Genomic DNA, 111,577 nt, shown 5'->3' with positions numbered 1-111,577 from the left:
GCGCACCACCTACGGCAAGCGGCTCGCCGGACTCGACCCGGCCGCGCTGGCCGCCGAGGCCCGCGCCCTGGTCGAGGAGGAGCCGCGCACCTTCCAGCAGCTCGGCGCGCTGCTGGCCGCCACCCGACCGGACCGCGACCCGGCGGCGCTGGCCCAGGCCGCGCGCTGCCTGCTGCCGCTGGTCCAGGTGCCGCCGCGCGGGCTGTGGGGCCGCAGCGGCCCGGCCGCCCACACCACCGCGGAGGCCTGGCTCAGCCGCCCGCTCGACCCCGCCCCCGCCCCCGCGCCGGACCGGCTGGTGCTGCGCTACCTGGCCGCCTTCGGCCCGGCCACCGTCGCCGACCTGCAGAAGTGGTGCGGCCTCAGTCGGCTGGGGCCCGTGCTCAAGCGGCTCGCGCCGGGGCTGCCGACCTTCCGGGACGAGCAGGGCCGGGTGCTGTACGACCTGCCGCAGGCGCCCCGGCCGGAGCCGGACGTCCCGGCGCCGGTGCGGCTGGTCGCGCCGTTCGACAACCTGCTGCTCTCGCACGCCGACCGCAGCCGGGTGCTGCCGGAGCGGTACAAGGACCGGGTGATGACCCGGAACGGGCTGGTGCTCGGCACCCTGCTGGTGGACGGACTGGTCGCCGGGACGTGGCGGCTGACGGCGGAGCAGGACGTGGTCGTCGAGCCGTTCGTCCGGCTGGCGCGGGCGGACCGTGCGGCGGCGGAGGCCGAGGCCCAACGGGTACTGGCCTTCGCGGGCGCCGGCGAGGGCGCCCGCCAGGGTGCGGGTGGGGGCGGATCCGTACGGTTCGAGGCGGCGGAGCGGCCGTGACGGCCCGTAGCGGGCGTAACGGGCTCTAAGACCGACCGGCACATGGTGGGCGGCGTCGCGACGCCCGGGCTGTCGCCTGGACTGCGTTGTCGTCGGTCGCCGCAGCTCCGCTGCTACTCCCTCCTCCGCCTTGCCAGGCTCGGCCCGGACGCCGCTCCTTGCTCCACCCACCATGTGCCGGTCGGTCTAAATAGGGCATATCGTCAGATTCTCTGTTGAGATGGGTCGGTTCGGACTCAACGACGATCCTCGGCGGAGGTGGCCGTGTCCGTGGAGCGCCCGCCCGGTGGGCGGCCCGACCACCGCAGGCCCTATCTGATGCTGCCGCCCGCGGTGCGGTGGGCGGCGGCCTGGTCGGTGGCGGTGATCCTGCTGATCACCGTGGGCTCGCTGGTGGTGTTCGCGCTCGTCGAGCTGCGGGCCGCCACCGTGCCGTTCGTCCTGGCGCTGCTGGGGGTCTCGCTGCTCCACCCGGTGGTGCCCTGGATGGTCCGGCGGGGGGTGGGTCGCGGCCTGGCGGCCGGGCTGACCTGCCTGGTGCTGGTGGTCGCGGTGGTCGGGGTGATCGCCCTGCTGGTCAACTCCCTGGTGCACAGCGCCCCGCAGATCGCCGGCTCGCTCCCGGCGGCCGGGCGGCGGCTGGCCGACTGGCTCGGGCCGTTCGGGGCGAAGATCGAGCACGCGCTGAACAACGCCAAGGGCGAGACCAACTCGCTGGTCTCGACCCTGACCAACGGCGTGCTGTCCGGGCTCGGCCTGCTCACCCAGGTGATCACCGGCGCCGTGCTGGCGCTCGCCCTGGTCTTCTTCTTCCTGCGGGACGGCCACCGCACCGGTGACACCATCCGCGCCCACCTACCCGGGCGCGGCGCCGACACCGTGATCGCCTGCGCCGAGCGGGCCTTCGAGGCGATGGCCGGCTTCATGCGCGGCACCACCCTGATCGCCCTGATCGACGCGGGCTTCATCACCGTCGGGCTGCTCGCCCTGGGCGTCCCCGGCGCCCCGGGGCTGGGCGCGCTGGTCTTCATGGGCGCGTACATCCCGTTCGTCGGCGCGTTCCTGTCCGGCACGGTGGCGGTGCTGGTGGCGCTCGCGGACGGCGGGCTGGGCACGGCGCTGTGGGCGCTCGGGGTGGTGCTGACGGTGCAGATGATCGAGGGCAACGTCCTGCAGCCGGTCATCCAGAGCCGGACGGTCGAGCTGCACCCGGCGACCATCATGGTCGCGGTGGTGGCCGGCTCCGGCGTCGCGGGCATCATCGGGGCGCTGCTGGCGGTGCCGGTCTGCGCGGCGGGGATGGGTGTGATCTCGGTGCTGCGGGACGTCGTGTCCGCTCCTGAGTGAAGTCGGTTGCCGTCGGTGGGGTGGCCGTGGCAGCATCACTAACGCGACATGAGTCGCGATAGGCCGGAGGGGTGCGGATGGAACTGTTCGAGGTGGCCGAGGCGGGGGCCGGGCCGTACGGGGTGGCCGTGGGGCCGGACGGGGGTGTGTGGTTCACCCTGGTGCACGCCGGTGAGGTGGGGCGGCTGTCGGCCGACGGCTCGGTGGAGCGGTACGGGCTGGGGGCGCCCGGGTGCGGCCCGGCCGTCATCACCGCCGGGGCGGACGGCGCGCTGTGGTTCAGCCGGATGCGGGACCACCGGATCGGGCGGATCACGGCCGGCGGGGAGGTCTCGTCGTTCGGGCTGCCGAGCGGCACCGGGCCGTACGGGATCACCGCGGGGCCGGACGGGGCGCTCTGGTTCACCGCCATGGGCACCGATGCGGTGGGCCGGATCACCGTCGACGGGGAGGTGACGGAGCATCCGCTGCGGCTCGCCGGGGCGTTCCCGTCGATGATCACCGCCGGGGCGGACGGCGCGCTGTGGTGCACGCTCAACCAGGCGGACGCCGTTGCCCGGATCTCCGTCGAGGGCGAGGTGGCCGTCCACCGGCTGCCCACCGCGGGCACCGCGCCGGTCGGGATCACCGCCGGGGCGGACGGGGCGCTCTGGTACGTCGGGATCGGCGGCGGGCTGGTCGGGCGGATCACCGTGGACGGGGCGGTGACCGAGTACCCGCTGGCCGACCGCGCCGCCAAACCGCACGCGATCGCCGCCGGGCCGGACGGGCGGCTCTGGTTCACCGAGTGGGGCGCCGGCCGGATCGGCGTGCTGGACGCGGACGGCCGGCTGGACGGGTACCCGATCCCCGGCCCGGGCGCCGAGCCGCACGGGATCGCCGTCGGGCCGGACGGTGCGGTGTACGCCGCGCTGGAGCGCGGACAGCTCGCCCGGCTGGTGGACTGAGCCGCCGCGAGCGGTCGACGGGGGCGGCGCGGCCCGTTCGCCGTACGGGTCCCGGTCGGGAGGTCCCGGTGGCGGGCCGGGAACTCGGGCCCAGCGGCCCCGGCCGGGCGGGCCCAAGGGCCCTGGGGTGCACGGGGCGTGCGTTCGGATCATGGATCGCCATCCATTCGCACGACGTTCCGAAGGAGTGCGTCCTTGAGCGCCACCCAGGCACAGGGCGACCCCACCGCACCGCCAACGCCGCTGCCGGCCGGGCCGGTTCGGGCCCGCCGACCCGGCTCGGCCGTGGTCAGGCTGCTGACCACCACCGACCACAAGACGATCGGCACCATGTACCTGGTGTCCTCGTTCGCGTTCTTCCTGATCGGCGGCGTCCTCGCGCTGGTCATGCGCGCCGAACTCGCCCGGCCCGGAACGCAGATCCTCTCCAACGAGCAGTTCAACCAGGCGTTCACCATGCACGGCTCGGTGATGCTGCTGCTGTTCGCGATGCCGCTGTTCACCGGCTTCGCCAACTGGATCATGCCGCTGCAACTCGGCGCGCCCGACGTGGCGTTCCCGCGCCTGAACATGCTGTCCTACTGGCTGTTCATGTTCGGCTCGCTGATCGCCGCGGCCGGCTTCGCCACCCCGCAGGGCGCCGCCGACTTCGGCTGGTTCCTCTACGCGCCGCTGTCCGACGCCGTCCACTCGCCGGGCGTCGGCTCGGACATGTGGATCATGGGCGTCACACTGTCCGGCTTCGGCAGCATCTTCGGCGCGGTCAACTTCATCACCACCATCCTCTGCATGCGCGCCCCCGGGATGACCATGTTCCGGATGTCCATCTTCTGCTGGAACGTGCTGCTCACCTCGGTGCTGGTGCTGCTGGTCTTCCCGGTGCTGGCCGCCGCGCTGCTGGCGCTGGAGTGCGACCGCAAGTTCGGCTCGCACGTCTTCGATCCGGCCAACGGCGGGGCGATGCTCTGGCAGCACCTGTTCTGGTTCTTCGGGCATCCGGAGGTGTACATCCTGGCGCTGCCGTTCTTCGGGATCGTCTCGGAGGTCATCCCGGTGTTCAGCCGCAAGCCGATGTTCGGCTACGCGGGGCTGATCGCCGCCACGGTGGCCATCGCCGGGCTGTCGGTGACGGTGTGGGCGCACCACATGTACGTCACCGGGCAGGTGCTGCTGCCGTTCTTCTCCTTCATGACCTTCCTGATCGCGGTGCCGACGGGCGTGAAGTTCTTCAACTGGGTCGGCACCATGTGGAAGGGCTCGCTGAGCTTCGAGACGCCGATGCTGTGGACGGTCGGCTTCCTGGTGACCTTCCTGTTCGGCGGACTGACGGGCGTGCTGCTGGCCGCGCCGCCGATCGACTTCCACGTCTCCGACTCGTACTTCGTCGTCGCGCACTTCCACTACACGCTGTTCGGCACCGTGGTGTACGCGATGTTCGCCGGCTTCCACTTCTGGTGGCCCAAGATGACGGGCAAGAAGCTCGACGAGCGGCTCGGCCGGATCACCTTCTGGACACTCACCGTCGGCTTCCACACGACCTTCCTGGTGCAGCACTGGCTCGGCGCCGAGGGCATGCCCCGCCGGTACGCCGACTACCTGGCCTCGGACGGCTTCACGACCCTGAACACCGTCTCGACCATCGGGTCGTTCCTGCTCGGGCTGTCGATCCTGCCGTTCCTCTACAACGTCTGGAAGACCGCCAAGTACGGCGAACGCGTCACCGGGGACGACCCGTGGGGCTGGGGCCGCTCGCTGGAGTGGGCGACCTCCTGCCCGCCGCCGCGGCACAACTTCGTCAAGCTGCCGCGGATCCGCTCCGAATCCCCGGCCTTCGACCTCCACCACCCGGACATCGCGGCCCGGGACGTGCTGCAGCACACCGGGAAGCCGGCCCGGCACCTGGGCGACGTGGAGCCGGTGAAGTACGACCGGCCGCTGAGCCGGGCGGAGCGGGCGCGGGTGGCCTCGGCGGTCTCGTCGGCGTCGGCGTCGTCGGCGTCCTCTTCGTCCCCTTCGTCGTCCTCGGCCGCCGACGGCTGAGGACGCCTCCCGAACGCCGTCCCCGCCCGCGTCGCTGCCCCCGGGCGGGCGGGGACGGCACCCGTCTCCCGTGCTCCCGACTTCCGTGCTCCCCGTCTCCCGTGCTCCCCGCGACAAAGGAAGGCCGGCCCGTGACCCACACCGTCCTCGCCATCGGCACCGCCGCGCTCACCGCGAGCGGCTGCGTCTGGTACCTGCCCGCCATCGCCGACCTCCAGGCCGGTGCCGACCGGCCCCGCTCCACCCGCACCGCGGCGGCGGCCTGCGTGCTCTGGTGGGCGGCGCTCGCCCTGGCGGGCGGACTGCTGCTCGCCCTGCCCGACTGGCATCCGGCCGCCCAGGTGGCCCTCACCGGGCTGATCGGAGGTACGGCCCTGCGGGTGCGGGCACTGTGGGACCGGCGGGAGGAGCAGCGGGAGAGCGCGGCCGGCTGGGCAGCCCTCGACCCGGCCCTTGATGCCGGGCCGGTGCCGCGGAGTGGCCGCCCGGCGGCCGTCGCGCTGGCCGGCTGGCTGGTGGTGGGCGCGGCGGTGGCCTCGCTGGGGGCGGCGGCGATCCTGCTGTCCGACGGGGGCGGGCCGGCTTCGAAGGTGGCGCTGGCGGCGGTCGGCGGGGCGGGTGTGGCGCTGGCCTTCCTGCTGGTGGGGCTGGGCGACGTCCGGCGGCAGGACCGCTAGCGGCGGCTCGCCGGGTGCCGCGGCCGGGTGCCCGCGCCGCCGGGAACGGCGTCCGGCCCGCGCCGGATGGGGACGGCGCGGGCCGGGGACGGGGGTGCGGAGGGATCAGAAGTAGGTCGGGATGTAGGCGTAGCAGGGCTGGGAGTGGCTGTAGAGCATGTAGTTGCCGGTCTGCGGGCCGACGATGCCGTCCACGCCCACGGACGGGTCGGCGTTGTGCTGGACCTGCTGGAAGTAGGTCACCAGACCCTTCGTCTTCGGGCCCCAGATGCCGTCCTCCTGCACCCGGGCGCCGGAGTTGCCCACGACGTTGGCGACCCAGTTGTTGAGGACGGTCTGCACGCAGTGGACGGAGTTGTAGCTGTTCGGGTAGCCGTCGCCGATGTCCGAGACGCCCTGCGCTGCCTGGGCGGGGGCGGCCAGCGCGAGGGTGGCGGCCGCGGTGGCGAGGGCGAGCGTCGTCTTGAGGGCGAGCTTCGTCCGCTTCATGAGGGTCTCCTCCGGTGGGCCCGGCACGGCGTCCGGGCAGGCGGTGATCAGCCAAGCAGTGCGCCGGACGTCCCTCCAGGGCGTTGCCGTCCCGGGACGGCCAGGGGGACGGCGGGGGACGGCGGGGGACGGTGCTGCGGACCGCGGCGAATGGGGTCGTTGGGCCCTGGGCCCGTGCCGCCCGGCGGGGGATGATGCGGTGGGCCCCGCTGGGAGTGTGCGGGGGTGTGACGAAGGTGGAGCCGCGTGATGGCGACCAAGGCGGAGGGGGCCGGGGCTCCGGCGCCGGTCCGGGTGTTCCTGCTGGACGACCACGAGGTGGTGCGCCGCGGGGTGCACGACCTGCTGGACGGCGAGCCGGACCTCGAGGTGGTCGGCGAGGCCGCGACGGCCGAGCAGGCGCTGGTCCGGGTGCCGGCGCTGCGGCCCGACGTGGCGGTGCTGGACGTCCGGCTGGGTGACGGGGACGGGGTGTCGGTCTGCCGCGAACTGCGGTCGCGGATGCCCGATCTGGCCTGTCTGATGCTCACCTCCTTCGACGACGAGGAGGCGCTGCTGGACGCCGTGATGGCGGGCGCCGCCGGGTACGTGCTGAAGCAGATCAGCGGTACCGACCTGGTGGCCGCGGTCCGTACCGTCGCCTCCGGCCGGTCCATGCTCGACCCCGGCGCGGCCACCCGGCTGCTGAACCGGCTGCGCAGCGACGCCGAGCCCGCCCAGCCGGTGACCGCCGGTCCGGGGCTGACGGCGCGCGAGCAGGAGGTGCTGGCGCTGATCGGCGAGGGCCTGACCAACCGGCAGATCGGCGAGCGGCTCTACCTCGCCGAGAAGACGGTGAAGAACCATGTGTCCCGGCTGCTCGCCAAGCTCGGCGTGGAGCGGCGGGTGCAGGCGGCGCTGATCGCCACCGAGCTGCGGCAGTCGGCGGCGGCGCAGTCCTCGCCGCTGCGCTTCGGCCGGGGCTGACGGGCGCCGGCCTGACGGGCGCCGGGCCTGACGGGCGGCTGGTCCACACCGTCGGCGCCCTCCCGGCCGTGCCGCCGGTGTCCTTCCGGCTGGTGCCTGGCCGGGTGCTGGTCTCCGGCGGCAGCGGCGGGTCGCGAGGCCTGCTGACCGCGCATCAGACGGTGACCGGAGGCGGTCCGTCCCCTACGCTGGGCCGGACACCGCCGACGGAGGGACCCGCGACGCCATGTTCGACCCCGTGATCGCCGCGCTGTACGAGCGGGACGAGACCAGCCGTTCGCTGGGCATCGCCCTGGAGGAGGCGTCCACCGGGCGCGCGGTGATGCGGATGACGGTGGCCGCGACGATGGTGAACGGGCACGGTACGGCGCACGGCGGGTTCCTCTTCCTGCTGGCCGACGCCGCGTTCTCGTACGCCTGCAACAGCCACGGCCCGGTGACCGTCGCCCAGGCGGCGCAGGTGGCCTTCCTGGCCCCGGCGGCGGTGGGGGACGAGTTGGTGGCCGAGGCGGTGGAGCGTTCGCGGGTCGGCCGCACCGGGATCTACGACGTGACGGTGCGCAGGGCGGCGGACGCCGCGGTGATCGCCGAGTTCCGCGGGCAGAGCGTGGCCATCGGGGGCCGGCCGCAGGGCGGTTGAGCGGCCGGCCCCCGTGCCGGCCCAGTGCCGGCCCCGTGCCGGTCAGTTCCGGGGGCGCTCGTCCAGGACCTGTTGGAGCTTGCCGGTCCGCGGGTTGGTGACCAGCTCCGAGCGCGGCACCCACTCCACCGAGAGGCCGTGGATGTTGCCGACGGCGACCTCCGCCGGGTAGAGCGGCAAGGCCTCGTGGACGGCGGCGACGAGCCGGCCGGCCAGTTCGGCGGGCGGGGTCGGTCCGAGGTGGCCGAGCCGCAGGATGACGCCGTCGCGGCCGTCCCAGCGCCGTTGCACCAGTTGCATCCCGGCGATGTGCCGGTCCGGGTCGGCGGCGAGCAGGACGGCGCGGATCTCCTCGGTGGGCAGGGTGACGGTGCCGACCCGGGCGCCCTCGGTGGAGCGGCCGAGCAGCCGGAAGCGGCGGCACTCGCCGTCGACCCACTCGGCGCGGTCGCCGGTGGGGTAGCGCAGGATCGGCATCAGGGTGCGGAACAGGTTGGTGACCACGACCCGGCCGGGGGTGCCGGGGGTGGTGACGGGCTCGCCGGTGACCTCGTCGAGCAGTTCCACCACGGTGCGGTCGGCGAAGGCCTCGTGGACCCGGACGTCCTCGCCGGGGACGGGCGCGCCGACCAGCCCGGCGTCGTTGGAGGCGTAGCCGACGGAGGCGACGGCGGCCTTCGGGAAGGCCCGGGAGAGCAGCGGGCGCAGGTCGGCGAAGAGCAGGTCGCCGCCGAACAGCAGCAGTTCGACGCCGTCGGCGGTCTCGCCGCGGGCGAGCAGGCACTCGGCGACGGCGCTGAGCTTCATCGGCTCGCCGGCCAGCACGTGCACCCCGAACCCGGCGATCAGGTCGGCGATGTAGCCGTCCGGGGCGGCGCCGCCGACGCCGAGGCGCACGTTGTCCACGGGGGCGTGGTGCAGGGCGTTCTCGATGTAGAGGAAGCCGCCGTAGAGTTCGCCGGCGACGAAGAGGTTGGCGACCCGGTGTCCGGGGCGCAGCCCGGCCCGGACGAGTCCGGCGCCGAAGGCGGTGACGGAGTCGGCGTGTTCGGCGCGGGTCCACGGCGAGAACTTGGGGACGCCGGTGGTGCCGCCGGTCTTGTAGACGCCGGCGTCGGTGAGCGGGCCGGTCAGCACCCGGTTGTCGGGCCAGGTGTTGGCCGTCCAGAACGTGGTCTGGTCGATCACCGGGAGCTGGTCGAGCCGGTCGGCGCCCTCGGGCAGGTCGCGGTAGAGCTCGGCGTAGAAGGGCGAGTTGGCGCGGGCGAAGCGGATCAGCTCGGCCAGGGGCTTGGCGGGCATGGCGTGGCTCCCGGGGTCGGTGGTGTCAGTGAGGTCAGTGAGGTCAGTGGTGGCAGTGAGGTCGGTGGTGTCAGCGGTGTCGGTCGGGTCGGTGGGCGGATCAGGAGGGGGACCGGCCGAGCCAGCCGCGGGCGAGGGTCTGGACGGCGGAGCCGTCGGGGTCGGCGAGTTTGGCGGCCAGGTAGTCGGCGGCCCAGGCGTTGGCGGGCACCCGGAACGGTGGCCGGCGGGCGCACAGGGTGCGCACCACCACCTCGGCGACCTCCCGGGCCGGCTGGCCGGCCGACTCCCAGCCCTGGCCGCCGACCCATTCCAGGTAGCCGGCGAAGGTGGGCGCGTACGGGCCGGAGGCGGCCTGGACGGTGCTGCGGTCGATGTCGGGGAAGACGCCGAACCCGGTGTCGGGGACGAAGCCGGGCACCACCACCGACACCCGGACGCCGTGCGCCGCGGCCACCGGGGCGAGTGCCTCCATGAAGCCCTCGACGGCGAACTTGGCTGCGCAGTACGCCTCGTTGAAGGGTTGGCCGATCACGCCGTGCACGCTGCCGACGGTGACGAGCCGGCCACCGGCGGCGCGCAGCAGCGGCAGGGCGGCCCGGCTGACGGTGGCGACGCCGAAGAAGTTGACGTCCAGGTTGGCGCGCAGCGCCGCGTCGGTGGACATCTCCAGGGTGGGGTCGGAGTTGGAGACGCCCGCGTTGTTGACCACGGCGTCCAGCCGCCCGTACCTGCGGTGCACGGCGCTCAGGCAGTCGGCGACGGATCCGGGATCGGTGACGTCCAGCCGGCGGACGTCCAGGGTGACCCCGGCCGCCTCGGCGGCGGAGCGCAGCGCCCCGGCCCGGGCGGGTTCGCGCAGGGTCGCGACGGTGGTGTAGCCGGCCCGGGCCGCGGCGACGGCGGTGGCCAGGCCGATGCCGGAGGAGGTGCCGGTGATCAGCAGGACCCGCCCGGCGGGGTCCACGGGGTCGGGCCCGGTCACGGTCACGCGGTGTCCCCCACGGCGTCCCCCACGGCGTCGTCCACGGCGTCGTCCGCGGTGTCCTTCACCGCGGTCGCCCCGGCGCGCCCGGCCGCGTCCAGCAGCGGCTGGAGGCCGAGGGCGGGGACGAAGGAGCAGGCCGCCAGCAGGGTGCCGCCGGCCATGGTGAACCGGGCGGCGTCCAGGACGCCGAGCGGTCCGGTGAGCAGCGAGACGGCCAGGCCGCCGATCAGCGCGGCGAGCGGGATCACCCCCCAGGTGACGGTGCGGAAGGCGGCGTGCATCACGCCCTGGTTGCGCGCGGACATCCGGGACTGCCGGGCCGGGGCGCTGCACACGTTGATGCAGGACATGAAGAAGCCGTAGCAGCCCATGGTCACGGCGATCACCGGGCCGGCCGGCAGCGCGGGGGCGGCGAGCACGCCGAGGCCGACCAGGCAGTGCAGCAGCAGCGACCAGGCCATCGTCCGGCCGAGGCCGTACCGCCGGGAGAGCCGGGGGGCGACCACGGCCCCGAGCAGCGCGCCGAGCGCCGCGACCGACATGGCCGCGCCGAAGACGCCGACCTGGACGCCCAGGCCGCGGTAGGCCAGCACGGGCAGCACGGTGACGAACACCGGGCCGCCGGAGTTGAGGATCACCGCCGCCAGCACCACCCGGCGCAGCACCGGGTCGGACCAGTTGAGCCGGAAGCCGAGGGTCAGCCGCTCCCGGACGGAGCCCTCGGTGACCGTCCGCTCGCCCCAGGGGCGCATGGACCGGAAGCAGACCGCCGAGACCAGGTAGCTGGCCGCGTCGACCAGCAGGGCGGCCACGCCGAGCACGCTGTAGAGGGCGGCGGCGATGGACGGCCCGGCGACCTCGGAGACCGAGCCGCTGCCCTCCAGCCGGGAGTAGGCGCGGACCATGGCGTCCTCGGGCACCACGGCGGGGACGGCGACCAGGTAGCCGACGTTGAAGAAGATGGTCGCGCCGCTGATCACGGCCACGCAGCCGAACAGCAGCGGGGTGGAGAGCACGCCCAACGCGTAGGCGAGCGGGATCGCGGCGACGGCGGCCAGCCGGACCAGGTCGCAGACCAGCATGGTGCGGCGCTTGTCCCAGCGGTCCACCAGCACCCCGGCGATCGGGCCGAGCAGCGGGATGCCGAGGTACTGGGCCATCGCCACCACGCCGACCTGGAGGGCGGAGGCGTGCAGCGCGAAGATCATCAGGGTCGGGACGACGAAGACGGTGACCTTGTCGCCGACCAGGCTGACGGTCTGTCCGGCCCAGAACAGTGAGAAGCCGCGCCCGAGCGGCATCGGGCGGGCCGAGCCGTCCGGGCGGGACGCCGTGGCCGGGTGGGACGGCGTGTCCGGGTGGGACGGCGTGTCCGGGTGGGACGGCGCCGGGTCCGCCGTCATGACTCCTCCCGGACGACCAGCGCGGCGGTCTTGCCGGTGCGGCCGTTGCTGACCAGCTCCGCCACCGGGCGCACCCGGAAGGAGCCCGGGTCGTGCTGGAAGGCGGTGCCGAGGGTGAAGGTGGCGGTGAACAGCTCGGTGCGCAGCCGTTCGACGTCGGGGGCGGGCGCCGGCCCGGCGGGAACCACCAGCAGTTCCACGCCGGTCGCCCGGCCGGCCCGCTCGGTGAGCACCACCTGGGCCCGGGCCACGCCCGGGGTGCGCTCGGCCCGGGCGATCAGCTCGTCCACGTCCAGCCCGAGGCCGCGCACCTGGACGACGCTGTCGCGCCGCCCCCGCACCCGCATGGCGGGCTCCGGGCGCCCGCACGGGCAGGTGGTCAACTCGCCCGCGTCGCCGGTGCGGTAGCGCAGCACCGGGTTGAGCATCGCCGGGTCCAGAGTGGTGAAGTCCAGCAGGCCGTCGGCGTCGGCGTGCACCAGTTGGTGCGGCAGCGGGTGGAAGAGGTCCGCCGGGCAGTCGGGGGTGTTGGTGCCGACCACCCAGGTCTCGGTGCTGCCGAACATGCCCCAGCGCCGGGCCTGCGGGGCGACCGCGGCCAGGTCGGCGGCCAGTTGCGGCTGCCAGGCCTCGCCGAGCCACAACACCTTGCGCAGCGCCGGGAGTTCGATCCCGGCGGCGCGGGCGTGGGCGAACCAGAGCCGCAGCACGCTGGGGGTGCCGCCGATGGCCGTCACCCGGCGGGCGGCCAGGAACTCCAGCCAGGCGCCGTACTCGTCCCCGGGGACGGAGCCGAGGGCGATGATCCGGCAGCCGGAGAGGTCGGCGAGCGCGGCGGCGAGGAAGTGCGCGCCCCACATCCGGCCGGCGCCCCAGGCGTTGACGAAGAGGTCGGTGCGGTCGAGCGGCTGCCAGTGGGCGTGCACCCCGGCCATGTAGAAGCCGGTGGGGGCGTAGCCGAGCTTCGGGGCGCCGGTGGAGCCGCCGCTCTGGAACAGCCAGGTGGCGGACTGCCCGGCGGCCGGCTCCAGGTGGGCGAGGGCGGTGTTGAGGTCGTCCTTGGCCAGCGGCGGGAGGTCGGCGAGCCGCTCCAGGGTGTCGGCGTCCAGGTGCGCCGGGTAGCGCGCGGCCAGGGCGGGGACGCTCCGCAGCCGCTCCAGGGTGCGTCGGGCCACGTGCAGCCGGGGCCCGGCGGTCTCGGGGGCGAGCGAGAAGGCGGTCATCGGGGGTCCGTCCGGTGCTGGGGGCCGAGGGGGAGGGAGAGCGGGCGGGCGCCGTCGGCGAGCCACTGGGCGTGGCCGTCCCGGTAGGCGGAGAACCGGGCCCGGGTGACGTCCCGTTGGAGGGTGCGGTCCGGGTCGGTGTGGTCGGGGGCGATCACGCCGTCCGGCTCCAGCTCGGAGAACCAGTAGCGCTCGCCGTCGTACAGGAAGTCGACGCAGAAGAACGGGATCGGCAGCCGTTCGGCGAACCAGGCGGTGGCGGCGGCGAGTTCGGGCGGCACCGGGGGGAACTCCATGCCCCCGCCGCGGCTGGCGTTGGCGACCGGGGAGCCGGGTTCGGGGGTGCGCTTCATCACCGCGTAGGGGCGGCCGTCGACCACGTACACCCGGTAGTCGATGGTGCCGTCACCCAGGTAGGGCTGGATCACCAGGCTGGTGTCGCCGCCCTGGGCGAGGCTGGCCAGGCCCCGGACGTCCTCGGGGCTCCGGGCCAGGTTGATCCCGCCGCCGCCGCACCAGCCGGCGGGCTTGACGATGGCCGGGTAGGTCATGGTGCCGAGCGCGACCTCGTAGCCGTACTTGGCGGTGTCCCGGCCGGTACCGATCCGCACGGTCGGGATGGTCGGCACCGGGGAGTCGGCCAGGAACAGCAGGGTGGCCAGCTTGTCGTTGCCGATCAGCGACACCTGGGGCGGGAACGGCAGGTAGAAGCCGGCCTGTTCGAGCACCGCGTAGAGGGCGTACTGGTTGAAGACGTCCATCGCCTGGTACGGCAGCGAGTAGAGCGCGGTGATGAAGAGGGTGTCCTCGGGGGTCACCGGTTCGTCGTCCACGTACACCCGGGGGCGGCCGGGGCCGGTGGCGTCCACGCTGACGGCGTCCGGGGCGTGCCGGCTCCAGCGCAGGCCGAGGTCGGCGGCGCTCTCGGCGTAGAGGTCCCAGAAGAAGCCGTGCCACATCTCGGCCATCCGGGAGGACTCCCGGTCGGGGAAGATCCAGCACATCCGGCGCAGCGGGCCGGCCGGGTCGCCGGGGCGGGGGCGCTCAGCGGTGCGGGTGCTCATCGGGCTCCTCGGGGTGCGGGGGACGACTCGGCCCACCAGCGGCGGCCGGCCTCGGGGAGGGTGTCCACCGGGTCGTAGTAGGGGTGGCGCCGGTCGAGCGCGGGCTCGTCGGCCGGGTCGTGCTCCAGGGTGGTGCGGTAGTTCTTGGTCCAGTACGAGATGCCGCGCTCGCGGTCGTACGCCACGGCCTGGTGCACCCAGCGCTTGCCGACGTCCGGGACGTCGCAGACCAGCCGGGGCGTGGCGTAGCCGGGCAGGTAGCCCATGATCGCCTCCTGGAGGTGCTGCGCCCGGTGCAGCGGGGTGCGCCAGTGCTCGGCGCCCGGGACGAGGTCGCAGAGGTAGAAGTAGTACGGCAGGACGTTGGCCTCGCCCTGGAGGGCGAAGCAGAGGTCCAGCAGGTCCTCCGGGGTGTCGTTGACGCCGCGCATCAGCACGCCCTGGTTGCGGACGTCCCGGACGCCCGCGTCCAGCAGCGCCCGGGCCGCCTCGGCGACCAGCGGGGTGACCGAGCGGACGTGGTTGGCGTGGGTGTGCACGGCCAGGTTGACGGCCCGGCGGGCGGCGATGCCGGCGACCCTGGCCACCCCCTCCAGCACCCGGGGCTGCAGCCAGTGCTGGGGCAGGCCCACCACGGCCTTGCTGGCCAGCCGGATGTCGCGGACCGAGCCGAGGTCCAGCAGCCGCAGCAGGAAGGACTCCAGGCGCGGCCAGGGGACGTTGGCGAGGTCGCCGCCGGAGACCACCACGTCGCGCACCGAGGGGGTGCGCTTGAGGTAGTCGAGCATCTGTTCCTGCCGGTCGGCGGGGCGCAGCAGCAGCCGGGTCTTGGCGACCTGCGGAGTGGAGGTGCCGACCAGGTCCATCCGGGTGCACTGGCCGCAGTACTGGGGGCAGGTGGCGGTCAGTTCGGCGAGCACCTTGGTGGGGTAGCGGTGGGTCAGGCCCTCGACGGCCCACATGTCCGCCTCGTGCAGGGAGTCCCGTTCGGCCCGCGGGTGGCTGGGCCAGTGCGGGTGGCGGTCGGCCCGGACCGGCAGCATGTAGCGGCGCACCGGGTCGGCCAGGAAGGCCTCGGTGAAGGCCCGCGGCTCGGCCGGGGCGGCGGCCGCCATGGTGTTCAGCACCTGGGGCGGCAGCAGGATCGGCATGGTGGCGAACTGGGCCTGGTCGGCGGCGAGTTCGTCGTAGAACCGGTCGGTGAGCAGCTCGCCGACGACGGCCCGCAGCTGGCGGGCGTTCTGGACGGAGTGGGCGCGCTGCCACTGGGCGTCGCGCCACTGCGCTTCGGTGACCCGCCGCCAGCCGGGCAGCCGGCGCCAGTCCGGTTCGACCAGCGGCGTGCGGACGTACTGGTACGGCTGGCGGATGGTGGGGCGCTCCGGCGGGTCGCCCGCAGCGTGGTCCGCCGGGTCGCCTGCAGCGTGGTCCGCCGGGTCGTTCGCAGGGTCGTCCGCAGGGTGGCTCGCGGAGTGGCCCGCAGGGCGGTCCGCCGGACGGTGCACTGGGTGGTCCACGGTGCCCTACTGGCCGGTGAGGAGGGCGGCGTGGCGGGTGCGCAGTTCGCGTTTGAGTACCTTGCCGGTCGGGCCGAGCGGGAAGTCCTCCGGGGTGCGGGCGAGTCGGACGGCGGCGAGGGCGGCCAGCCCGGTGGCGGCCAGCGCCCGGTTGGCGGCGGCCCGGACCGCCTCCTCGGCGCCGTCCTCCGCCACTCCGGCCTGCAACTGGACGACGGCGACGGGGAGTTGTCCGGCACCGGGGCCGGCCGGGACGCCGACCACCGCGCAGTCCCGGACCAGCTCGGCGCAGTCGGCCAGCAGCACCTCCTCCAGCGGCAGGCTGTAGACCGGGCCGTCGGCGGTGTCGATGACGTCCACGGTGCGGTCCAGGTGGTGGAAGCGGCCCTCGGCGTCGCGACGGGCGACGTCGCCGGTGAGCCAGTAGCCGGCCAGCTCGAAGCTCGCGGTCAGCCGCTCGTCGTTCCAGTAGCCCGGGGTCAGCGAGGGCGAGTCCACGGCCAGCAACCCGACGGTGCCGTCCGGGAGTTCGGTTCCGTCGTGGTCCAGGACGGCGGCCCGGCGGACCACCTCCAGCGGTCGGCCGACGCAGCGGTCGTCGCGCCCGCTCTCCGGGGTGGTGACCTGGCCGAACAGCGCCATGCCCATCTCGGAGGAGCCCAGCCCGTCGACGAACTGCGAGCCGGGCAGGGCGGGTTGCTCGGCCTGCTGCCGCGGCAGCAGCCAGGGGCGGATGAGTCCGGCGGGCCGCTCGCCGAGGGTGACCAGTCGGCGGATGTGCCCGTGGTGGGCGCTGTCGCCGGTGTTGAACCAGGAGTGCACCCGGGCCGCGCCGCGCACCGGCAGCTCGCCGGTGGCCAGTTCGACGAAGGTCCGCGGGAAGGAGGCGACCATGGTCGGCTGGAAGGCCTCCATCACCGGCTCCACCACGCTGCGCCGCCAGTCGGACATCACCACGGTCGGCAGCCCGAGCAGGACGGCGGTGAGGAAGTAGCTGAGGCCGCCGGCGTGGGTGTGCGGCATCAGCGACATCAGCCGGTCGTAGGGCTCGGCGGGGAAGCGCGTCATGCGCGGCTGCTTGCCGTCCCAGAACCCGCGGTGCGCCAGCATGGTCGACTTGGGGGTGCCGGTGGTGCCGGAGGAGTGGATCAGCGCCACCACGTCCTCGGCGGCGTGCCGGTACGGGTGGTCGGCTGGCAGGTCGGCACCGGAGGCGTCGAAGGCCCGCACCTCGGCGGCCAGGGCCAGGAAGCGGGGGCGCCGCTGGGGGTCCTGGCGGTAGGCGGCGGCCAGCCGGGTGGTGTCGTCGGCGACGACCCCGACCACGCCGACGTGGTCCAGGTAGCGCACCAGCACGTCGTGCCGCAGCGCGTCGTTGACCAGCGCGGGGACGGCGCCGAGCGAGGTGAGCGCGAGGAAGTGCAGCAGCGGCTCCAGGCCCTCGCCGACCACCACGGCGACCGGCTCGCCGGGGCGCACCCCGTTGGCGTGGTACCAGGTGGCGTAGCGGTCGCGCAGGGCGACCAGGTCGAGCAGGCTGTGGCCGCGCAGCACGACCGCGCCGCGGTGATCGGTGCGGTGGGTGAAGACGAACGGGACGGACCGGTGGGGGTTCGCCGCGACCGCGTGGTCGAGGAAGTTCCCGGCCCCGAGGGCGGGTTCGGTCATCAGCCGCTCGCGGGCGGCGAGGGGCGCGATGGGGGTCTGATCGCTCATGGCGGTCTCCGGACGTGGGGTGCCGGGCGCGCGTCCTCGTGGGACGGCGCCTGGGGGTGTGGTGAGGGTGTGGTGATGGGGCCGGGGGCTCAGTCGCGGGCGAGGACCTCGGCGACCACCCGGTGACCGGAGCGGACCGCGCCCTCCATCAGGCCGAAGAACGCGGTGCTGGTCTCGGTGCCGGCCCAGTGCACCCGCCGGTGCGGCGCGGTCAGCGTCGGGCCGGTGCGGATCCAGTCGCCGGGCCCCAGCAGGGCGGCGTAACAGCCCTTGCTGTACGGCTCGTCGAGCCAGTCGGTGATGTGGACGGCGACCGGCTCGGGGAGCATCGGGAACAGCCGCCCGGCCTGCTCGACGACCTCGGCGCGCTGCCGATCGGGGGTGAGCGCGCCGAAGCGGTGGGCCTCGGCGCCGGTGACGAAGCCGGTCAGTACGCCGATCCCGGCCGCGGGCGAGTCGTCCACGGTGGACAGCAGCGGGCCCCGGGCGTTGACCGACCAGCCGGAGAGGCCGTGTTCGCGCCAGAGCGGGGACGGGTGCACCAGGTGGACCTTGATCGCGCAGCCGCGCGCGGTGCGCTCCCCGGCGCGCGGCGCCGGCAGCGCGGGTTCGAAGGAGATCGCGTCGGCGAGCAGCGGTGGCAGGGCCAGCACCGCGACGTCCGCCCGGTGGGTGCCCCGGTCGGTGTGCACCGTCACCGCCCGGTCGTCCTGGTGGACGGCCCGGACCGGCTCGCCCAGGCGCACCCGGGCGCCGAGCCGTTCGGCCAGCCGCTCGCACAACTGGTGGGCGCCGCCGTCGATCCGGTCCTGCTGGGCGCCGCCGGCGAAGGCGTTGAGGTAGCGCAGGCCGCCGCCGGAGCGCAGGTAGAAGGCCAGGTGCAGGACGGACACGTCGGCCGGGTCGGCGGCGCACATCTCGCCGAGGAAGAGCGGGAAGAAGAGCCGGGCGTCCGGGTGGGTGAGGTGCTGCTCGGCCCACTCGGCGGCGGTCAGGGCGTCCAGCCGCTCGGCGTCGGGGGTGAGCCAGGGGGCCTCCGGCCGTACCGTGTCGGTGAGTTCGGCCAGCCGCTCGAAGAGGTCGCCGAGGGCGACGGCGTTCAGCGGGGGGAACCGGCCGTCCAGGGTGGCGGGTTCGGCGCTACCTCGGGAGTCGGGGACGGCCTCGGCGTCCGGGGTGGCACCGGTGTCCGGGGTGGCGTCCGGGGTGTCTCCGGCGTCCGGGGTGGCATCGGCTCCCGGCGAATCATCGGTGAGGGCGAAGCGGCTGGCGCCGAGCATCGTGGTGGGGGTGGTCTTGAGCCCCAAGCCAGCTGCCAGGGCGAGCAGTTCGGTGTGCCGGTCGCCGAGGTAGGCGGCGCCGGCGTCGACCAGGACGCCGGGGGCGGCCTCGATGCCGTGGGTGCGTCCGCCGACCCGGTCCCGGGCCTCCAGCACGGTGACGGCGTACCCGTGGGCGGCCAGTCCGGTCGCCGCGGTGAGCCCGGCCAGGCCGGCGCCGACCACGACGGCGCTGGGTCTGTGGTCCTCGGTCATGCGGCGGCCGCGATGCGCTGGGCGAGGCCGGCCGGGGTGGGCGCGAGCAGGAAGTCGTCGAAGGTCAGCTCGACGCCGTGGGCGCGGGCCACGGCGCTCAGCACCCGGGTGGCGACCAGGGAATCGCCGCCCAGGTCGAAGAAGTCGGACTCGGCGGTGACGTCCTCCCGTTCCAGCACGCGCCGGAAGACGGCCACCAGGGCCCGGGTGTCGGCGGGGGTGGTGAGGTCGGTGCTCATGGGGAGGTCTCCTTCGACCTGTCGGGGGAGCCCGCGTAGCGCAGGTGGCAGCCGGTCCGGTCGACCTTGCCGCTCGGGGTGTGCACCAGGGCGGGCACCAGGGTGATCCGGCCCGGCACGAGGTGGCCGGGGACGCTCGCCCGCAGGTGGCGCAGCAGTTCGCGGTCCAGCTCGTCGGTGGCGGCGTACGGGCGGGCCACCACGTACGCGACCAGGGTGGTGCGGCCGGCCGTGGTGACGCCGGTGACGGCGGCGGCGGAGACGTCCGGGTGGCCGGTGAGGTGCGCCTCCACCTCGGCCGGGTCCACCCGGATGCCGCGGACCTTCAACTCGCCGTCCAGCCGGCCCCGGTGGCTGAGCAGCCCGTCCGGGTCGCGGCTCATCCGGTCGCCGGTGCGGAAGAAGCGTTCGCCGTCCAGGGTGGTGAACCGCGCCGCGGTGGCCTCGGGCAGGCCGAGGTAGCCGAGCGCGAGCGACGGCCCGCCGATCAGCAACTCGCCCTGCTCGTCGAGGCGTTCGACGATGTGCGGCAGGGCGCGGCCGATCGGCGCGCGGGCGGTGCCGTCCCAGCCGCGCCCGGGCGCCAGCGGACCGGCGAGGTCCACGGCATGGGTGATCTGGGTGGTCTCGGTGCAGCCGTAGGTGTTCAGCAGCCGGATCCCGCCGGTCGGCAGCCGGGCCCAGTCGGCCAGTCGGGCGGGGGCGGCGGCCTCCCCGCCGATCACCAGCAGGCGCAGGCAGGTGGGCAGCCGGTCGCCGGAGTCGACCAGGTGGTGGACCAGTTCGTGCCAGAAGGCGGTGGGCAGGTCCAGTACGGTGATCCGCTCGCGTTCGATCAGCCGCAGGAACCGGGGGAAGGAGCCGCTGTGCGCGTCCCGGTCGATGACCAGGGTCGCGCCGGTGGTGAGGGTCGGGAGGATCTCCTCGAAGCAGGTGTCCCAGTTGAGCGAGGCGAACTGGAGCACCCGGTCCTCGGGGGTGAGCCGGAACAGCGCGCCCAGGGCGTGGGCGGTGGCCGCGACGGCCCGGCGGGGTGTCAGGACGGGTTTCGGCTGCCCGGTCGAACCCGACGTGAAGAGAATGTAGGCCGGTTGTTCCGGGTCGGCCCCGGGCGGGTGCGCCGGGGGTCTTCCCGGGGGGTCCCCGGAGTTTTTCGATGGTTCGGGTAACTCCACTAATCGGATTGCGAGTTCGAGGTGGTCGGTGGAGTCGGCGGACACCGCCGTACGGCACCGCGCGGCCGCCGCCATGGCGTGTCGGCGGGCCGCCGGGAATGCCGGATCGACGGGACAATAGGTGCCTCCGGCGGTCAGCACGCCGAGAAGTGCGACCACCGTTTCCGGTGCGTGGACGGCCGGCACGGCGACCGTGCCGGGATCCGGGCCCAGGCGGGTGGCCAGGGCGTTCGCCGCCTCCTGGAGGCGGCCGTAGGTCAGGGCGTGTCCGTGGTGGACGATCGCCGGACGGCGGGGATTTCGACGTGCGATATCACTGAACACGTCAAGTAGGTCGGGGGCGACCTGGAGAGTACCGTGATTATTTGACATGCCCGCCCCAAATGCGCTGAGAACTGCTCATCCGTGCTCGGCGAACGGCGACTCTACCTTCGAACATGCGTGGCGACAATGGATGTTGAGGGTGTTCTTCCAAGGCCCCGTGGCGGAACTGTGAACCGCCCCCGACCGGTCCGTTCGTTCGAGCAGGGACGGTCTCGGCGAACGGATCTGACATGTCCTCAACTCGCGGCGGAGCCCCAGGTTCCGACGGATCCGCGCGCACCCCTTGCCGACCGCGCGCCCGTTCGCTTGACTACCGGTCGGAACGGAGGGCGGGACACCTGGGCGCGGGCGTGCCGCAGCTCCTCGGTGAGGCCCGGCTGCCGCTCGGCGATGAAGGCTGACCTAAAGTCGGTGCCATGACTGAACCCACCGCTGAACTCCGTCACTTCGACAGCGGCGACGGCCGTCTCGCCTACCTCGTCGCCGGATCCGGCTCGCCGCTGGTGCTGCTGCACGCCGGGATGCTGGACCACCGGATGTTCGCCGACCAGCTCCCCGCCCTCACCGCCGCCGGCCATCGGGTGATCGCCCTGGACGCCCGCGGCCACGGCGCCTCCGACAACGCGAGCCGGCCCTTCCGCTTCGCCGACGACGTGGCCGGCCTGCTGCGCCACCTCGGGCTCGGCCCGGTGCCGGTGGCAGGGGTCTCCTTGGGCGGCACCATCGCCCTCGACCTGGCGCTCGAACACCCCGAGCTGGTCGGCGCCCTGGTGATCAGCGGGAACGGCACCAGCGAGCCCGAGTTCCAGGACCCGTGGCTCGGCGAACTCCGGGACGCCTGCGTGAAGGCCCTGGGCGACCAGGAGGCCTGGGTGCACGCCTTCACCCACCTCGCGGCCGGGCCGCGGCGCACCCTCGACCAGGTCGACGCCGAGGTGGTGCGCCGACTCAAGGAGATGACCCGGCAGACCGCCGCCAAGCACACCCCGGACGAGCCGCAGCACACCGTCCCGGTGACCGGCACCTGGCAGCGGGTCGCGGGCATCACCGTCCCGCTGCTGGCGATCAACGGCGGCCTCGACTCGGTCGACCACATCGGCATGGCCGAACGGATCGCCGCCACCGTCGCCGACGGCCGCGCGGTGACCGTCGAGGGCACCGGGCACTACCCGAACATGGAACGCCCCGAGGAGTTCAACGCCCACCTGCTCGGCTTCCTGGGCTCGCTGCCCACCCGCTGATCAGTGCGGATCGCCCGCGATCCGGCCCGCCAGAGCCCTTGCGGTGGGCGGCAGTTCGCGCAGCCGCAGGGCCAGCAGCGGCAGCGCCAGGCCCAGGTACACCCAGCTGAGGACCAGCCGGGAGGACTCGCCGGGCAGCGCGAACTGGGCGGCGAACAGCACCAGCAGCAGGGCGGCCTTCCAGGGGAGGAAGCGGAGGTCCAGGAGCAGGACGACGGCCAGGACGGTCTGGGCGGTGGTCAGCAGCACCTCGTCCACCTGGCGTTCGACCAGGGGGAGCGAGGCGGGGCCGCCGCCCAGCAGGTGGGCGAGCGGGAGGCAGCCGATCAGCAGGGTCCACTGGTTGACCTTGCTGGAGAGCAGCGCGCCCAGGCCGTCGTCGCCGCGCAGCCGCCAGGCGAAGACCACCGCGACGATCAGCTCGGGGGCCTCGGAGGCGAGCGGGGCCAGCCACTGCACCAGCAGGAAGCGGTCGATGCCGAGCGAGGAGCCGGCGTCGACCAGCGCGGTGGCGAAGGGCTCGGCGCAGGTGAAGACCACGGCCGCGGCCGCGACGAACACCAGGACGGTGACGGCCTGCCGGCGCCGGGCCGGCAGCAGCGCCAACCGGGCTGGGACGCCCACCAGTTCCTCCTCGTCGGTCTCGCTGCAGCGGCTGATCCGGAACAGGTAGTAGGCGTACCAGGCGATCAGCACCACCGAGAGCACCCAGGAGATCCGCCGGGTCGCCGGCATCACGAAGGCCACCAGGGCGGCGACGCCCAGGAACGCGGTGTCGATCCGGCGGTGCTCGCGCAGCACGATCCCCGGGGCGGGCCCGGGGCGGGGCTGGGAGCGCGGCGCGCCGGTGGTGGCGGAGTTCCCCCGTACGGCGGCGGGCGCGCGGTTCGGCCCGACCGCCGGGAATCCATGCGGTAGTGCCCGGGTGTCGGCGGGGTGACGACCGGGGTCGCCCGTACTGTTCCGGCGGGGGGTCTTTCGTCCCGTGGGCGGAGGGCTTGTGGCCTCTGGCGGCGAGCCGCCGACGGGGGCAGGGTGGGAGCGGACGGGGCGTCAGGGCGCACCGGCCCCGACGCCGAACCAGTGGAGGAACGCACATGACGTCAACCGTGGTGGCCGGGGTCGACGGCTCACCGGAGAGCACCGCCGCCGCCCAGTGGGCCGCCGAGGAGGCGCAGCGCCGCGGGGCCTCGCTGCGGCTGGTGCACGCCTGGCCGTGGCTGACCGACGGGGTGTCCTCCTTCGCCGAGCCCGACGACCTGCCCGCCGCCGCCCAGCGCACCCTGGTCGAGGCCGCCGACGGCATCCGCGCGCGCCACCCCGAACTGGCCGTGGCCACCGACGCGGTGCTGGACGCCCCGGTGGACGGACTGGTGGCCGCCGCCGCGGACGCCGACCTGCTGGTGCTCGGCTCGCGCGGGCGCGGCGGCTTCACCGGGCTGCTGCTGGGCTCGGTCAGCATGGCGGTCGCCGGGCGCAGCGGCGCGCCGGTGGTCGTGGTGCGGGAGACCGGCTCCGCGGGTTCCAGCGAGGTGGTGGTCGGCGTCGACGCGCACGCCCCCGAGGAGGAGGTGCTCGCCTTCGCCTTCCGGGCGGCGGCCCTGCGCGGCGCTCCGCTCCGGGCCGTGCACGGCTGGGACCTGCCGCCGCTGTTCGGCTACGCGGGCGGGGCCGTCCCGGCGGGCGAGGTCGAGCAGTTGGAGGCCCTGGAGGCGAAGCTGTTGTCGCTCGCCCTGGCCGGGCAGCGCGAGCAGCACCCGGCCGTCGAGGTGCTCGAGGACGTCCGGCTGGGCGCCGCGCGCGGCCTGGTGGAGACCTCCGCCGGCGCCGCGCTGGTGGTGGTGGGCCGGCGCCGCCGCCCGAACGAGCTCGGCCCCCGGCTCGGCCGGGTCGCCCACGCGGCGCTGCACCACGCCGAGGCACCGGTGGCGGTCGTCCCGCACGGCTGACGTACGGCCTGCCGGTCGAACGCGACGGCCCGGCGGCGCGGAACCGGTGACGTTCCGCGCCGCCGGGCCGTCGCGCTCAGCGCGGGCGCTCGCCCGGCGGCAGGACCCTGGCGGCCAGGCGCAGCGGCGGGCTGTGCCGGAAGGTGAGGGTGAAGCCCACCCATTGGCCGCTCGTCAGCGGGGGCGGGGCGGCGATCATCAGATCGGAGTCCTCCGGGGACATCGCCAGTTCGCCGCGGCCGGGGACGGGCAGGCCGGAGACCGGCTCCCAGCGGCCGGCCGAGCCCTGGTGCAGATGCCGCTTGAGGGTGATCGGGCCGCCGAACTCCCAGCTGGCGCCGGTCAGTTCGTCGGGTACGTCGCCCGGGTTGCGGATCGTGAAGAAGGCCGAGGTGGCCGAGCTCGCGCCCGCCATGGGCAGCAGCACCCAGCCGGCGTCGGCCTCCACCGGGCGGGGGCGGCCGGCGCCGCCGACCGCCGTCCAGCCGGTCAGCAGGGCCAGCGCGAGCGCCGCCGCGCCGACCGGCGGGCCGACCACCTTGAACCGGTCGATCGTCCTCATCGCCGGCCCCCGTTCCGCTGCCCGCGCCCCGGCTCCCAGGTGCGCAGCCGCAGGCTGTTGCCCACCACCAGCAGCGAACTGAGCGACATCGCCACCGCCGCCAGCATCGGGTTCAGCAGCCCGACGGCCGCCAGCGGGATCAGCACCAGGTTGTAGCCGAAGGCCCACAACAGGTTGGCCCGGATGGTGGCCAGGGTCTGCCGGGCCAGCCGCACCGCGTCCACCACCGCCTCGATCTCGCCGCGCACCAGGGTCAGCCCGGCCGCGCCGATCGCGGCGTCACTGCCGGAGGCCAGTGCCACCCCGAGGTCGGCCGAGGCCAGCGCGACCGCGTCGTTGACACCGTCGCCGACCACCGCCACCGTCCGTCCGGCGGCGCGCAGTTCGGCCACCACCTCGGCCTTGCGCTCCGGCGAGGCCGAGGCGTGCACCCGCCGGATGCCCAGCTCGCCGGCCACCGCCTCGGCCGCGCCCGGGCCGTCACCGGTCAGCAGCACGGTCTCCAGACCCATCCCGCGCAGCCGGTGCAGTGCCCGCCAACTGCCGGAGCGCAGCGTGTCGCCGACCGCCAGCACGGCCGCGGCCCGCCCGTCCAGCTCCACCAGTACGGCGGTACGGCCCGCCGCCCCGGCCGCCGCCACCGCCGCGGCGAGCTCCGGGGGCAGCTCGGCGCCGTCCGGGCGGACGGCCCGGACCGCCAGGCCCCCGACGGTGCCGGACACCCCGAGGCCGGTCGCGGCCGCGAAGCCCGCCACCGGCGGCAGGGGCCCGCAGCGCTCCCGGGCGGCCGCCGCCACGGCCCGTCCGATCGGGTGCTCCGAACGGTGCTCGACCGCGCCCACCAGCCGCAGCACCTCCTGCTCCGAGCACTCCCCGGTGACCGTCACCGCCGTCAGCTCCATCCGGCCGGTGGTCAGCGTGCCGGTCTTGTCCACCACCACGGTGTCCACCCGGCGCAGGCTCTCCAGCACCTCCGGGCCGCGCACCAGCACACCCAGTTCGGCGCCCCGGCCGGTCGCCGCCAGCAGCGCCGTCGGGGTGGCCAGGCCCAGCGCGCACGGGCAGGCCACCACCAGCACGGCCACCGCCGCCGTCACCGCCGCCTGCGGGGCGGCGCCCGCGCCCAGCCAGAAGCCCAGCACGCACACCGCGACCGTCAGCACACAGGGCACGAACACCCCGGCCACCGCGTCCGCCAGCCGCTGCGCCCGGGCCTTGCCGGCCTGGGCGTCGGCCACCAGCGCGGTGATCCGGGCCAGTTGGGTGTCCGCGCCGACGGCCGTGGCCCGTACCACCAGCGCGCCGCCGACGTTCACCGTCGCGCCCGCCACCTGGTCCCCGGGGCCGACCTCCACCGGCACGCTCTCCCCGGTCAGCAGGCTCAGGTCCAGCGCCGAACCGCCGTCGACCACCACCCCGTCGGTGGCCACCCGCTCACCCGGGCGCACCACGAACTCCTGCCCCGGCAGCAGGAGTTCGATCGGCATCAGATGCTCCTCGCCGTCCTCCGCCCGGACGCACACCTGCTTGGCGCCCAGCTCGGCCAGCGCCCGCAGCGCGGACCCGCTGCGCCGGCGCACCCGGCCCTCCAGCAGCCGCCCGGCCAGTACGAACAGCGGCACGCCGACCGCCGCCTCCAGGTACACGTGCGCCGCGCCGCCGCCGTCGGCGGTCAGTGAGAACGGCATCCGCATGCCCAACTGCCCGGCCCCGCCCAGGAACAGCGCGTACGCCGACCAGCCGAAGGAGGCGACGACACCCAGGCCGACCAGGGTGTCCATGGTCGCCGCGGCATGCCGCAGCCCCTGCAGCGCCCGCCGGTGGAAGCCCGCCGAACCCCAGGTCACCACCGGCACGGCCAGCCCGAAACAGACCCACTGCCAGGCGGTGAACTGCAGCGCCGGCACCATCGACAGGGCCAGCACCGGGACGGCCAGCAGGGCGGTCACCGGCAGCCGCCACCGTTCGTCCGGCTCCTCGGCGGCGATCCCGGCCAGCACCCCGGCGGGCGCCGGCTCGGCGGTGTAACCGGCCCGCTCCACGGCCGCGACCAGCTCCGCGACGGACACCCCGGCCGGGTGCAGCACCCGGGCCCGGCCGGTGGCCAGGTTCACCCCGGCCGTCACCCCGTCGATCCGGCCCAGCCGCTTCTCCACCCGGCCCACGCACGCGGCACAGGTCATCCCGCCGACCGTCAGATCGGTGGACACCAGCTCCCCGGCCTCCGCGCCGACGGCCGGGCTCATCGCATCCCGCCCATGTCGTGCCCACCCGTCCCGGGCGAAGCCCCGCCACCCCGGCCAGGCGTCAGCCCCGGCGCCACCGGCCCCACCTGCCTCCCCACCTCGTACGCCACCACGAACACCACCACCAGCAGCAGGACGAACCCCACCAGCACACTCAACGGCCGGACACCCGGCGACTTCGCACTCACGCCCCACCAGTCGGACGGCCGGAACGATTGGTTCCCCAACTCTCCGGATTCCCCGGAGCCGATGTGCCGGTGCGCCGGGGCGGGCTGGATCACGGTGGTTGACGTGTCGGTGCGGCCCCGTACGATCGATTCGTGTGCCGAAGACCGGCACAGGGGTATCAACACCATCTGGGGGGATGACCATGAAGCGGACGAGCACGCGCGCACTGGCCGTGGCGGCCGGGGTGCTGGGGGTGTCGGTGGCACTGCTCGGGACGGCGTCGGCGCAGCCGACCGACGGGCCCGGCCCGGACGCGCCGATCGGCGGGCCGGGGACGGGCCGGATCCTGCCGCCGGCGTCGGACGAGGACACCATGTTCTCGATCCCGGACTGGATCGGGAACGGCGGCGCGGTGACGGCCTCGGCGATCGAGACGCTGCCGATCTCCGTCACCGTCGGCTGCCAGGGCGGCGGTTCGGTGCAGGTGCACGTCGGCGGCCTGGCCCCGGCCGACTTCACCGTGCAGTGCCCGGTGGACGCCGTCGGCGTCGGCTCCGTGGAGATCCCCGCCCGCCCGGGCCGGGACTTCCAGTTCACCGTGCACACCTCGGACCCGTCGATCCACTGGGGCATCAACGCCCTTCAGATCAGGCGCTGATCCAGAGTCTGATCCAGAGCCTGATCCGGGCCCTGATCCGGGGCCGGATCAGGGCCGAACGCTCCGTGGGCCGGTCACGGCGGCGCCCAACGCGCCGACCCGGCCGCGCAGTTCACGGTCGGCGGTGACGACCAGGCAGGCCCGCGCCGGATCCTCGGCGCGGGCCTCGCGGACCAGCTCGACGATCCGGTCGTCCCCGCTGCCGCTCGCCGACACCACCCGTACCTCGGGCAGCCCGCTCACGCCCCGGGCCGCGCCCTCGACCACCAGCACCACCTCCAGCGGCCCGGGGCGCTCCGGCACGCCGTGGGCGGCGACGGCGACCAGCGCGTCCCGCAGCCGCTCGGCGGCTCCCCGCCGATCGCGCCACCAGCCGTCCGGCACCGAGCCGACCACGTTCGCGCCGTCCACCACCAGCAGCGGCGGTCCGCTCTGCTCCAAGGGCTCCAAGGACTCCATGGCGGCCAAGCCTGCCATGCCGAGGCACTCACCCGGGCCCGCCGGGTGGAGCGGGTACGCCTGGACGGGGCTCGGCAACTGCCGCTCGCCGGGTACGGCAGCACCGCCCGAAGCCGGCCCGAGGCGCTCACCCGAACCGGCGACACAGGCGGCGCGCCCCCGGGAGCCTGGCCGCCGGGCGGGTGCCGGGAGGGTACGCAACGGGCTCATGGAGACCCGCATCGACGAGATCGCCGACCGCGTCTACCGGATCTCGACCCACGTCCCGGAGATCGCCCCGCCCGCCGGATTCACCTTCAACCAGTTCCTGGTCGACGCCGAGGAGCCGCTGATCTTCCACACCGGGATGCGGCAGCTGTTCCCGGCCGTGTCGGAGGCGATCGGCCGGGTGCTGCCGCTGGAGCGGCTGCGCTGGGTGACCTTCGGGCACGTCGAGGCGGACGAGTGCGGGGCGATGAACGAGTTCCTGGCGGCGGCGCCGCACGCCGAGGTGGCGCACAACACCCTGGGCTGCCTGGTCTCGTTGAACGACCTCGCCGACCGCCCGCCGGTGCCGATGGACGACGGCGAGGTGCTGGACCTCGGTGGGCGGCAGGTGCGCCGCAAGCTGCGCAACATCAACACCCCGCACGTGCCGCACGGCTGGGAGGCCCGGGTGCTGTTCGAGGAGGAGACCCGGACCCTGTTCTGCGGCGACCTCTTCACCCACCTCGGCGACGGCCCGGCCGTGACCGGCGCCGACCTGGTCGAAGCGGCCCTGGAGTCCGAGCGGCTGTTCCGCCAGACCTCCTGCCTGACCGCCGCCACCACCGCACTGCGCGCCCTGGCCGAGCTGCGCCCGCACACCCTGGCGGTGATGCACGGTTCGTCCTTCCGGGGCGACGGCGCAGCCGCCCTGAACGCCCTGGCGGACGCGATGGAGGAGCGGTTCGGCCCGGAGTCGGAGTTCGTCGGGGCGCCGAGCGTGCTGGCGGACCCGCATCCGTAGGACCGAGCGGGCGTCAGGTGAGGGTGATCCGGATGCCGACGGTGCCGCGCTCGCCGCGCCGCAGCCGGCTGCCGAGCAGGGTGAGCACGCCGAGCAGGCCGTACTTCTGACGGAGCAGGGTGCGGTAGGCGCCGGTGCGCTCGGGGGAGAGGAGCTCGGCGGTGGCCGGGTACTGCTCGCCGGTCGGTCGGCCCTTGACGTCGCAGGGGCCGACCAGGACGTCGGCGCGGTTGCGGATCCGCTTGACCTTCCAGGAGTCCGCGACGGTCCAGATGCCGAGGGCCTCGCCGTCGCGGACCACCCACACCGGGGTCGGCACCGGGGTGCCGTCCTTCTTGTAGGTGGTGACGAGCAGGTAGCTGCCGGAGGAGAGGCCGACGATCCGGGCGAGCCGGTCCGAGGCGGCGGGGTCGGGCGTGGTCATGGCCGAAGTCTAGGGCTTGTCCAGGGCGAGGCCCGTCACTGCCGACGGCCGGGGCGGGAACCGTGCAGCAGGGCGCGGGCCCGGCGGGTGAGCCGGCGGGGGCTGCGGCCGCCGACGCCGGTGGCGCCGATGCGGGTGGCGCCGGTGTCGGTCGGGCCGTCGGTGGGTGTGGCGGGCGCGGTGGCGGCCGGGCGGGCGGTGGACGGTACGGCGCGGCGGCGGGCGGCGGTGCGGGCGGTGCCCCAGACGGCGAGGGCGGTGGCGAGCACGGCGCCGGTCCACAGGGCGGGGGCCAGGCCGGAACCGTCGCCGTCGAGGGCGGGCGGGCGGGACCACGGCGGCAGCTCGGCGTCGGCCTGCGGGGCCCCGCCGCTCGGCGAGGTGCCGGAGCCGCCCGGGCTGCCGGCGCCGCCCGTGGCGCCCGTGGCGCCCTTCGGGGCGCCGAGGTCGTCGACCAGCTGCCCGACCGGCTGGACCTTGCCGGCGGCCGCGAAGCCCCAGTCGAGCAGGCTGGCGGCCTCGTCGTAGACCTTGCCCTGGGCCTCGGGGTGCATCACCGTCACCAGCAGGGTGCGGCCGCCGCGTTCGGCGGCGCCGGTGAAGGTGGCGCCCGCGTTGGTGGTGTAGCCGTTCTTGACGCCGATCAGGCCCGGGTACTTGCCGAGCAGCCGGTCGGTGTTGGCGATGTCGAAGGCGGTGCGCTGCCCGGTGGTCTTGTCCAGGCCGCCGGGGAAGCGCGCGGTGCGGGTGCCGCAGTAGGAGCGGAAGTCGGCGTTGCGCAGCCCGGCGCGGGCGAACAGGGTGAGGTCGTAGGCGGAGGAGACCTGGCCGTCCATGTCGTAGCCGTCGGGGGAGATCACCTTGGTGTCCTTGGCCTGGAGCGACTGGGCGCGGGCCTGCATCTCGCCGACGGTCTGCTCGACGCCGCCGTTCATGGCGGCCAGGACGTGCACGGCGTCGTTGCCGGAGCTGAGGAAGACGCCCCGCCAGAGGTCCTCGACCCGGTAGGGGAGGTTCTCCTTGACGCCGACCAGGCTGCTGCCGACGCCGAGGTTGGCGAGGTCGGCGGGGGTGACCTGGTGTTCCGCGGCGCGGTCGAACTTGGGCAGCACGGTGTCCGCGAACAGCATCTTGAGGGTGCTGGCCGGCGGCAGCGGCTGGTGGGCGTCGCGGGCGGCGAGCACCTCGCCGGTGCCGGCGTCGGCGACCAGCCAGGAGCGGCCGGTCAGTTCGGCGGGCAGGGCGGGCGCCCCGGCCAGCGGCGCGACCTGGACGGCCGGGCGGCCCAGCCGCTCCCCGCCGACGGCGGAGGTGGAGTCCTGGGCGAGGGCCGCCGGGGCGCCGGCGGCGAGCACCAGGGCGGAGGCGGCGGAGGCGGCCGCGACCCGGGCGACGGACGGTGGCTTCTGCACATGCTTTGGCTGCACACGGCGAACGTACCGGCGGTGCCGCCGGGCCGCCGTGCCTGCTGCTCCGTCCGGATCCACCCGGCCGGTGGGGCGGCCGGCGCCCGGGCGCGACTTTGGTGGTCCGGGGTCGCACCGAAAGTCGGTTGGGCGGGCGGCCGGGGGTTCCTAGGCTCGGGGGTATGAAGACCATGCTCGGCTACCTCGGTTTCGTGCTGATCCTGGGCGGCGGCTCCGGCCTGCTGGCCGACCGGCTCGGGGGCTTCCGGCTGTTCGGCTTCGTCCGCTTCCTGGTGCCGGACGGCCATGAGACCGCCGGGTACGCCGCGCTGCTGGTGCTCGGCGTCCTGCTGGCGATCCCGTCCGCCCGCCGGGGCTGACCGGGAACGGCGGCGCCGGGGATCAGGCGCCGGCCCGGGCCGCGACCCCGTCGAGCAGCACCGCCAGCCCGCTGCGGAAGGCCTCCCGCCCGCTCTCCTCGGGGGGGCCGCCGGCGGTGCTCTGCAGCGCGGTGAGCAGCGGGTAGCGCTGGGGGAAGTCCGGTGCCAGCTCGGCGAGTCGGGCGGAGCGGGTGGTCCACCACTCCTCGTCCGCGACGCCGGTGGCGGCGGCCGCGCCGCGGGCGTCGGCGGTGGTGGCGGCCGTGCCGCGGACGAACTGCCAGAGCGCGGCGACCGCGCCGCGGAGCCGTCCCGGGGCGAGTGCGGCCGGCTGCAGGACGGTCAACAGGTGCTCCATCGCGGCGAGTTCGGCCGGTCCGAGGACGGGTCGGGCCTGCGAGACCTGGAGCACCCAGGGGTGGCGCAGGTAGCAGTCGTACAACTCCTCGGCCCAGGCGGTGACGGCGGCCCGCCAGCCGTCGGTCGGAGGTGGCCCGGCGGGGAGTTCGGCGAGCACCCGGTCGTGCATCAGGTCGAGCAGTTCGGCCTTGCCCGGCACATAGGTGTAGAGCGCCATCGCGGTGCGGCCGAGTCGTTCGCCCACGGCGCGCATGGACAGGGCGGCCATCCCCTCGGCGTCGGCCACCGCGATTCCGGCGGACACGATCGCGTCCACACTCAGGCCCGGTTTCGGGCCACTGCGCCCGGTGCGCGGTTCATCGGGCCGACCCCACAGCAGGGCGAGCGAGCGGTGGGCGTCTCCCTGCCCGGCGTAGACGGTCATCCAGGCATCTCCTTATGGCGTAAAGTATCCTCGCGACAGCAACTCTTTATGCCGTAAGTTATCAGGTTCACGCATCGAAGGGGTTTCGCGATGACACTGCCCGTCACCTTCGTCGAGGTCGTAGCGGTGGAGCGGATCACGCCGCGCACCGCCCGGATCGTCTTCGAGGCGGAGGCCCTGGCCGACGCCGTGGGCGACACGCCCGACCAGCAGCTCAAGCTCTGCTTCCCGCGCCCCGGACAGCGCGAGCCGCTGCTGCCCGCCGGGCAGGACGACCCGATGGGCTGGTACCAGGCCTACCTGGCGATCCCCGAGGCCGAGCGCCCGGTGCTGCGCAGCTTCACCCTGCGCCGCCGGCACCCCGGCACCCGGCGGATCGAGGTCGACTTCGTGCTGCACGGCGACACCGGCCCGGCCGCCTCCTGGGCGCTGCGCGCCGCGCCGGGGGACCGGCTCGGCCTGGTCGGCCCCTCCGCGCTGTACGCCCCGCCGGTGCCGCTCACCGAGGCCGCGACGGCGGCCGACTGGGTGCTGCTGGCCGGCGACGAGACCGCGCTGCCGGCCATGGCGACCCTGCTGGAGGCGCTGCCCGCCGGGGTGCGGGCGTACGCCTGGATCGAGGTGGCGGACCAGGCGGAGCGTCAGGAGCTGCCGACCCGGGCCGACCTGGCGGTGGAGTGGCTGTACCGCGACGGCGCGGCCCCGGGCGCCCTGCTGACCGGGGCGTTCCGGGACGGCGCACTGCCGGGCGGACAGCCCTTCGTCTGGCTGGCCGGGGAGGCGGGGGCGGTCCGGGCGGTGCGCCGGTGCCTGGTCGAGGAGGAGGGGGTGCCGAAGGAGTCCATCGACTTCACCGGGTACTGGCGCCACCGGCTGACCCAGGACGACGCCCCGACGGAGGAGGACCTGGCGGACGCCCGGGAGCGGCTGGCGGCCTCCTCCTGAACCGGCGCCCCGTTGAACCGGCGCCCGTTGAACCGGCGCCCCCTGAGCCGGCAGCCGTGAACCGGCGCCCCTGAACCGGCGCCCCTGAAGCGGCTTTCCCGAGCCGGCGTTCCGGAAAGCGGTCGGGGAGCGGATGAACTCCCCGGCCGCCCGGTGCGTGTGGTGGGCCGGTTGCTGTTTCGATCGCGATCGACGAGGGAAGGAAGGGTCGCGATGTCGACAAGTTGGCAGCAGGTGGCGGTGTTCCGCCTGTGGCCAGTGTTCGCCACCGGAAATTTTTGCAGGTGGATCGGTCAGTTCTCACCGTTCTCTGACCGGCTCTGATCGGTGAAAAAGGGGCGGACTCGGCCGGATTTATACTGTGTATTTTACTTTCCGATGGTCATTTTTACTTTCTGATGGGGTTTTGACCCCTTGTCGTGGTCGTGGCGGATGCGCTGGAATGCGTCCGCTGTCGGGACGCGCGGTCCGGAGCAACCAAGCGTCCCATCAGGATCCCGGTACGCTCGGCCGTGCAACCTGACGTCGCATCAGACGAAAGGATGTCCATTGATCGGCTGGCGCAAGACCCAGCTAGCAGCCGCCGTCACCGTCACCGCCGCGTCCATGGTCCTGAGCCTCGGGACCATCGCGAGCGCAGCCCCGACCCAGGATCCGCAGAACGCCCAGGCGGCGTCCTCGGACGGGTCTCCGGCACCGGTGATCGTGATCCTGAAGGACCAGATAGCGGACGCCCCGGCCGACCACGGTCACCTGGGCGCCCGTCAGCAGAAGACCGCCAGCGCGCAGAAGCCGCTGCTGGACAAGGTCAAGGCCAGCGGCGGCACCGACGTCAAGAGCTTCGTGGTCGGCAACGCCTTCTCCGCCACGGTCAGCCCGGCCGAGCGCGCGTCGCTGCAGGCCGACCCGGCGGTCGCCGCCGTGGTCGCGGACACCCAGGTGCAGGTCGCCCCGGTCGCCGGCACCACGGCGAAGAAGGCGGACGCCACGGCTGCGACGTCCGGCAAGTCCGCGGACGCCTCGAAGGCCGTTACGGGCAGCAACGGCCAGGCTCAGGAGAACGCGACCAACACGGTCTGCCCCTCCGACCCGTCCAAGCCGCTGCTGGAGCCCGAGGGCCTCTACTCGGTCCACGCCTACAGCGGCAACGGCAAGCCCGGCGTCGAGAACCTGGCCACCGGCAAGGGCGTCAAGGTCGCCTACATCGCCGACGCGCTCGACCCGAACAACCCGGACTTCATCCGGGCCGACGGTTCGCACGCCGTGGTCGACTACCAGGACTTCTCGGGTGAGGGCTGGAACACGCCGAGCGGTGGCGCCGAGGCCTTCGGCGACGCCTCGGCGGTCATCGCCCAGGGCCGTCAGACCTACGACGTCTCGCAGTGGGTCAACGCCTCGCACCCGCTGCCGGCCGGCTGCAACATCCAGATCCGCGGCCTCGCCCCGGACGCCGACCTGGTCGCCCTGAAGGCCGGCGGCGAGATGATGTCCAACTCGTCGATCCTGCAGTCCATCGACTACGCGGTGCGGGTCGCCCACGTGGACGTGCTGAACGAGTCCTTCGGCGGCAACGTCACCCCGGACAGCGGCGCCCACGACACCATCGCGCTCTTCAACGAGCAGGCCGTCAAGGCCGGTGTCACGGTCTCCGTCTCCACCGGTGACGCGGGCCTCAGCGGCACCATCGGCACCCCGGCCACCGACCCGTACGTGATCTCGGTCGGCGCGTCGACGGACAACCAGAACTACCAGCAGACCGGTTACGCGGCCTCCAAGTTCTCCAACGGGACCTGGAACGACAGCCGGATCTCCGCGCTCTCCTCGGGTGGCTTCACCCAGGCCGGCCGGACCCTCGACCTGGTCGCGCCGGGCGAGTCGGACTGGGCGCTGTGCACCGCCGACACCTCCAAGTTCGCGGACTGCACCAACTTCAACGGCAAGCCCACGAACATCCAGTCGTTCGGTGGCACCAGCCAGGCCGCCCCGTTCGTCACCGGCGCCGCGGCCCTGGTCATCCAGGCCTACCGCGACACCCACGGCGGCGACTCGCCGTCCCCGGCGCTGGTGAAGAAGTTCATCACCGGCACCGCCACCGACCTCGGCGTCCCCGCCGAGGAGCAGGGCGCCGGTCTGCTGAACGTCCGGGCCGCCGTCGAGGCCGCCCGCGGCTACGACGACGGCGACGGCACCGACGGTGCCCGCACCGTCGTGGTGAACACCGGCCAGGTGAGCATCCAGGGTGCCCCCGGTTCGACCCACACCACCGACGTCTCCGTCACCAACACCAGTGACGAGCCCCAGTCGGTGAGCGCCACCACCCGCAGCTTCGTGCCGCAGGCGAACAACCAGCAGACCGTCAAGCTGGACTCGTCCGCGACCGACACCTTCAAGTACGCCACCAACGGTGCCACCTGGGTGCAGAAGCAGGTCAAGTTCACCGTTCCGGCCGGTGCCGACCGCCTCGCGGCGTCGATCGCCTGGCACGGCGGCCCGAACCCGGTGACCAACGGCCCCGTGGTCCGCATGACGCTGCTCGACCCGTCGGGCCGCTTCGAGACCAACACCCGTCCGCAGGGCGGCGCCACCCCGGCCAACTACGGCCTGGTCGACGTCCCGCACCCGACGGCCGGCGAGTGGACCGCGGTCCTCTACACCCCGGCGGGCAAGGCCGGTTACACCGGTGACGTCCAGCTCGGCACCTCCACCCAGCGCGCGGTTCCGGCCGGCGCGGTGAGCCCGAACACCACCGACCTGAAGCCGGGTGAGACCAAGACCCTCAAGGTCCAGCTCACCACCCCGGCGACCAGCGGTGACAGCAGCGAGGCCGTCGTGGTCTCCAGCTCGAACGGCAACGCCACCAGCGTTCCGGTCGTGCTGCGCAGCCTCGTCCCGGTCAAGGACGGCAAGGGCACCTTCACCGGCACCATCACCGGTGGCAACGGCCGCGGCTCCTCGCCGACGCAGATGTTCGCCTACGGCTTCGACGTCCCGAAGGGCCAGAAGGACCTGCGGGTCGGCGTCACCGTCGCCAAGGACGCGAACCTGTTCATGCAGGGCGCCCTGATCAGCCCGAACGGCACCCCGATCGACATCGAGGGCAACGCGCTGTTCGACGCCCAGGGCAACGTGACGGGCTCCGCCAACGGTGTCTCGGCCACCACGGTCAACCCGGCCGAGGGCCACTGGCGCTTCGTCCTGAACGTGCTCGGCCCGGTCAGCGGCCAGGAGCTCGCGCAGGACTTCGCCGGCACCATCGCGTTCAACCAGAACCAGGCCACCGCGGCCGGTCTGCCGAACGACGCGAAGACCAAGCTGGCGGCCGGCAAGCCGGTCACCGTCAACGTGAACTACACCAACAACACGGCCGCCACCCAGTCGATCGCGGCCGACGGCCGCCTCGACAAGCGTGTCGACCTGCCGCTGGTGCCGCAGGGTGCCTCGGCCAGCGTCAACCTGCCGCTGAGCCTCACCTCCTCGGTGCCGAGCTTCCTGGTGCCCCCGGGCACCGACCAGCTCAAGGCCGTGGCGGCGTCCTCGACGCCGGCGCAGATCGAGCTGAGCGCCACCACCGCCTCGCCGGACCTCTTCGGTGACCTGAAGAAGGCCCAGGACGGCTCGACCATCTCGGTCGTCACCTCCAAGGGCACCGCCGAGCAGCCGGTCGTCCCGGGCGGCTGGAGCTCCTTCGTCCAGCAGATCGGTCCGTTCGGCACCGGTGGCGCGCCGAAGGGCACCTCCACCATCACCGCCAGCGCCCACACCCTGGCGTTCGACCCGGCGCTGACCTCCAGCACCGGTGACCCGTACGCCTCCGCGGTGGACGCCAAGGCCGCGGCCGCCGCCCCGGTGACCGTCGCCCCCGGCGCCACCGGCTCGCTGCAGGTGACCGTCACCCCGACCGGCCCGAAGGGCAGCACGGTCAAGGGTGTGCTCTACCTGGTGTCCGGCCCGACCTTCGTGCCGACCGCCAACAACAGCCTCGGCACCACCGGTTCGGTGCTCGCGGCGATCCCCTACAGCTACACGGTGAACTGACGCTCAACCAGTTCAGCGCGTACGCCTGAGGCCGAGGCCGTCCCGGAGTTCCGGGGCGGCCTCGGCCGCGTCGCGCCGCGGGGATTCGCCGGTGGAACTCGCCGGTGGAACTCGCCGGGGTTGCCGGACCGTTGATCGGGCAGGAGGGTCGCAGGGGCCGTCGGGGCCCCACCGACCGGATCGGGAGCAGGAGTTGAACGAGGCCATCAAGCACAGCCACGTCGAGGTGAACGGCGTCCGGCTGCACCTCGCGGAACAGGGCGAGGGGCCGCTGGTCCTGCTGCTGCACGGCTTCCCGGAGAGCTGGTACTCCTGGCGGCACCAGTTCGCGCCGCTCGCCGAGGCCGGGTACCGGGCGGTCGCCGTCGACCAGCGCGGGTACGCGCGCAGCGCGCAGCCGGAGGCGGTGGACGCCTACACCCTGCTGCACCTGGTCGGCGACGTCACCGCGCTGATCGGCGCGCTCGGCGAGGAACGCGCCGTGGTGGTCGGCCACGACTGGGGCGCGCCGGTCGCCTGGGCCACCGCCACGCTGCGGCCGGACCTGGTCCGCGGGGTCGCCGGGCTGAGCGTGCCGCCGCTGCCGCTGGGCGGGCCGCCGCCGCTGCCGGGCTTCCGGGAGAACTTCGGCGAGGGCTTCTACGTCAACTACTTCCAGGAGCCCGGCCGCGCCGACGCCGAACTGGCCGCCGACGTCAAGTCCAGCCTGCGCCGCATCCTGTGCGGCACCCAGCCCGACGGCAAGCCGCGGCCGTGGATCGTCCCCGGGGGCAAGACGCTGCTGGAGACCGTCCCGGAGCCCGAGCGGCTGCCGGACTGGCTCACCGAGGCGGACCTCGACGCCTTCACGGCCGACTACGCCCTGCACGGCGAGCGGGCCTTCACCGGCGGGCTCAACTGGTACCGCAACATGGACCGCAACGCCGAACTGCTCGCCGCCTTCAACGGGGTGACGGTCGAGGTGCCGGCCCTGTACATCGCCGGCGAGCAGGACCTGGTCAACGCGATGGTGCCGCCGGAGGCCCTGGCCCACCTGCTCGACCGGCTGCCCAAGCTCCACCGGCACCTCCGGCTGCCGGACACCGGGCACTGGACCCAGCAGGAGCGCCCGGCCGAGGTGACCGAGGCGCTGCTGGACTTCCTCAAGAGCCTGGAGAGCTGACCCGCCTCGGGAACCGGCCCGGTCACCCGCCCGTACGGGCGGTGACCAGGCCGGACTCGTAGGCGGCGATCACCGCCTGGGCGCGGTCCCGGACGTCGAGCTTGCCGAAGATGCTGGTGATGTAGTTCTTCACGGTGGACTGGCTGATCTCCAGGGCCAGTGAGATCGCCGCGTTGTCGAGACCGGTGGCGATCAGCCGCCACACCTCGACCTCCCGGGGCGTGAGTTCGCCGGTGCCGGTGCCGGTGCCGGTGCCGGCGGCGGGTGACCGCTGGGCGGCGGCGACGGGCGCCCGGACGTAGGCCGAGATCAGCCGGGTCAGCAGCCGCGGGGCGACCACCGCCTCCCCGGCGTGCACGGTGCGGATCGCCGAGCCCAGCTCCTCCGGGGAGACGTCCTTGGGCAGGAACCCGTGGGCACCGGCGCGCAGCGCGGCCACCACGTACTCGTCCATGTCGAAGGTGCTGAGCGCCAGCACCCGGCAGCCGGGCAGGAGACGGGCCAGCTCCGCGGTCGCGCCGACGCCGTCCAGGACGGGCATCCGGATGTCCATCACCACGACGTCCGGGCGCAGCCGCTGGGCGGCGGCGACGGCCTGCTCGCCGTCCCCGGCCTCGCCGACCACGGTGAGGGACGGGTCGGGGGAGAGGATCAGGGACAGGCCGCGGCGGACCAGCGGCTGGTCGTCGACGATGAGCACCCTGATCGCGGGGGCGCCGGGGGCGCCGGGTGCGCCGGGGGCCGGGGTGTCGGTGGCGCGGGTGTCGGTGGCGCGGGTGGTGTCGGTGCTGTCGGTCGGGCCGGTCATCGGACCGCCTGCCCGTGCTGGACGGCCGCCTCGGCCGACTCGGCGGTGGTCAGCGGCAGTTCGGCCGTCACGGCGAAGCCGCCGCCCGGCCGCGGGCCGGCCTCCAGGGTGCCGCCGTGCAGGGTGACCCGCTCGCGCATGCCGAGCAGGCCGTACCCGGCCCGGCCCGCGCCCGGCCCGCCCTCCGGCGGGGGCGAGCCGCCGCCGTCGTCCCGCACCTCGACGGTGACCTTGTCCGGGTGGTACGCCAGCCGGACGGACGCCCGGGCGGGGCCGGCGTACTTGCGGGCGTTGGTGAGGCCCTCCTGGACGATCCGGAACACCGTCAGGCCGAGGGTCGGCGGCAGCGGGCGCCGGGGCCCGTCGACGGTCAACTCGGTCGGCAGCCCGCCCAGGCAGGACTCGTCCACCAGCCGGTCCAGGTCCTCCGCCCCCGGCTGGGGCAGCGGCGGGGCGGCGTCCGGTTCGTCCCCGGCCCGCAGCACGTTCAGCAGCTGCCGCATCTCGCGCAGCGCCAGCCGCCCCGAGGACTCCAGGGTGACCAGGGCGTCCCGGACCACCTCGGGACTGCCGAGGTTGGCGCGGGCGCCGCCGGCCATCAGCTGCATGGTGGTGATGTGGTGGGCCACGATGTCGTGCAACTCCCGGGCGATGCGGCGGCGTTCCTCGGCCACCGCGCGGTCCGCCAGCAGCCGGCGGTTGGCGGCCACCTCGCGCCGCCAGCGGGCCACCGCCAGGCCGGCCGAACCCACCAGGGCGGCGGAGCAGGGGTCGGCGAGGAGCTCCTGCCAGAGCGGGACATCGAAGCGGCTCTGGCTCAGCGTGGTGGTCACCCCCGACACCACCACGGCGGCCACCGTGACCGGGACGCCGCGGCTCACCGCGACCGAGTACAGGGCGACGATCAGCACGGCGCCGAAGTGCGGGCCGACCGGGGCGGACAGGTCGGCCGCGGCCTGGAACACCAGGACGACGGCCAGCGCCGGCACCGGGTGGCTGCGCCGGGCCAGCAGTGGCAGGGCGGAGAGCACGACGAGGGCGAAGCCCGGCACGGTCAGGACGCGGCTGTCGGTCACCGGGTCGAGGAGCAGGTAGCCGAGCAGGTCCAGGATGCCGGCACCGACGGCCACCAGGCCGTCGGTGCGGGTCCACGGCAGGCCGTCCGTCCGGTCCCCCCACGGCCCGTGGGCACCCGCGTCCGCCCCGGGGCGCTGACGCCCGTTCATCTGGTTCCTCCCGGCCGATCAGCGCTGACGCCCCCATTCTGGCATCGGCCCGCAGGCCCGGACGTGGTCCCCGAGGCCGAGGAGGGCGGCCAGGGACCAGGACCACGGTCCCGGTCCCGGCCCGGCCGGGGGGAGCGCGGGCCCCCGCGCGGATCCTCCGCTGCCCGGACGCCCCGGCACCCCCGCGGCTGATGGTCTTGAACCGGGCCGGGAACCGCCGGCTCAGAGGCCGACGTTCGCGTCCACCGACCGGAGGAACAGTGATCCGCGCACTGACCGGATTCTCCACCCGACACGCATGGAAGGTCATCGCCCTGTGGGCCGTGCTGGGCATGGGGCTGAGCCTCCTGAGCCCGATGCTGATGTCCCGGGTGACCCAGTCCCAGAGCGGGGAGTTCCTGCCCCGCAGCTACGACTCGGCCGCCGCGCTGCGGATCGCCGAGGAGGAGTTCGGCGTCAAGCCGGACGCCACCACCGTCACCGTGCTGGTCGCCCGGACCGACGGCAAGGCGCTCACCGCCGGTGACCAGCAGCAGATCGAGGCCGGCGCCGCCGGGCTCGCCGAACACCGGGTCACCATGCCCCGGCGGGAGGACGAGCCGGCCTTCCTGGTCGCCGACCACTCCCAGACGCCCCGGATCGCCCCCGCCACGGTGGCACCCGACCGGACCTTCGAACTGCTCACCGTCGAACTGACCGGCAACGCCTCGGACGAGGGAGTGCAGGGCGTCTACCGGGCCTTCCGGGACGAGGCCCGCGCCCGGTTCACCGGGATCGGCATGCGCACCGGCTTCACCGGCGGCCTGGCCCAGCTCTCCGACACCACCGAGGCCAACCGCGGCGCCGCCACGCTCGGCAGCGCCCTGCTCACCGCGCTGATCGTGCTGCTCAACGTGCTGGTGTTCCGCAGCGTGCTGGCCGCCCTGCTGCCGCTGCTCGCGGTCGCCGTGATCGGCGGCACCGCCGCCGGCGCGGTGGCCGGCGCCGCCGCCCTCACCGGCCTCAAGCTGGACGCCTCCACCCCCGGCCTGATCTCCGTCGTCCTGCTCGGCATCGGCGTCGACTACCTGCTGTTCCTGCTCTTCCGGTTCCGCGAGCAGCTGCGCGCCCGGCCCGAGCAGCCCGCCCGGGCCGCCGCCGCCGAGGTGTCCGGCCGGGTCGGCACCGCGATCACCTCCGCCGCGCTGACCATCGTCGCCGCCTTCGCCACCCTGGGCGTCGCGAGCTTCGGCCAGTTCCGCTCGCTCGGCCCGGCCATCGCCGTCGCCGTGCTGGTCATGCTGCTGGGCAGCCTCACCCTGATGCCCGCCCTGCTCGCCGCCTGCGGCCGCGGGATCTTCTGGCCCTCCCGCAGCCTGCGGCAGGTGCCGCGCCCGGGCGTCGCCGCCCGCTTCGGCGAACTCGTCGCCCGCCGGCCGCTGGCACTGCTGCTCGCCTCCGTCGGCCTGCTCGGGGCGCTGGCCGCCGGCACCGTCGGGCTGCGGATGGACTACAGCCAGGCCGACGACACCACCACGGCGGCCGCGGCCACCGCCGCGGAGATCTCCCGCGCCCTGCCGGCCGGCGTCTCCGACCCGACGACCGTCTACCTCGTCGCCCAGGACGGCGGCACCCTCGACACCGGCCGCTTCGACGGCCTCGCCCGCGCCCTGACCGGGGTCGAGGGCGTCGGCCAGGTCGGCCGGACCGTCCTCGCCGACAACCACCGCGCCGCCCGGATCGACCTCTACCTCAACGCCGACCCGCAGAGCCAGCGCGCCCGCGACCTGGCCTCCGGCCCGGTCCGCGCCGCGGTCGCCGCCCACACCCCGGCCGGGACCACCGGCCACGTCGGCGGCACGGCGGCGGTCTTCGCGGACATCTCCACCGCCGTCGACCGCGACCTCACCGTGGTCTTCCCGGTCGCGGCCGCCCTGATCGCCCTGATCCTGCTGCTGCTCCTGCGCAGCCTGCTCGCCCCGGTCGCCCTGCTGCTCTCCGTCGGCCTCGGGTTCGCCGCCACCCTCGGCGCCGCCACCCTGCTGTTCCAGCACGGGCTGGACCGGCCCGGCGTCTCCTTCACCCTCCCGCTGGTGCTGTTCCTGTTCGTGGTCGCCCTCGGCACCGACTACAACATCCTGATCACCGACCGGATCCGGGAGGAGATGCACCGCCCCGGCTCGGCCCGGACCGCCGTGGCCCGCGCCGTCCGGCACACCACCCCGGCCGTCGCCACCGCGGGCCTGGTGCTGGCCGGCTCCTTCGCGACGCTGGCCACCACCCCGGGCAGCGAGCAGGTCGCCTTCTCGCTGACCCTGGGCATCCTGCTCTCCGCGCTGGTCCTCTCCCTGGTCACCGTCCCGGCCCTGGCCGCCCTCCTCGGCCGCACCCTCTGGTGGCCCCTGCGGCCCACCGCGGTCGCGGCGCCGTCGGCCACCGACCGCCCGCCGGTCGCGGCGCCCCGCCCGGCCCCGGACCACCTCGGCGTCCGCTGACGGCCCCTCGGCCCGGAGCGGGACCGCGGGCCGCTCCGGGCCGGGACGTCCCAGGGACGCCCATCCCCTGGTGGGACGGCTGACGCGCGGTCGATCATGAGCCCTGTCCGGAAGCGGGGACCGTCGCTCACCAGGTGCGGCCCCCCTGCCACGGTGGCCCGGGCGACCCGAACTTCCACATGGGGGGACTCCATGCTCTCGAACCTGTTCAAGCGCGGTGCCGTCACCGCCGGCGCCGCCTTCCTCGCCGTCGCCGCCCTCGGCGGCGTCGCGCACGCCGACCCGGGCGTTCCGTACATCAAGCCCAGCCAGCACAGCCAGGCCGTCGCCTGCGTGCAGCAGGGCCTGCGGGACGCCGGTTACAACATCGACGCCGACGGGTGGTACGGCCAGGCCACCTACGCGGCGCTGACCGACTTCCAGTCCAAGCGCGGCCTCCAGGCGGACGGCATCGTCGGCCCGCGGACCGGTGACCGCCTGTACAACGACTACCTCGCCAAGTCGGGCAACGTGGTGCAGATCGAGCTCTGCGGTTCCCTCATTCCCACCAGCTGACGTCCGGTACCCGCCTGACCGCCCGAGGCCGCCGGCCCGCCGCTGCTCCCCAGCGCGCGGGCGGGCGGCCTCGGGCCGTTCGGCCGGACACGTCCTAGACCGGCAGCAGGCGGGTGATCAGCTCGGCGAGGCGGCGGGCGTTGCGGCAGGAGTGCATGTCGACGACGTCGGCGTAGGCCTGGGCGGCGGAGTCGCCGGTGGTCCAGAGGTCGGGGCGTTCGGGGTTGAGCCAGAAGACCCGGCGGGCCCGGGCGGCGATCCGGCGCAGGGCTTCGGCGTTGGGGTCGCGGTGGTTGTTGCGGGCGTCGCCGAGGACGAGCACGCAGGTGCGGGGGCCGACGGCGTCCAGGTGGTGGTCGGCGAACTCGCCGAGGGCGGAGCCGTAGTCGCTGTTGCCGTGGTAGCCCGTCACCTTGGCCTCGGTGAGGATGCGGGCGGCGAGGCGGGCCGGGTCGTCCTGGCCGCGCCGCAGCAGGTCGGTGACCTCGGCGGTGCGGTTGACGAAGGCGAACACCCGCACCTTGCTGAACTGTTCGCCCATCGCCTGGACCAGCAGCATGGTGAAGTCGGCGAAGCCCGCCACCGAGCCGGACACGTCGCACAGCAGCACCAGTTCGGGCCGGGCCGGGCGGCGCAGCCGGTACGCCGGGCGCAGCGGCACCCCGCCGGTGGTGAGCGAACGGCGCAGGGTGCGGCGCAGGTCGATCTGCCCGCGGGCGGCGCGGCGGCGGCGGGCGGCCAGCCGGGTGGCGAGTTTGCGGGCCAGCGGGTGGACGGTGCGACGCAGTTCGGCGAGCTGCTCGCGGCCGGCGTACAGGAAGTCGACCCGGTCGGCGGTGGGGGCGACGGCGCGCTCGGCGATCCGTTCGGCGCCGCGCACCTCGGCGACCCGGCGGCGGGCCTCGCCGGTGACCAGGGCGCGGAAGTCCCGGATGCGGCGGCGGATCTCGTCGGCGAGGACGCGGTCGGCGAGGTCGCGGTCGGAGGGGCCGCGGTCGGAGGGGTCGTCCGTGCCCTGGTCCCGCAGGGCGGCGAGGATCCGGGCGAGCAGGGTCTCGGGGGCGAGCCGGCCGAGCGCCTGGTGGGCGGACCAGCCGTCCGAGCCGGGGGTGCTGCCGGTGCCGTACCGGCCGAAGGCCTCGATCACCTCGCCGGCCAGCCGGGCCTGGGCGGCCCGGTCGTCGGCGGCCAGGGCGGCGGCGAGGCGCTCGCGCAGCTGCTCGCGCAGCGGGTCGGGGCGGCCGAACCGTGGCGGTTCGGGGTCGTCGGGCAGCGGCGGCGCGGAGCTGCGCAGGGCCTCGGGGGTGCCGACGCCGAGCGGGAAGAACAGGTCGAAGGCGGCGTCGAAGACGACCCGCTGGCCGTCCGAGCGCAGTAGGGCGGCGGCCAGGCCGGCCCGCATCTGCTCGCGGTCGGTGAAGCCGAGGACGTCGAGCACCGCGGCGGCGTCCACCGTCTCGGACGGGCCGATCCGCAGGCCGTGCCCGCGCAGGGCGCGGACCAGGCCGGTGAGCCGGGCGGCGGTGTCGGTGGCCGTCGGGGCCGGGGTCACGCGAGCCGGGGCCGGGGTCACGCGAGGGTGAGCTTCTGGGCGGCCTTCCGGATGTCGTCCTGGTGCTTGAGGATCACCCCGAGGGTGTCCTGGACGACCGCGTCGGTCAGGGTGTCCGCGCCGAGCGCCAGCAGGGTACGGGCCCAGTCGATGGTCTCGGCGACGGACGGCGCCTTGCGCAGTTCCATCGCGCGCAGCGCGCCGACCACCCGGACCAGCGAGGCGGCCAGGGTGTCGTCCAGGCCGGGCACCTTGAGCCGGACGATGCGGCGCTCCAACTCGGCGTCCGGGTAGTCGAGGTGGAGGAAGAGGCAGCGGCGGCGCAACGCCTCGGAGAGTTCCCGGGTGGCGTTGGAGGTGAGCAGGACGAAGGGGCGGCGGCTGGCGGTGATGGTGCCGAGCTCGGGGACGGTCACCTGGAAGTCGCTGAGCACCTCCAGCAGCAGCGCCTCCACCTCGACGTCGGCCTTGTCCATCTCGTCGATCAGCAGCACGGTGGGCTCCTCGCCGCGGATGGCGGTGAGCAGCGGGCGGGTGAGCAGGAACTCCTCGCCGAAGATGTCGCCGCGGGCCTGGTCCCAGCCCTCGTCGCGGCCGGCGGTGATCCGCAGCAGCTGCTTGGCGTGGTTCCACTCGTACAGCGCCCGGGCCTCGTCGATGCCCTCGTAGCACTGCAGCCGCACCAGTCGGGCCGCGCCCAGTTCGGCGACGGCCTTGGCGAGTTCGGTCTTGCCGACTCCGGCGGGGCCCTCGACCAGCAGTGGCTTGCCGAGCCGGTCGGCGAGGAAGACGGTGGTGGCCACGGCGGTGGAGGCGAGGTAGCCGGTGGCGGCGAGCCGTTCGGCGGTGTCCGCCACCGAGGTGAAGAATCCCGTGCCGTCGCCGTTCCCGCTGCTGTCGCCGGCCATCTGCCCCGCCCCGTTCCGGTTCGCCGTGCCCGTGCCCGTGCCCGTGTCCGAGGCCCGGGGATGGTTCCCACGGGCCCGTTCCGCCGGGCCCGCGCGGCGCCACCCTACCGGCCGGTCACTTGCTTGTCCCGGGGGATCGGCCGGCGCGGTGGAGCGGCGTACGGAGGGCGGCTGCCCACCGTACGCCGCTCGCGTGGATCGGCCGGTCCGGGGCGTCAGTTGACGTACAGGACCGGGCTGCCGGCGACCGAGGTGTCGGTGACCGGGCCGTAGCTGGCGCTGAAGTAGCCGGTCGAGAAGCACAGGCCCGGACCGGAGACCAGGTTGGCGGCCTGGTTGGAGAAGGTGATGCTGTTGTTGCTGTTCGAGGTGGAGCCGGTGATGCCGCTGGGGCTCTGGTAGACGCAGTTCACGGTGCCCAGGAGGGTGTTGAGGACCACCGTGATGCCCACCGGGCCGGCGCTGGTGCCGTTGAGCGAGACGTTGGTGCCGGAGCCCGAGGTGACGGTGTTGGTGTACGGCAGGCTGGTGGCGGTGACGCTCTTCACGCTCCGGACGCCGATGACGTTGGAGGTGCAGGAGCCGAAGGACTGACTGTTGAGCTGCTCGGTCGCGCTGCCGGGGGCGGCCGGGTTGGACGTCACGGTCGCGGAGAACGAGGAGCTGGCACAGCTCACCCCACTGGTGCTGCCGGGGCCGTTGGTGAAGGTGGCGGCGGTGCCGGGGGCGAGGTTGGCGACCAGGGTGTCGCCGACGGCGATGGCCGGGCCGGACGCGCTGCCCTGGGTCAGAACGGCGGCGGCACTGGCCTGGGCCGGTGCGACCGCGGCGCCGGTGAGGGCGATGGCGGCGAGGGATGCGGCTGCGAAGGTGCGACGGATGCGCATGAGGGTGCCTCTCTCCGTCCGGGGGACGGGTGGGGGAATCCCCGTGTGCCGGAGTGGTGGCGTGCACGACGGGGGAGGTGCATGGCGTACCGGGAGCCCCGCCGGACCGTAGGTGCGGGCGGGCCCGGCGCCACGGGCCCGCTCCTGCGGTACGGCGGTGTTCGTGCAGTGCGGTGCAGTGCGGCGGTGCGCGGTGCAACGGTGCGGTGGAACCGGTGCGGTGCAACGGTCTGGTGCACGGTGGTGGTGCGTGGTACATCGTGCGAGGGGCCGTACGGCGGTGCCGGGTACGGCGGTTCGGTACCCGGCGGGCCGGAGGGTGCGGTTCGGTGCCCGGCGCCACGGTGCGGAGCCGTGCGGACGTGCGGTGGTGCGGGTGCACGGGCGGCTGCCACCGCCGCGGACCCGGATCCGCCCTGGTCCGGTGGCCCGGGCGGCTCGCCCGGGACCGTCGGAGCCCCTGGGTTTCCGCCGGTGGTGGCCTGCGCACGACCGGTTGGAAACCTGGCAGTGTTGTAAACCCGGCGTTCCGTCAATGTCAATACAGGACACAGGAGTTGGTGATGGATACCAAACACCTCCGGAGTGCCGACGTGGTCCTGCTGCCAGGCGCCCGGACCGGCCGGGATCCGGCCAGGTCGATCAAGCCGGGCCCGCGCCGGCTGCCCGCCGGAGTGGTCGCCGCGACCCAGCGCGAGCGGCTGCTGGACGCGCTGGTCCGGACGGTGGCCGAACGCGGCTACCAGCACGCGACGGTGAGCGACATCTGCCGCGCGGCGGGCGTGACCAGGCCGGTCTTCTACGAGCTGTTCAGCGGCAAGGAGGATGCCTTCCTGGCCGCGCACCGGTACGGGACGGGCGTGGTGATCCGGCGGATGGCGGCGGCCTTCGCGGCCGAATCCGATTGGTGCACCGGGATCCGGCAGGCGCTCGGGGCGATGCTCCAACTCCTCGCCGGTACACCGTCCTTCGCGACCATGGCGGTGATCGAGATCGAGGCGGTCGGCCCGGCCGGGCGTCGTGAGCGGGACCAACTCCTCACCCGGTTCCGGGCGTTCTTCGCCGAGGCGCCCCAACTGCCGGACGGGGTAGGGGTGCAGGAGATGACCGACGCGGTGGTGGGCGGCGTCTACAGCGCGGTGTACCGCCGGATCTCCTCCGGGTGCAGTGATCAACTGCCGGAGCTGCTACCGGTGTTGAGCATGTTCTGCCTCGCCCCCTTCCTCGGGCCGGCCGAGGCGTCACGGCGGCTCGGGTCGAGGATTGGTGAAGATCCTTCGTGCACCTGTATTGACCCGGCGAATACCGGGCAGTAGCTTCCCAGTTACTCCACGCGCTCCGACCGGATCCGCCCCGCTGCCGAGGGGCGGACGGCCCGGTCGGAGCGCGGAACGCTGTCCGCGCCAGGGCAACGTGCCAGTGCCTGCACACCCAATCCATCCACAGGGAGCACACATGGCCATGTCCGAGGAAGCCGCCGCCGCGGCGGAAACCCCGCAGACGCCGACCGGGACCAGAAGAGGACGGGTCCGGATGAAGCGTTCCGCCCTGATGGCCGTACCGGCCATCGCGGTCGGGGGCATCCTGATGACCCTCACCGCCCAGGGCGTGCTCGCCGCGCAGTTCTCCATCTCCGGCATGCCGTTCACCATCACCGCCGACAAGCTCGACGGCGACGGCTTCGCCCAGTTCGGCTCGCTGGACTCGATGATTCCCGACAGCCCCAACGCGGGCAACACCGGCGGGCAGGTACTGGTCGCGGTGTCGGCGATCAAGACCGCCGAGATCACCAACCTGTGCCAGAGCGTCGACCTCGGCGGCGTCAACCTGGTGATCCACGCGGGCGACCAGGGCACCCCGGTCTCCGCCTCCGACCTCACCACCGACTCCGATCTGCTGTCCGGCGACGCGGAGTTCAAGAACATCGAGATCGGCGGCGACGCCAGCACCTACACCAAGGCCGGCCCGGTCGGGAAGGGCCAGCCGGGCGTCTTCGGCCAGCAGGCCGACCACGTCACGCTGACCCACCTCAACCAGCACAACTACGCGAGCACCGCCGTCGGGTTCAAACTGCCCAACCTGCGGCTGAGCTTCAGCTCCAAGGGCTGCTGAACATGACGGAGTCCGTACCGGAGCAGGCCGGGACCGGCGAGGGCGCCACCGCGCGGACCGAGGAGGTGACGGCCGAGGGGACGGCCGTCACCCCCGCCGCGACGGCCGCCTCCGTCGCCGGCCCCGCCGCCGCTCCCGACGGAGCCGCCGCGACCGCCGCGCCCGCGAGCCCCGCAGGCCCGGCCAAACGCGACTGGCGGGGCAAACGGCCGTTCTGGGGCGGGCTGCTGGTGACGCTCGGCGGTGCCGAGATCCTGTTCACCCTGTGGGCCCCGCTGCCCCTCCTGCTGCACATCTCGCTGGTCGGCCTGGCCGGCTACCTGGTGCCGTCGGTGATGGTGCTGTGCGGCCTGCTGATCCTGTTCAACCCGACCCAGCGGCTGTTCTACTCCATCCTCGCCGTGCTCGCCTCGCTGGGCAGCTGGGTGACCTCCAACCTGGGCGGCTTCCTGATCGGGATGCTGCTCGGGATCGTGGGCGCCTGTCTGACCTTCGGGTGGCTGCCCGACCAGCCGCTGCGCCGCGGGCGGCAGCGCCGGGAGGACCGGCGCGCGGAGCGCCGGGCCGGGGCCGGGGCCAAGACGGCCGGGGCTTGAGGGCCGGGGTCCGAGGGCGGGGGTCTGAGGGCAGGGCTCCGAGGGCAGCGGGTCCGCCGGGAGTCACCGGCGACGCCCCGTGCAACCGGTGGTGGGAGAGCACCGGGCGCGCGGGGCGTTCCGCCTGCCTGCCGTCGGAGGTTCCGCGGGTCGGCGTCAGATGGTCGAGGCGTCGATCACGAAGCGGAACCGGACGTCGCCGTCCAGCACCCGCCGGTACGCCTCGTTGATCTCGTCGGCCCGGATCAGCTCGATCTCGGCGGTGATGCCGTGCTCGCCGCAGAAGTCCAGCATCTCCTGGGTCTCCGGCAGCCCGCCGATCGCCGAACCGGCCAGTGAGCGGCGCCCGATGGCCAGCGGGAACGGATGCAGCGACACCGGCTTCTCCGGCACACCCACCTGCACCATGGTGCCGTCGACGCGCAGCAGACCGATGTAGGCGGTCAGATCGAGGTCGGCGGAGACCGTGTTGACGATCAGGTCGAAGCTGCTCGCCAGCTCCTCGAAGGTCGCCGGGTCGGAGGTCGCCCGGTAGTGGTCCGCGCCGAGCCGCAGTCCGTCCTCGCGCTTGCGCGGAGACTGGCTGAGCACGGTGACCTCCGCGCCCATCGCGTGGGCCAGCTGCACGCCCATGTGGCCGAGCCCTCCCAGGCCCACGATCGCGACCTTCTTGCCCGGGCCGGCGCCCCAGTGCGCCAGCGGCGAGTACAGCGTGATGCCCGCGCAGAGCAGCGGTGCGGCGGCGTCCAGCGGCAGCGCGTCCGGGATGCGCAGCGCGTACGCCTCGTCGACCACCAGCTCCGCGGCGTAGCCGCCGTAGGTGGGCCGGCCGTCCTTGCCGGTGGCGTTGTAGGTGAAGACCATGCCGCCCTCGCCGGTGCAGTACTGCTGGAGCCCGGCCCGGCAGTTGTCGCACTCGCGGCAGGAGTCGACGAAGCAGCCGACCCCGACCCGGTCGCCGACCCGCCACCGGGTGACGGCCGGGCCGACCTCGCTCACCACGCCCGCGATCTCGTGGCCCGGGACCATCGGGAAGATGCCGTCGCCCCAGTCCTCGCCGACCTGGTGGATGTCGGAGTGGCAGATGCCGCAGTAGTGGATGTCGATCACGATGTCGTGCGCGCCGACGGCCCGGGTGGTGACGGTGGTCTTCGCCAGCGGGGCCTTGGGCCGCTGGGCGGCGTAGGCGGCGACGGTGCGGGTCGCGGTGCTCTGCGTGGTGCTCTGTGTCGTCTCGTTCGTCATGCCCACCAGGCTGCTGCGGGGCGGCGGGCCCAACCAGATCCGAGCTCGTCGTACGAAGGCGGAGCGTACGAGCCCCAGGCGTAGGGAAACGGGACGTACGACCGCCCAACCTACGCACGGCAGTATCACCCACGCCCGCCCCCGGGCCACTCACCCCGCCCGCATACTGCAGTCATGGACCAGCGCACCGAACTCATCGAGTTCCTCCGATCCCGCCGCGCCCGGCTGCGGCCCGAGGACGTGGGCCTGCCGGAGGGCACCACCCGCCGGCGGGTGCCCGGACTGCGCCGCGAGGAGCTGGCCCAGCTCGCCGGAGTCAGCACCGCCTACTACACCCGGCTCGAACAGGGCCACGGCGAGAGCGTCTCCGCGGCCGTCCTGGACGCCATCGCCCGGGTGCTCCGCCTCGGCCCCGCCGAGCGCGACCACCTCGGCCGGCTCACCGAGCCCGCCCGCCGCCGCCCCGGCCGCGCCGCGAGCGCCCGCCCGCAGCGGGTGCGGCCCGCGCTGCAGCAGCTGCTGGACTCTATGGAGGGCGTGCCCGCGTACGTGCTCGGCCGACGGCTGGACATCATCGGCTGGAACCGGCTCGGCACCGCCCTGCTCGGCGACTTCGCGGTGATGCCGCCCGAGCAGCGCAACATGGCCTGGCACGTCTTCCTCGACCCCGCCGCTCGGGCGCTCTTCGAGGAGTGGGAGACCAAGGCCAGCGATGTCGTCGGCCTGCTGCGCCTGGACGCCGGACGCTACCCGGACGACCCGGGGCTCGCCTCGCTGGTCGGCGAACTCTCCGTCAAGAGCGAGGACTTCCGCCGCCTCTGGGCCACCTACCGGATCCAGGACAAGGGCCACGGCACCAAGCGGCTGCACCACCCGGTGGTCGGCCCGCTCAGCCTCCAGTACGAGACGCTCCGCCCGGCCGGGGACAGCGACCAGGTGCTGGTCGCCTACCATGCCGAACCGGGCTCCGCGTCCGCCGAGTCCCTGCGGCTGCTGGCGAGTTGGGACGCCACCGAGCGCCGGGCGGAGGGCGCTGAGGAGGCCGGGCAGGCCGGGCACGCGGCTTCCGAGCAGAGCCGGTAGCCGGGTTCGCCGGGCGCACCTGTTCGTCGGCGCGCGCGACAGCGCCGACCTCTACGACTGGCAGGCGCTCGGCGAACTATCCCTGCACAAGGCCTGGTTGTCGCTCACCCCGGTCACGGCCGGCCGGCTCGCCGACGTCGTCGCGGGCGCCGGGGACTGGCGCGAGTACCTGGCCTGCGTCAGCGGGCCGGCCGGGATGGTCGCCTCGGTGCGTGCCCAACTGCTGGCGGTGGGGCTGCCGTTGGACCAAAGGCGGTTCGACCGGACGGGGCTGAGTCCCATCGAGGGCCTGCCCTAGCGGTAGCAGTAGGAGTCCGAGGAGGCGTCCCCGCCCGCCAGATGGGTCTGGTGGACGCGCAGGCCCCGGAACTCCGCGCCGTGCGGGAAGAACCGCTCGTCGATGCTCAGTCCGCCGGCCACCGGGTCGGCGTCCAGCTTGACCAGCCAGGGCTCGATGCCGTCCGGGTAGAACTGGTCGTCCCAGGCGCCGTAGAGGGAGTTGGTGAGGTAGAGCCGCCGCCCGTCCCGGCTGATCTCCACCATCTGCGGCGCCCCGCTCAACGGCCGCCCCGGCTCGGCCGGGTGCGGTGTCCGGGCGGCGACCCCGCCCAGGCGGACGGAGGAGGCCGGCCGGGGGTGGAACGGGTCCGAGACGTCGTACTGGAACAACTCGCCGGTGCCCCAGGCCGAGACGTACAGCCAGCGGTCGTCCACCGACAGGTTGATGTCGGTGACCAGCGGCGGGACGGCACCGAACGGCCTTAGTGCGGGCGGCAGTTGATCGGCGGTGGCCGGTTCGGCGGGGATCTCGATCACCTTGCGGGCGGTGAACGCCGGGCCCTCCCGGTACCAGAGCCAGACCGAGGAGGAGAGGTCCTCCACGTTCACCACCACCCCGGCGAAGCCCCACTCCGCCTGCGGGTCGTGCGCCGGGCGCAGCTCCAGCACCATCTGGTACTGGTCCCCGAGGTCGACCCGCTGGAGGTGCCGGCCGGTGCCCAGCTCCCAGAAGTGCAGCGCGTGTCCGTACTTGCGGGCGAGCAGCTGCTCCGGCAGTACTCCGTCCTCGACCATCCACGGGGTGCCCCACTCGCTGGTCACCCCGACGTCCGTCCCGAGGTGCCACCAGACGTCGTACGCGAAGTGCTGCGGCCCGCGCTCCGTCTCCCAGGGGCGCAGCACCTCGAAGGTGGTGTGGTCCAGCAGCGCCACCCCGCCGGGCCCGTCGTCGCCGTCGCCGGAGCCGAGGCAGGACAGGAAGACCCCCTCCGGGCCGCAGTGCAGGGTGTGCGGCCGCGAGTAACCCGACTTCGCCGCCAGCTCCTTGGCCTCGACCGTCTTCACCAGCCGGGGACGGACCGGGTCCGGCCGGGTGTCCATCACGTGCAGTCGGGAGGACCGCAGCCCCGGCAGCAGCAGGAACCGCCGCTCCGGGTTCTCGTGGCAGGCGTGCGCCAGGGCGCTGGAGCAGGCGTTCCATCCGAAGTGGTGCAACTCGTCGCCCGGCGTCGGCAGTTCGGCGAAGTTCAGCACCTTCCCGTAGCTCGCCGAGGCCGGATCGGTGTCCACGGTGAGCAGGGCGTCCGGCCGCCGGGCCGACCGGTCGAACCCGGCCACGTAGGCCAGCTTCTCCGGCGGCGCCGCGATCGCCTCGGCGGCCGAACGGTACAGGGATGGATCGATATGCCCGTGCTGCATGCAAACTCCCCAACTCGCCGTCTCTGTCCGGGAAGCGTTCCACACGACCACCGGCGCACAGGAGGCGCACGAGAAGCGGTCGGGAGGCGCGGACGGCTACCCCGGCGGGGTACGCGACGGCGCCGCGACGGACGGCCCGCCCACCGCGCGGACGAGGAGGGCGGGGGCGCTGCCGGAGGCCCTCGCCGGGCCCCGGAGGGCGGCGGCACCCCGCCGCCGCGCGGGGTGGGCCTACCGGCCGGTATGGTCGGGGCGGAAACGGGTGGACACCTGCCGAGCAGGGGCAGGCGGAGCAGAGGGAACGGGTGCGGCGGCAGATGGAGTTTCGGGAAGACATCCTGGGTGCCCCCTACGAGGCGGCCGAGCTGACGCTGCGGCCCGACGACGAGGGGGCGGTCTGCGCGACGCTCGTGCGGCGGCTGGTGCCGGGCTCGGAGCGGGCGGTGCTGTACGTCCACGGGTACAACGACTACTTCTTCCAGACCAACCTGGCCGACCACTTCGCCGCGCTCGGGTTCTCCTTCTACGCCCTGGACCTGCGCAAGTACGGCCGCTCGCTGCGCCCGCACCAGTCGCCGAACTTCATCCGCGACCTCGCCGAGTACGACGAGGAGATCGACGAGGCGGTGCGGATCATCCGGGAGGTGGACGGCCACCGGCAGCTGCTGCTGAACGGGCACTCCACCGGTGGGCTGGTGGGCGCGCTGTGGGCGGGGCGCCGGGCCGGGCGCGGGCTGGTGGACGGCCTGTTCCTGAACAGTCCGTTCCTGTCGATGCCGGCCGGGGCGGCCGTGCGCACCGCCGGCGGGCCGGTGGTGACGGCGCTCGGGCGGGCGAAGCCGACCCGGATCCTGCCCTCCTCGCTCAACCCGCACTACACCCACAGCCTGCACAAGGACCACAAGGGCGAGTGGGACTTCGACCTCAGGCTCAAGCCCGCCGAGGGCTTCCCGCTGTACGCGGGCTGGCTGGCCGCGATCCACCAGGGGCACCGGCGGCTGCGGCACGGCCTGGGGATCGACGTGCCGGTGCTGCTGATGGCCTCGACCAGGTCCGTCTCCACCACCAAGTGGCACAACGCCCTGCACCACGCGGACGGGGTGCTGCGCGCCGACGACATCGCCGCGCAGGGGCCCCGGCTGGGCCGGCACGTGACGGTGGTCCGGATCGAGGGCGGGATGCACGACCTGGTGCTGTCCGGCGAGAAGGCCCGTACCGAGGTGTTCGCCGAGCTGGACCGCTGGCTCGCGGCCCACCTGGACGTCCGCCCGGTGGGGGAGCCCGCGTGACGGACGAGCCGGTGCCGGGGCCGGATGACCGGGTTCCGGGGGCGGACGAGCCGGTCCCGGTCGGCCGGCGCACCGACCTCGGCTTCGCCAAGCTGATGCCGGACATCGACCGCGACGGCGGCTGGCTGCTCACCCTGGACGGCACCCCGCAGTCCTACGTCGACCTCGCCGACCCGACGCACCTGGAGTTCGAGTACACCCGCCGGCTCGGCCACCTGGCCGATGTCCTCGCCCCGCCCGGCCGTCCGCTGGACGCGCTGCACCTGGGCGGCGGCGCGCTCACCCTGCCCCGCTACCTGGCCGCGACCCGGCCCGGTTCGCGGCAGCGGGTCGTGGAGGTGGACGGGCCGCTGCTCGACCTGGTCGCCGAGCAACTGCCCTGGCAGGGCCCCGGCGCGGACATCACCGCGACGGTGGGCGACGCCAGGGCGGCGCTGGCCGCCACCCCGGCCGGCTCCCAGGACCTGGTGATCGCGGACGTCTTCCACGGCTCCCGCACCCCCGCGCACCTCACCTCGGTGGAGTTCCTGCGGCTGGCCGCCGCCGCGCTGCGCCCGGGCGGCTGCTACGCGGCCAACCTGGCGGACGGCCCGCCGCTGGCCTTCGCCCGGGCCCAGGCGGCGACGGTGGCGGCGGTGTTCCCGTACGTCTGCCTGGTGGCGGAGGCCCCGGTGCTGCGCGGGCGCCGGTACGGCAACATCCTGCTGGCCGGCTCCACGGCGCCGCTGCCGGCGGCGGAGCTGAGCCGGCTGCTGGCGGGCGACATCTTCCCGGCCCGGCTCACCGACGGCGAGGAACTGGCCGCGCTGGTCGGCCGGGCGGCCCCGGTCACCGACGCGGACGCCACCGACTCCCCGCCGCCGCCGGACGGCGCCTTCAGCATCGGCTGACGCCCGGGCGACAGCCCGGGCGTCGCGACGCCGCCCACCATGTGCCGGTCGGTCTCAGGAGGCAGGGCTGGGCCAGGGGACGTCGGTGGCCACCGGGGCGGTGTAGTCGACGCCCGGGACGGCGAAGCCGTAGAGGCGCTGGACCTCGGCGTGGAACCAGTCGAGGTCGGCGAGGTCGGCCACGGTGTCGGTGGTGGCGGCCGCCCAGCGTTCGGCGACGGCGGCCTGGACGCCGTCGGCGAGTTCCCAGCCGTCCAGGCGGACCCGGCCCTCGTCGTCCAGGACGAGCGGGGCGGCGCCGGTGAGCTGGTCCCACAGGGCGGCGAGCTGGTGCACCGGCGGGACCATGCCCGCGCCGAGGACGCCGCGCAGCAGCCCGGTGTACAGGGCGATGCCGGGGACGGCGGTCGAGGACTGGGTGACGGCGGCGCCGTTGACGGAGGTGACGGCCCGTCCGCCCAGCGTCTGGCCGAGCCGCTCGTCCAGGGTGCGGGCGGTGGCCTCCAGGTGGGCCTTGGCCGCGCCGATGGTGCCCTGGCGGTAGATCGCCGCCGTCAGCGGGGAGCCGATGTACGAGAGCGCGGCGGTGGTGAAGCCCTCGCCGAGCAGTCCCCGCCCCGCCAGGTGGTCGATCCAGCGCTCCCAGTCCGTCCCGCCCATCACGGCCACGGTCTGCTCGATGTCGTCGCCCTCGGCCGGTGAGGTCTCGACCTCGCGCACCTCGGGACGGCCCTGGTCGTCGAAGACCAGCGTCCTGGTGCGGTTGGTCCGGCCGATCGGCTTGAGGACGGAGGCGTACGTGGTGCCGGTGTCGGGGTCGATGCGCCGGGGCGCGGCCACCGAGTAGACCAGGTGGTCCAGCCGGCCGCCGAACCGGTGCTCGATCAGGTCGGCGACCTGCTCCTTCATCGCGTCGGAGAACGCGTCCCCGTTGAGGAGGACCAGGTCCCGCCCGGCGGCGCGGGCGAGTTCGGCGGTGGCGGCGGTGCGGTACCAGCCGGCCGTGCCGGTGCGGCGCCCGGTGGGGGCCTTCTCGAAGGAGACCAGCACGCCGCGGATGCCGGCCCGCTTGAGCCCGGCGACGGCCGCGGCCAGGCCGTACCCGGCCGAGGAGCCGATGATCAGGGCCACCGGCCCTTCGCCGTCCGGCAGTTCGGCCGGGTCCGGGCAGTCCCGCCACATGTCGGCCACCAGCCGCTCGCAGCCCGCCGGGTGGGAGTCGAGGAAGAGGAATCCCCGGTTGCGGGGGACGATGACGCGCTCGCTCACAGTGGCAGTCCTTGGGTCGGCTGAAGAGTGCGGACGCGACGACCGGCCGGGCCGCCGCGTGCTGCCAGTCTGGGACAGCGCCGGGCAGGGCAGCGGCACCCACCGGGCACAACGATCACGAGTGGATCTTGGAGTGTTCCGCCACTGACGCCGGCACTGGCAGCAGGCGGCGCGTCGCCGGAGAAGGGGATGCGGGGCGGGTGCCAGAATCGGCGGGTTCATGCCCGAGCGTGGTGCACGTCCGAAGGAGTGAGCGAATGAGCGGTGGCGGGGAACGGCCGGAGTTGGGGCAGGTGCCGGAGACGGCGCTGTGGACCCTGTGGCACCGGGCGCTGGAGGCGAGGCGGCCGGACACGGTGCTGCACGACCCGGTGGCGGTCGAGCTGGTGGAGCGGATCGACTTCCCGTTCGCCGAGCGGTTCGGTCAGGCGCCGCTGGTGAGCCAGTTGCAGGCGCTGCGGGCGGGCTGCTTCGACCGCGAGGTGGCGGACTTCCTGGACCGGCACCCGCGCGCCACGGTGGTCGGGCTCGGGGACGGCCTGGAGACCCAGGCCTGGCGGGTGGACAACGGCCGGGCCGACTGGCTGTCGGTGGACCTGCCCGAGATGGCCCGGCTGCGCGAGCGGCTGCTGCCCCCGGACGACCGGCGCCGCATCCTGTCCTGCTCCGCCACCGATCTGCGCTGGGCGGACGAGGTCGACCCGGACCCGGACCGCGGGGTGCTGATCACCACCGAGGGGCTGCTGATGTACCTGCGGCCGACCGAGGTCCGGGAGCTGATCGCCGCCTGCGCCGAACGCTTCCCCGGCGGTGCGATGGTGCTCGACGCCGTCCCGCGCTGGGCCGCCCGCCGGGCCGTCCAGGGCAAGCTGCGGTACCGCCACTACCAGGCGCCCCCGATGCCCTTCGGCATGGACGCGAACGAGCTCGGCAAACTGGCGCAGGCGCACCCGGCGGTCACCGACGTACGCGAGGTCTACCCCGAGGGCGGGCGCGGCCTGCTGCGGGCGCTGCTGCCGCTCGGACAGTGGATCAAGCAGCGTCCGTCCGTCGTCGCCCTGCGTTTTACCCAATCTTGAAGAAAGGCCGGTCGGCCTGGAACTATTGGCGCGGGAGCGTACGTCGTAACGACGGGTGATCGGCCGGGGGGACAGGCCGCCCGGCACGTTAGGCTGCGCCCCGGGGACGCGGCCCGGGTGCCGCCATCGGACGACCGCCGGGACGGGAGTGCGGCTCCACGGGGAGCCGGCCCCGCCCCGACCTGCCACGGAGGTACTGGCCTTGCACATCGACGCCTGGATCGAGAGCGTCCCACCGACCGCGGTGTACGCCCTGATCGGCCTGATCATCGGGATCGAGTCCCTGGGCATCCCGCTGCCCGGTGAGATCGCGCTGGTCACGGCGTCCCTGATGGCCGTCAAGGGGGCGGTGAGCCCGTGGGGGATCGCGCTCTGCGCGATCGCGGGCGCGATCATCGGCGACTCGATCGGCTACTCGATCGGCCGCAAGGGGGGCAAGCCGCTCTTCGAGAAGCTGGGGCGGAAGTTCCCCAAGCACTTCGGGCCCTCCCACCTGGCCACCGCCGAGCGCTCGTTTCAGAAGTGGGGCATGTGGGCGGTCTTCTTCGGCCGCTTCATCGCCCTGCTGCGCATCTTCGCCGGTCCGCTGGCGGGCGCCCTGAAGATGCCGTACTGGAAGTTCCTGATCGCCAACGTGCTGGGCGGCGTGGTCTGGGCCGGCGGCACCACGCTGCTGGTCTACAAGGTGGGCAAGGCCATCGAGCCGTGGCTGTCCCGGTTCTCCTGGGCGGGTCTGGCCGCGGCCGTGGTGATCGGCGCGACCTCGGCCTGGGTGATGAAGCGCCGGGCCGCCAAGACCCACGCGAAGATCGAGGCGGAGGAGGCGGCCAAGGCCGCCGCGGCCGCCAACGCCACCGTCGCGGAGTGACGGAGCGTAACCGGTAGTCGCCCCGGCGTCGTCGGGCCCCCGGAGTAGCATTCGGCCGAAAGCTGCCGATCTTGCACCACTGGAGGGCCCGATGACCCAGCCGAACCAGCAGGCGACCTGGAACGCGGTGGACGCCTACTTCTCCGACCAGCTGGTCGGGCACGACCCGGTGCTGGAGGCCGCCACGGCCGACGCCGACGCCGCCGGGCTGCCGAACATCGCGGTCGCCCCCAACCAGGGCAAGCTGCTGCACCTGCTGGCGCTGACCCAGGGGGCGCGCCGGATCCTGGAGGTCGGCACCCTCGGCGGCTACAGCACCATCTGGCTGGCCCGGGCCCTCCCCGCGGACGGCACCCTGATCTCGCTGGAGATCGATCCCGCGCACGCGGACGTGGCGCGCGGCAACCTGGCCCGCGCCGGGCTGGAGAAGGTCGCCGAGGTGCGGACCGGCCGGGCCGCCGACTCGCTGGCGGCGCTGGTCGAGCAGGGCGAGCTCCCCTTCGACCTGGTGTTCATCGACGCCGACAAGCCGAGCAACCCCGAGTACTTCCGCCGGGCGCTCCAGCTGACCCGGCCGGGCTCGCTGATCATCGTCGACAACGTGGTGCGCGGCGGCGCGGTCGCCGACGCGGCCTCCACCGACCCGGCGGTGCTGGGCACCCGCGCCCTGCACGAGCTGATCGCCGCCGAGCCGAGGGTCAGCGCGACGTCCGTGCAGACCGTCGGCAGCAAGGGCTACGACGGCTTCACCCTGGCCCGCGTCCAGGGCTGACCCACCCCGGCCCGTCCGGTGGATCCTGCCGGGCGCGCCCCAGAAGAGCCGGGCGCGCCCCGGAGGAACGGAGAGACGACGTGCGGATCGGACTGCTGGGCACCGGCACCTGGGCGGAGCGGGTGCACGCACCCGTCCTGGCCGAGCACCCCGGGCTGGAGTTCACCGGCGTCTGGGGCCGCCGGGCGGAGGCGGCCGAGGCGCTCGGCGCCGCGCACGGCGTGCCCGGGTACGGCGACCTCGACCGGCTGCTGGCCGAGGTCGACGCCGTCTCCGTCGCGCTGCCGCCGTCCGTCCAGGCCGGGCTGGCGGTACGGGCCGCCGAGGCCGGCTGCCACCTGCTGCTGGACAAGCCGGTCGCGTTCACCGTGCCGGACGCCCGCGCGGTGGCCGGGGCCGTCCGCGAGCACGGCGTCGCCTCGGTGGTGTTCTTCACCGTCCGCTTCGGCGGCGAGCAGATCCCGTGGATCGAGCGGCAGGCCGGGCTCGGCGGCTGGTTCACCGGCCGCTCCGACTGGCTCGGCTCGGTGTTCGCGCCGGGCAGCACCAGCCCGTACGCGGCCTCGCCCTGGCGCCGGGACAAGGGCGCGCTGTGGGACGTCGGCCCGCACGCGCTGTCCGTGCTGCTGCCGGTGCTGGGCGACGCCGTCCAGGTCACGGCGGTCGCCGGGCCGCAGGACACGGTGCACCTGGTGCTGCGGCACGCCGGCGGCGCCTCCAGCACCCTCGCCCTCAGCCTGACCGCCCCGCGGGCCGGCGGCGGGGTCGCGATGGAGCTGCGCGGCGAGCACGGGGTGGTCCAGCTGCCCGAGCGCGGCGAGGGCCCGACCGTCGCCCTGCACCGGGCGGTGGACGCCCTGCTGGCCTCCGCCGCCTCGGGCGAGGCGCACCCCTGCGGGGCGGACTTCGGGCTGCGGGTGGTGGAGGTCCTGGCCGCGGCGGAGCACTCGCTGGCGCACGGCGGGCCGGTGGCGGTGTGAGGTCCCGGTCCGAGATCGAGGTCTGAGCGCGAGGTCCGAGGTCGAGGTCTGAGGTCGAGGTCTGAGCGTGAGGTCCGAGCGCGAGGTCCGAGCGTGAGGGAGGACGCGGGGCGGGCACCGATGTGCCCGCGACGTGCCCGCCCCGCGCCCGTCCGCCAGATGCCGAACGGCGGCGCGTAGCGGTCAGCCCGGCGGCAGGCCGGGCCGGGTGGCCTCCGGGCGGCGGTCGGTGGGGCGGGCCGGGGGGATGACCGGGGCGCGGAAGTCGCGCGGGCCGGTCCACAGGGCCGGGACGGAGTCGCTGCGGCGGGCCAGCTCGTACGCCAGGGCCTCGTAGTTGACCCGCCAGCCGCGGAAGTGCCGCCAGGCGTCCTCGACCGGGCGCTCGCGCGGGAAGCCGGCCGCGGTGATCATCGCGACGGCGCCCAGGTACTCGGCGTAGGTGAGGCGGATCGGGGTCTCCGGGTCCGGGTCGGCGTCGAAGTCGATGCGCAGCGCGCGGCCGATGTCGCGCATCGCGGTGAAGCCGGCCCGGACCACCAGCCGGGCCTCGGGCGGGGCCGAGCGCGGGCAGAGGGCCAGGTGGAGGGCGGCGGCGTCCATCACCGCGATCAGGCCGACCACCCAGCTGCGGTTGGGCTGCGGGGAGCGGAAGGCCAGCAGCACCGGGTAGTTGGAGTGGCTCTCGCCGATGTCGGCGGCCAGCCGCTCCCAGTCGCGGTAGAGCTGGGGGAGGGCGGTCTCGGTGTCCACCAGGGACTGCCGGGCGAGCAGCTCGGGGCCCCAGGCGGGCTCACCGGCCCGGGACTGCAACAGCGTCACCTCGGTCTCGCGCCGCTGGTAGGCGGCGTACAGGGTGGGCAGGTAGGCGATCTGCAGGGCGATCACCAGCGGGCCGCTGGCGGCGGCCAGGAAGTCGATCGCGGACAGCTGGAGCCGCTCGCCGCTCGCGTACCCGAGGGTGAACAGGCTGGACCCGGCCTCCCGGATGGCCACCGACCAGCTGAGGTCCGAGGTGCCGTGCAGCAGCAGGGTGTAGGCGAGCAGCATCCCGCTGAGCCACACCCCGAGCATGCCGAGCAGCACCAGCGGCGCCAGCCAGGTCAGCGCGCGGTCCTGCGCGCGGTAGGTGCCGAACGGCGTGGCCCACAGCCGCAGGGCGGTGCGCAGCCCAGACCAGAGCCGGAACACCAGGGCCGAGTAGAGGCCGCGCGGGACGACCAGGGTGCGCAGGATGCTGCCGATGACGAGCAGGAGCAGCAGCACGCCGAGCACGGTGTGGATCAACCTCATGGCGCCATTGTGGCGGCAGGCCGCAGGCGGTGCGGGCCGGACCACAGGTCGGACGCCGCCGTGCCCGGGCCTGGAGCGGCCCGCGATCGGGTTCCCCTTCCCGCTATGAGCATGATCACACCGGTTTCGCGCGGCCAAAGGACGCCCGGTACGGCGTCTAGGTGAGTGGAGGGGGTCGCCCCAGGAGATCGGAGACCGGATGCGCGCACAGCGGGGTGGGGACGCCGAGGAACAGCAGGGCGGGGAACAGCGGGGCGAGGAGCAGCAGGGCGGGGAACAGCGGGGCGAGGAACAGCGGGGCCGGGACGCCGGGGAGGAGAAGGCCGGACGCCGGCGATGGCGTCCGTTGCGGCGGATCGACTATCCGCGCGGCAGCCGGCGCGGGGTCCGGCGCTGGCTGCCGTCCTGGCGGCAGCTGCTGCTGACGACCGGGCTGCTGACGGTGGCGCTGAGCGGGCTGTCGGCCTGGTTCTTCGTCACCACCAAGGTCCCGGAGGACCTCAACGCCTTCGCCACCCAGCAGAACAACGTCTACTTCTGGGCGGACGGCACCGAGATGGCCCGGATCGGCGAGACCAACCGGCAGGAGGTGCCGCTGGACCAGGTGCCGGAGTCGGTGCGCTGGGCGGTGCTGTCGGCCGAGAACGAGACCTTCTACTCCGACCCGGGGATCTCCGTCACCGGCATCGGCCGCGCGATCTACACGATGGCCGCCGGCGGCGACACCCAGGGCGGCTCCACCATCACCCAGCAGTACGTCAAGAACAACTACCTGAACCAGCGCCAGGACGTCTCCCGCAAGCTCAGCGAGATGGTCATCGCGATCAAGCTGGACCACCGGATGAGCAAGCAGGACATCCTGGCCGGCTACCTGAACACCAGCTGGTTCGGGCGCGGCAGTTACGGCATCGAGCGCGCCGCGGCGGCCTACTACGGCAAGGACGTCTCGGAGCTGAACCCGAGCGAAGGGGCCTTCCTGGCGGCCCTGTTGAAGGGCGCCGGGCAGTACGACCCGGCCCTGAGCCCCGAGAACCACCAGCGGGCCGAGGAGCGGTGGTCCTGGATCCTGGACCGGATGGTGGACACCGGAAAGCTCTCCGCCGCCGAGCGCGCCAAGTACACCGTCTTCCCGGAGCCGAGGACGCCCCCCAAGGCGGCCGGGATGAGCGGACAGGTCGGCTACCTGGTGGACCTCGCCCGGAGCTACGTGGAGAGCCACAGCGACATCTCCCCGGCCCAGTTCGACCTCGGCGGCTACCAGATCCGCACCACCTTCGAGAAGCCCAGGGTCACCGCCCTGGCCGCGGCGGTGCAGGAGGCCACCAAGGGACTCGACCCGGACGGGCGCGAGGCCGACAAGCTGGTCAAGGTCGGCGCCGCCTCGGTGGCCCTCGACGGCCGGATCGTCGCGCTCTACGGCGGCCCCGACTACCGCAAGCAGGGCTTCGACAACGCCAACACCTCGACGGTACCGATGGGTTCGGCCTTCACCCCGCTGGTGTACGCCGCCGGACTCAGCCAGGGCGTGCAACACCAGCGCGGCGGCCCCCGCACCCCGGTGACGCCCGGCACCACCTACGACGGCGACAACGGGGTCAACGTGCAGACCCCGGAGGGCCCGTACTGGGGGCGGGACGGGAAGATCGTGAAGACCGCCAACGACGGCAAGCGCAACTGGGGCCCGGTCAGCCTGCGCGGCGCGATCGAACAGTCCGTCAACGGGCCGATGATGCAACTCGGCATGGACGTCGGCCTGGACAAGGTGCAGCAGACCGCGGCCGCCCTCGGCCTGCTCCCCGACAGCATGGGCGAGCTGGTGCCCGCCTTCGGCACGGGCAACTCCACACCCAGCGCCATCCGCGCCGCCGACGCCTACGCCGTCTTCGCGGCCGGCGGCAGCCACACCGACCCGTACTCGGTGCTGGGCGTCACCCGCAACGGCGTCGCGGTCGACCTGCGACTGCCGACCGCCGTCCGGGCCCTGCCCGCGGCGGTGGCGGCGGACGTGGACACGGCGCTCAAGGGCGCGGTCCGCGGTGGCAGCGCCCAGTCCCTGGCGGCGGCCGGCCCCGGCCTGGCGGCCAAGCCCGGGACCACCCCGGACCGTACCGCCGGCTGGACCATCGGCTACAACGGGCAGCTGTCGACGGCGGTCACCGTCTTCCGGGCCGACCTCAAGGACATGAAGCTGCTCTCGCTGGAGGGGGTCGGCGGGGCGGCGCCGGACACCCCGGACTCCGAACTGCCGGGCCGGATCTGGGCGTCGTTCATGAAGGCGGCCGGGTAGCGGCCGGCCCGCCGGGGTGTTCACCGGCCCCGGGCGGCTGGGGGATCGTCCCCGCGGCCGCCCGGGGGCGTGGGCGTCACCTGGGCAGGCGGGACCAGTCGCCCGGCTGGCCCGGGTCGAGTTGGCGCAGGCTGTTGAGGACCTTCGGGTCCTGGGCGTCCAGCCAGTCGGCGACCTGGCGGAAGGAGACGCAGCGGACGCCGTCCCGGTGGCAGACGTCCTTCACCACGTCCGCCACGGCGTCCATGTAGATGCCGCCGTTCCAGTCCTCGAAGTGGTTCCCGATGAACAGCGGGGCGCGGCTGCCGTTGTAGGCCCGGTTGAAGCCGGCCAGGTAGCTGTCCCGGGCCTCCTTCTCCCACTCGTCGTACTTCTTCGGATCGCCCTTGGTGGAATTGCCGGACTGGCCGGCGAGGAAGTTGAAGTCCATCGACAGGCCCTGGGTGGACTTGGCCGGGAAGGGCAGCATCTGGAGCGGAAAGTTCCAGATGCCGTCCTTCTTCGTCGGCCAGACCTGGAACTCCCCCGGGGAGCTGGCGTCGTAGCGGAACCCGGCCGCCTTCTCCGCCTGGAGGAGGTTCTTCTGCCCCTCCAGACAGGGCGCCCGTCCGCCGACCAGCTCCTTGGTGTAGTCGAAGGGCAGCGGCGGGAGGTTCTTGTAGCCGGTGTTGGTCTTCCAGTTGGTGACGAAGGAGACCGACTGGTCCAGCTCGCTCTTCCACTCCTCGGTGCTCCACTCACCGCCGCCCTTCGCCCCGCAGAAGTGGCCGTTGAAGTGGGTGCCGATCTCGTTGCCGTCCAGCCAGGCCAGCCGCAACTGCTCCAGGGTGTCCTTGATGTGGGCGTCGGTCGCGTAGTCGATGGACGCGGCGCCCGGGTCGTGCTGGGGCGGGTGGTAGAGGCTCCGCTTCGACTTGGGGAGGGTGTAGAGGCCGGTCAGGAAGTACGTCATCTGGGCGTTGTTGTCCGCGCCCAGCTTGCGGAACCGGGAGAACAGGTGGTCGTCGCCCTCCAGGGCGCCGTCCCAGGAGAAGACCACGAACTGCGGTGGCTGCTCACCCGGTTTGAGCTTCTCCGGCTTGGGCTGCTTGGGCTGCGGGCCGGTGTAGGAGGTCGAACCGTCGCCGATCACCTTGACCTGGCCGTCCCAGGTCGGCGTCGCGCTCGGCTCGGGCGCGGGGGCTGCGGCGGTGGGGTCGGGCTCCGGCGTCGTCGGGTCGGGGGCGGCGGCGTTCGGTCTGCCCTCCGAGAACGAGTCCCCCGTGGTCAGCGTGAGGGACGCGACGACCCCCATGGCCAACAGGACGGCTGCGCCTCGAGCAGTCCGCACGTAATCCCCTTCGCTCAGCCGACAGTTCGATCATTCGATCAACAGGGCACTCATGTGATCGATGACGTGAGGGGCGGGAAAGGTTGCTCGGATCGCCCAAGAGATTTTCGAGCGGTGCGGCCCCGGCTTTGCGGACAGATCAAGTCTCCCAGGAATCCGGGGTTGGTGTCGCCGTCCTCGGGAAGGAGATTTTGTCGTGGTTTGCCCGCCTAGGGTTACGGATGACCAGCGACAACCCCGATCTGACACGGAGTAGGAATGGCACCCGACGCCTCGGACGCCCCCGACGCCTTGAACGCACTCGCCGCAGAACTCACCGCGATGGCGGCAGCGGACCACCAGGCCACCCACCGGGCCAACAGCGAGGACCCGGCCGAACAACTCGCCTGGCGCCGCCTCACCACCCGCCACGCGGACCGCCTCGGCGCCATCATGGACACCCACGGCTGGCCCACCGCCGACCGGGTCGGCGAGGACGCCGCCCGAGCAGCCTGGCTGATCGCCCAGCACGCCGACCGCCAACTCGACGTCCAGCGAAGGGCGTTGGGACTGATGGAACAGGCGGTGGCCGCGGGCGGCGCCAGCCCGCGCGACCTCGCCTTCCTGCGCGACCGCACCCTGGTCAACGCCGGCGAGCCGCAGATCTACGGCACCCAGATCGCCGGAGTGAAGGACGGAGCCCCCGTCCCGTGGCCCTGCGAGGACCCGGAGCGGATGGACGCCCGCCGCGCCGAGGTCGGCATCCCGTCCTTCGCCGACTACATCGCCCAGTTCGCGCCGCCGGCCGGCCACTGATCGCGCGCGGACCGGCCCAAGCGCGACCGTGCCGGTGGCGGCCGGCAGCGAACGGCTGTGACCGGCGCCGGGAAAGGAGGGAATCGGCTGCACGTCGGTCGCAGCCGAGGGCGGCCCGTTGCGGGCCGCCCTCGGAGGTGCGGTTCGGGTCAGGGCTTGGCGGCGGCGGGTGGGGCGCCGGTGGTGGCGGCCTGGTAGAGGGTGCGGACGGCGGCGGTGAAGGGGGCGCTGTAGGAGACCTGCGGGGTGTTGCCGCCGGTGTGGTAGCCGCCGATGAGGCCGATCACGGCCCAGCCGCCGAACCACGGGATGAGCATCGGGCCGCCAGAGGTGCCGCCGGTGAAGCCGTCGCAGGCGATGCGTTCGAAGGTGCCCGGGTCGGCGGGGTCGTCGCTGGGCCACGTGGTCGTCCAGCTGAGGCACTCCACCGGCTTCTGGGCGCCGCCCGGGTAGCCGACCATCCGGACCGGGGCGTGGACGTACCCCGTGTCGGTGAGGAGCCGGACGGCGCCGACCGCGTCTTCGAGGGCTTGGCCGTCCTGGTTGGGCCCGGTCACGGCGAAGCCGAAGTCGTAGGCGGCGCTCGCGTGTTCGCCCCGGTCGTAGTACTCCTGGGCGAGGTAGACGCCGTTCTCCTCGACCGGGAAGATACCGAACGGCTTGAGCCCGTCGTGGTACTGGGGGACGAAGCCCAGGTGCCGCCTGGGGGAGGTGCCGGCGTAGCCCTTGAGGCAGTGGCCCGCGCTCAGGACCAGGTTGTGGTCCGGGCTGTGGACGACGGAGGCGCTGCAGGTGCGGCCGGTGCCGGTGGCGTCGGTCCAGAAGAAGGCGCCGGCCTGGGGGATGCCGTCGAAGCTCCTGCTCGGGGGGATGTACTCGTCGGGGCGCGGGCCGTCGGCCGTGGGTTGGGCGGCCTTGGTGTCCAGGGGGACGGCGGCGGCCATGCGGGCGGGGGACCAGTAGGCGCTGAGCTGTGCGGCGGCGGTGGCGGTGGGTGGAGCGGTGGCGGCGGCGGCCGGGGCGAGCCCGGCGGTGGAGAGGAGGACGGCGGCGATGGCTGTGGCGATCCTGGACGCCATGGGTGGTCCCTTCTGGCTGGGTGAGACGGTCGTCGATGTGGGCCCCCGCACAGTGTGGGGTGCCCACGATCGGAGCCCGGCTCACCCTGACGGGGGCCAGTCAGCTGATGGCGCGTCGGAACGCTTCGGCGTCCTCGGGGCTGAAGAAGCGCCGGATGCGGGCGGAGGAGCCGGGAGCGCGGAGGTACTCGTGCCGGTCGGGGTCCCAGAGGCCCCAGGAGTCGAGTTGGAGGAAGTGGGGGCTGGAGGCGTCGATCAGGCGGACCTCGTACGGGGTGGGGGTGTTGGTGCGGACCCAGACTTGCGCCTGGGCGTACGAGTAGAAGCGGAGCGGCTCGTCGGCCGGGGGGAGGGCCTTGACGAGATCGGTGGTCTCGCGGTCGCGGACGACCCAGGCCTGGTAGTAGGTGCCGCGCGGGGCGTCGGCGGGGACGATGGCGTAGCGGTCGGTCATCGGCGGGTCGCCACCTGGATGAAGCCGGCGGCCTTCTCGACGCGCTCGGCGAACTCGTTGAACTCGCCCTCGATGGGGGAGATGGTCGCCTTGCTGGGGACGAGGATCGCGCCGGCCTGACGGTCGAGGATCTGGCGCAGCGCGGCCTGGAGCATCGGGCGGTGCTCGGGGCCCCGGACGTCGACCTCGTCATCCACGACGATGAGGGAGATGTCCCAGTTGAAGGTGCGGGCGTAGGCCTCGCACTGGCCCAACTCGCGCTCGGGGAAGGCGGAGTCGGGCTTGGCCAGGTAGGTGACCACCTGGAAGTTGCGGGTGGGGGTGCAGGAGGTGTTGGGGGGCATGACCATCTCCGTGGTTGCACATCGCAATCGATGCATTACTTGGTGTAGCCATGATGGCGTGGATGACGTTACGATCTCCAGGCCTCAACCTTCACAGTCCTGTCGATTCACAGGGAGGGGAAGTGATGGAGTCCCTCGAAGATGATCCGTCGTCATCTCCGGCGATCCGTTTCGGAAATGAACTCCGCAGGCTGCGGCGCTCCAGGGGATGGTCTCAGGCGGAACTAGGTCGACGCATGGGCTACAGTCATGGCCTCGTGTCGTACGTCGAACGGGCTAAGAAGCCTGTGACTCTTAAATTCGCGGTGGCGGCAGACCGGGTGTTCGACACGGGTGGGGTCTTCAAGGAGCTGTGGCGCAGGATCTCGAACGCCAGCCTGCTGGAGGGGTTCGCCGAGTTCGTGGATGCGGAGGCGCGCTGTAGGAAGTTGCGCACCTTCGAGTTGGGGGTAGTTCCTGGGCTGTTGCAGACCCTGGACTATGCCGCTGCCCTGGAAAACGGGAACGTCCGGCGTGGTGGTATCACACAGGCCCAGGCTGATGGGCGAGTTGACTTCCTGGCTGGGCGGCAGAGGCTCCTGGAGAAGGATCGGCCGCCCGTGATCCATGCCGTGCTCGACGAGAGTTGCCTCCTTCGAACGGTGGGTGGCCCGGAAGTCATGCGGGCGCAGTTGGATCACCTACTGGCGCTGGCCGAGCGGCCGAACATCACGGTCCAGGTGGCGCCGTTCCGCCTGGGCGAGCAGCGGCCGTTTCTCTTGCCGGTTGTGCTGTTGACGCTGCCCGACCGGTCCGTGGTGGGCTACGCGGAATCTCATGCGCGGGGCCATCTGGAACGGGGGCGCGAGAGCGTTGCGGCTTGGGAAGAGGACTACGATCACCTGAAGGTGGAGTCGTTGGACACGGCGGCTTCGCTCGCCATGATCCGCGCTGTTCGGAAGGAACTTCAATGACGGCCCATGACCTGGCCGGCGCTCGGTGGGTGAAGAGTCGCCACAGCGGCAACGGCGGTAACTGTGTCGAGGTGGCCCCCGGACTTGCCGACGTGATGCCCGTCCGCGACTCGAAGGACCCCGAGGGACCCGTGCTCGTCTTCCAGGGCGCGGCTTGGACGTCCTTCATTGCCGCGACCGTCTCCGGCGAGTTCGGCGACGTCTGATCTCCTCATTCCCCATCCCGCGAGCCCCTGGACCGACCGGTCCAGGGGCTCGCGGCATTGACACAGCCCCTCCTCCGTTGAATGCTAAGCAAGCGCTTAGTCAATGATCCGCTTTCCCCGAGGAGCCGCTCGATGGCCGAGACCCCCGCTGACCCGCCCGGACTGGATCTGGCCCGTCTCCGCTCCCACCTGGACGCGGAACTCCCCGGCCTCCTCCACGGGCCGCTGCGGGCCGACCTCATCGAGGGGGGCCGCTCGAACCTCACGTACGTCCTTACGGACGGCCGCTCCCGCTGGGTCCTCCGCCGCCCGCCGCTCGGGCACGTCCTGGCCACCGCGCACGACATGGGCCGCGAGCACCGGGTGATGTCTTCCCTCCGGGACACCGACGTCCCCGTCCCCGAGATGCTCCTGATCGACCACGGCACCGACGTCCTCGGCGCCCCCTGGTACCTCATGGAGCACGTGGACGGCGTCGCCCACCGCTCCCGCAAGGCCCTCCTCACCCTGGGCGAGGATCGCGTCACCGCCCTCGGCCGCCGCCTGGTCGAGACCCTCGCCGCCCTGCACAGGATCGACCCCGCCACCGTCGGCCTGGCCGACTTCGGCCGCCCCGACGGCTACCTGGAGCGCCAGCTGCGCCGCTGGTCCACCCAGTTGGAGAACTCCCGCAGCCGCGACCTCCCCGACCTCGACCGGCTGCACGCCCTCCTCGCCGAGCGCCTCCCCACCTCCCCGGCCCCCGCTCTCGTCCACGGCGACTACCGCCTCGACAACGTCCTCGTCGACGACACCGACGCCATCACCGCCGTCCTCGACTGGGAGATGTCCACCCTCGGTGACCCGCTCACGGACATCGGCCTCCTCGTGATGTACACCGAACTCGCCGGAGTCGGCGGCGGCATCATCCCCTCCGCGATGACCGCCCCCGGCTTCCCCAAGGCCGACGAGATCGTCTCGTACTACGCCCGACTGACCGGCCGCCAGGCCGCCGACCTGGACTGGTACGTGGCCTTCGCCTCGTACAAACTCGCCGCAGTCGCCGAGGGCATCCACTTCCGCTTCCAGCAGGGCCGCACCCTGGGCGCCGGTTTCGAGCGCGCCGGTGAGATGGCCCCGATCCTCGCCCGGCACGGCCTGAGCACCCTCAAGGAGGGCTAAGAACCATGGACTTCGCGTACGACGCCCGGACGAACGAGCTCCGCGAGCAACTGCTCGCCTTCATGGCCGAGCACGTCCACCCCGCCGAGGCCACTCTCGCCCAGCAGCTCGCCGACCCGGCCCGCGAGCCGTGGAGCGTCCCGCCGGTGGTCGCCGACCTCCAGGCGGAGGCCCGCAAGCAGGGCCTGTGGAACCTGTTCATTCCCGGGGAGCACGGCGCCGGCCTCACCAATCTCCAGTACGCCCCGCTCGCCGAGATCACCGGCCGCAGCATCCAGTTGGCCCCGCCCGCCCTGAACTGCGCCGCCCCCGACACCGGGAACATGGAACTCCTCGCCCAGTTCGGCAGCGCCGAGCAGAAGGAGCGCTGGCTGCGCCCCCTGCTCGACGCCGAGATCCGCTCCGCGTTCGCGATGACCGAGCCGGAGGTGGCCTCCTCGGACGCGACCAACATCGCCACCCGGATCGAGCGGGACGGCGACCAGTACCTGATCAACGGCCGCAAGTGGTACATCACCGGGGCGATGAACCCGGACTGCAAGCTGTTCATCGTGATGGGCAAGACCGATCCGGACGCCGCCCCGCACCGCCAGCAGAGCATGGTGATCGTGCCGCGCGACACCCCGGGCGTCACCGTCAAGCGCGGTATGACGGTCTTCGGCTACGACGACGCCGACCACGGCGGCCACGCCGAGGTGCTGTTCGAGGACGTCCGCGTCCCGGTCGAGAACCTGATCGGCGAGGAGGGCGGCGGCTTCGCCATCGCCCAGGCCCGGCTGGGGCCCGGCCGGATCCACCACTGCATGCGGGCGATCGGCCTCGCCGAGCGGGCGCTGGAGCTGATGTGCCGCCGGGCGAACGAGCGGGTGGCCTTCGGCCGTCCGCTGGCCGAGCAGGGCGTGGTGCAGGACTGGATCGCCGAATCCCGGGTCCGCATCGAGCAGTTGAGGCTGCTGGTGCTCAAGACGGCCTGGCTGATGGACACCGTCGGCAACCGGGGTGCGCACACCGAGATCCAGGCCATCAAGATCGCCACGCCGCGCACGGTGGAGTGGATCCTCGACAAGGCCGTCCAGGCGCACGGCGCGGCCGGGGTCAGCCAGGACACCCCGCTCGCCCAACTGTGGGCCGGCAACCGCACCTTGCGGCTCGCCGACGGGCCGGACGAGGTGCACAAGCGCTCGCTGGCCCGGCGGGAGCTCAAGCAGTACCGCTGATCCCCGCGCTCACCGTGAACGTCGGCCCCACCGGCCACGTGTGTGGACCAGCACGAACCGGGCGTGCACCAGGTCGAACGTCCCCGGCTCCGGGGCGGCTCCCCGAGGACCCGGCACCGTAAGGGTGATACCCGGGTACTCAGGGGGAGTTGGCTCCCGGGTATGACGGCCCAGCCCCCGCCCCGCCCGTAGCGTCTCCTCCGTAACCGATCAGGACGAGGAGACAGCGATGGGCAGGCGGGGACGGGCCGTGGCGGCGGCACTGCTGGCGGGGACGGCGATGTTGGGCGTGGTCGGCGCACCGGGGGCGGTGGCGGCGCCGGCCGACGGCGGCGGGCAGCGGCAGGCCAGGGCATGGCTGCCGCAGCCCACCGGGCCGTACCCGATCGGCACGACATCCCTCCAGCTCACGGACGACGGCAGGGACGACCCCTGGAAGCCCGGGCAGCACCGCAAGCTGATGATCAGCCTCTGGTACCCGACCACCCGGCCCGCCACCGGCGACGACCGCGCGCCGTACATGCTCCCCGCCGCCGCCGACCAGTTCGGCAGCGCCGGGAGCGTCGGCCAGAGCAACAACGGCTTCGAACCCGGCCGCACCGACTGGGCGGGCATCCGCACCCACGCCCGCGCCGACGCGCCCGCCCTGCCGGGCGGCAAGCGGCCCGTCGTGCTGTACGAGGCGGGCCTCGGCGACCCGCGCACCTGGGGCACCGGCCTGGTGGAGGACCTCGCCTCGCGCGGCTACGTCGTCGTCACCGTCGACCACACCTACGAGGCCTCCGAGGTCGCCTTCCCCGACGGGGACCTCGCCACCTCCGTCTTCCCCGCGCTGATGACCCAGCCCGACCTGGACATCGGCGCCCTGCTGCGCAAGATGCTGCAGAGCCGGGTCGACGACACCCGCTTCGTCCTGGACCAGCTCTCCGGGCTGCGCCGCGACCGGCAGCTGCCGGCCGGCCTCGCCGCCTCCCTCGACCTCGACCGGATCGGCATGGTCGGCCACTCCGGGGGCGGCTCCGCGGCCCTCCAGACCATGCACGACGACCCGCGCCTCAAGGTCGGCGTCAACCTCGACGGCCAGCTGCACTTCCCCGGCCCGGACGGCCGGACCGGCGTCTTCCTGCCCAGCGTCGCCGAGGACGGCCTGACCCGGCCCTTCCTGCTGATGGGCACCCAGAACCCCGACTCCGGCAGCTACCACCAGCAGCCCGGCTGGGACGCCCTGTGGCAGCACAGCACCGGCTGGCACGCCGACGTGACCCTCACCGGCTCCCGGCACGGCTCCTACACCGACGCGCAGTCCCTGCTGCCCCAACTCGCCCGGCAGGGCGCGATCAGCGGGACGCAGCTGACCGACGACGTCGGTGACGTCCGCCCGGACCGCGCGGTGTCGGCCACCCGCTCGTACGTCGCCTCGTTCCTCGACCGCTGGCTGCGCGGCCACGACGACCACCTGCTGGACGGGCCCTCGGCGCGCTTCCCGGAGATGACCTACGAGCGGTAGCGGCGGGATCAGGGCGTGCGGGCCCGGAGGTGGGCCCGCTCGCCCTGGTGGCCGAAGAGGACGAGGAGTTCGACCGTCCGCTCGCCGTCCGGGCCGAGCCAGTGCGGCACATGGGTGTCGAACTCGGCGGCCTCGCCCGCCCGGAGGACCAGGCTCTGGTCGCCCAGCAGCAGCCGCAGCCGGCCGGAGAGCACATAGACCCACTCGAAGCCCTCATGGGTCTTCAACTCCGGCTCGGTGCCCGGCCGGGGCGGGATCAGCAGCTTGTGGGCCTGGACGCCGCCGGGGTGGCTGAGCGGCACGTACGTCATGCCGTCCCGGACCACCGGGCGCAGGTGGATGCGAGGGTCCCCGGTGCGGGGCGCGCCGACCAGGTCGTCCAGGGGGACGGCGTGCACCTCGGCGAGCGGCAGCAGCAGCTCCAGGGTGGGCTTGCGGGTGCCGCCCTCCAGCCGGGAGAGGGTGCTCTCGTTGATGCCGGTCCGTTCGGCGAGGTCCGCCAGGGTCATCCCGCGCCGGCGGCGCAGCTCGCGCAGCCGGGGGCCGACGGCGGCCAGGACGTCCTTCTTCGCGTGGTCCATGCCGCTCAGGTTGCCGAAACGGCATGGGGCGTTGCAAGCCCGGCAGGGCGCGCGGCACCGTCGGTGGCAACCGGGCCGGCGCGCGATGCCGGCCGCGAACCCGTCGCCTGACGAAAGGCCCCCGATGCACACCGAGAGCGACCCCGCGACCTTCTGGGAGAACCACTACGCCGGCCTGGAGGCCGAGTGGGGCACCCGGCCCAACGCCGTCCTGGCGGAGCTGGTCACCGCCCTCGCGCCCGAGCCCGGCACGGCGCTGGACCTCGGCTGCGGGCACGGCGGCGACGCGCTCTGGCTGGCCGGCCTCGGCTGGGACGTCACCGCCGTCGACATCGCCCGCACCGCGCTGGACCGGGTCGCCGACCGCGCCCGGGCCGAGGGGGTGGCCGCGCTGGTCCACCCCGTCCGCCACGACCTGGCGCGGAGCTTTCCCGAGGGCGCCTTCGACCTGGTCGGCGCGAGCTACCTCCACACGCCCGCCGAGCTCCCCCGGGCCGCCGTACTGCGCCGCGCCGCGGCGGCGGTGGCGCCGGGCGGGCTGCTGATCATCGTGAACCACGCCTCGCTGGCCCCCTGGTCCTGGCAGGCCGGGCAGGACGTGCGCTTCCCGACCCCCGAGGAGGCCCTCGCCGAGCTGCGGCTCGGCGCCGGCTGGCACACCGAGCGCTGCCACGCGCCGCAGCGCACCGCCACCGGCCCCGAGGGGCGGAGCGCGACCGTCACCGACAACGTCATCGCGGTGCGGCGGACGGCCTGAGGCACGCGGTCGTGCCTCGGCGGCCGCCGGGCGGGCGTCGGCTCAGCGGATCTCGGAGCCCGGGTTGGCCTCGTCCCACTGCTGTCGGGAGGCCACGATCGCGTCGTGGTGGGAGTAGGACCAGTCGACCATCGCCCGCACCAGGTGGGTGAGGCTGTGCCCGAGGGGCGTCAGCTCGTACTCCACCTGGGGCGGGACGGTCGGGTGGACGGTGCGGGAGACCAGGCCGTCGCGCTCCAGCCGGCGCACCGTCAGGGTCAGCATCCGCTGCGAGATGCCCGGCAGGGCGCGTTGCAGTTCGCGGAACCGCCGTACGCCCTGGGCGAGTTCGACCACGGCCAGCACGGACCACTTGTCGCCGAGCCGGTTCAGCAGGTCGCGGATCCCGCAGTCCACGTCGTCCTCGCACCAGACGACCGGGCGGGGGGCGGTGGTTACCGCGGTGTGCCCTACTGACATGGAAGTGCCTCCTTACGCCGGACGCCCAGGCTACCGAGGATGGACGAGTCCCCAGCGATCGCACGTCCCAAGGAGAACCATGCTGCTCGTCACCGGTGTCAACGGAGGCCTCGGCACCCTCGTACTGGAGCGGCTCGGCGCCCGGGAGGGCGTCGTCGCCGGGAGCCGGACGCCGGAGCGGGTGGCGGCCGAAGTGCCCGTCCGGCTGGTGGACTTCGACCGGCCGGCGACCCTGGCCGAGGCCTTCGCGGGGGTGCGGACCCTGCTGCTGATCTCGGCCGGCGCCGCCGAGGACGACGTGGTGATCGCCCGGCACGGCGCCGCGATCGAGGCGGCCGAGCGGGCGGGCGTCGAGCACGTCGTCTACACCAGCCTGTCCGGCGACGGCGACCACCTGCCGTACGCGCTGGCGCACCGCTGGACGGAGCGGCGGCTGCGCGCGTCCGGCACGCTGCGCTGGACGGTGCTGCGCAACGGCCTCTACGCGGAACTGCTGGCCGCGATCGCCGCGCCCGGCCCGGACGGGGTGATCACCGCACCGCTGGGGGCCGGCCGCTTGGCCGCGGTGGCCCGGGCGGACCTCGCCGAGGCGGCGGTGAACGTGGCCCTGGCACCGGCCGGGCACGCGGGGCGGACGTACGAGCTGGTGGGGGAGGAGGCGGTGGGCGGCGCGGAGCTGGCCGAGGCGCTCGGTGCCGAGTACCGCCCGGGCCGGCTCGCGCAGGCCCGGACGGTACTGGCGGCCTCGGACGCCTTCGACTTCCAGGTGCCGATGCTGGTGGGCACCTACTCGGCGATCGCGCACGGCTTCCTGACCGGGCCGGGCGGGCCGGGCGACCTGGCGGACCTGCTCGGCCGCCCGCCCCGCCCGGCCCTGGAGGTCATCGCGGGGCGGTAGCCGCGGCGCGTCGGGCGTCGATGCGGGCGTGGGCGTCGGGCCAGCGGATCGGGAGCTGTTCGACCGGGGTGTCCCAGAAGATGAAGGTGGACTCCCGCATGGTGGCGCGCAGTCCGGTCATGGTGCTGCGGTGGGGTTCGGCGGCGGCGAAGGCGTTCAGGGCCTCGCGGCTCTCCCAGGCGGAGAGGGTCCAGAAGGTCCGCCGTAGCGGCCGGGCGATCAGCGAGGCGCCCAACGCGCCCGGCGCGTTGCGCAGTTGGCGCCAGACGGTGAGCGAGCGGACGAAGAACCGCGGGACGTCGGCGAGCGAGCGGACCTCGAAACGGGAGGCCATCACGACGGCCCGGGTGCCGGGGGCGGCGGGGTTGGGGGTGATCCAGGGCAGGGTGGGCACGGCTGACACTCCTCGTCGGCGGAGGGCGCCACACTGGGTAGTGGCACTATCTATGTTAGACAGTGCTGGTATCCAGACGCCATATCCAGACGCCAGGGGAAAGGCAGACGCCGGCAGTGCGCATCTCCGAACTCAGCCGCCGCAGTGCGGTGCCGACCGCGACCATCAAGTACTACCTGCGCGAGGGCCTGCTGCCGCCCGGCCGGGCCACCGCCGCCACCCAGGCCGAGTACGACGAGAGCCACCTGCGCCGGCTCCGACTGGTGCGCGCGCTGATCGGGGTGCGAGGGCTGAGCGTGAGCGCCACCCGGGAGGTGCTCGGCGCGGTGGCCGAACACGCGGGGGAGCGGCACCAGGTGCTCGGCCTGGTCCTCGGAGCCCGGCCGGTCGAGGAGGGGGCGGGCCCGGTCGAGGAGGGGGCGGAGCCGGACCCCGCGCCCGGAGCGGCGGAAGTGGACGCGCTGATCGGCGAACTCGGCTGGGAGGTCTCCGAGTACGCCCCCGCCCGGGCGGTGCTCGGCGAGACCCTGGAGACCCTGCGCACGCTCGGTGCCGAACTCGACCCGGCCACCCTGCGCGGCTACGCCGAACTGGCCGAGCGGACCGCCGTCCTGGACCTCGACCAGCTCGACCCGGAGGCCGACCCGCTGGAGCAGGCCGAACGGGCCCTGCTGCGGACCGTCCTCCTGGAACCGGCCCTGCTCGCGCTGCGGCGGCTGGCCCAGGAGAACGAGTCCGCCCGGCGGGGCGGCTGAGCTCAGCCGCAGCACCCGGACGGCGGTCCGCCCGGGTGCTGCGGCTGAACTGCTCGGCCAGGACGGCGACCTGGCTGGTGCAGCGGCTGAACCGTTCGGCCAGGACGGCGACCTGGCTGGTGCAGCGGCTGAACCGTTCGGCCAGGACGGCGACCTGTCCGGTGCAGCGGCTGAACTACTGCCCCAGGACGGCGATCCGCCCGGTGCTGCGCCCGTCGGCGACCAGCTGGACGGCCGCCGCGGCCTCGGCCAGCGGCACCCGGGCGCTGACCAGCGGACGGACCACGCCTTGGTCGGCGAGCGCGGTCAGCTCGTCGTGGGCGGCGCGGACCGCCTTCGGGTCGTGGGTGTTGTAGAGGCCCCAGTGCAGGCCGAGGATCGCGTAGTTCTTCACCAGGGCGTGGTTGAGCGCCGGTGCCGGGATCTTCCCGGCGGCGAAGCCCACCACCACGATCCGGCCCTCGAAGGCCACGCACTTGGTGGAGCCGGTGTAGGCGTCGCCGCCGACCGGGTCGAAGACCACGTCCGCGCCGCGCCCGCCGGTGAACTCCTTGACGGCGGCGACGAAGTCCCCGGCCGTGTCCCCGGCCGTGCGGTCCACCACCAGGTCGGCGCCGAGCGCCCGGGCCGCGTCGGCCTTCGCGGGCCCGCCGACCACGGCGACCACCCGGGCCCCGGCGGCCCGGCCGAGCTGGACGGCCGCGCTGCCGACCCCGCCGGCCGCCGCGTGCACCAGCAGGGTCTCCCCGGCCCGCAGCCGGGCCCGGCGGTGCAGGGCGAACCAGGCGGTCTGGTAGCCGATGTGCAGCGCCGCCGCCTCCGCGTCGTCCAGCGCCTCGGGCGCCGGGAACGCGGCCGCGGCGTCCAGCAGCGCGTACTCGGCGAAGGCGCCGTGCGGCAGCACCGGATTGCCGATCAGCCGCTCGCCCCGCCGGGGGCCCTCGGCGACCTCGCCGCACAGCTCCACGCCCGGGGTGAACGGCAGCGGCGGACGGACCTGGTACTGCCCGCGCACCATCAGCGCGTCCGGGAAGTTCACCGCCGCCGCCCGGACCCGGACCAGCAGCTGACCCGGGCCCGGCACCGGCCGGGCGACCTCCTCGGCCAGCCGCAGCACGGCGGCCGGCTCGCCCAGCTCGTGCACCTGCCAGGCCCTCACAGCGCCCCACCCTGCTCCAGGCCCTGCTGGATCCGGTTCATCCCGGCGATCCAGCGGTCCGGCTCGGTGGCCCGGGTGCGGTAGAACTCGGCGGTCTCCGGGTGCGGCAGGATCAGGAAGCGGTCCTCGCGCAGCGCGTCCAGCGTCGCCTCGGCGACGACCTCCGGGTCCAGTGCGGTCGGCGCGAGCAGCACCTCGCCGACGGCGCCGGTCGAGGCCAGCATGTCGGTGCGCACCCCCTGGGGGCAGAGCGCGTGCACCCGTACGCCGCGATGGCGGTAGGTGGCGGAGAGCCACTCGGCGAAGGCCAGCGCGCCGTGCTTGCTGACCGCGTACGGCGCCGATCCGAGCATGGTGAGCAGCCCGGCGGCGGAGACGGTGGCCAGGAAGCGGCCCTGGCCGCGCTCCAGCCAGCGGGGCAGCAGCAGCTCGGCGGCCCGGACATGGGCCATCACGTTGACCTCCCAGGCGCTCGCCCAGGCCGCGGCCGGTGCGTCCGCGCCGCCGATCGGGGCGACGCCGGCGTTGGCGCACCACAGGTCGATCTCGCCGAGTTCCGCGCGGGCCCGGTCGACCAGGGCGGCCAGGCCGGCGGCGGAGGCGGCGTCGCCGGGCAGGGCGGTGCCGGCGCAGTCCGCGGCGACCGCGTGGGCGGCCTCGGCGTCCAGGTCGTTGACCACCACCCGGGCACCGGCCGCGGCGAAGGCCCGGGCCAGCGCGGCGCCGATGCCCCGGCCGGCGCCGGTGACCACCACGCCCTGGCCCTTCAGGTCGGCCGTCACATGCCACCGCCGAGCGTGACCCCGCCGTCCACCACCAGGGTCTGGCCGGTGATCCAGCCGGCCTCGGGGGAGAGCAGGAAGGCCACCGCGCCCGCGACGTCCTCGGGGACGCCGAGCCGGCCCAGCGGATAGGCCTTGGCGACCTTCTCCTCCCGGCCCTCGTACAGCGCCTCGGCGAACCTGGTCTTCACCACGGCCGGGGCGACGGCGTTGACCCGGATGCCCTGCGGGCCCAGCTCGGCGCCCAGTTCGGTGGTGAGCCGGATCAGCGCGGCCTTGCTGACGCCGTACATGCCGATCCCGAGCGAGGCGCGGATGCCGGCGATCGAGGCGACGTTGACGATCGAGCCGCCGTGCTCGCCCATCCAGGCGGCGTGCGCACGGCGGGTCCAGGCCAGCGGGCCGAGCACGTTGACGGCGAAGATCTTGGCGGCGGCGGCCTCGTCGGTCTCCAGGACCGGGCCGTACACCGGGTTGATGCCGGTGTTGTTGACCAGGTGGTCGAGCCGTCCGAAGGCCTCCAGGGTGCGGGTGACCGCCTCCTCCTGGTGGGCCGGGTCGTCGGCCTTGCCCGCGACGGCGATCGCGTTGTCCGGGCCGCCGAGGTCGCGGACGGCCTCGGCGAGCGGCTCGGGGTTGCGGGCGGTGAGGCAGACCTTGGCGCCTCGGTCGACCAGTTCCCGGGCGATGCCGAGGCCGATGCCGCGGCTCGATCCGGTCACGACGGCCACCCGGCCCTTGAAGGAGTGCACCACGGAGGGTCCTGCCTTTCCGGTCTGCCCTGCTCTGGATTGCTGACTGTCTGGGATTGGACTGGCTGGGATTGCTGACTGGCTGGGATTGCTGACTGTCTGGGGTTCGCTGATCCAGCCGGGATTGCTGACTAAGCGCTTGCTCAGCATGGTGTCGGTGGGGGAGCCTGTCAACAGTCCGACCGGCCCCCCGTCCCCGCCCCTGCCCCCGCCGCCGGACGGCCGACTGGAAAGCCTGTACGAGTTCTCTGCGAGGATGACGCCATGACCAGCACGCCCATCGCCGACCTCTGGCCGACCCTGCCCGGCGCCGACACCCGCCCCGAGGCGGCGTACCGGCTGCTCCAGGCGGCCGTCGAGTCGTTCGCGGAGCGCGGCTTCCATGCCACCACCACCCGGGACATCGCCACCGCGGCCGGGATGAGCCCCGCCGCGCTGTACATCCACTACCAGTCCAAGGCCGCCCTGCTCGCCGAGATCAGCCGGGCCGGGCACGCCGCCACCCTCACCCTGGTGCGGGAGGCGGCGGCCGGGGACGGCGGCCCGGCGGAGCGGATGCGGCGACTGGTCGAGCAGTTCACCGCCTGGCACGCCCGGGCCCGGACCGTCGGCCGGGTGGTCAACTACGAACTGCACGCCCTGCCCGAGGACGACTACGCGCTGGTCGCCGCGCTGCGCCTGGACATCGAGCGCGAGGTCAGCACCCTGATCGAGGCGGGCGCGGCGGCCGGGGAGTTCCAGGTCTCCGAGGTGCGCACGGCGGCCCGCGCGGTCACCTCGCTGGGCATCGACGTCTCCCGCTGGTACACCGAGCGTTCCTCCGAGACCCCGGAGGAACTCGGCCGGCGCTACGGCGAGTTGGTGCTGCGGATGCTCGGCGCCAGGATCTGACCGACCCGCCCCGGTCGGTCGTCGGCCGCTGGTGGCGACCGGGGTGCAAGGGTGCAAGGGGTTTCTTCCGGGGCGGAAGGTACGGTGGGGGCATTCCGGTGAACAGTGGTTCGAGGAGGAAACGATGGGCAGTCAGAACACCCGCGTCAACGAGCTGTTGGCCGAGGCCTGGTCGTCCTGGGCGGAACGCGGCGCGGCCCTGAGCGCGGCGGACTGGGACCGGCCCACCCGGCTGACCGAGTGGACGGTACGGGACCTCTACGCCCATGTGGCGCCGGTGCCGGAGCAGTTCGCCGGGTTGCGCGCCATCGTGGTCGACGGTCCGGCCGGGCTGACCGGCGGGGCGGACATCCTGCGGACGTTCAACCAGCCGGGCGGGCTCGCCCACACCGCCGCCGGGCAAGTCGCCGAGCTGGCCAAGGAGGCCGCCAAGGCGACCGAACCGGCCGCGCTGATCGCCCGGTTCGGCACCGAGGGGCCGGCCGCCCTGGCCGGGATCGCGGACCTCGCGCCCGACACGGTGGTGACGCACCCGCTGCTCGGGCCCGTGACGGTGGGGGCGCTCGGCGAGGTGGCGCTGATGGAGGCGACCGTCCACCTGCTCGACCTGATCGCGGCGGTCGGCGGGCCGGCCCCGGCCGAGGGAGCGTTGCACTTCACCCGTGCGCTGCTGGCCGAGGCCACCGACCCGGTGACCTTCATCGAAGCGGCGGCGGGCCGCAGTTCGACGCCGGTGCTGCCGATCATCCGCTGAGCCGGGGCGGCGGCGCTCGCCGCTCAGGACACCGTACCCGCTGGTCGGCCGTATGATCTGGTCCGGAAGAACGGCAGGCTGGGGGGACGTCGATGAGCTCGTTGTGGAACCTGTGGTGGCTGGCGCCCGCCGTCCTGTACGGGGGCGGGAACATCGTCAACCGGGTGCGCCGGGACATCAAGGACCGGCACGAGCGCAAGCTCGAACTGCTCGACGCCCAGCACCAGCAGCGCCTCGCCCTGGAGGAGGCCCACCGGCCGCCCGAGCCGGTCTGCGGTTGCACCCACCACCTGGCCAAGCACGACCGGCAGGGCCGCTGCCACGAGGTGGTCGAGACGCCCACCGCCTGGGACGCCGACCGCCGCCCGGTGAGCTTCGAGCCCGGGCAGTGCAACTGCCAGCAGTACGTGGGGCCGGAGCCGCTGGGCACGGTGTTCGCGCCGGAGCTGACCGACCGGCCCTGAGCGGCTCCCCGGCCCACGGGGAGCCGCACTGTGCTGTACGCGCACTGGTCGTCCCCCTACGCGGCTATTCACCAGTAACCATTCGCCGATTACAGTGACTTGGCGTGCGGGCCGGAAGCGAGTGAACGTCCGGGTCGTTGCGCGCCACTGCCCGTAGGAGAGGAGGTGACCACGATGCAGATCACCAAGACCGTGATGAGCAGCGGGGCTTCGAACTCGACTCCGCGGATCGACGCGCCGCCGGCGTACCGGATCGACGCTCCACCGGCCTACCGGATCGATGCTCCGCCGTCCCGGGTCGATTCGTCCGCCGACCGGGAGAACTGAGCCGAAGCCAGGACGGACTTTTCGACGGTCGGGGCCCCACCCACTGCGGGGTCCCGACCCGACCCGACCTGACCTGACCCGACCCGACGCGGGAGCGGAGTTTGAGGCTGAGCCTGGTGTCGATGCCGTGGCAGCTGCTGGAGCTGCCCTCGCTGGCGATCGGCATCCTGCGCCGCCGCGTGGCACTGACCCGGCCGGAAGCCGAGGTCTCCGAGGTGCACGCGGCGATGGACTGGGCCGCGTTCCTGCTCGCCGAGAGCGGTGGGGACCTCACCCCGCACGACTACACGCACGTCGCGGAGACCGGCCTGCACCACGGGCTGGGGGACTGGGTGTTCGCCGGTGTGCTCTACGACGACGACCACTGGCGCGAGTTCGAGCTCGACCACTACGCCAAGGCCAGTGGCGTCGACATCGAGCTGGTGCGCAGGATGCGCCCCTTCGCGCGTCCCTTCGTCGAGCAGGTCGTCGACGAGATCCTGAGTGCGGACCCGGACGTCGTGGGGTTCACCACGACGTTCATGCAGAACGTGCCGAGCCTCGCGGTCGCCCGGCTGCTCAAGCAGCGGCGACCCGGCGTGCGGACCGTCATGGGCGGAGCGAACTGCGACGGACCGATGGGCGCGGCACTGCACCGCAACCACCGCTTCGTCGACTTCGCCGTCCGGGGCGAGGGCGAACTGGCCTTCCCGGCGCTGCTGGGCCACGTCGCGGCGGCCACCCGGCCACTCGACGTTCCAGGGTTGTGCTGGTGGGACGGTGACCGGCCGGTGGCGAACCCCGAGAGCGCCGCACAGGTCCCGCCCGGCCTGATCCCCGCCCCCGACTACACCGACTGGCAGCGCGCCCTGGAGGCATCGCCGACGCGTACCTTCGTGGAGCCCAAGCTCGCGGTCGAGGGAGCGCGCGGCTGCTGGTGGGGAGAGAAGCACCACTGCACCTTCTGCGGGCTCAACGGCTCGGCCATCGCCTTCCGCAGCAAGGACGCCGACGCGGTGTGGCAGGAGGTGTCCGACCTGGTCGAGCGCCACCGCATCCTGGACCTGGTGATGGTGGACAACATCATGGACATGGGCTACTTCGGTGACCTGCTGCCGCGGATGGCCGCCAGCGGCTGGGACCTGCGCGTGCACTACGAGGTCAAGTCCAACCTCCGCCCCGACCAGCTCGACCTGCTCGCGGCAGCCGGGGTCGTGCACATCCAGCCGGGCATCGAGAGCCTGAACGCCCGGGTGCTCGACCTCATGGACAAGGGCGTCGGCGGTGCCCGGAACGTGCGCCTGCTACGCGACTGCCACGACCGTGGCCTGACGGTGAGTTGGAACTACCTCTACGGCTTCCCCGGGGAACGCGACGCGGACTACCGGGCCGTGATCGACCAGATGCCCGCGCTGGTGCACCTCCAGCCGCCGGGCGGCACGATACGCATAGCGCTGGAACGGTTCAGCCCGAACTTCGAACGCCCGGAGCTGGGGTTCGCCGAGCGGACCCCGTCCCGCGTGTACGACCACATCTACGACCTGCCTCCGGAGGAACTGGCGGACCTGGTCTACCTGTTCGACACACCGCCGCAGGGGATCCGGGGCGAGGTCGAGGCACGGCTCCACCAAGCGGTCGAGGCATGGCAGGCCGCGCACGCCGCGTCGTCCTTGGTGGTGGTGGCCGACGCCGACGGCGAGGTGCGGATCGCCGACCGCAGGCACGGCTGGTCGGCGCGCGACCACCTCCTGCGCGGTCTGGACGCTGCCGTGTACCGGCTCACCGAGCGGGTCCGTACCCCGCGGTCCGTGCGCCGGGCGCTTGCCGAGCGGGGATGGCGGGCGTCGGAGGAGGAGGTGGCTGCGGCGCTGGTGCGCTTGACGGGGCTCGGGCTCGTCTATCGCGACGGGGAGGACGCCGTGGCACTGGCGGTGCGGGACCTCCCGGCGCGCGTCTTCCCGGAGTCATGGGAGGGAACCGCGTGACGGCGGTGTTCGGTGACCGGGCGGCAGAGCTGTTGCGGAGACACGACCCCGGCCACGGCGCCACGGTGGAGCGCGGTGCCATCCTCCTGCACGACGAGGTCGACCTCGGCGGGGACCCAGCTGCCACCCTGGCGTTCCTGGCGTTCCTGCGGGTCTGCCTGGAGGAGGGCGTGGCGGTCCGTTGGACGGCCACCGGCGGCAGCGAACTCGACACCGCACCGCTGCGCCACCTCTGGCCGCCGAGCCGGATCGCCGGGCTCACGGCCGACCGCCGGCGAGCCTGGGAGGAGGCGTTCCGGTACGGGCTGTGCTACTTCAGGCGGGGGCCGGGATTCATCACGGTCAAGGACGCCCGGGCGGAGCGTGACGTCCATCTGATGCTCGACCACCCGGATTTGATCGCCACGTTCCTGGCCGGACGCACTCCGCTGCCGCTTGACCTCCTCACCGAGACGCAGCGGGAGGCGGCCGACCTGCTGTCGGCGGAGGACCTGATGTACGGCCTCGGCGACTCGCTACTGACCCTGCCCACGCACATGCGCCGCTGGCCCGTACCGTTCAGCGCGGTGTGAGCGGGCCTGTCGGGCGGCGGTTCACGCCGGGCTCTGCAATGGCGCGGCTGATCGGCGAGGGCCACCTGGTCGGCTTCGACCGGCCACGCTCCGGGCCGGATCGATCGGCCCGTCGTGTGCTGTGGCAGCATGCCCCGGAAAGTCGACGTCTTCCGACGTCCGCCGAGGTCTGCCGAGGAGGAACCACCATGTCCGAGACCACCGCCGGGCCCGCCACCGGGCCCGCTGCCGAGCCCAGCGGGGAGCCCGACTTCCGCACCGCGACCCTCGCCGACGTCCCGGCCCTGGTCGCGCTGGTCGAGTCGGCCTACCGGGGCGAGGCCAGCAAGGCCGGCTGGACCAGCGAGGCGGACCTGCTGGGCGGGCGGCGGACCGACGCCGAGGCCGTGGCGGAGGCCGTCGGGCACGCCGACGGCCTGGTGCTGCTGGCCGAGCGGGACGGCGAACTGCTCGCCTGCTGCCAGCTGGAACGGCGCGGCGACCGCGCCTACTTCGGGATGTTCTCGGTCCGGCCCGGCCGGCAAGGGGGTGGGATCGGCCGGGCGGTGCTGGCCCGGGCGGAGCGGCTGGCGGCCGAGGAGTGGGGCGCTGGCGTGATGGAGATGACGGTGATCGAGCAGCGCTCGGAGCTGATCGCCTGGTACGAGCGGCGCGGTTTCCGCCGGACCGGCGAGTACAGCCCCTTCCCGTACGGGGACGAGCGGTTCGGCATCCCGCGCCGGCCGGATCTCCGCTTCGAGCGGCTGATCAAGGAGCTGAAGGCGGTCTGAGGGCGGCGCCTGAAGGCGGGCTGAGGGAGGCGCCTGGAGGGCCGGTGAACTGATCGTTTGACGGTCCGTCGTCAGTCTGACGCAACCTCAAGTCGCTGAGCTGGGGCGATGCGGAGATGTCATACCTCGTTCATGATTGGTCCAGACCAATGTGAGAGGCTGTGGTCGAACGGCAAAGTTCCGTCCGATGCCCAGGGGGGCCATCTCCGCATGCCCGTACTCCATGGCACCGCCATGCCCGCACCCGACGCCGGTCCGCGCCGGATACCCGCGGACCCCGACCTCCGACTCCCCAGCCCGCCCGACGACCAGGAGCTCTACTGGTACTTCGGCCCGCAGCGCCGCTGGGTGCTGCTCTGCGCCACCCTCTCCTACGCGGGAGCCACCGCCACCCTCGGCCTGTTCGCGCTGAGCAAGCCGCTGCTGTGGCCGTTCCTGGTGCTCACCGTGCTCAACGCCGTCACCTGGCTGCTCTCGCTCACCGACGGCCAGCGCGCCCGCCGCTTCACCCGTGACTCGCACGACCTGCTGCTGCGCGCCTGGAACCCCGCCCGGCACGCGAGCGTGGACCTGCTGCTGCCCACCGCCGGCGAACCACTGGCCGTCCTGGACAACGCCTACCGGCACACCGCCGCCGTCCAGTGGCCCGGCGAGCTCACCGTCCTGGTCCTCGACGACGCCGACCGCCCCGAGGTGCGCGAACTCGCCCGCTCCTACGGCTTCCAGTACCGCGCCCGCCCCGACCGCGGCCGGTTCAAGAAGGCCGGCAACCTCAACCACGGCCTGGCCGAGGGCGACGGCGAGATCGTCGCCGTGCTCGACGCCGACTTCTGCCCCCGCCCCGACTTCCTGCACCACCTGGTGCCCTACCTCGACAACCCCGGGGTCGGCATCGTGCAGAGCCCGCAGTGCTTCGACACCGACGCCGACATGTCCTGGCTCGAACGCGCCGCGGGAGCGACCCAGGAGATCTTCTACCGCTGGATCCAGCCCTCCCGGGACGCCCAGGACGGCACCGTCTGCTGCGGCACCAACGCGCTCTACCGACGCGCCGCCCTGCAACGGATCGGCGGCTTCGCCGAGATCGACCACAGCGAGGACCTCTACACCGGCCTCGCCCTCGCCCGCGCCGGCTGGAGCACCCGCTACGTCCCCGCGCTGGTCGCCAAGGGCATGTCGCCCACCGGCCTGCCCGCCTTCATCAGCCAGCAGTACCGCTGGTGCCTCGGCTCCCTGGCCCTCGTCCGCGACCCGGACTTCCGCCGGGGCCCGTTGCCGCGCTCCGCCCGGCTCTGCTTCTGGAACGGCATCCTCGGCTACCTCACCAGCGCGGTGAACGTGTTCGCCGTGCCGCTGCCCGCGCTGATCATGCTGTTCTTCGCCCCCGAGCAGATCCAGCCCTGGCAGGTGCTGCCCTTCCTGCCGCCGATCTGGGTCGCCCTGGTCCTGCTGCCCGCGATGTCCCGCACCCGCTGGCGCTTCGAGGTCACCCGGGTCCAACTCCTGGGCGGGCTCTGCCACGTGATCGCCATCGCCCACGCGCTGCGCCGCCGCTCCGCCGACTGGGTGCCCACCGGCGCCGTCTCCGGCGGGACGTCCCTGGCCCGCAGCGTCGCCCGGCTCGGGGTCGGCTGGCTCGGCTTCGTCGTCCTGGCCGGCGGGGTGGGGCTGGTGCGCGCCGCGCTGGAGTACGGCTGGCGGCCCTTCTGGGCGCTCACCGCGCTGCTCGGGCTCACCGCGTACAGCATGATCCCGCTGATCAGGGCGCTGTGGCCGCTGCTCGGCGGGGCCGGCGGCAAGGGCGGCGAGATCGCCGCGCCGGTGCGCCGCCGCTCCGACCTGGGCTTCGGGCAGGCGGAGGCCGTCGCCCTCACCGCCGTGCTGCTGCTGTGCGGGGTGCTCGCCTCCGGCTGGGCCGATCCGCTGATCTTCTGACGCCCGACCTTCCAGAACGGGCCCCTGGAACCGGCCCTCCAAGAGCCGGCACTCCAGAACCCGACCCACTGTCCAACGCTGCGTTTCCTTGCGCGTCGCCCCACCGGCGCGGACCCCGCCGCCCGGCCGCCCCATCGGCCCGGCCGGCCCGACCACCGCTGCCAGCCCAGCAAGGAGCACCGCCGTGTCAACGGCCGTACCACCGACGTCGTCCACGTCCCCTTCCGCCGAACTGCTGCCCGGAGCCGTCCGGTTGGGCCGGCAGGCCGTCGCCGCCGGAACCGACCCGACCTCCGCCTCCGCCGAGGTGGCGCCGACCGGCGAACCCCGCCGGCGCACCGCCTTCCGCCCCGACATCGAGGGGCTGCGCGGCATCGCCGTGCTCTCCGTCCTCGCCTTCCACGCCGCCGTCCCCGGACCCGCCGGCGGCTTCGTCGGCGTCGACGTCTTCTTCGTCATCTCCGGCTTCCTGATCACCGGCCTGCTCACCGGCCGCCCGATCGGCCTGTGGGACTTCGCCGCCCGCCGGGCCCGGCGCATCCTGCCCGCCGCAGCCACCGTGCTGGTCGCCACCGCGGCCGCCGGCGGCGCCCTGCTCGACCCGCTGCGCGGCACCGACCTCGCCCGCGACCTCATCGCCGCCGCCGGCCAGTTCGCCAACTGGCGCTTCGTCGGCCAGCAGACCGACTACCTGGCCGCCGAACGCGACCCCAGCCCGCTCCAGCACTTCTGGTCCCTCGGCGTGGAGAACCAGTTCTACCTGCTCTGGGGCGTCCTGCTGCTCGGCCTCGCCCGCTACCTGCACGGGCGCCGCCGCACCCTGGCGATCACCCTCGCCACCCTCGCCATCGGCGGCACCTCCCTGGCGCTCTGCCTGCGCTGGACGGCCACCTCCGCGCCGCTCGCCTACTTCTCCACCGGCAGCCGGCTCTGGGAGTTCGCGGCCGGCGCCTGCGCCGCCCTGCTCGGCAGCGCCCTCGCCGCCCGCACCCCCGGGCGCGCCCTGACCGGGGCGCTGCGCCTGCTCGGCTGGGCGGGCCTGGCGGCCGTCCTCGCGGCGGTCCTCCTGTTCGACCGCAACACCCCCTTCCCCGGCGCGGCCGCCCTGGTCCCCGTCCTCGGCACCGCCGCCCTGCTGCTCGCCGCCCCCGCCGACCGCGCGGTCCGCGGACTGCTCGCCACCCGCCCGCTGCGCGCCGCCGGCCGCCTCTCGTACGCCTGGTACCTGTGGCACTGGCCGGTGCTCACCATCGCCCAGGCCCGGTACGGCCCGCTGCCCTGGACCGTGCTGCTCGCCCTGACCGCCGCCAGCGCCCTGCCCGCCTGGCTCACCCTGCGCCTGGTCGAGCAGCCGCTGCGGTACGGCAGCAGCCCGGCGCCCCGGCGCGGCCTCGCCGTCGGCGCCAGCGCCCTGGTCATCCCGCTGATCGCCGCCCTCACCCTCGGCGGCGGCACCGTCCGCGCGCTCGGCGGCACCGCGGACACCCCGGCCGCCGCACCCGCCGGAGCCGTGGACGGACCCGCCCTGCTTGCCCCCGGCACCCGGGTGCTCGGCCTCACCCCCTCGCTCGCCCGCGCCCGGGAGGACTTCCCGCCCGGCAAGGGCTGCGAGATCCCGCTCAACGCCGACGCCAGCCCGCGCTGCCTGTTCGGCAACCAGGACAGCCCCGACCGGATCGTGCTGCTCGGCGACTCGCACGCCGGACAGTGGATCTCCGCCGGGCTCGAACTGGCCGAACAGCGGCACTGGGCGCTGGAGGTGCTGGTCAAGCCCGGCTGCCCGCTGGCCACCCTGACCGTGCGCAACGACGTCCTCGGCCGCAGCTACGACGAATGCGACCGCTGGCGCGAGAACACCCTCACCCGGCTCACCTCCGGGCCCAAGCCCCGGCTGGTCCTGATGGCCGGCCTCAACCGCTACGGCAGCCAGGAGGAGCGCACCGCCGGCTGGACCCGCACCCTGGACCGGCTGACCGCGATCGGCGCCCCGCTCGCCTACCTCGGCGACACCCCGATGCCGGGCAAGGACATCCCCACCTGCCTGGCCGCCTCCGACGGCCGCTCCGACGCCTGCTTCTTCCCCCGCGAGACCGCCTTCGAGTCGGACCCGCTGCTCGACGGCGGCCTCGCGGCCCGTTACGGCGTCCGGACCCTCGACCTCGGGCCGGTGCTCTGCCCGGGCAGCGGGCCGGACTGCCCGGCCGTCCTGGAGGGCGTGGTGCTCTACCGGGACACCGGGCACATCACGGACACCTTGGCCCGGGTGCTGGCGCCCCGGCTGGACAAGGGGCTGCTGGGCACGCCGTGAGGCCGGTGCGGGGCCGGTGGTGGGCACGTCGTGAGGCCGGTGCGGGGCCGGTGCGGGGCACGTCGTGAGGCCGGTGCGGGGGCCGCTGTGGGCCCGCTCCGGCGCGCGGCGGCCCCGGGCGCGGGTCAGCCGTACACGCCGCGGCAGATCCGGGCCTGCTCCGAACCGGCCGGCCAGCGGCCGACCCGCTCGGCCTGGTCGCAGATCGTGCCCGGGCCGAGCGAGGGGATCCCCGGCGCGCCCGGGCCCGTGCTCGGGGTCGGGCGGCCGCTCGCACCCGGGTGCGAGCCGCGACCCGGCTTGGGGTGCGCCCCGGGCGAGGCGTGTTGGGCTTCGGCCTGCTCCGCCCCGCCGGAGGCCGCCCCGCCGGAGGCCGCCGCTCCGGAGGCCACCGCGGCGGCAGGAGTGCCGCCGACCGGCAGGGCGCCCCACGGCGCGGGGGACGGCCCCGGGGAGGGCGAGGGCGTGCCGCCCGGCGGGACGACCGGCAGCAGGTCCGAGGGGGACGCCGTCGGCGAGGCCTCCGGCACCGCCACCACCCGGAGGTCATCGCCCGAACCCGGCCCGCACATCACCAGCACCGCGGCCAGCAGCACCAGCGTCCCGCCCGCCGTCACCGCCCAGACCTTCCGCGAACGGCGCGGCGGGCCCTGGTCCGGCCCCTGGCCCGGCCCCGGATCCGGCCCCGCCGGCGGCCCCAGCGGAGGCGGCCCGACCTGCGCCGGGATGGGGACCGGAGGGGGCTGCCAGGCGTTCGACGGCCATTGCCACTGCTCTCCGGTGGGCTGCCCAGTCATGTGATCGTCCTTCCAGCGCCGCCCCCCGCCGTACCTTTCCGTGCTCAACGAGCGCGCCGACGCCGGGACATGACCCGGAAGAGGGGTCTGAGCGGGCGCTGATTGCCGCCGCGCCACATGCTGGGGGTCATGGAGACCACCAGCACGTCCGCACACCCGGTCGAGATCGCCGAGTTCCGGACCGACAGCCGCTACCGCCTCGTCCACTTCGAGGGCCACGGCTGGGAGCCGCTCGCCCCCGAGGAGTTCGAACCCCGCATCCAGCAGCTATTCCCCGGCCTCGACCCGCACGACCCCGCCAAGGTGCACTGGGCCGACCGCCCCTGGGAATGGCCGGCCTGGCACCCCGGCGAGGCCTGAACCCCGCCCTTTCGGATCCTGACGCAGCCCGAATGCTGAGACGGGCCCGCGGTCACTGATCGCCGGGCCCGCCGTTCGCTACGCTTTCCGGGTGAGCGTGGATCACTTCTGGCGTCGCCTGCCGGGTCAGGCCGTGGACGCCTGTTCGCCCGAGGAACTCGGCGAACTGGTGCCCCGGAGCCGCGACGTCGGCTACGACCGCCTGGTCGAGGCCGGACTCGCCCTCGGCGTGCGGCAGACCGCCGTCCTGATGGAACTCGCGCTCACCGAGAACGGCCTGCACCCCGACCCGGCCGCCCGGCTGCCCGTCTACGCAGGCGCCCACCGGGAGAACGGAGACGAGATGCTGGTGCTGCGCCCCGAACAGGTCGCCGCCGCCTTCACCTTCCTGCGGGACTCCGCGCTCGGCGAACTCGTCCGCCAGCAGGACACGGTGCTCGCCCGCCGGGTCGCCCAACTCGACTCCGCGCCGCCCTGGTCGGAGTCCTGGGCCAGCCGGGTCGTCAACGACCTGCGAGACCTGCGGGACTTCTTCGCGGGCGCGGCCGCCGCCGGCGACGCGGTGGTCGTCCGGGAGTCGGCGTGAGCGCCCCGGCCGGCACGGCCGGGTACGGCGAGGCGGCGGCACAACTCGCCGTCCAGTACGAGAGCGTGGACTTCACCGAGGTCCACCGCGCACTGCTGCATCTCTACCCGGCCCCACCCGCCGCCGTCCTGGACATCGGCGCCGGCACCGGGCGCGACGCGGCCGCCCTCGCGGCGCTCGGCCACCGGGTGGTGGCGGCCGAGCCGACACCCCAACTGCGCGCCCTCGGCGAAGGGTTGCATGCCGACTCCGGCGTACGGTGGGTCGCCGACGCGCTGCCCGCCCTGCCCGGCCTGAGCGCGGAGGGCGAACGCTTCGACCTCGTCCTGATCACCGCGGTGTGGATGCACCTCGCCCCCGCCGAGCGCCCGCCCGCGATGGCCGCCGTGGCCCGGCTGCTGGCCCCCGGCGGCCGACTCGCCCTCACGCTGCGGCACGGGCCGGTCCCGCCCGGCCGCCGGATGTTCGACCTCCCGGCCGAGCCCACCGTCACCCTGGCCGAGACCCACGGCCTGCGGCTGCTCCACCGCGGCGAACGCCCCGACCTGCACGGACGCCAGGACGTGAGCTGGACCGAACTGGTCCTGGAACGCGCGCGGTAGGGCCTGTCCGACCGCTTTTGACAGCACCGCCCGGCAGAGGGACGATCCGGATCATGAGCCCGGCGGGCCCGTCGGCGGTCGTCGGCGGTCGTCGGCGTCCACCGGGGAGAGCTCGGATGACAGCAGGAGGGGGAGTTGTGTCGATGACGAACGGTGCGCCCGGGGAGCCGGCGGCCGGACACCAGGCGGTCGGGAACCTGATCGCGCGCTACGCCGAGCTGGTGGACGACGGGGACTTCGCGGGGCTGGGCGAGCTGCTCGCCGACGCGGTCTTCACCGGCAGCGGCGGGCGGGTGCGCGGGCGCGAGGCGATCGAGCGGATGTTCCGGGACACGGTGATCGTCTACGCCGACGGCACGCCGCGCACCCAGCACGTGGTCAGCAACCTTGCCGTCGAGGTGGACGAGCAGGCGGGGACGGCGGCCGCGCGCTCGTACGTCACCGTGCTGCAGGCCCTGCCCGAGCTGCCGCTGCAGCCCATCGCCGCCGGGCGCTACCAGGACCGCTTCGAACGCGTCGACGGCCGTTGGCGGTTCGCCGAACGGCGGGTCAGGATCACCCTGGTCGGCGATGTGAGCCGCCATCTGCACCAGGCCGCCGCCCAGCGGTAGCCGGTAGCCGATAGCCGGTAGCGGGTAGTCGGTTTGCCGCCCGCCGGTCGCGCCGGAAGTCGGGCGGGCCGACGTCCGGCGCCGGCATCCGGTCGGCCGCTCAGAGCCGCAGTTCGGGCGGGAAGCCCGTCCAGCGGAGCTCCTCGGGCAGGTGGGTCTGGTCGTTGAGGACCAGGACGGCCGAGGGGCGGCCCGGGGCGAAGCGCAGGACGGTGAGGGCCGCGTTGGCGGCGTTGAGGCCGAGCCAGCGCCAGGCCGGGGCGTCCAGGGCGTGGCGGACCAGCCAGCCGATCAGGAAGGCGTGGGTGACGACCAGTTCGTGCCGCTCCTCGGCGCCCGGCACCGGACCGGTGAAGCGGGCGACGGCCCGGCGGGCCAGCTCCGGGCCGACGGCACGCTCCTCGGGGGAGGCGCCGGCCAGGAAGCGCAGCAGGAACTCGGCGCTGTCGGCGGGGAGTTCGTCGGCGGCCGGGACGTACGGGACGAAGTCGCCGGCCTCCGCGCAGACCGACACCGCCACCCCGTCGAGCCGCTCCCCGATCAGCCGCGCGGTCTCGGCGGCCCGGGGCAGCGGCCCGTGGTGGACGGCCGTGATGGGGCGGGCGGCCAGCCGGCGGCCGAGCAGCGCGGCCTGGCGGCGGCCGGCGGGGGTGAGGCCGCCGCCGTCCGGGCCGTCCTGGGTGGCCTCGCCGTGCCGGGCGAGGTAGAGGTAGCGGGTGGCGGCGGCAGTGGTGGTGGCGGGCACGGGCGGGCTCCGGGGTCGGGAACGGTTCCCCGGAGCGACGCCGGTGGGCCCGCCGGTGGTTCCGGGTCAGCCGGTGTGGGCCCGCTCCAGCAGGGCGAGCTCCTCGGCCGTCAGGCGCACGGCGCCCGCCGCGATGTTGTCCTCCAGGTGCGCCACGTCGCCGGTGCCCGGGATGGCGAGGACGTGCGGGCCCCGGTGCAGCGTCCAGGCGAGCCGGACCTGCGCGGTGCTGATGCCGCGGGCCTCGGCCACCGTGCGGACCTCGGCGGGCTCCGCCCCGTCGGCGCCGCCCTCCCGACCGGCGCCGGCGATCGCGTAGAAGGGGACGAAGGCGATGCCCTGCTCCCCGCAGAGCCGCAGCAGTTCGTCCTGGGCGGCCGGGGCGCCGATGCCGTACGGGTTCTGCACGCAGCTGACCGGCGCGATGGCCTGGGCCTCGGCGAGCTGGTGCGGGTGGATGTTGGACAGACCGAGCCGGCGGATCAGGCCGGCCTGCGCCAACTCGGCGAGCGCGCCGAAGCGTTCGGCGATCGAGTCGGTGCCGAGGATCCGCAGGTTGACCAGGTCGAGGTGGTCGCGGCCGAGCTGGCGCAGGTTCTCCTCGACCTGGGCGCGCAGCGCCTCGGGGGTGCGGGCGTGGTCGCTCCACCGGCCGTCGGTGCCACGGGCGGGGCCGACCTTGGTGGCGATCACCAGGTCGTCGGCGTACGGCGCGAGGGCGCGGTTGACCAGCTCGTTGGCGGAGCGCAGCGGGGAGAAGTAGAAGGCGGCCGTGTCGATGTGGTTGACGCCCAGCTCGACCGCGCGGCGCAGCACCCGCAGGGCCTGGTCGCGGTCGCGGGGTACGGCGTGGGGCACCAGCGCCGGGCCGGTCTGGGGCAGGCGCATCGTGCCGAAGCCGATCCGGTGGACGGCGCGGTCGCCGAGCTGCCAGGTGCCGGAGGCGGCGGCGGTCGGGGTGGTGTCGGTGGTCAGGGTGGTGTCGGTGGTCATGCCGGTCATGATCGCCACTGCACTAACCTGATCGCCACTGATTCGGACATGTGTGAATCCACGGGGGTGGGCGTTGGCGGAACTGCTGGTCACGGCGGGCGACCTGGCACGGATGCGGTTCGCGGTCGCACCGATGTGGGAGGTCGGGCCGAGCCTGCGCCTGCTGCGCTCCGGGCTGCCGCACGCCGTTCACGGGCCCTGGGCGGAGCAGGTGTGGCCCCGGCTGGCGACGCTCGGCCCGGCGGTGTCCGGGCTGCTCGCCGAAGTGGTGCCGCCGAGCGGCTACGTGCCCGACTTCATCAACCCGGCCCCGGCCGGCCCCGCCCCCACCCTCGCCGGGGAACTCGCCGCGATCCGGGCCACCCCCGCCGGGCAGGTCCGGCGCGACCTGGACCGGCTGGCCGCGGACCAGGGCGCCCTCGGCCCCCGGCTGCGGGCCCTGTACGCCGACCCCCGGGCCGGGCTGGCGCGGCTCGCCGAGGCCGTCGAGGCGTACTGGGAGCTGGCCCTCGCGCCGTACTGGGCGCGGATCCGCGCGGTGCTCGACGCCGACGTGCTGCACCGGGCCCGGCAGGCCGCCGAACACGGCGCCGAGCGGGTGCTGAACGACCTGCACGCCGAACTGCGCTGGACGGACGGCGCCCTGCGGCTGAGCCGTCGCTCCCGCCCGCTACCGCACGGCACCGCCGGGCCGGGCCTGCTGCTGATCCCGTCCGCCTTCACCGGCCCCGCCCTCTACACCCGGCTCGCCCCGCCGGACCCGCCGCAACTCGCCTACCCGGCCCGGGGGATCGGCGGCCTCTGGACGGCGCCGGCCCCCTCACCCGGCACCCGGGCGCTCGCGGCGGTGCTCGGCCGCTCCCGCGCCCTGCTGCTCGCCGAACTCGCCGCCCCGGCCTCGACCGGCGAACTGGCTCGGCGCACCGGACTGTCCCCCTCGGCCGTCTCCCAGTACCTGACGGCCCTGCGGGACGCCCGGCTGGTCAGCGCCCACCGCGCCGGCCGCTGGGTGTTGTACGCCCGGACGGCCACCGCCGAGGCGCTGCTGAACCCGGACGGCTGAAGGCCCCGCCCCGCTCACGGACCCTCGTCCGGACCCTCGTCCGGACCGGCAACCGCCACGGGCCCGGCCCACCCGGGTCGCCCCCGTCTGGGAAGCTGCGGGCATGACGTTTCCGATGCTTCGCTGCGCCGTCCTGGACGACTTCCAGGGCGTCGCCACCAGCTCCGCCGACTGGTCCCCGGTGGCCGACCGGGTGGAGGTGACGGCCTTCCGCGAGCACCACGGCTCGGAGGAGGAACTGGCCGCCGCCCTCGCCGGGTTCGACATCGTGGTCACCCTGCGCGAGCGGGTGCCGTTCCCCGCCACGCTGTTCGCCCGGCTGCCGCGGCTCAAGCTGCTGATCGCCTCCGGGATGCGCAACTCGGTGATCGACCACGAGGCCGCCGCGGCGCACGGCGTCACGGTCTGCGGCACGGCCAGCTCCGGCACCCCGCCGGTCGAGCTGACCTGGGCGCTGCTGCTCGGCCTGGCCCGCGGCATCGTCCAGGAGAACACCGCGCTGCGCGAGGGCGGCCCCTGGCAGAGCACCGTCGGGGCCGACCTGCACGGACGGACGCTCGGGCTGCTCGGCCTCGGACGGATCGGCGGCGCGGTGGCCCGGGTGGGGCTCGCCTTCGGCATGGACGTGCTCGCCTGGAGCCGCAGCCTGACCGACGAACGGGCGGCCGAGGCGGGGGTGCGCCGGGCCGGGACGAAGGAGCAACTGCTCGGGGAGAGCGACTTCGTCTCGATCCACCTGGCGTCCGACGCGGGCACCCGCGGGCTGATCGGCGCCGCCGAACTCGCCCTGATGAAGCCCGAGGCCTACCTGGTCAACACCTCCCGGGCGGCGATCGTCGACCAGGACGCGCTGCTCGCCGCGCTCACCGGCGGCCGGATCGCGGGCGCCGCCGTGGACGTCTTCGACACCGAGCCGCTACCCGCCGGCCACCCGCTGCGCAGCGCCCCCCGGCTGCTGGCCACCCCGCACCTGGGCTACGTCTCGCAGGACAACTACCGGCGGTACTTCGGCGAGGCGGTGGAGGACATCGTGGCCTTCCTGGCGGGTGAGCCGATCCGCCGTCTGGGCTGACGCCCGCGCCCGGCCGGGGCCGCCGGTCGCATACTGACCGCATGACTCGCGGAGACGGATGCGGAGACGGGCGCGGAGACGGAGCCGGAGACCAGGCCGGGGCCGGCGACGGTGGCCGGGGCGCGGGCCGGCGCGGGGTGCTGCGGGCGGGGGCGGCGGCGGTGCTGCTGGGGGTGGCCGGGTGTTCCAGCGGGGCCAAGCCCGGTGCGGCCGTGACGGGTTCGGGTTCTTCCCGGAGTCCGGTGCCGACCGCCACGCCCACCGAAGCCCCGACGCCAACCTCGACGCCGACGCCGACCCCGACACCGACGCCGCTGCCCAATCCGCCGCTCTGGCAGCCCGGCCCCGGCGAGATCCAGCCCGACGTCAAGCGCCGCGCCGTCGAGCTGGTCGCCGCGCTCGGCGCCTGGCCGCCCGGCGGGCAGGGCGCGGAGGCGGCCCGGGCCCGGGTGGCGGCGCTGGGCCTGCCGCCCGGGCTGGCGGACCAGGCGGGCCGGCTCGCCCCGGCGGCGTCGGAGGCGAGCCTGGAGGTGATCGACGCCCAGTACGGCGGGATCCTCGCCGACTCGGCGAGCGTGCTGGTGGTCTGCCGCCAGTGGACCAGGCAGCCGGACGGCTCGGTGGCCTCGGGCGGCATCACGGTGGACGTCCGGCTGAGCCGGGCCGAGCCGCGCTGGGCCGTCACCGCGGTGCACCCGGGGGACCCTGGCGCGGCCGCCGCCTCGCCCGCCCCGGCGGTGGCCAGGGTGCTGGCCGAGCCGAGGATCGAGCTGCCGCCCGAGGCGGCGGCCGACCTGCGCAGCGGCACCGTCCACGACACCGTGCTGACGGCGATGCTGCGGCTGGCCGGCCCGTACGCGCTGTCGGTGAGCGTGGTGCGCAGCGGCCACCCCCTGGACGTCTTCGGGACGACCCGGCCCAGCGATCATCCGCTGGGCCGGGCCTTCGACGTGTGGCGGATCGACGGCCGGGCGGTGGTGGACCCGGCCACGCCCCGGCAGCTGATCGAGTCCTTCATGCGGGACGCGGCGGCGGCCGGTTCGTACAACGTGGGCGGGCCGGTGGCGATCGCGGGCATCGGCAACCGGTTCTTCACCGACGACACCCACCACGACCACGTCCACGTCGGGTTCTCCAGCTGATCCGCTGGCCGGTACGGCCAGGTCCTCTCCGGCCGGACAGGGCCTAGTTGACGCTGACGGCGCTCCACGCGGCGGCGACCGCGTTGTACTCGGTGCTGCCGGCGCCGTAGAGGTCGCGGGCGGCGTTGAGGGAGGCGGCGCGGGCGCCCTTGTAGTTGGTGGTGGAGGTCATGTAGACGGTCAGCGCGCGGTACCAGATCTTGGCGACCTTCTGGTTGCCGATGCCGCTGACGGTGGACTTGTTGCAGGTGGGGCTGTTGTAGGTGACGCCGTTGACGGTCTTGCTGCCGCTGCCCTCGCTGGCGAGGTAGAACCAGTGGTTGCCGACGCCGGAGGAGTTGTGGACGTCGAGCCTGCCGACCGAGCTGCTCCAGCAGTCGGCCGAACTGCCGTCCAGGGAGGGCTTGTCGAAGCGGCGCAGCCACGGCGGGGTGGACTGGTCGCTGAACAGGTAGTCGCCGGTGTCGATCTTGTTGTTGGCGTACCACTCCACCATGGTGCCGAAGATGTCGCTGGTGGACTCGTTGAGGCCGCCGGACTCGCCGCTGTAGCGGAGGTTGGCGGTGGCGCTGGTGACGCCGTGGGTCATCTCGTGGCCCATGGTGTCGAGGTCGACCTGCTCGGGGTCGGTGCTGCCGTTGCCGTCGCCGGTCATCATGCAGAAGCAGCTGTCGGACCACTGGGCGTTGTCCCAGTTGGTGCCGACGTGGACGAAGACGGTCGCGCCCTTGCCGTCGTTCTTGATGCCGTTCCGGCCGTGCACGTTCTTGTAGTAGTCGTACGTCCAGGCGGTGTTGGCGTGGGCGTCGACGGCGGCGGTGGCCCGGTCGGTGGAGAACTTCCTGCCGTCGCCCCACACGTTGGTGGTGCTGGTGAACGGGGTGCCGGAGGTGGCCTTGACCGAGCTCGCGGAGAGGTTGCCGGCGTCCTTGGTGACGTGGCCGCGGACCGGGTCGGTGAGAGTGTAGCCGCCGTTGGCCGGGGTGGTGTCGACGGTGACCTGGCCGGTGTACTCGGAGTTCCCGGTGCCGGCGGCCTGGTGCTCGGCGTCGTAGGACTCGATCTGCTCGCCGGTGGTGGCGTCGGTGACGACCACCTTGCCGGCCGGCTGGCCGTGCTCGCCGGTGCCCTCGACGACGGTGCGCCAGGCCAGGCGGGGGGTGCCGTCGGCGGCCCAGACGACCAGTTCGGGGGTGCTGACGGCGTCCCGCACGCCGGGGGCGGCGGAGAGCGCGTTCGCGGCGCCGGACTGGGCGGGCACCTTGGGGGTGGTGGACTTCACGGCGGCGTCGTGGGCGGCCGCCCGGGAGGTGTCCTTGAGCCTGCCGCGGGCGTCCTGGTGGACGACCAGGTCGCCGCCGACCACCGGGAGGCCCTGGTAGGTGCGGTCGAAGCGGACGTGGGAGGCGCCGTCGGCGTCGAGGACGACGTCCTTGAGGACGAGGTCCTGGCCCGCGCCGTAGCCGAACACCCCGGAGTTGTGGGTGACGTTGGCGCGGGCCTCGGCTATCGCCGCCTCGCGGGTGGCGGGTGCGGCGGAGGCCGTGGTGGCGGGGACGGCCACGGCGGCGAGGGCGGCGACGACGGCTATCGCCCCGGCCGTGCGGACACGACGGGAGGGGGAGGTGGGGCTCAAGTCTGGCTCCAGTGGGGGGTAGCTGCAGGGAAAGGGGCTGCAAAGAGCTGCGACCGAGATTGACGGCGATCAGTCAGATTGAGCTAGAGGAAAGGTCATAACTTTGCCAAGTTGTGTCCTTGTCAGGTCAAAAATGATCGGAACTTAACAAGCCGTCCACACCGCCGTCGTGACCGCCGAGTACCGCCGAGTACCGCCGACTACCGCGCGCGCGGTGCCTATCGGCGCTCCGACGCCCTAAGCTCTCGCCCCGTGGACGGATGGGTGGGGGCCTGGACCGGCGGGCGGGCGGCGGTGCACGTCGGGAACGTCGCGGACTTCAACGCGCAGTTCTTCGCGCCCGGGATGGACGCCGCGCAGCGCCTGCGGCGGCTGCGCCAGGCGCACCACTACGGCTGCCTGGCCGTCGGGTACAGCCCGGAGCCGGCGGTGCTGGTGCTGCCCGCCGAGGTCGACCGGGAGTGGACCGACTGGCTGGCCCGGGAGTTGAGCTGGGGACCGGTCGAGGTGCACAGCGGAGTGGCGCCCGACCGGACGCTCGCCGAAGCGCTCGCCGCGCGACCGGCGCTGGCCGCGTCGATCGCCGACTCCGGTCGTCCGGTGGTCAGTTGGGGCCGTACGCCGGCCCAGGGCGAGGGGCCCGGGCTGGCCGCCGTCCACCGCTACGAGTCCAAGGCCGCCGCGCACGGGCTGTTCGCGGAGCTCGCGCCCGCACACCCCGGAATCGTGCTGCCGGAGCAGGAACGCCCGGGCGGTCGCCGCCGGGCCGCCCGCAGGCTGACCGTCCGCGCCGCCCGCGGCCTGACCACCGTGCTGAAGAGCCCGCACGGCGTCGGTGGCTACGGCACCGTCGTGGTCGAGCCCGCCGAACTGTTCGCCGCCGGTGGCGGGGGCGCCCTGCTGCGCCACCTGGTGCGCTCCGAAATCCTGCCGCCGGACGGCGAGTTGCTGTTGGAGGAGTACGTGGACCCGGGCCCGGTCGCCCGGCTGCGCGACCTCACCTACGACGCCGTCATCGGCCCGGACGGCGCCGTGCACCCGGTCGGGGCGGGCGTGATGGAGGTGGCCGGAACCCGCTACCAGGGCGTCACCGTCGGACCCGGTACGGTGCCGCGGGCCGCCGCCGAGGCGGCCCGCGGCTTCGCCCTCGCGGTGGGCGAGCGGCTGGCCGCCGACGGCTACCGCGGCTGGTACGACGTCGACTTCGTCACCGACCGGCAGCGCCGGCTCGCCCCCACCGAGATCAACCTGCGGCTCACCGGCCCCGCCATCGCCTTCGTGCTGCGCGAGCGCCTCGACCAGGTGCGCGGCCCGGGCCACCTGGTCCGCACCATGGACGCGATGCCGCTCGGCGCCCGGCTCGCCCCCGAGGCGCTGCACGACCACCTGGAGCGGCTGCGCCCGCGCTGCGCCCGGCTCGGCGTCACCCTGCTGCCGCTGATCCCGACCGCCGGCCACGACCCCGAGCCCGCCGTCGGCCTGGCCCTGGCCGGGCCGGACGCCGAGGCGCTGGACGCCGCGCAGGCGCTGGTCGAGGCGGCCAACCACGCGCTGACCGGGATGTTCGAGGCGCTGTGCTGAGCGGGGCTGAGCCGAGCTGGGCCGAGCCGAGCCGAGCTGGGCCGAGCCGAGCTGAGTCGAGCCGAGCTGAGCCGAGCTGGGCTGAGCCGAGCTGAGTGACCGTTGAGCAAACGCCAAAGTGGTCAGGATTGTTCAACTCAGTTCATTCGCAGGATAGTTGTTGTGATCACACCACTCCGGCCCGGAAGCTGCCGCCCATCCGGGTCCGCGTCGATCGCCCCCGGGCTCCCCGTGCTCGCCGAGGCCGGCCGGGCCGGTCGCGAGCATCTCCTGACCTACGGGTTCGGGTGTCCGCTCCGGCCCACGACCCGCCCGGACCGCGGACTGTCATCGATTGATGACCCATTGTGATCAACTGGCGCCGAGTTCGGGCACCCGGCCCGACGCGTCCCAGGAGGATCCATGCAACGAGCCGTCACCGCCAAGCGCACCGTCGCCCTGACATTGGCCGGCCTGGTGGCCGGTACGGTCGGCGCGCTCAGCGCGCCCGCCCTCGCGAACAACGCCCCGGCGAAGCGGACGGCCCCCGTCCAGGCACTCACCGTGGACTTCTCGGGCAACCCTCAGACGGACAGTGCCGTGTTCGGCAACACCGGGAAGGTCATGGACACCAGCGGTAACAACATCGGTACCGCCTACACCATCTGCTCCACCGACGCGACCACCTCCGACCAGGCGTTCTGCACTGGCGAGGTCCGGATCAAAAACCAGGGCGAGATCGGGTTCAGCGCAGTCCTGCCGACCAAACCCAACGTCAGCGCACCTGACGAGAACGGTTTCACCGGTGTGGTCACCGGCGGCACCCGCAACTTCGAGGGCATCACCGGCGAGGCTCGCTTCACGCCGAAGACCCCCGGCGTCTTCGATCTGAACTTCGCCTGACCCACCCCAAAGGGGAGCCGCCGAACCACGACGGCTCCCCACCCACCCGTCGCCGGCCCGCGACGGTGACTGATCACGCTCCCCGACGCACCCACGGCCCCCGATCCAGCCCGTTCGATTCCCGACCTGGACAAACGCACGATCCAGGTTCAGGCACGGGTACTGAGCCCTACCGCTTCGTCTTCGGCTTGCTCAGCAGGAAGGTCACGACGATCACCGCGGCCAGCATCAGCGGAACGTTGAACACGTAGACCATCGTCGTCTCGCGCGGCCAGTCGGTGGCCGCGGTCAGCCGATAGAGGTTGTCCTGCAGCCACCAGTTGGCGAGCAGCCAGAACACCGAAAGGTGGGTGAGCAGCGACAGCCGGAGCGAGCGGCCCTGGCGCAGCACCGAGGGGAGGCCGAGGAGCAGGAAGGCCAGCCCGCCCCCGAACGCGGCGCACTCGCAGAAGTAGAGGAGCCCGAACCAGAAGTGGTACGTGCCGGGCACTCCCGAGAGGTCCGTGGAGCCGGGGAAGAAGTCGTCGGTGAGGGCTCGGCTGAGGACGGTGGCGACCACCGTGATGAACAGCGCCAGGCAGCCCGTCGCCTCCTTGCCGTTCGCCCCGCCCCCGGCCTTGCCGCCGCCCTTCCGGCTGCCGCCCTTCCTGCTGCCGCCGGACTTGGCCGAGCGCGGCGCGGTGTGCGCGGGCGGGGCCGGCAGCGGCAGCGCGGCGCGGTCCAGCTTTCCGGCGCGGGTGCGCGGCAGGTCCGGGACGCAGATCACGGCGGCGGGCGCGGAGAAGCCCTTGAGCTCCGCCAGCAGGTACTGGGTGAGCGACCAGCCGTCCACCCCCTCCGAAGCTCCCTCCGGCGCCCCCTCTGAAGCTCCCTCCGGCGCCCCCTGCGCGGGAACCGCGTAGCCGACCAGCAGTCGCCGCCCCGGTGCGGGCTGCACCTCGACCACGGCGGCCTCCCGCACGGCCGGGTGGGCGCGCAGCGCGCCCTCGGCGCGGGCCGCCGCCTTGACCCGGCTGGTCACCGTGGTGGCCCGGTCCGAGCCGAGCGGGCCGACCACGGTCGCGGCCCGGCCGACGAACTCCAGTACGCCGTCGGCCCGCAGCAGCCCGAGGTCGCCGGTGAGCAGCACCCGCCCGTCCGGGTCGTAGTTCGCCCGGACGAAGCGGCGGGCGGTGTCCGCGGGCCGGTTGAGGTAGCCACGGGTCAGGCCGGAGCCCGCGATCGCGATCTCGCCGACCCGCCCGGGGGCCACCGGGGCGGCGTTCGGGCCCAGCACGTACACCCGGGTGCCGGGGAAAGGTCGGCCGACCAACGAGACCCGCTCCGCGCCCTCGGCGGCGGCCGCGCCGCGCACCTCGAACCAGGTGCTGTCCACGGTGGCCTCGGCCAGGCCGTAGACGTTCAGCACCCGGGTGTCCCCGCCGAGCAGCCGCTGCAGGTCCAACTGCTCGTCCAGGTACCACTTCTCGGCGCCGACGGTGAGCAGCCGCACCCCCGGCATCGCGGCGCCGCTCGCGGTCAGCAGGGCGGTGAGGCGGCGCGCGGTGCGGACGTTCAGCTCCAGGACGGTGATCCGCTCCTCCGTGACCAGCGCGGGCAGGGCGGCGAGGTCGGCGGTGCGGTCCAGGGTGAGGTTGAACGGGGTGACCACCAGCGTGGCGCCGCTGCCCAGCGCCCGCACCCAGTCGGCGGTGAAGACGTCGAACTCCAGGCTCGCCGTCTGCAGGATCCGGTCCTCGGGCGTCAGCCCGTACACCTCGCGCCAACCCGCGTACGCGGCCAGCAGGTTGCGGTGCTCGACCATCGCGCCGACGGGCAGGCCGGTGGAGCCGGAGGTGTAGAAGACGCAGGCGAGGTCGCCGGGGGCGGCCTCGGGCCGCTCGAACTCCACCTCCGGAAGGGGCAGTTCATCGAGACAGAGCAGCCGGGCCCGGCCCGCGTCCGCCAGCCGCACCCGGTGGCGCTCCTCGGTGACCACCAGGTCGGGCGCGGCGTCGGCCAGCACGTGCCGCAGCAGTGCGTCCGGCGCGGTCGGCTCCAGCGGCACGAACGCGGCGCCCGCCTTGAGCACCGCCAGCAGCGCCACGTACACCTCGGTGCCCCGGCCCAGCGCGACCGCCGCCCGGCCGCCGGGCGCCAGCCCGTGCCCGGCCAGTGCGGCGGCCAGCCGGTCCGCCCGGGCGTCCAGTTCGCCGTACGTCAGCTCGGCCTCGCCGCAGCGCACCGCCACCGTCTGCGGCGCCCGGCGGGCCTGCCGCTCGACCAGCCCGTGCAGGCTGTCGGGCCGTTCCTCGTCCGCGACCATCCACACCTCCCCCTCGTCCCCCTCGAAGTCCCCGCGAAGTCCCCCTCGAAAGGCACCATGTTCCTCCCCAACTCCCCTCGCGCAACAGGGTTCTGGAAACTGCCCGGCGCGCGGCACACGCCCTGGGGGAGAGGAGGGGCGGGTCCACCCCTCGGACGGCCGGGCTCCGCTCCCGTCGACGGTTGTACGGTGCACACGGACGATCGGCGCCGGCCGGCCGGTGCGGCGCCCCGCCCGTACCCTGCCCGGTGTAGCGAATGGGAGAGCTGCCCCATGACCACGTCCGACCCGTCCTTCGACGGCCCGCTGCTGCGCACCCAGGACGTGGACGTCGTGCGCGACGGCCGGCACCTGCTGCGCGGGATCACCCTGGAGATCCAGCCCGGCGAGCACTGGGCGCTGCTCGGACCCAACGGCGCGGGCAAGTCCACCCTGCTCGCCCTGCTCGGCGCGGTCTCCCACCCGACCCGGGGCACCGTGGACGTGCTCGGCCGCCGACTGGGCCGGGTCGACATCCGGGAGCTGCGCGCCCACCTCGGGCACGTCAACCCGCGCCACCCGCTGCGCTCGCCGCTGAGCGTGCGCGAGGTGGTGCTCACCGGGTTCACCAACACGATCGAGCCGGAGTGGCACCGCAAGCCCGCCCCCGAGGCGGTGGAGCGGGCCGAGCAGCTGATCGAGACGCTCGGCATGGCAGCGATGGCCGACGCCCCGTGGACCACCCTGTCCCAGGGCGAGCGCGGCCGGGCGCTGATCGCCCGCGCGCTGATGCCCAGCCCCCGCCTGCTGCTGCTCGACGAGCCCGCCACCGGGCTCGACCTCACCGCCCGTGAGCTGCTGCTGGACAGCCTGGACCTGCTGCGCCACCAGCACCCGGAGCTGGCGAGCGTGCTGGTCACCCACCACCTGGAGGAGCTGCCGGAGAGCACCACCCACGCCCTGCTGCTGCGCGAGGGCGAGTGCCTGGCGGCCGGGCCGGTGGACGAGGTGATGACCACCGAGCTGATCAGCGACACCTTCGGCCACCCGATCCGGATCAGCCGCCACGAGGGCCGCTGGACGGCCCGCGCGGCGACCCGTCGGGTGCCGGGGGAGCGGCGGCCGGGGAGGTAACGGTTCGGGCGGGGCAGGGGGCCGGGTATCGACGGTAAAGACTTCTTACGTAAGGTATGCCTTAGCTAAACAGGAGGCACCGGCCCGGCCGGTGCTTTACCCGGCCTTGGCACCCCCATGCCCTTTTCCGTTGGAGCCCCCATGCCCGCCCGTCGTCGTTCCACCGCAGCCGCGCTGCTCAGCCTCGCCGTGGCGACCGCCGCCCTGGCCGGCTGCGCGTCGAAGAAGGACGACAAGGCGGGCGGCTCGGACGCGGTGAAGATCAACGCCACCGACACCGCCTGCGAGGTCTCCAGGACCAGCTTCCCGGCCGGTCACGTGGTGCTGGACATCAGCAACAAGGGCTCCAAGACCACCGAGGTCTACGTCTACGCCGCCGGCGACAAGATCGTCACCGAGCGGGAGAACATCGGCCCCGGCACCAAGGCCGGCATCAACGCCGAGATCAAGGCCGGCTCGTACGAGATCGCCTGCAAGCCCGGCATGGTCGGCGACGGCATCCGCCAGAAGATCACGGTCACCGGCGAGGGCGGCAGCACCGCCCCGGCCGACCCGCGCCTGGCCGCCGCCGTGGACTCCTACCGCACGTACGCCCAGGAGCAGGCCGACCTCGCCGTCCCGGCCGTCGAGGCCTTCGCCGCCGCGATCAAGGCCGGCGACGTCGAGAAGGCCAAGTCGCTGTACGCGCCCTCGCGCACCGGCTGGGAGCGTACCGAGCCGGTCGCCGAGAGCTTCGGGGACGTCGACCCCAAGACCGACACCCGCGAGGACAAGCTGGAGCAGGGCCAGGCCTGGACCGGCTGGCACCGCCTGGAGAAGGCGCTCTGGGCCGACGCGAAGATCGGCGACGAGGAGAAGACCCTCGCCGACCAGCTGGTCGCCGACCTCAAGGACTGGCAGAAGAAGATCCCCGCGGCGGAGATCACCGCGACCAGCATGGCCAACGGCGCCAAGGAGCTGCTGGACGAGGTCGCCACCAACAAGATCACCGGCGAGGAGGACCGCTACAGCCACACCGACCTGGCGGACTTCCAGGCCAACGTCGAGGGCGCCCGGAAGGCCTACGAGCTGCTGAAGCCGGTCGCCGCCGAGAAGGACCCGGAGCTGGCCAAGACCCTGGACTCCGAGTTCACCGCCATCACCGCCCTGCTCGCCAAGTACAAGCAGGCCGACGGCACCTTCACGCCGTACGACAAGGTCACCGAGGCCGAGCGCAAGACCTTCTCCGACGCGGTCAACTCGCTGGGCGAGCCGCTGTCGAGGCTGGCCGCCGCCGTGGTCGTCAAGTAGCCGTTCGGCACCGGCAGTTCAGCAGTTTCAGCAGTTCCAGTAGTTCAGTGAGAGTGAGAAGGGCCCGCCCGCCGATGGACGCCGAGAACGAGCAGCAGAACGGCACCCCGGCCGCTGCCACCCCCGCCACCGCCAACCCGGGCGCGGTCAGCCGCCGCGCCGTCATCGGCTGGGCCGGTGCGGGCGTCGCACTCGGCGCCGCCGCGGTCGGCTCGGTGGCCGCGGCCGTCCGGCAGGACGACGACCCGGCCCCGGCGGCGAGCGCGACGGCCGCCGGGGAGGTGCCCTTCTACGGGGAGCACCAGTCCGGGATCGCCACCCCGGTCCAGGACCGGCTGCACTTCGCGGCCTTCGACGTCTCCGAGAAGGCCACCCGGGAGTCCCTGGTCAAGCTGCTCAAGGAGTGGACCAAGGCGGCCGCCGCGATGACCGGCGGCCGTGAGGTCGGCACCGGCGCCGTTCCCGGCTCGGCGGAGGCCCCGCCGGACGACACCGGCGAGGCGCTCGGCCTGCCCGCCTCCCGGCTCACCCTCACCATCGGCTTCGGGCCCAGCCTGTTCGAGAAGGACGGCATCGACCGCTTCGGCATCAAGGCCCAGCGCCCGGACGCCCTGGTCGAACTGCCCCCCTTCAAGGGCGACAAGCTCGACCCGCTGCGCAGCGGCGGCGACCTCTGCGTCCAGGCCTGCGCCGACGACCCGCAGGTCGCCGTGCACGCGATCCGCAACCTGGCCCGGATCGGCATGGGCACCGTCAACATCCGCTGGTCCCAGCTCGGCTTCGGCAAGACCTCCTCGACCACCCCGGACGAGCAGACCCCGCGCAACCTGATGGGTTTCAAGGACGGCACCCACAACATCGCGGGCACCGACGCCACCAACCTGGCCCAGCACGTCTGGGCCGGCCCCGGCGACGGCCCGGAGTGGATGACCGGCGGCTCCTACCTGGTCGCCCGCCGCATCCGGATGCACATCGAGACCTGGGACCGCGCCTCGCTCAAGGACCAGGAGGACACCTTCGGCCGCACCAAGGGCGAGGGCGCCCCGTACGGCCGCGCCAAGGAGCACGACGCCCCCGACCTCAAGGCGATGCCCGCGACCTCGCACGTCGCCCTGGCCCACCCGGACGCCAACAGCGGCCTGATGATCCTGCGCCGCGGCTTCTCCTTCACCGACGGCACCGACGGCCTCGGCCGTCTGGACGCCGGGCTGTTCTTCCTCGCCTACCAGCGCGACACCCGCAAGGCCTTCGTGCCGCTGCAGCAGCGGCTCGCGGCCTCCGACAAGCTCAACGAGTACATCCAGCACGTCGGCTCCGCCCACTTCGCCTGTCCGGCGGGCGTGCGCAAGCCGGGGGAGTGGTGGGGCCAATCGCTCTTCGGCTGATCCCCCGCCCCGTTCGAACCCCGAGGAGAGTGCCGTGTTCGGCAACTACCTGATAGGCCTGCGCGAAGGCCTCGAAGCCAGCCTGGTCGTCTGCATCCTGATCGCCTACCTGGTCAAGACCGACCGCCGGGACAAGCTGCCGCCGGTGTGGCTGGGCGTCAGCGCGGCCGTGGTGCTCTCCATGGTGTTCGGCGCGGTGCTGCAGTTCGGTTCCTCGCAGCTCACCTTCGAGGCCCAGGAGGCGCTCGGCGGCTCGCTGTCGATCATCTCGGTCGGGCTGGTGACCTGGATGGTGTTCTGGATGCGCCGCACCGCCCGGCACCTGAAGACCGAGCTGCACGGCAAGCTGGACGCGGCGATCGCGATGGGCACCACGGCCCTGGTGGTCACCTCCTTCCTGGCGGTCGGCCGCGAGGGCCTGGAGACCGCGCTGTTCATCTGGTCGGCGGTGCAGGCCACCGACGACGGCTGGAACCCGCTGATCGGCGCCGCCCTCGGCCTGCTCACCTCGGTGGTGCTCGGCTGGCTGTTCTACCGCGGCGCGCTGAAGATCAACCTGGCGAGGTTCTTCTCCTGGACCGGCGCGATGCTGGTCGTGGTCGCGGCAGGCGTGCTCGCCTACGGTGTGCACGACCTCCAGGAGGCCGGCTGGCTGCCCGGCCTGCACAGCGTGGCCTTCGACATCTCCAGCACCATCCCCAAGGACAGCTGGTACGGCACCCTGCTGAAGGGCGTGTTCAACTTCCAGCCGGACCCGACGGTGCTGCAGCTGGTGATCTGGCTGGCCTACCTGCTGCCCACGCTGGCCGTGTTCTTCAACCTGTTCGGGAACTCCGGGAACAAGGCCGGGGCGAAGCCCGTCGCCGCCAAGCCGGCCGCCTGACCCGGTAGTTCACTACACAGCTCACCGCACCGCCCCGCCCGGCCACCCCGCCGGGCGGGGCGGTGTCGTTCCCGACGCCCTAGAACACGTGGGCCTTGGCCAGGAAGAAGAACACCATCAGCAGCGCGATCCCGGCCGCCACCCACGGGCCGGCCGCGAGCCGCTGGTGGAACCCGGACGCGCCGTGGGCGCTCCCCAGGTGCGACTCGGCGGTGTCGCGGGCACTCCAGGACACCCGCCGCTGGTAGTCGCAGCTGTCGCACTCCACATAGCGTTCGTCGTTCCCGCGCGTGACGATCTTCGCCGTGTGCGTGTACCCGCTCGAGTCCGTCCCGGTGATCCAGCTCGAAATCACGACCCACCCCCGTGGTGTGACGTTGTGTCAGCTTGCACCGATCCTTGCACGCACCACCGACAAGCCGCCACCGATCGGCACCGATCGCCCAGGATCGCCCGGGATCGCCCTGGACCGGCACCGGTTCCCGGCACGGGAGGAACGACGGAGCCCCGGACGGTCGGACCGTCCGGGGCTCCAGGGGTGACGCGGGGCGGGCGGGCTACTCGCTCTTGATCGCGCCCAGGATGTCCAGCTTCGCCGCCTTGTGGGCCGGCCAGAGCGCGGCCAGCAGGCCGATCACGGCGGCCGCGAGCAGGAAGCAGGCGATCTGCACCGGCGGCACCACGGTGCTGATGCCCTTGAGGTCGTCCGCCAGCGTCCGGATCGCCGCCCAGGCGGTCAGGATGCCCAGGCCGATCCCGACCAGCCCGCCGAACAGCGCGATCAGCAGCGACTCCAGCCGGACCATCCGGCGGATGCCGAGCCGGTCCAGGCCGATCGCCCGCAGCATGCCGATCTCCCGGCGGCGCTCGAACACCGACATCGCCATGGTGTTGACCACACCGAGCACCGCGATCACCACGGACATGCCGAGCAGCCCGTACATCATGTTCAGCAGGCCGGTGACGGCCTTGCGGCTCTCCGCCTTGATGTCCTTGTCGCCCTTGACCGCGATCAGCGGGTTGCCGCCGGTGGCGTCGCGCAGCGCCTGCTTGAGCTGCTCGGTCGCGCCGTGCTCGCCCTTGACCAGGACCTTGTCCGGGCCGGAGCCGGGCTGGGCGTGCGGGGCGACCACGGCATCCGGGGCGATCACCGGGGCCAGCGCGGTGTTGGCCTCCAAGACGCCGCCGACGGTGAGCGAACCCTTGGTGCCGTCCGGGTAGGTGACGGCGAGGGTGTCGCCGAGCCGGTAGCCGGCGTGCTCGCTGCGGCTGGAACTGACCAGCAGCTTGCCCTGCTTGAGCGCGTCCGCCGAGCCTTCCTTGATCTTGACGGTGGCCAACCGGTCGATGGTCGCCGCGTCCACCGCGGTCAGGTACTCGTCGTCCTCGCCCTGGCCGACGGTGACCCGGAGGCCGCGTTCGACGCTCATCGCGCTGACCCCGGGCGTCTTGGCGATCTGGGTGGCGACCTCATCGGACAGCATCGTGCCGTTCTGCATGGCGACGGTGTAGTCGGCCTTGAGGTCGCTGTCGGTGGAGTCGTCCACGGCCTTGTTCACCGAGGCGCCGATCACGGTCAGCGAGGTGATCAGGGTGACGCCGATGGTCAGCGCCGAGGCGGTGGCGGCGGTGCGGCGCGGGTTGCGCACCGCGTTCTCCTGGGCGAGCTTGCCCGGGGTGCCGTACACGGCGCGCAGCAGCGGGGCGAGCAGTGCGATCAGCGGCCGGGACAGCAGCGGGGTCAGTACGAACACGCCGAGCAGCAGGGCGCCCGCGCCGAGGCCGACCAGCTTGACCTCCTTGCCGCTGATACCGGCGGCCAGTCCGCCCAGTCCGGCGACCGAGAACAGCAGGCCGACGGTGTTGCGGACCACCAGGCTCTTCTGGGTGGCGGGCTGCTCGACGGCGCTCATCGCCGCCACCGGGGCAATCCGGGAGGCCCGGCGGGCGGGCAGCCAGGCGGCCACCAGGGTCACCAGCACGCCGACCGCGAGCGCGATCAGGATGGTGCTGGGGGCGATCACCAGGGGGCCGTCGGGCAGGTTGAGGTCCATCGGGCCGTTGAGCAGCGCCCTGAGTCCGACGGCGATCCCGATGCCGGTCAGCAGGCCGCCGACCGAGGCGGTCAGGCCGACCAGCACGGCCTCGATCTTCACCGAGCGGGTGATCTGCCGACGGGTGGCGCCGACGGCGCGCAGCAGGGCCAGCTCCTTGGTGCGCTGGGCGACCAGCATGGAGAAGGTGTTGGCGATGATGAAGATGCCGACGAACAGGGCGATGGCGGCGAAGCTCAGCAGGAAGGTGTTCAGCATCTTGCTGCCCTGGGCGATCATCCGGTCCTGCGCGGCGGCCAGCTCGCGGCCGGTCCTGGCCTCGATGTTGTCGCCCTGGGGCAGGGCCTGCGTGACGGCGGTGAGCAGCGCGGCGTCGTCGGTGCCGGGTTTGGCCTTGACGTCCAGCGACGCGTAGCGGCCGGGGCTGAGGTAGAGGTCCTGGGCCGTGGCGCCGTCGAAGGCGGCCAGCGAGCCCCCGGCCATCACCCGCGGGTCGTTGGTGTGCAGGGTGCCGGTGAGCTTGAGCTCCATCACCGGGCCGTTGACCGCGACCCGGACGGTGTCGCCGACCTTGAAGCCGCCCTTCTCGGCGGTCCTGGTGTCCAGCGCGATCTCGGTGGCGTCCTTGGGGCCGCGGCCCTGGACCAGCGGGTAGCGCGGGTCGGTGCCGTCGGCGCCCGGCACGTAGTTGGTGCCGGTGGTGGAGAAGCCGTTGCCGATCAGCGCGCCCTTCTTGTCGGCGATGCCGGCGAAGCCGCTGACGACCCCGCGGGCGTCGGCGACGCCGGGCAGGGCGGCGATCTTCTGACGGGCGTCCTCGGTGAGGGCCGGGGCGCCGGCGCTGTGGCTGGTGCCGTGGTCGTAGCCGCGGCCGACGGCCGAGTCGTCGCTGACCGTGACGGCGATGTCGGCGTAGCTCTTGGAGTTCTGGGTCCGGAGGGCCTGGCCCACGGTGTCGGAGAAGACGAGGGTGCCGGCCACGAAGGCGGTGCCGAGCAGGACGGCGAGCATCGTCATCAGCAGTCGGCCCTTGTGGGCCAGTACGTTGCGCAGTGCGGTGCGGAACATGGGGGAGCGTCAGTCCTGGGGGTACTCGGGGATCGGTGGGCTCGGACGTGTGAACGGGCTCAGCTGGTGCGGCCCTTGGCGTCGAAGCGGCGCATGCGGTCCAGGACGGTGTCGGCGGTGGGGTGGTGGAGTTCGTCGACGATGCGGCCGTCGG

The 111,577-nt window shown here is 73.9% G+C and carries 104 protein-coding genes and 2 pseudogenes (1 of these 106 cut by a window edge); 60 read left to right on the top strand and 46 right to left on the bottom strand.

Going from position 1 to position 111,577, the window contains the following annotated elements:
• From ACZ47G_RS05390 to ACZ47G_RS05370, 5 genes and pseudogenes are all read left to right on the top strand, one after another.
• Positions 1-817, top strand: partial view of a winged helix DNA-binding domain-containing protein gene (locus ACZ47G_RS05390; RefSeq protein WP_465740137.1) — the 3' portion only. The gene continues 311 nt to the left of window position 1, outside the view; the window shows 817 of its 1,128 coding nt (coding positions 312-1,128); its start codon lies off the left edge, out of view; the stop codon is at positions 815-817.
• A gap of 264 nt (positions 818-1,081) precedes the next feature.
• Entirely contained in the window at positions 1,082-2,164 is a 1,083-nt protein-coding gene (locus ACZ47G_RS05385; protein WP_465740136.1) for an AI-2E family transporter, read from the top strand.
• Positions 2,165-2,241: 77 nt separating this feature from the next.
• Entirely contained in the window at positions 2,242-3,111 is an 870-nt protein-coding gene (locus tag ACZ47G_RS05380; RefSeq protein ID WP_465740135.1) for a Vgb family protein, read from the top strand.
• A 243-nt stretch (positions 3,112-3,354) separates the two neighbouring features.
• Positions 3,355-4,977: pseudogene (ctaD, locus tag ACZ47G_RS05375) on the top strand (aa3-type cytochrome oxidase subunit I); the annotation flags it as partial.
• 305 nt (positions 4,978-5,282) lie between these two features.
• On the top strand, positions 5,283-5,828 hold the full coding sequence (locus ACZ47G_RS05370) for a hypothetical protein (RefSeq protein ID WP_465740134.1): 546 nt from the start codon (positions 5,283-5,285) through the stop codon (positions 5,826-5,828).
• Between the two features lie 105 nt (positions 5,829-5,933).
• On the opposite strand, the gene ACZ47G_RS05365 is transcribed toward ACZ47G_RS05370, so the two are convergent.
• Entirely contained in the window at positions 5,934-6,317 is a 384-nt protein-coding gene (locus tag ACZ47G_RS05365; RefSeq protein WP_465740133.1) for a peptidoglycan-binding domain-containing protein, read from the bottom strand.
• 249 nt (positions 6,318-6,566) lie between these two features.
• On the opposite strand from ACZ47G_RS05365, the gene ACZ47G_RS05360 reads away from it, so the two are divergent.
• A complete protein-coding gene (locus tag ACZ47G_RS05360; protein ID WP_465740132.1) occupies positions 6,567-7,283 on the top strand; it encodes a response regulator in 717 nt (238 codons plus the stop codon).
• A 226-nt stretch (positions 7,284-7,509) separates the two neighbouring features.
• Positions 7,510-7,923 (top strand): hydroxyphenylacetyl-CoA thioesterase PaaI, encoded by a 414-nt coding sequence (gene paaI / locus ACZ47G_RS05355; protein ID WP_465740131.1) that lies wholly within the window; start codon positions 7,510-7,512, stop codon positions 7,921-7,923.
• A gap of 42 nt (positions 7,924-7,965) precedes the next feature.
• Here paaI and ACZ47G_RS05350 read toward each other — a convergent pair whose 3' ends face one another.
• The 10 genes from ACZ47G_RS05350 to ACZ47G_RS05305 form a co-directional block, all read right to left on the bottom strand.
• Positions 7,966-9,225, bottom strand: a complete 1,260-nt coding sequence (locus ACZ47G_RS05350; protein WP_465740130.1) for a phenylacetate--CoA ligase family protein — start codon at positions 9,223-9,225, stop codon at positions 7,966-7,968.
• Between the two features lie 100 nt (positions 9,226-9,325).
• Positions 9,326-10,216: an SDR family NAD(P)-dependent oxidoreductase gene (locus tag ACZ47G_RS05345; protein WP_465740129.1), complete on the bottom strand. Its 891-nt coding sequence runs from the start codon at positions 10,214-10,216 to the stop codon at positions 9,326-9,328.
• Positions 10,213-11,616 carry an MFS transporter gene (locus tag ACZ47G_RS05340; RefSeq protein WP_465740128.1) on the bottom strand — a complete coding sequence of 468 codons (1,404 nt, stop codon included), beginning with the start codon at positions 11,614-11,616 and terminating at the stop codon, positions 10,213-10,215. The genes ACZ47G_RS05345 and ACZ47G_RS05340 overlap by 4 nt, the downstream gene beginning before the upstream one ends.
• The gene (locus ACZ47G_RS05335) at positions 11,613-12,839 is read right to left on the bottom strand and encodes an AMP-binding protein (protein ID WP_465740127.1); all 1,227 of its coding nucleotides are present in this window, start codon (positions 12,837-12,839) and stop codon (positions 11,613-11,615) included. The genes ACZ47G_RS05340 and ACZ47G_RS05335 overlap by 4 nt, the downstream gene beginning before the upstream one ends.
• Positions 12,836-13,903 carry an ATP-grasp domain-containing protein gene (locus ACZ47G_RS05330; protein ID WP_465740126.1) on the bottom strand — a complete coding sequence of 356 codons (1,068 nt, stop codon included), beginning with the start codon at positions 13,901-13,903 and terminating at the stop codon, positions 12,836-12,838. Before ACZ47G_RS05330 ends, ACZ47G_RS05335 begins: the two co-directional genes overlap by 4 nt.
• Complete coding sequence (locus ACZ47G_RS05325; RefSeq protein WP_465740125.1) at positions 13,900-15,420, bottom strand: KamA family radical SAM protein; 1,521 nt, start codon at positions 15,418-15,420, stop codon at positions 13,900-13,902. The genes ACZ47G_RS05330 and ACZ47G_RS05325 overlap by 4 nt, the downstream gene beginning before the upstream one ends.
• Before the next feature lie 6 nt (positions 15,421-15,426).
• A complete protein-coding gene (locus tag ACZ47G_RS05320; protein ID WP_465740124.1) occupies positions 15,427-17,136 on the bottom strand; it encodes a class I adenylate-forming enzyme family protein in 1,710 nt (569 codons plus the stop codon).
• An 89-nt stretch (positions 17,137-17,225) separates the two neighbouring features.
• Positions 17,226-18,671, bottom strand: coding sequence for a flavin monoamine oxidase family protein (locus ACZ47G_RS05315; protein WP_465740123.1), 1,446 nt, complete (start codon positions 18,669-18,671; stop codon positions 17,226-17,228).
• Entirely contained in the window at positions 18,668-18,910 is a 243-nt protein-coding gene (locus ACZ47G_RS05310) for a phosphopantetheine-binding protein (RefSeq protein WP_465740122.1), read from the bottom strand. Before ACZ47G_RS05310 ends, ACZ47G_RS05315 begins: the two co-directional genes overlap by 4 nt.
• A complete protein-coding gene (locus tag ACZ47G_RS05305; protein WP_465740121.1) occupies positions 18,907-20,409 on the bottom strand; it encodes an amino acid adenylation domain-containing protein in 1,503 nt (500 codons plus the stop codon). Before ACZ47G_RS05305 ends, ACZ47G_RS05310 begins: the two co-directional genes overlap by 4 nt.
• Positions 20,410-20,825: 416 nt before the next feature.
• Here ACZ47G_RS05305 and ACZ47G_RS05300 point away from each other — a divergent pair, with 416 nt between their 5' ends.
• Entirely contained in the window at positions 20,826-21,650 is an 825-nt protein-coding gene (locus tag ACZ47G_RS05300; RefSeq protein ID WP_465740120.1) for an alpha/beta fold hydrolase, read from the top strand.
• Here the strand turns inward: ACZ47G_RS05300 and ACZ47G_RS05295 are convergent, their stop codons facing one another.
• A complete protein-coding gene (locus ACZ47G_RS05295; RefSeq protein ID WP_465740119.1) occupies positions 21,651-22,451 on the bottom strand; it encodes a hypothetical protein in 801 nt (266 codons plus the stop codon).
• Between the two features lie 296 nt (positions 22,452-22,747).
• Here ACZ47G_RS05295 and ACZ47G_RS05290 point away from each other — a divergent pair, with 296 nt between their 5' ends.
• Positions 22,748-23,599, top strand: a complete 852-nt coding sequence (locus tag ACZ47G_RS05290) for a universal stress protein (RefSeq protein ID WP_465740118.1) — start codon at positions 22,748-22,750, stop codon at positions 23,597-23,599.
• 76 nt (positions 23,600-23,675) lie between these two features.
• Here the strand turns inward: ACZ47G_RS05290 and ACZ47G_RS05285 are convergent, their stop codons facing one another.
• The 3 genes from ACZ47G_RS05285 to ACZ47G_RS05275 are packed head-to-tail and all read right to left on the bottom strand — an operon-like array spanning position 23,676 to position 26,565.
• Positions 23,676-24,161: a copper chaperone PCu(A)C gene (locus ACZ47G_RS05285; protein WP_465740117.1), complete on the bottom strand. Its 486-nt coding sequence runs from the start codon at positions 24,159-24,161 to the stop codon at positions 23,676-23,678.
• Complete coding sequence (locus ACZ47G_RS05280; protein WP_465740116.1) at positions 24,158-26,407, bottom strand: heavy metal translocating P-type ATPase; 2,250 nt, start codon at positions 26,405-26,407, stop codon at positions 24,158-24,160. The genes ACZ47G_RS05285 and ACZ47G_RS05280 overlap by 4 nt, the downstream gene beginning before the upstream one ends.
• Positions 26,404-26,565 (bottom strand): hypothetical protein, encoded by a 162-nt coding sequence (locus ACZ47G_RS05275; protein ID WP_465740115.1) that lies wholly within the window; start codon positions 26,563-26,565, stop codon positions 26,404-26,406. The genes ACZ47G_RS05280 and ACZ47G_RS05275 overlap by 4 nt, the downstream gene beginning before the upstream one ends.
• Before the next feature lie 206 nt (positions 26,566-26,771).
• On the opposite strand from ACZ47G_RS05275, the gene ACZ47G_RS05270 reads away from it, so the two are divergent.
• Positions 26,772-27,233, top strand: coding sequence for a hypothetical protein (locus tag ACZ47G_RS05270; protein WP_465740114.1), 462 nt, complete (start codon positions 26,772-26,774; stop codon positions 27,231-27,233).
• A 48-nt stretch (positions 27,234-27,281) separates the two neighbouring features.
• Here ACZ47G_RS05270 and ACZ47G_RS05265 read toward each other — a convergent pair whose 3' ends face one another.
• Positions 27,282-27,710 (bottom strand): PIN domain-containing protein, encoded by a 429-nt coding sequence (locus ACZ47G_RS05265; RefSeq protein WP_465740113.1) that lies wholly within the window; start codon positions 27,708-27,710, stop codon positions 27,282-27,284.
• Between the two features lie 190 nt (positions 27,711-27,900).
• Here ACZ47G_RS05265 and ACZ47G_RS05260 point away from each other — a divergent pair, with 190 nt between their 5' ends.
• Entirely contained in the window at positions 27,901-28,680 is a 780-nt protein-coding gene (locus ACZ47G_RS05260; protein ID WP_465740112.1) for an oxygen-binding di-iron domain-containing protein, read from the top strand.
• A gap of 13 nt (positions 28,681-28,693) precedes the next feature.
• Here ACZ47G_RS05260 and ACZ47G_RS05255 read toward each other — a convergent pair whose 3' ends face one another.
• Together ACZ47G_RS05255 and ACZ47G_RS05250 are read right to left on the bottom strand one after the other, a co-directional pair.
• The gene (locus ACZ47G_RS05255; RefSeq protein WP_465740111.1) at positions 28,694-29,104 is read right to left on the bottom strand and encodes a PPOX class F420-dependent oxidoreductase; all 411 of its coding nucleotides are present in this window, start codon (positions 29,102-29,104) and stop codon (positions 28,694-28,696) included.
• 35 nt (positions 29,105-29,139) lie between these two features.
• The gene (locus tag ACZ47G_RS05250) at positions 29,140-30,531 is read right to left on the bottom strand and encodes a D-alanyl-D-alanine carboxypeptidase family protein (protein WP_465740110.1); all 1,392 of its coding nucleotides are present in this window, start codon (positions 30,529-30,531) and stop codon (positions 29,140-29,142) included.
• Between the two features lie 161 nt (positions 30,532-30,692).
• Here ACZ47G_RS05250 and ACZ47G_RS05245 point away from each other — a divergent pair, with 161 nt between their 5' ends.
• A complete protein-coding gene (locus ACZ47G_RS05245) occupies positions 30,693-30,890 on the top strand; it encodes a hypothetical protein (protein WP_465740109.1) in 198 nt (65 codons plus the stop codon).
• 22 nt (positions 30,891-30,912) lie between these two features.
• Here ACZ47G_RS05245 and ACZ47G_RS05240 read toward each other — a convergent pair whose 3' ends face one another.
• On the bottom strand, positions 30,913-31,674 hold the full coding sequence (locus ACZ47G_RS05240) for a TetR/AcrR family transcriptional regulator (protein WP_465740108.1): 762 nt from the start codon (positions 31,672-31,674) through the stop codon (positions 30,913-30,915).
• 90 nt (positions 31,675-31,764) lie between these two features.
• Here ACZ47G_RS05240 and ACZ47G_RS05235 point away from each other — a divergent pair, with 90 nt between their 5' ends.
• The 3 genes from ACZ47G_RS05235 (at position 31,765) to ACZ47G_RS05225 (ending at position 37,816) form a co-directional block, all read left to right on the top strand.
• A complete protein-coding gene (locus ACZ47G_RS05235) occupies positions 31,765-32,619 on the top strand; it encodes a siderophore-interacting protein (protein WP_465740107.1) in 855 nt (284 codons plus the stop codon).
• A 549-nt stretch (positions 32,620-33,168) separates the two neighbouring features.
• Positions 33,169-36,654, top strand: a complete 3,486-nt coding sequence (locus ACZ47G_RS05230; protein WP_465740106.1) for a S8 family serine peptidase — start codon at positions 33,169-33,171, stop codon at positions 36,652-36,654.
• A 193-nt stretch (positions 36,655-36,847) separates the two neighbouring features.
• A complete protein-coding gene (locus tag ACZ47G_RS05225) occupies positions 36,848-37,816 on the top strand; it encodes an alpha/beta fold hydrolase (protein ID WP_465740105.1) in 969 nt (322 codons plus the stop codon).
• 22 nt (positions 37,817-37,838) lie between these two features.
• Here ACZ47G_RS05225 and ACZ47G_RS05220 read toward each other — a convergent pair whose 3' ends face one another.
• Together ACZ47G_RS05220 and ACZ47G_RS05215 are read right to left on the bottom strand one after the other, a co-directional pair.
• Positions 37,839-38,624, bottom strand: a complete 786-nt coding sequence (locus tag ACZ47G_RS05220; RefSeq protein ID WP_465740104.1) for a response regulator transcription factor — start codon at positions 38,622-38,624, stop codon at positions 37,839-37,841.
• Complete coding sequence (locus tag ACZ47G_RS05215) at positions 38,621-39,850, bottom strand: sensor histidine kinase (protein WP_465740103.1); 1,230 nt, start codon at positions 39,848-39,850, stop codon at positions 38,621-38,623. The genes ACZ47G_RS05220 and ACZ47G_RS05215 overlap by 4 nt, the downstream gene beginning before the upstream one ends.
• A gap of 260 nt (positions 39,851-40,110) precedes the next feature.
• Here ACZ47G_RS05215 and ACZ47G_RS05210 point away from each other — a divergent pair, with 260 nt between their 5' ends.
• Together ACZ47G_RS05210 and ACZ47G_RS05205 are read left to right on the top strand one after the other, a co-directional pair.
• Complete coding sequence (locus tag ACZ47G_RS05210; RefSeq protein ID WP_465740102.1) at positions 40,111-42,324, top strand: MMPL family transporter; 2,214 nt, start codon at positions 40,111-40,113, stop codon at positions 42,322-42,324.
• 192 nt (positions 42,325-42,516) lie between these two features.
• Complete coding sequence (locus ACZ47G_RS05205; protein ID WP_465740101.1) at positions 42,517-42,879, top strand: peptidoglycan-binding domain-containing protein; 363 nt, start codon at positions 42,517-42,519, stop codon at positions 42,877-42,879.
• 94 nt (positions 42,880-42,973) lie between these two features.
• Here ACZ47G_RS05205 and ACZ47G_RS05200 read toward each other — a convergent pair whose 3' ends face one another.
• The 3 genes from ACZ47G_RS05200 to ACZ47G_RS05190 all read right to left on the bottom strand — a co-directional run bounded on the left by ACZ47G_RS05200 (position 42,974) and on the right by ACZ47G_RS05190 (position 46,226).
• Positions 42,974-44,452: a VWA domain-containing protein gene (locus tag ACZ47G_RS05200; protein ID WP_465740100.1), complete on the bottom strand. Its 1,479-nt coding sequence runs from the start codon at positions 44,450-44,452 to the stop codon at positions 42,974-42,976.
• Complete coding sequence (locus tag ACZ47G_RS05195; RefSeq protein WP_465740099.1) at positions 44,449-45,339, bottom strand: AAA family ATPase; 891 nt, start codon at positions 45,337-45,339, stop codon at positions 44,449-44,451. Before ACZ47G_RS05195 ends, ACZ47G_RS05200 begins: the two co-directional genes overlap by 4 nt.
• A gap of 215 nt (positions 45,340-45,554) precedes the next feature.
• Positions 45,555-46,226: a Tat pathway signal sequence domain protein gene (locus tag ACZ47G_RS05190; RefSeq protein WP_465740098.1), complete on the bottom strand. Its 672-nt coding sequence runs from the start codon at positions 46,224-46,226 to the stop codon at positions 45,555-45,557.
• Between the two features lie 563 nt (positions 46,227-46,789).
• Here ACZ47G_RS05190 and ACZ47G_RS05185 point away from each other — a divergent pair.
• The 3 genes from ACZ47G_RS05185 (at position 46,790) to ACZ47G_RS05175 (ending at position 48,934) form a co-directional block, all read left to right on the top strand.
• The gene (locus tag ACZ47G_RS05185) at positions 46,790-47,542 is read left to right on the top strand and encodes a TetR/AcrR family transcriptional regulator (protein WP_465740097.1); all 753 of its coding nucleotides are present in this window, start codon (positions 46,790-46,792) and stop codon (positions 47,540-47,542) included.
• A 139-nt stretch (positions 47,543-47,681) separates the two neighbouring features.
• Positions 47,682-48,338, top strand: coding sequence for a DUF6230 family protein (locus ACZ47G_RS05180; RefSeq protein ID WP_465740096.1), 657 nt, complete (start codon positions 47,682-47,684; stop codon positions 48,336-48,338).
• A gap of 65 nt (positions 48,339-48,403) precedes the next feature.
• Positions 48,404-48,934, top strand: coding sequence for a DUF6114 domain-containing protein (locus ACZ47G_RS05175; RefSeq protein ID WP_465740548.1), 531 nt, complete (start codon positions 48,404-48,406; stop codon positions 48,932-48,934).
• A 156-nt stretch (positions 48,935-49,090) separates the two neighbouring features.
• On the opposite strand, the gene ACZ47G_RS05170 is transcribed toward ACZ47G_RS05175, so the two are convergent.
• Entirely contained in the window at positions 49,091-50,179 is a 1,089-nt protein-coding gene (locus ACZ47G_RS05170) for an NAD(P)-dependent alcohol dehydrogenase (protein ID WP_465740095.1), read from the bottom strand.
• Between the two features lie 174 nt (positions 50,180-50,353).
• On the opposite strand from ACZ47G_RS05170, the gene ACZ47G_RS05165 reads away from it, so the two are divergent.
• Both ACZ47G_RS05165 and ACZ47G_RS05160 read left to right on the top strand, forming a co-directional pair.
• Entirely contained in the window at positions 50,354-51,262 is a 909-nt protein-coding gene (locus tag ACZ47G_RS05165; protein ID WP_465740094.1) for a helix-turn-helix domain-containing protein, read from the top strand.
• A gap of 97 nt (positions 51,263-51,359) precedes the next feature.
• A complete protein-coding gene (locus ACZ47G_RS05160) occupies positions 51,360-51,560 on the top strand; it encodes a hypothetical protein (RefSeq protein WP_465740093.1) in 201 nt (66 codons plus the stop codon).
• On the opposite strand, the gene ACZ47G_RS05155 is transcribed toward ACZ47G_RS05160, so the two are convergent.
• Complete coding sequence (locus ACZ47G_RS05155; protein WP_465740092.1) at positions 51,557-52,960, bottom strand: selenium-binding protein SBP56-related protein; 1,404 nt, start codon at positions 52,958-52,960, stop codon at positions 51,557-51,559. The two genes, ACZ47G_RS05160 and ACZ47G_RS05155, sit on opposite strands and share 4 nt — an antisense overlap.
• A 317-nt stretch (positions 52,961-53,277) precedes the next feature.
• On the opposite strand from ACZ47G_RS05155, the gene ACZ47G_RS05150 reads away from it, so the two are divergent.
• On the top strand, positions 53,278-54,249 hold the full coding sequence (locus ACZ47G_RS05150) for an alpha/beta hydrolase (protein ID WP_465740091.1): 972 nt from the start codon (positions 53,278-53,280) through the stop codon (positions 54,247-54,249).
• Positions 54,246-55,139: a spermidine synthase gene (locus ACZ47G_RS05145; RefSeq protein WP_465740090.1), complete on the top strand. Its 894-nt coding sequence runs from the start codon at positions 54,246-54,248 to the stop codon at positions 55,137-55,139. The genes ACZ47G_RS05150 and ACZ47G_RS05145 overlap by 4 nt, the downstream gene beginning before the upstream one ends.
• 54 nt (positions 55,140-55,193) lie before the next feature.
• Here the strand turns inward: ACZ47G_RS05145 and fabV are convergent, their stop codons facing one another.
• Complete coding sequence (gene fabV / locus ACZ47G_RS05140) at positions 55,194-56,408, bottom strand: enoyl-[acyl-carrier-protein] reductase FabV (protein ID WP_465740089.1); 1,215 nt, start codon at positions 56,406-56,408, stop codon at positions 55,194-55,196.
• Between the two features lie 257 nt (positions 56,409-56,665).
• Between fabV and ACZ47G_RS05135 the strand changes: the two genes are divergently transcribed.
• The 4 genes from ACZ47G_RS05135 (at position 56,666) to ACZ47G_RS05120 (ending at position 60,107) form a co-directional block, all read left to right on the top strand.
• Positions 56,666-57,487 (top strand): class I SAM-dependent methyltransferase, encoded by an 822-nt coding sequence (locus tag ACZ47G_RS05135; RefSeq protein ID WP_465740088.1) that lies wholly within the window; start codon positions 56,666-56,668, stop codon positions 57,485-57,487.
• 202 nt (positions 57,488-57,689) lie between these two features.
• On the top strand, positions 57,690-58,355 hold the full coding sequence (locus tag ACZ47G_RS05130; RefSeq protein ID WP_465740087.1) for a DedA family protein: 666 nt from the start codon (positions 57,690-57,692) through the stop codon (positions 58,353-58,355).
• Between the two features lie 91 nt (positions 58,356-58,446).
• Complete coding sequence (locus ACZ47G_RS05125; RefSeq protein ID WP_465740086.1) at positions 58,447-59,127, top strand: O-methyltransferase; 681 nt, start codon at positions 58,447-58,449, stop codon at positions 59,125-59,127.
• An 80-nt stretch (positions 59,128-59,207) separates the two neighbouring features.
• Complete coding sequence (locus ACZ47G_RS05120) at positions 59,208-60,107, top strand: Gfo/Idh/MocA family protein (RefSeq protein ID WP_465740085.1); 900 nt, start codon at positions 59,208-59,210, stop codon at positions 60,105-60,107.
• A 183-nt stretch (positions 60,108-60,290) separates the two neighbouring features.
• On the opposite strand, the gene ACZ47G_RS05115 is transcribed toward ACZ47G_RS05120, so the two are convergent.
• Positions 60,291-61,400 (bottom strand): hypothetical protein, encoded by a 1,110-nt coding sequence (locus ACZ47G_RS05115; RefSeq protein WP_465740084.1) that lies wholly within the window; start codon positions 61,398-61,400, stop codon positions 60,291-60,293.
• A 199-nt stretch (positions 61,401-61,599) separates the two neighbouring features.
• Here ACZ47G_RS05115 and ACZ47G_RS05110 point away from each other — a divergent pair, with 199 nt between their 5' ends.
• Positions 61,600-63,687, top strand: a complete 2,088-nt coding sequence (locus ACZ47G_RS05110) for a transglycosylase domain-containing protein (RefSeq protein WP_465740083.1) — start codon at positions 61,600-61,602, stop codon at positions 63,685-63,687.
• A gap of 76 nt (positions 63,688-63,763) precedes the next feature.
• On the opposite strand, the gene ACZ47G_RS05105 is transcribed toward ACZ47G_RS05110, so the two are convergent.
• Positions 63,764-64,981 (bottom strand): polysaccharide deacetylase family protein, encoded by a 1,218-nt coding sequence (locus ACZ47G_RS05105; protein WP_465740082.1) that lies wholly within the window; start codon positions 64,979-64,981, stop codon positions 63,764-63,766.
• A gap of 294 nt (positions 64,982-65,275) precedes the next feature.
• On the opposite strand from ACZ47G_RS05105, the gene ACZ47G_RS05100 reads away from it, so the two are divergent.
• The gene (locus ACZ47G_RS05100) at positions 65,276-65,812 is read left to right on the top strand and encodes a DUF6624 domain-containing protein (protein WP_465740081.1); all 537 of its coding nucleotides are present in this window, start codon (positions 65,276-65,278) and stop codon (positions 65,810-65,812) included.
• Between the two features lie 149 nt (positions 65,813-65,961).
• On the opposite strand, the gene ACZ47G_RS05095 is transcribed toward ACZ47G_RS05100, so the two are convergent.
• The 3 genes from ACZ47G_RS05095 to ACZ47G_RS05085 form a co-directional block, all read right to left on the bottom strand.
• On the bottom strand, positions 65,962-66,891 hold the full coding sequence (locus ACZ47G_RS05095) for a trypsin-like serine peptidase (RefSeq protein ID WP_465740080.1): 930 nt from the start codon (positions 66,889-66,891) through the stop codon (positions 65,962-65,964).
• A 100-nt stretch (positions 66,892-66,991) separates the two neighbouring features.
• Positions 66,992-67,345 (bottom strand): hypothetical protein, encoded by a 354-nt coding sequence (locus ACZ47G_RS05090; RefSeq protein WP_465740079.1) that lies wholly within the window; start codon positions 67,343-67,345, stop codon positions 66,992-66,994.
• A complete protein-coding gene (locus tag ACZ47G_RS05085) occupies positions 67,342-67,689 on the bottom strand; it encodes a recombinase family protein (RefSeq protein ID WP_465740078.1) in 348 nt (115 codons plus the stop codon). Before ACZ47G_RS05085 ends, ACZ47G_RS05090 begins: the two co-directional genes overlap by 4 nt.
• Before the next feature lie 125 nt (positions 67,690-67,814).
• Here ACZ47G_RS05085 and ACZ47G_RS05080 point away from each other — a divergent pair, with 125 nt between their 5' ends.
• The 5 genes from ACZ47G_RS05080 (at position 67,815) to ACZ47G_RS05060 (ending at position 72,733) form a co-directional block, all read left to right on the top strand.
• Positions 67,815-68,642, top strand: a complete 828-nt coding sequence (locus ACZ47G_RS05080; protein ID WP_465740077.1) for a helix-turn-helix domain-containing protein — start codon at positions 67,815-67,817, stop codon at positions 68,640-68,642.
• Positions 68,639-68,848, top strand: a complete 210-nt coding sequence (locus tag ACZ47G_RS05075) for a DUF397 domain-containing protein (RefSeq protein WP_465740076.1) — start codon at positions 68,639-68,641, stop codon at positions 68,846-68,848. Before ACZ47G_RS05080 ends, ACZ47G_RS05075 begins: the two co-directional genes overlap by 4 nt.
• Before the next feature lie 132 nt (positions 68,849-68,980).
• Positions 68,981-70,009, top strand: coding sequence for a phosphotransferase family protein (locus ACZ47G_RS05070; protein ID WP_465740075.1), 1,029 nt, complete (start codon positions 68,981-68,983; stop codon positions 70,007-70,009).
• Between the two features lie 5 nt (positions 70,010-70,014).
• Complete coding sequence (locus ACZ47G_RS05065) at positions 70,015-71,226, top strand: acyl-CoA dehydrogenase family protein (protein ID WP_465740074.1); 1,212 nt, start codon at positions 70,015-70,017, stop codon at positions 71,224-71,226.
• 229 nt (positions 71,227-71,455) lie between these two features.
• Entirely contained in the window at positions 71,456-72,733 is a 1,278-nt protein-coding gene (locus ACZ47G_RS05060) for an alpha/beta hydrolase family protein (protein WP_465740073.1), read from the top strand.
• A gap of 8 nt (positions 72,734-72,741) precedes the next feature.
• On the opposite strand, the gene ACZ47G_RS05055 is transcribed toward ACZ47G_RS05060, so the two are convergent.
• A complete protein-coding gene (locus ACZ47G_RS05055) occupies positions 72,742-73,314 on the bottom strand; it encodes a helix-turn-helix domain-containing protein (protein ID WP_465740072.1) in 573 nt (190 codons plus the stop codon).
• 124 nt (positions 73,315-73,438) lie between these two features.
• On the opposite strand from ACZ47G_RS05055, the gene ACZ47G_RS05050 reads away from it, so the two are divergent.
• Positions 73,439-74,071 carry an SAM-dependent methyltransferase gene (locus ACZ47G_RS05050; protein ID WP_465740071.1) on the top strand — a complete coding sequence of 211 codons (633 nt, stop codon included), beginning with the start codon at positions 73,439-73,441 and terminating at the stop codon, positions 74,069-74,071.
• A 42-nt stretch (positions 74,072-74,113) separates the two neighbouring features.
• On the opposite strand, the gene ACZ47G_RS05045 is transcribed toward ACZ47G_RS05050, so the two are convergent.
• Entirely contained in the window at positions 74,114-74,530 is a 417-nt protein-coding gene (locus ACZ47G_RS05045) for a winged helix-turn-helix transcriptional regulator (RefSeq protein ID WP_465740070.1), read from the bottom strand.
• 79 nt (positions 74,531-74,609) lie between these two features.
• On the opposite strand from ACZ47G_RS05045, the gene ACZ47G_RS05040 reads away from it, so the two are divergent.
• Positions 74,610-75,428: an NAD(P)H-binding protein gene (locus tag ACZ47G_RS05040; protein ID WP_465740069.1), complete on the top strand. Its 819-nt coding sequence runs from the start codon at positions 74,610-74,612 to the stop codon at positions 75,426-75,428.
• Here ACZ47G_RS05040 and ACZ47G_RS05035 read toward each other — a convergent pair.
• On the bottom strand, positions 75,412-75,822 hold the full coding sequence (locus ACZ47G_RS05035) for a DUF3291 domain-containing protein (protein ID WP_465740068.1): 411 nt from the start codon (positions 75,820-75,822) through the stop codon (positions 75,412-75,414). The genes ACZ47G_RS05040 and ACZ47G_RS05035 overlap by 17 nt on opposite strands.
• A 116-nt stretch (positions 75,823-75,938) precedes the next feature.
• Between ACZ47G_RS05035 and ACZ47G_RS05030 the strand changes: the two genes are divergently transcribed.
• On the top strand, positions 75,939-76,577 hold the full coding sequence (locus ACZ47G_RS05030; RefSeq protein ID WP_465740067.1) for a MerR family transcriptional regulator: 639 nt from the start codon (positions 75,939-75,941) through the stop codon (positions 76,575-76,577).
• 175 nt (positions 76,578-76,752) lie between these two features.
• Here the strand turns inward: ACZ47G_RS05030 and ACZ47G_RS05025 are convergent, their stop codons facing one another.
• Genes ACZ47G_RS05025 through ACZ47G_RS05015 form a run of 3 tightly spaced genes read right to left on the bottom strand, consistent with a single transcriptional unit; the run spans position 76,753 to position 79,273 of the window.
• Positions 76,753-77,736 (bottom strand): NADPH:quinone oxidoreductase family protein, encoded by a 984-nt coding sequence (locus ACZ47G_RS05025; RefSeq protein ID WP_465740066.1) that lies wholly within the window; start codon positions 77,734-77,736, stop codon positions 76,753-76,755.
• Positions 77,733-78,518 carry an SDR family NAD(P)-dependent oxidoreductase gene (locus ACZ47G_RS05020; RefSeq protein ID WP_465740065.1) on the bottom strand — a complete coding sequence of 262 codons (786 nt, stop codon included), beginning with the start codon at positions 78,516-78,518 and terminating at the stop codon, positions 77,733-77,735. Before ACZ47G_RS05020 ends, ACZ47G_RS05025 begins: the two co-directional genes overlap by 4 nt.
• Positions 78,515-79,273, bottom strand: a complete 759-nt coding sequence (locus tag ACZ47G_RS05015) for an SDR family oxidoreductase (RefSeq protein ID WP_380457411.1) — start codon at positions 79,271-79,273, stop codon at positions 78,515-78,517. Before ACZ47G_RS05015 ends, ACZ47G_RS05020 begins: the two co-directional genes overlap by 4 nt.
• Before the next feature lie 261 nt (positions 79,274-79,534).
• Between ACZ47G_RS05015 and ACZ47G_RS05010 the strand changes: the two genes are divergently transcribed.
• The 9 genes from ACZ47G_RS05010 (at position 79,535) to ACZ47G_RS04970 (ending at position 89,255) form a co-directional block, all read left to right on the top strand.
• A complete protein-coding gene (locus tag ACZ47G_RS05010; RefSeq protein WP_380457413.1) occupies positions 79,535-80,161 on the top strand; it encodes a TetR/AcrR family transcriptional regulator in 627 nt (208 codons plus the stop codon).
• A 124-nt stretch (positions 80,162-80,285) separates the two neighbouring features.
• Complete coding sequence (locus ACZ47G_RS05005; protein ID WP_380457419.1) at positions 80,286-80,915, top strand: maleylpyruvate isomerase N-terminal domain-containing protein; 630 nt, start codon at positions 80,286-80,288, stop codon at positions 80,913-80,915.
• A gap of 92 nt (positions 80,916-81,007) precedes the next feature.
• Complete coding sequence (locus tag ACZ47G_RS05000; RefSeq protein ID WP_465740064.1) at positions 81,008-81,379, top strand: hypothetical protein; 372 nt, start codon at positions 81,008-81,010, stop codon at positions 81,377-81,379.
• A gap of 165 nt (positions 81,380-81,544) precedes the next feature.
• On the top strand, positions 81,545-81,706 hold the full coding sequence (locus tag ACZ47G_RS04995) for a hypothetical protein (RefSeq protein ID WP_380457423.1): 162 nt from the start codon (positions 81,545-81,547) through the stop codon (positions 81,704-81,706).
• 122 nt (positions 81,707-81,828) lie between these two features.
• Positions 81,829-83,670 carry a RiPP maturation radical SAM C-methyltransferase gene (locus ACZ47G_RS04990; RefSeq protein ID WP_465740063.1) on the top strand — a complete coding sequence of 614 codons (1,842 nt, stop codon included), beginning with the start codon at positions 81,829-81,831 and terminating at the stop codon, positions 83,668-83,670.
• Positions 83,667-84,242 (top strand): DUF5825 family protein, encoded by a 576-nt coding sequence (locus ACZ47G_RS04985; RefSeq protein WP_465740062.1) that lies wholly within the window; start codon positions 83,667-83,669, stop codon positions 84,240-84,242. The genes ACZ47G_RS04990 and ACZ47G_RS04985 overlap by 4 nt, the downstream gene beginning before the upstream one ends.
• A gap of 188 nt (positions 84,243-84,430) precedes the next feature.
• On the top strand, positions 84,431-85,012 hold the full coding sequence (locus tag ACZ47G_RS04980) for a GNAT family N-acetyltransferase (protein ID WP_465740061.1): 582 nt from the start codon (positions 84,431-84,433) through the stop codon (positions 85,010-85,012).
• A 210-nt stretch (positions 85,013-85,222) separates the two neighbouring features.
• Entirely contained in the window at positions 85,223-86,947 is a 1,725-nt protein-coding gene (locus ACZ47G_RS04975) for a glycosyltransferase family 2 protein (RefSeq protein ID WP_465740060.1), read from the top strand.
• A 184-nt stretch (positions 86,948-87,131) separates the two neighbouring features.
• Positions 87,132-89,255 (top strand): acyltransferase family protein, encoded by a 2,124-nt coding sequence (locus ACZ47G_RS04970; protein ID WP_465740059.1) that lies wholly within the window; start codon positions 87,132-87,134, stop codon positions 89,253-89,255.
• Positions 89,256-89,380: 125 nt separating this feature from the next.
• Here the strand turns inward: ACZ47G_RS04970 and ACZ47G_RS04965 are convergent, their stop codons facing one another.
• A complete protein-coding gene (locus ACZ47G_RS04965) occupies positions 89,381-89,872 on the bottom strand; it encodes a hypothetical protein (protein WP_465740058.1) in 492 nt (163 codons plus the stop codon).
• 309 nt (positions 89,873-90,181) lie between these two features.
• Here ACZ47G_RS04965 and ACZ47G_RS04960 point away from each other — a divergent pair, with 309 nt between their 5' ends.
• The 4 genes from ACZ47G_RS04960 (at position 90,182) to ACZ47G_RS04945 (ending at position 92,211) form a co-directional block, all read left to right on the top strand.
• Entirely contained in the window at positions 90,182-90,412 is a 231-nt protein-coding gene (locus tag ACZ47G_RS04960; protein WP_465740057.1) for a hypothetical protein, read from the top strand.
• A 91-nt stretch (positions 90,413-90,503) separates the two neighbouring features.
• Positions 90,504-90,998 (top strand): hypothetical protein, encoded by a 495-nt coding sequence (locus tag ACZ47G_RS04955; protein ID WP_465740056.1) that lies wholly within the window; start codon positions 90,504-90,506, stop codon positions 90,996-90,998.
• Positions 90,995-91,600 carry a class I SAM-dependent methyltransferase gene (locus ACZ47G_RS04950; protein ID WP_465740055.1) on the top strand — a complete coding sequence of 202 codons (606 nt, stop codon included), beginning with the start codon at positions 90,995-90,997 and terminating at the stop codon, positions 91,598-91,600. Before ACZ47G_RS04955 ends, ACZ47G_RS04950 begins: the two co-directional genes overlap by 4 nt.
• 143 nt (positions 91,601-91,743) lie before the next feature.
• Complete coding sequence (locus ACZ47G_RS04945; RefSeq protein WP_465740054.1) at positions 91,744-92,211, top strand: nuclear transport factor 2 family protein; 468 nt, start codon at positions 91,744-91,746, stop codon at positions 92,209-92,211.
• Between the two features lie 100 nt (positions 92,212-92,311).
• Here ACZ47G_RS04945 and ACZ47G_RS04940 read toward each other — a convergent pair whose 3' ends face one another.
• Positions 92,312-92,956, bottom strand: a complete 645-nt coding sequence (locus ACZ47G_RS04940) for a histidine phosphatase family protein (protein ID WP_465740053.1) — start codon at positions 92,954-92,956, stop codon at positions 92,312-92,314.
• Positions 92,957-93,022: 66 nt separating this feature from the next.
• Positions 93,023-93,958, bottom strand: coding sequence for an aldo/keto reductase (locus tag ACZ47G_RS04935; RefSeq protein WP_465740052.1), 936 nt, complete (start codon positions 93,956-93,958; stop codon positions 93,023-93,025).
• 64 nt (positions 93,959-94,022) lie between these two features.
• On the opposite strand from ACZ47G_RS04935, the gene ACZ47G_RS04930 reads away from it, so the two are divergent.
• The 3 genes from ACZ47G_RS04930 (at position 94,023) to ACZ47G_RS04920 (ending at position 97,226) form a co-directional block, all read left to right on the top strand.
• Positions 94,023-95,012 carry a DUF5937 family protein gene (locus tag ACZ47G_RS04930; RefSeq protein ID WP_465740051.1) on the top strand — a complete coding sequence of 330 codons (990 nt, stop codon included), beginning with the start codon at positions 94,023-94,025 and terminating at the stop codon, positions 95,010-95,012.
• Between the two features lie 103 nt (positions 95,013-95,115).
• Positions 95,116-96,084, top strand: a complete 969-nt coding sequence (locus ACZ47G_RS04925; RefSeq protein ID WP_465740050.1) for a D-2-hydroxyacid dehydrogenase family protein — start codon at positions 95,116-95,118, stop codon at positions 96,082-96,084.
• 242 nt (positions 96,085-96,326) lie between these two features.
• Positions 96,327-97,226 (top strand): hypothetical protein, encoded by a 900-nt coding sequence (locus tag ACZ47G_RS04920; protein WP_465740049.1) that lies wholly within the window; start codon positions 96,327-96,329, stop codon positions 97,224-97,226.
• Between the two features lie 43 nt (positions 97,227-97,269).
• Here the strand turns inward: ACZ47G_RS04920 and ACZ47G_RS04915 are convergent, their stop codons facing one another.
• Positions 97,270-98,862, bottom strand: a complete 1,593-nt coding sequence (locus tag ACZ47G_RS04915; RefSeq protein WP_465740048.1) for a M4 family metallopeptidase — start codon at positions 98,860-98,862, stop codon at positions 97,270-97,272.
• A 252-nt stretch (positions 98,863-99,114) separates the two neighbouring features.
• Between ACZ47G_RS04915 and ACZ47G_RS04910 the strand changes: the two genes are divergently transcribed.
• Both ACZ47G_RS04910 and ACZ47G_RS04905 read left to right on the top strand, forming a co-directional pair.
• Positions 99,115-100,443, top strand: a complete 1,329-nt coding sequence (locus tag ACZ47G_RS04910; protein WP_465740047.1) for a hypothetical protein — start codon at positions 99,115-99,117, stop codon at positions 100,441-100,443.
• 402 nt (positions 100,444-100,845) lie between these two features.
• A complete protein-coding gene (locus ACZ47G_RS04905; protein ID WP_465740046.1) occupies positions 100,846-101,325 on the top strand; it encodes a hypothetical protein in 480 nt (159 codons plus the stop codon).
• A gap of 169 nt (positions 101,326-101,494) precedes the next feature.
• On the opposite strand, the gene ACZ47G_RS04900 is transcribed toward ACZ47G_RS04905, so the two are convergent.
• Positions 101,495-103,630, bottom strand: coding sequence for an AMP-binding protein (locus ACZ47G_RS04900; protein WP_465740045.1), 2,136 nt, complete (start codon positions 103,628-103,630; stop codon positions 101,495-101,497).
• Between the two features lie 273 nt (positions 103,631-103,903).
• Here ACZ47G_RS04900 and ACZ47G_RS04895 point away from each other — a divergent pair, with 273 nt between their 5' ends.
• The 4 genes from ACZ47G_RS04895 (at position 103,904) to efeU (ending at position 108,301) form a co-directional block, all read left to right on the top strand.
• Positions 103,904-104,743 carry an ABC transporter ATP-binding protein gene (locus tag ACZ47G_RS04895; protein ID WP_465740044.1) on the top strand — a complete coding sequence of 280 codons (840 nt, stop codon included), beginning with the start codon at positions 103,904-103,906 and terminating at the stop codon, positions 104,741-104,743.
• Positions 104,744-104,884: 141 nt separating this feature from the next.
• The gene (gene efeO / locus ACZ47G_RS04890; protein WP_465740043.1) at positions 104,885-106,033 is read left to right on the top strand and encodes an iron uptake system protein EfeO; all 1,149 of its coding nucleotides are present in this window, start codon (positions 104,885-104,887) and stop codon (positions 106,031-106,033) included.
• A gap of 74 nt (positions 106,034-106,107) precedes the next feature.
• Positions 106,108-107,418 (top strand): iron uptake transporter deferrochelatase/peroxidase subunit, encoded by a 1,311-nt coding sequence (gene efeB, locus ACZ47G_RS04885; protein ID WP_465740042.1) that lies wholly within the window; start codon positions 106,108-106,110, stop codon positions 107,416-107,418.
• Positions 107,419-107,452: 34 nt separating this feature from the next.
• Positions 107,453-108,301: an iron uptake transporter permease EfeU gene (gene efeU, locus ACZ47G_RS04880; RefSeq protein WP_465740041.1), complete on the top strand. Its 849-nt coding sequence runs from the start codon at positions 107,453-107,455 to the stop codon at positions 108,299-108,301.
• Positions 108,302-108,380: 79 nt separating this feature from the next.
• Here the strand turns inward: efeU and ACZ47G_RS04875 are convergent, their stop codons facing one another.
• The 3 genes and pseudogenes from ACZ47G_RS04875 to ACZ47G_RS04865 form a co-directional block, all read right to left on the bottom strand.
• Positions 108,381-108,569: a hypothetical protein gene (locus tag ACZ47G_RS04875; protein ID WP_465740040.1), complete on the bottom strand. Its 189-nt coding sequence runs from the start codon at positions 108,567-108,569 to the stop codon at positions 108,381-108,383.
• A gap of 289 nt (positions 108,570-108,858) precedes the next feature.
• A complete protein-coding gene (locus ACZ47G_RS04870) occupies positions 108,859-111,423 on the bottom strand; it encodes an ABC transporter permease (RefSeq protein ID WP_465740039.1) in 2,565 nt (854 codons plus the stop codon).
• A 59-nt stretch (positions 111,424-111,482) separates the two neighbouring features.
• A pseudogene (locus ACZ47G_RS04865) lies at positions 111,483-111,577 on the bottom strand (ABC transporter ATP-binding protein); the annotation flags it as partial.

The organism is Kitasatospora sp. NPDC030952, assembly GCF_055571335.1.
Note: the sequence above shows the minus strand (reverse complement) of the source record. Positions and strands in the feature narration are given on the sequence as shown.

Coding starts and splice junctions, on each gene's coding strand:
- ACZ47G_RS05380 (WP_465740135.1), top strand. CDS start 2,242: ATGGAACTGTTCGAGGTGGCCGAGGCGGGGGCCGGGCCGTACGGGGTG.
- ACZ47G_RS05365 (WP_465740133.1), bottom strand. CDS start 6,317: ATGAAGCGGACGAAGCTCGCCCTCAAGACGACGCTCGCCCTCGCCACC.
- ACZ47G_RS05360 (WP_465740132.1), top strand. CDS start 6,567: ATGGCGACCAAGGCGGAGGGGGCCGGGGCTCCGGCGCCGGTCCGGGTG.
- paaI (WP_465740131.1), top strand. CDS start 7,510: ATGTTCGACCCCGTGATCGCCGCGCTGTACGAGCGGGACGAGACCAGC.
- ACZ47G_RS05350 (WP_465740130.1), bottom strand. CDS start 9,225: ATGCCCGCCAAGCCCCTGGCCGAGCTGATCCGCTTCGCCCGCGCCAAC.
- ACZ47G_RS05340 (WP_465740128.1), bottom strand. CDS start 11,616: ATGACGGCGGACCCGGCGCCGTCCCACCCGGACACGCCGTCCCACCCG.
- ACZ47G_RS05335 (WP_465740127.1), bottom strand. CDS start 12,839: ATGACCGCCTTCTCGCTCGCCCCCGAGACCGCCGGGCCCCGGCTGCAC.
- ACZ47G_RS05330 (WP_465740126.1), bottom strand. CDS start 13,903: ATGAGCACCCGCACCGCTGAGCGCCCCCGCCCCGGCGACCCGGCCGGC.
- ACZ47G_RS05320 (WP_465740124.1), bottom strand. CDS start 17,136: ATGAGCGATCAGACCCCCATCGCGCCCCTCGCCGCCCGCGAGCGGCTG.
- ACZ47G_RS05315 (WP_465740123.1), bottom strand. CDS start 18,671: ATGACCGAGGACCACAGACCCAGCGCCGTCGTGGTCGGCGCCGGCCTG.
- ACZ47G_RS05310 (WP_465740122.1), bottom strand. CDS start 18,910: ATGAGCACCGACCTCACCACCCCCGCCGACACCCGGGCCCTGGTGGCC.
- ACZ47G_RS05300 (WP_465740120.1), top strand. CDS start 20,826: ATGACTGAACCCACCGCTGAACTCCGTCACTTCGACAGCGGCGACGGC.
- ACZ47G_RS05290 (WP_465740118.1), top strand. CDS start 22,748: ATGACGTCAACCGTGGTGGCCGGGGTCGACGGCTCACCGGAGAGCACC.
- ACZ47G_RS05285 (WP_465740117.1), bottom strand. CDS start 24,161: ATGAGGACGATCGACCGGTTCAAGGTGGTCGGCCCGCCGGTCGGCGCG.
- ACZ47G_RS05280 (WP_465740116.1), bottom strand. CDS start 26,407: ATGAGCCCGGCCGTCGGCGCGGAGGCCGGGGAGCTGGTGTCCACCGAT.
- ACZ47G_RS05270 (WP_465740114.1), top strand. CDS start 26,772: ATGACCATGAAGCGGACGAGCACGCGCGCACTGGCCGTGGCGGCCGGG.
- ACZ47G_RS05265 (WP_465740113.1), bottom strand. CDS start 27,710: ATGGCAGGCTTGGCCGCCATGGAGTCCTTGGAGCCCTTGGAGCAGAGC.
- ACZ47G_RS05260 (WP_465740112.1), top strand. CDS start 27,901: ATGGAGACCCGCATCGACGAGATCGCCGACCGCGTCTACCGGATCTCG.
- ACZ47G_RS05255 (WP_465740111.1), bottom strand. CDS start 29,104: ATGACCACGCCCGACCCCGCCGCCTCGGACCGGCTCGCCCGGATCGTC.
- ACZ47G_RS05245 (WP_465740109.1), top strand. CDS start 30,693: ATGAAGACCATGCTCGGCTACCTCGGTTTCGTGCTGATCCTGGGCGGC.
- ACZ47G_RS05240 (WP_465740108.1), bottom strand. CDS start 31,674: ATGACCGTCTACGCCGGGCAGGGAGACGCCCACCGCTCGCTCGCCCTG.
- ACZ47G_RS05235 (WP_465740107.1), top strand. CDS start 31,765: ATGACACTGCCCGTCACCTTCGTCGAGGTCGTAGCGGTGGAGCGGATC.
- ACZ47G_RS05220 (WP_465740104.1), bottom strand. CDS start 38,624: ATGACCGGCCCGACCGACAGCACCGACACCACCCGCGCCACCGACACC.
- ACZ47G_RS05215 (WP_465740103.1), bottom strand. CDS start 39,850: ATGAACGGGCGTCAGCGCCCCGGGGCGGACGCGGGTGCCCACGGGCCG.
- ACZ47G_RS05205 (WP_465740101.1), top strand. CDS start 42,517: ATGCTCTCGAACCTGTTCAAGCGCGGTGCCGTCACCGCCGGCGCCGCC.
- ACZ47G_RS05195 (WP_465740099.1), bottom strand. CDS start 45,339: ATGGCCGGCGACAGCAGCGGGAACGGCGACGGCACGGGATTCTTCACC.
- ACZ47G_RS05190 (WP_465740098.1), bottom strand. CDS start 46,226: ATGCGCATCCGTCGCACCTTCGCAGCCGCATCCCTCGCCGCCATCGCC.
- ACZ47G_RS05185 (WP_465740097.1), top strand. CDS start 46,790: ATGGATACCAAACACCTCCGGAGTGCCGACGTGGTCCTGCTGCCAGGC.
- ACZ47G_RS05180 (WP_465740096.1), top strand. CDS start 47,682: ATGGCCATGTCCGAGGAAGCCGCCGCCGCGGCGGAAACCCCGCAGACG.
- ACZ47G_RS05170 (WP_465740095.1), bottom strand. CDS start 50,179: ATGACGAACGAGACGACACAGAGCACCACGCAGAGCACCGCGACCCGC.
- ACZ47G_RS05165 (WP_465740094.1), top strand. CDS start 50,354: ATGGACCAGCGCACCGAACTCATCGAGTTCCTCCGATCCCGCCGCGCC.
- ACZ47G_RS05155 (WP_465740092.1), bottom strand. CDS start 52,960: ATGCAGCACGGGCATATCGATCCATCCCTGTACCGTTCGGCCGCCGAG.
- ACZ47G_RS05150 (WP_465740091.1), top strand. CDS start 53,278: ATGGAGTTTCGGGAAGACATCCTGGGTGCCCCCTACGAGGCGGCCGAG.
- ACZ47G_RS05135 (WP_465740088.1), top strand. CDS start 56,666: ATGAGCGGTGGCGGGGAACGGCCGGAGTTGGGGCAGGTGCCGGAGACG.
- ACZ47G_RS05125 (WP_465740086.1), top strand. CDS start 58,447: ATGACCCAGCCGAACCAGCAGGCGACCTGGAACGCGGTGGACGCCTAC.
- ACZ47G_RS05115 (WP_465740084.1), bottom strand. CDS start 61,400: ATGAGGTTGATCCACACCGTGCTCGGCGTGCTGCTGCTCCTGCTCGTC.
- ACZ47G_RS05110 (WP_465740083.1), top strand. CDS start 61,600: ATGCGCGCACAGCGGGGTGGGGACGCCGAGGAACAGCAGGGCGGGGAA.
- ACZ47G_RS05105 (WP_465740082.1), bottom strand. CDS start 64,981: ATGGGGGTCGTCGCGTCCCTCACGCTGACCACGGGGGACTCGTTCTCG.
- ACZ47G_RS05100 (WP_465740081.1), top strand. CDS start 65,276: ATGGCACCCGACGCCTCGGACGCCCCCGACGCCTTGAACGCACTCGCC.
- ACZ47G_RS05095 (WP_465740080.1), bottom strand. CDS start 66,891: ATGGCGTCCAGGATCGCCACAGCCATCGCCGCCGTCCTCCTCTCCACC.
- ACZ47G_RS05090 (WP_465740079.1), bottom strand. CDS start 67,345: ATGACCGACCGCTACGCCATCGTCCCCGCCGACGCCCCGCGCGGCACC.
- ACZ47G_RS05085 (WP_465740078.1), bottom strand. CDS start 67,689: ATGCCCCCCAACACCTCCTGCACCCCCACCCGCAACTTCCAGGTGGTC.
- ACZ47G_RS05080 (WP_465740077.1), top strand. CDS start 67,815: ATGGAGTCCCTCGAAGATGATCCGTCGTCATCTCCGGCGATCCGTTTC.
- ACZ47G_RS05075 (WP_465740076.1), top strand. CDS start 68,639: ATGACGGCCCATGACCTGGCCGGCGCTCGGTGGGTGAAGAGTCGCCAC.
- ACZ47G_RS05070 (WP_465740075.1), top strand. CDS start 68,981: ATGGCCGAGACCCCCGCTGACCCGCCCGGACTGGATCTGGCCCGTCTC.
- ACZ47G_RS05065 (WP_465740074.1), top strand. CDS start 70,015: ATGGACTTCGCGTACGACGCCCGGACGAACGAGCTCCGCGAGCAACTG.
- ACZ47G_RS05060 (WP_465740073.1), top strand. CDS start 71,456: ATGGGCAGGCGGGGACGGGCCGTGGCGGCGGCACTGCTGGCGGGGACG.
- ACZ47G_RS05055 (WP_465740072.1), bottom strand. CDS start 73,314: ATGGACCACGCGAAGAAGGACGTCCTGGCCGCCGTCGGCCCCCGGCTG.
- ACZ47G_RS05050 (WP_465740071.1), top strand. CDS start 73,439: ATGCACACCGAGAGCGACCCCGCGACCTTCTGGGAGAACCACTACGCC.
- ACZ47G_RS05045 (WP_465740070.1), bottom strand. CDS start 74,530: ATGTCAGTAGGGCACACCGCGGTAACCACCGCCCCCCGCCCGGTCGTC.
- ACZ47G_RS05040 (WP_465740069.1), top strand. CDS start 74,610: ATGCTGCTCGTCACCGGTGTCAACGGAGGCCTCGGCACCCTCGTACTG.
- ACZ47G_RS05010 (WP_380457413.1), top strand. CDS start 79,535: ATGACCAGCACGCCCATCGCCGACCTCTGGCCGACCCTGCCCGGCGCC.
- ACZ47G_RS05005 (WP_380457419.1), top strand. CDS start 80,286: ATGGGCAGTCAGAACACCCGCGTCAACGAGCTGTTGGCCGAGGCCTGG.
- ACZ47G_RS05000 (WP_465740064.1), top strand. CDS start 81,008: ATGAGCTCGTTGTGGAACCTGTGGTGGCTGGCGCCCGCCGTCCTGTAC.
- ACZ47G_RS04990 (WP_465740063.1), top strand. CDS start 81,829: ATGCCGTGGCAGCTGCTGGAGCTGCCCTCGCTGGCGATCGGCATCCTG.
- ACZ47G_RS04980 (WP_465740061.1), top strand. CDS start 84,431: ATGTCCGAGACCACCGCCGGGCCCGCCACCGGGCCCGCTGCCGAGCCC.
- ACZ47G_RS04975 (WP_465740060.1), top strand. CDS start 85,223: ATGCCCGTACTCCATGGCACCGCCATGCCCGCACCCGACGCCGGTCCG.
- ACZ47G_RS04960 (WP_465740057.1), top strand. CDS start 90,182: ATGGAGACCACCAGCACGTCCGCACACCCGGTCGAGATCGCCGAGTTC.
- ACZ47G_RS04945 (WP_465740054.1), top strand. CDS start 91,744: ATGACGAACGGTGCGCCCGGGGAGCCGGCGGCCGGACACCAGGCGGTC.
- ACZ47G_RS04935 (WP_465740052.1), bottom strand. CDS start 93,958: ATGACCGGCATGACCACCGACACCACCCTGACCACCGACACCACCCCG.
- ACZ47G_RS04925 (WP_465740050.1), top strand. CDS start 95,116: ATGACGTTTCCGATGCTTCGCTGCGCCGTCCTGGACGACTTCCAGGGC.
- ACZ47G_RS04905 (WP_465740046.1), top strand. CDS start 100,846: ATGCAACGAGCCGTCACCGCCAAGCGCACCGTCGCCCTGACATTGGCC.
- ACZ47G_RS04900 (WP_465740045.1), bottom strand. CDS start 103,630: ATGGTCGCGGACGAGGAACGGCCCGACAGCCTGCACGGGCTGGTCGAG.
- ACZ47G_RS04895 (WP_465740044.1), top strand. CDS start 103,904: ATGACCACGTCCGACCCGTCCTTCGACGGCCCGCTGCTGCGCACCCAG.
- efeO (WP_465740043.1), top strand. CDS start 104,885: ATGCCCGCCCGTCGTCGTTCCACCGCAGCCGCGCTGCTCAGCCTCGCC.
- efeB (WP_465740042.1), top strand. CDS start 106,108: ATGGACGCCGAGAACGAGCAGCAGAACGGCACCCCGGCCGCTGCCACC.
- ACZ47G_RS04870 (WP_465740039.1), bottom strand. CDS start 111,423: ATGTTCCGCACCGCACTGCGCAACGTACTGGCCCACAAGGGCCGACTG.